Below are 111,615 nucleotides of genomic sequence, written 5' to 3' on the forward strand. Positions count from 1 at the left end.
AGCAAGAGGCGATGAAGGACGTGATACTCTGCGATAAGCCATGGGGAGCTGAGAATAAGCTTTGATCCATGGATCTCCGAATGGGGAAACCCACCTGAAACTCGATTGTTGTTACCCTTGGGTATCAACAATTGGGTTAACCAGGTACTTATCACCTGAATACATAGGGTTTTAAGAGCGAACCCGGGGAACTGAAACATCTAAGTACCCGGAGGAAAGGAAATCAACAGATACTCCCCCAGTAGCGGCGAGCGAACGGGGACCAGCCGAGCCGTGAGAATGACCAGAATGGCCTGGAAAGGCCAGCCATAGCGGGTGACAGCCCCGTATGGGAAGTTTGATCGGACGCATTAAGTAGGGCGGGACACGTGAAATCCTGTCTGAAGATCGGGGGACCACCCTCGAAGGCTAAGTACTCCTTGCTGACCGATAGCGAACCAGTACCGTGAGGGAAAGGTGAAAAGCACCCCGACGAGGGGAGTGAAACAGTTTCTGAAACCGGACGCCTACAAGCAGTCGGAGCCGCCTTGCGCGGTGACGGCGTACCTTTTGTATAATGGGTCAACGACTTGGTCTATCTAGCAAGCTTAAGCCGTTAGGTGTAGGCGCAGCGAAAGCGAGTCTTAAAAGGGCGAATGAGTTAGATGGATCAGACCCGAAACCAGATGATCTAGGCATGAGCAGGCTGAAGGTTGGGTAACACCAACTGGAGGGCCGAACCCACACCTGTTGAAAAAGGTCGGGATGACTTGTGCCTAGGGGTGAAAGGCCAATCAAATCTGGAGATAGCTGGTTCTCCGCGAAAGCTATTTAGGTAGCGCCTCGGACGAATGCCCACGGGGGTAGAGCACTGCATGGATGATGGGGGCCCACAGCCTTACTGAGTCTAAGCAAACTCCGAATACCGTGGAGCACTATCCGGGAGACACACGGCGGGTGCTAACGTCCGTCGTGGAGAGGGAAACAACCCTGACCAACAGCTAAGGCCCCCAATTCGTGGCTAAGTGGGAAAGCATGTGAGACTTCCAAAACAACCAGGAGGTTGGCTTAGAAGCAGCCATCCTTTAAAGATAGCGTAACAGCTCACTGGTCTAGTCAAGAGGTCTTGCGGCGAAGATGTAACGGGGCTCAAGCCACGAGCCGAAGCTTTGGGTGTGCATTTATGCACGCGGTAGCGGAGCGTTCCGTGATATAAGCTCTTGCCTTTTCTATCCTGTCTCCCTTGCAAGAGGGAGGGATAGCGGAGGCGCGAGCTTTACTGTGAAGCCGGGCCGTAAGGCATCCGGTGGAGTGATCGGAAGCGAGAATGTTGACATGAGTAGCGACAAACAGGGTGAGAGACCCTGTCGCCGAAAGTCCAAGGGTTCCTGCTTAAAGCTAATCTGAGCAGGGTAAGCCGGCCCCTAAGGCGAGGCCGAAAGGCGTAGTCGATGGGAACCAGGTTAATATTCCTGGGCCAGGAGATGGTGACGGATCGCAGGTGTAGTTCCTCCTTATCGGATTGGAGGGGCTGCTGAGCGGTTCCTGGAAATAGCCCTCCACAAGACCGTACCCTAAACCGACACAGGTGGACTGGTAGAGAATACCAAGGCGCTTGAGAGAACCACATTTAAGGAACTCGGCAAAATACCTCCGTAAGTTCGCGAGAAGGAGGCCCCGTTGGCAGGCAACTGTCGGCGGGGGGCACAAACCAGGGGGTGGCGACTGTTTACTAAAAACACAGGGCTCTGCGAAGCCGTAAGGCGACGTATAGGGTCTGACGCCTGCCCGGTGCCGGAAGGTTAAAAGGAGAGGTGCAAGCCTTGAATTGAAGCCCCGGTAAACGGCGGCCGTAACTATAACGGTCCTAAGGTAGCGAAATTCCTTGTCGGGTAAGTTCCGACCTGCACGAATGGCGTAACGACTTCCCCGCTGTCTCAAATGTGGACTCAGCGAAATTGAATTGTCTGTGAAGATGCAGACTTCCCGCGGTTAGACGGAAAGACCCCATGCACCTTTACTATAGCTTCGCACTGGCATCAGGATTGCGATGTGCAGGATAGGTGGTAGGCATTGAGCCCGGGACGCCAGTTCCGGTGGAGCCATCCTTGAGATACCACCCTTCGCACTCTTGATGTCTAACCGCGGCCCGTTATCCGGGTCCGGGACCCTGCGTGGTGGGTAGTTTGACTGGGGCGGTCGCCTCCCAAAGAGTAACGGAGGCGCGCGAAGGTTGGCTCAGAGCGGTCGGAAATCGCTCGTCGAGTGCAATGGCAGAAGCCAGCCTGACTGCAAGACTGACAAGTCGAGCAGAGACGAAAGTCGGCCATAGTGATCCGGTGGTCCCGAGTGGAAGGGCCATCGCTCAACGGATAAAAGGTACGCTGGGGATAACAGGCTGATGATGCCCAAGAGTCCATATCGACGGCATCGTTTGGCACCTCGATGTCGGCTCATCTCATCCTGGGGCTGGAGCAGGTCCCAAGGGTATGGCTGTTCGCCATTTAAAGAGGTACGTGAGCTGGGTTTAGAACGTCGTGAGACAGTTCGGTCCCTATCTGCCGTGGGTGTAGGATACTTGAGAGGAGTTGCCCCTAGTACGAGAGGACCGGGGTGAACGTTCCACTGGTGGACCAGTTATCGTGCCAACGGTAGTGCTGGGTAGCTATGAACGGACAGGATAAACGCTGAAGGCATCTAAGCGTGAAGCCCCCCTCAAAACAAGGTATCCCTTGAGAGCCGTGGAAGACCACCACGTCGATAGGCCGGAGATGTAAGCGCAGCAATGCGTTCAGTTGACCGGTACTAATCGCTCGATAGGCTTGATTTGATCCGGAAGAAGACAGACCAGCTTGTCAAGGACAAGCAGCCCGCCTTCTTCCAAAAGCATCCTTGGACAATGTCTTCCCGATCCCGAAGCGGCGAAAGCCCGAAGGGAAGCGGAAACGCCGATCTCGCTCCTTTTCCGGTCTGGTGGCTTTAGCACGAGCAAAACACCCGATCCCATCCCGAACTCGGCCGTTAAGTGCCGTCGCGCCAATGGTACTGCGTCAAAAGACGTGGGAGAGTAGGTCACCGCCAGACCTGAAAAGAAGCGAAAATCTCTCGGAACGAAAAAGCACCGCAAACCACGCGATGCAAATGGCGCGGGGTAGAGCAGCCCGGTAGCTCGTCAGGCTCATAACCTGAAGGTCGTAGGTTCAAATCCTACCCCCGCAACCATCTTTACTTGCGACCCCGTAGCGCCCGCTGCGGGGTTTTTGCTTTGCGTAGAAATCGTAAGGATTCCAGCGAGATCGCCTTGAACGTCGATCTCCACCTTGCCGTCGACCGGGGTTAGCACGATCTGATCCACGAGCGAGCGCAGCGTGTCGGCGGCCTCGATCCGCTTCCCCTCGTCTTTGTCCTGCAGGGCGTCGTAAAGCTGTTGGACCCGCTTGCGGTATTGCAGTGCCATGCTCGGGTGCAGCAGGGGTGGAGGCTCGTCGGCTTCGGCCAGGAACAGTTCAAGTTCTTTCTTGCGTTTCTCAATCGCCACCATCTTCGCGTTGAGCGCGTCAGCGGCCCCACCCTTCAGAATCAGATTGAGGAGGGTCTCGAGTTCCCGATCGATCTTCGTAATCTCCGCCTCGGCCGACGCGATCTCGGCGCGGCCCTCCATGCGCAGCCGGTTCATCTCCTGCGTGAAGACTTCACAGAAATGGGCGAAGAGCTCCGGATCGACGAGTTTGGTACGCAGCGCGTTCAGCACACGCGATTCCAACTCGTCGCGGCGGATGTTGACCCGGTTGTCGCATGTCCCCTTGTTGCGGGCCGTCGCACATCCGATCAGCGTTGCCGAGATCGCGGAATACCCACCGCCACAGCAGGAACATTTGGTCAGTCCCGAGAAGAGGTATTTGGGGCGGCGGCGGGTATTGATCCGGGAGAGATCGGCCTCGCCGTTTTCCTTCCGCGCGATCTTGTTCTTCTCCTGCCGCGCCTTCACCGCGTTCCAGAGATGGTCATCGAGGATGCGCAGCTCCGGCGTTTCCTGGATGACCCATTCCTCTTCCGGGTTGGGGCGGGCCTGCCGCTTGCCGGTGTTCGGATCCTTGACGAAGCGCTGCCGGTTCCAGACGATCTTGCCGATATACATCTCATTGTTGAGGATGCCATTGCCCCGTTTCGGGTTGCCGTTGATCGTGCTGAAACCCCAATCGCCGCCTGACGGAGCGGGAATGCCTTCCTTGTTCAGGGCGAAGGCGATGGTCTTGGCCGACTTGCCGGCGGCGTAGTCGCGGAAGATGCGGCGGACCACCTCGGCCTGGAACTCGTTGACGGTTCGATCGCCGCGGATCGGCTCGCCGTTGGCGTCGAATTTCTTGACCACATCGTAGCCATAGGCATTGCCACCGCCCGACTTGCCCGCCTCGACCCGGCCGCGCTGCCCGCGGCGGGTCTTGTCGGCCAGGTCCTTCAGGAACAGCGCATTCATCGTGCCCTTGAGGCCGACATGCAGGTGCGTCACCTCGCCTTCCGACAGGGTGAACATTTTCACGTCGGCATAGGACATACGCTTGAAGATGCCCACGATGTCTTCCTGGTCGCGGGAGAGGCGGTCCATCGCTTCGGCCAGGATCAGTTCGAAGCGGCCGCCCATAGCGTCGGCCATGAGCGCCTGAATGCCCGGCCGGATCAGCGAGGCGCCGGAGATCGCGTGGTCCGAATACTCCTCGACGATGTGCCAGCCCTGTTTCTCGGCATGGAGGCGGCACATACGGAACTGGTCGGCGATGGAAGCGTCGCGTTGATTGTCGGAAGAATAGCGGGCGTAGATCGCGACTTTCAAAACGTGGCTCCCATCCGTATCAGGAGGAGCGCTTCCTCCTTTGCCGTGACATCTTCACTTCCTTTGCATAGCACTCCTGCGCCGCCTGCCTCGCCAGGATGCCGACCAGACGCAGAAGGCGCGGGTCTGGAGCGCCGCGCGGCGTAAACGTCAGCTCCGGCTCGTCCAGCAGCAAGGATTCGAGCAGCGCTTCGCGCTCTCCTCTTGTCATCTTTGCTGTGTTTCCTGGGGCTCGCAAGGTCATAACTTGCAGCATTCGCCCCGAAGGAAGCATAAGCAACGGAAATTGATGGCGAATATTCGGCGACAATTGGCGCGGGTGAGCGGGCTGTAGCGTAGCCCAGCGTGTCCTGGCGAGCCATGGCGTAGCAAAATAACCTATCGGAATCTCTCGCTGGCCTCGTCATTATCCGCCTCGTCGCCCCTCCTCATGAGGTCATTGACTGTTGGGGCAACCTTATCGTATTGTAATTCGCGATACAAGGCGCTATATGCCGACCAAGGAGATTCGCCATGGCTGCGACCGCCGAACGCAAGGAATACCCGATCTCGATGCGCCTGCCTGAGGCAGATGTCGCAATGATCGATCGCGCCGCAAGCCTGCGCGGCCGCTCGCGCACCGACTTCGTGCGCGACGCCGCGGTGCGTGCGGCCGAAGAGGTCGTCATGGAGCAGGGGCTGATCCGGATGAGCCCGGAAGGCTTTGCCGAGTTCATGGATGTGCTGGCGCGTCCGGCCGCTCCGGTTCCGGAGATGGTGGAAGTCCTGAAGCGGCCCGCGCCATGGGAGCCCGGCTACGTGGCGAAGCGGTAAGCTCTTGCTGCTTTCGGGTCCTGAACCGCTCTCCGCCGAACACGATGTGTCCGAGTTCGCCTGTGGCAAGCCTACGCTTGACCACTGGCTGAAGACGCGCGCCCTCTCCAATCAGCAGAAGGGCTTCACCGCCGTTCTCGTCGTGCATGAGGCTGGGCGCGTGGTCGGTTACTACGGCTTGGCGCCGACCGCCGTTGTACCATCGGTGCTGCCGCGTTCGATCCGGACGGGGCAGCCACCCAATCCGGTCCCGTGCATGTTACTCGGCCAGCTCGCGACCGATACGGGATGGGCTGGGCTGGGCATCGGGACCGGTCTTTTGAAGCATGCCCTCCAGCGCTGCGTTCAGGCCGCTTCGCTGATCGGCGGACGGGCCTTGTTGGTCAATGCCGTCGATGGTGAAGCCGCCGAATTCTGGGGGCGGCGCGGCTTTGAGCCGTCCAGGGATGATCCCCTGGTTCTGCTCCGATCGATCAACGACATCGCAGCTTCGCTCCGCGAGGGTGGCGGATGAAAGCCGAAACTGCTTGCAAACGTAGCAGTCCGCCCAACCACCAAGATTGCAGCAGATCAGATCCGACCATGCAAATTCGTGTTTCTCTATTCTCCAACCTTCGCCAACAGATGGCCGTCCTCCCCCTGACGTTTTGTGCCGCCGCTGGCGCTCCGCTCGAACCCGCCGCAGCTCAACCTCGGCCGCAGATTGCCAAGTGCATTCCGGGACAGACGCGTGCCGCTGACGAGTATTGCCTTGTCGATGGCGACACGATCTGGATCGACGGGGAGAAGTTGCGGATGGAGGGTTATGACACGCCGGAACCGCAAACTCACATCTGTGGAGGTGACGCCGAAATCGCGCTGGCGCAGCGAGCCAGCGACCGGGTGATCGAGTTGCTGAACTCGAACGACTGGACCGTCGAGTATGGCAAGCCGGACAACACCGGGACGCGGACCTTGGTGACGATCAGGATCGCCGGCCGGGACATCGGTGACATCTTGATCGCCGAGAGGCTGGCGAGAGCCTGGCCCGATGGCGAAGAATGGTGGTGCAGCCGGTAGGCGTTCGTTCCCCGCCGTCGACTGGCTGGCGGGGACTGGCTGGCTCACGGTGCGCGTCGGCAGCAATGCGCCAAAGCCGGTCGTTCCAGTAGGCTTGCCGGCAACCAGAAGCGGTCATCTGTGGTGACGCGCCCGAGAAACGTCAGGTGAGTCAGAATGACACCTTGGATTGACGCCGAACTTCCGGCAGAAAGTAAACTGGGGGGATATCGATGACGGCCATGACGAACTTGGGAACAACAGACGCAGACATTCGCTCCGCGCTACACGCCAAACGATTGCGGCGTGCCAAATCTCATCCCGATACGCTTGTGATCGACGAGCTTGGCCTCGCGCACGCCCGGAGCCGCATCGACATAGCCGTCATCAACGGCTGCATCCACGGCTATGAAATCAAGAGCGCCAAAGATAACCTCGACCGGTTCGCGACCCAGATCGACACCTACCGCCAGACCCTACAAAAGCTTACACTTGTCGCCGCGCCGAAGCATGTCGCAGGCATCATGAGTCATGCGCCCGAATGGTGCGGCGTGATCGCGGCCGAGCAGGGACCAAGGGGCGGAATCAACTTCCGAGTATTGCGAAACGCCGCCGCCAATCCCGAAATCGATCCGGTCATGATGGCGCACCTGCTTTGGCGCGATGAAGTCGTCCAACTTCTGGGGCAAGTCGGGTATGCAGCGAAGGACCTCCGGCGGCCGAGAAAGCAGCTTTACGAGATGCTTTGTGAGGCCATGACCCTTCGCGAGATCACCGCCTCCATCCGCGCCTTCATGGTGCGGCGCCAAGCGTGGCGAGATCGCCCAGCACCTGTGTGATGTGGTGGTTGATTGCCACCTCCTTCCATCGCGTCTGATTGCTTGGTCCTTCTTTGTGAACCGCGCACTTTGCGATGTAATCGTCGCCGCTTGAATAGCCGGAACCGTTGAACTTTCCCGACGCTACAATTGACGCGCAGTGGCCATGCATCTGCGCGCGATTGTCGTTGAATGCCCCGCCCTTTCGCACTTCCCAAGCTGCTGGCGTTGACCTGCCCCCCGGTCGTCCCTCGTTCATAACGAGAGTCCTTGGGGTTGATATTGGTTGGTTTCGGGTGTGGCAAGCGCGCCGGGCGCGGAGCCCTCAGATTGCTCAAGCGCTCGGCGCGCGTCGGACGGGGTCTTGTTGCCCAGCGAGGAATGGGGCCTGACGTTGTTGTAGTCGTAGCGCCAGAGGGCCAGTTTGCGGCGGGCATCAGCCAGGCTGTCGAAGATTTCCTCGTTCAGGCATTCGTCGCGCAGGCTGCCGTTGAAGCTTTCGATGTAGCCATTCTGCTGCGGCTTGCCCGGGTCGATGTAGTGCCATTCGACGCCGTTCGCGTTGGCCCATTTCAGGATGGCCTTGCTGGTGAACTCGGTTCCGTTGTCGCTGACGATGCAAGCGGGCTTGCCGTAAATCCTGACCAGCGCATCCAGTTCCCGTGCCACCCGAGCCCCAGAGATGCTCGTGTCAGCGATCAACGCCAGGTTCTCGCGGCAGCAATCGTCGTTCACAGCCAGAATGCGGAACTTGCGGCAGGCCCCGAACGTGTCGGACAGGAAGTCTAACGACCACCGCTGGTTTGGCCTCAACGGCGCTGGTATTGGCGTCCGGCTACCTCGTGCCCTCTTGCGGCCACGCCTGCGGCGCACCGACAGGCCCTCTTCCCGGTAGATGCGATAGAGCTTCTTCTCGTTCATGATCATGCCCTTGCGCTCCAGCAGGATGCCCACGCGCCGGTAGCCGAACCGCCGGCGCTTCTCGGCAATCTTGTGCATCTCCTCACGGATTTCCGGGTTGTCGGGTGGCCTGTCACGCCGCACCGTCTTCGGATCGACACCGATCAGGACACAGGCCCGACGCTGAGAGATCGGATGATCCTTCATCGCCCGCAGCACCGCGTCCCGCCGTTGCACCGGTGTCGTCAGGGCTTTCCCAAGAGATCCTTCAGAACCACGTTGTCCAGCATGGCATCGGCCAGAAGGCGCTTCAGCTTCGCGTTCTCGTCCTCGAGCTGCTTCAGCCGCTTGGCGTCCGACAGGTCCATCCCGCCATACTTCGCCTTGAGCTTGTAGAACGTCGCGGGGCTCAACCCGTGCTTCCGGCAAAGCTCGGAAGTCGGCAAACCCGCCTCCTGCTCCTTGATCATCCCGATAATCTGCGCCTCGGTGAACCGGCTTTTCCTCATGTCGTCTGCTCCTTCTCAGGTTGGGCAGACTCTACATCACAGCGAGGGAACTTCCGGGGGGCAGGTCACGGTGAAGGGCCGTTCACAATCGGCATTGATGCGTCAAGATTGCGTGTGATGGGAGCTCGATCCGATTACGGGCGGAGTCTATACGGCAACGATGACGAGGGCTTTTAACCATTTCGCGGCTGCCGTATCAACGTCGCAAGAACTTCTTGCGGATGGCTTCGCCCGGATCGAACCCAATTCGTTCGGAGGCGATCAGGCAGGGATGATGCGATGAACGACTCTTGGCGGATCGGTTTGCTCTTCTCTCGAAGTGGCCCGACCGGACTGCCTGAAAGCGAACATGCATTGGGCGTTCGACTGGCCGTGAACGAACTCAACCGCGATGGAGGGATCCTCGGCCGCTTGGTCGAGATTGCGGAACATGATCCCGCAGGTGATCCCAATGCCTTCAGGCAGCATGCCGAAAGGATGATGACAGCCGAGGGCATCTCGGTCATCTTCGGCTGCCACACCTCGGATACGCGCAAGATCGTCTCGCGCTCGGTCGAGCGCCGCAACGGATTGTTGTGGTATCCGGCAAGCTATGAGGGCTTCGAATATTCGCCGAACATTCTCTATACAGGCCCCGTTGCCAATCAATGCATCTTTCCTCTGGCCGACTACCTGGTCGCCGAGCATGGCGGAAAGGGTTTCCTGGTCGGATGCGACTATATTTTCCCGCGTGAAACCAATCGCGTCATGCGGGATCTGATCGAGGCGCGGCGGGGACAGGTCGTCGGGGAAAGCTATCTGCCGATGATGGCCTCGCGCAATGAGATCCAGAAGGTTCTGATCGAGATCCGCAGACTTCAACCGGAATTCGTCTTTTCGACCCTGGTGGGCGAAACCGGCCAGGAATTCGCGCGGCTGTATCAGGATGCTGGGCTGGATCTTGGCGGAACACGCCCGATTGGCGGTATTTCCCTGACCGAGTGCGAGCTTGCGCGCATCGGAGCCGAGCGAGCCGAGGGGATCGTCACGGCCTCGTCCTATTTCTCTTCTCTGAAGAGCGATCAGAATGACCGTTTCCTGGCGAGTCTGCGCAAGAGCTTTGGCGATGATCGTCCTGTCAGCGGCTGGGCGGCTGCCTCATACAGCCAGGCGCGGATGTTTGGTCATGCGCTGGAACTGACCCAATCGATCGACACGGATCACTTGCTTCAGGTTCTGCACGGGATGGCGTTTGACGCACCGGATGGGCCCGTATTGATCGACCCGGACAACAACCATGCCTGGATGACGCCGAGGATCGGGCGGGCCAATGCAAATGGCGCGTTCGATATCGTCTGGTCGGCAAGTGAGCTTGTCCGGCCGGATCCCTATCTTGCCAATTCTCCGGTTGCCCCGGTTCGGACCGATGAAGGTGTTGCGTGAGCCGGGGCGGAAACCATGTGGTCGAGATGCTGCGCGACCTGCGGGTGGCTGTCATTCACGCACCCGATCAGGATCGCGATGCCCTGGTCGGCCAGTTGCGCCGCATCGGCTGTCAGGTTCTGCCGGTCTGGCCCCTGCCCGACATGCCGCCGCGGGGGGTGGACCTGATCTTTCTCAGCCTGGATCATCGCTTTCAGCCCACGAAAAGCTGGGCCGTGGATGAAGATGCCCCCGCTGTCATCGCGATCCTGGAATACGAGAACCCGGTGATCCTGAAAGCCCTTGTGGACACCGGCGTCCATGGCGTGCTGGTCAAGCCCCTGCGGCCCGCGGGCGTCCTGTCCACGCTGACGCTGGGGCGCTGGCTTCATGGATACCATCGGCGGCTGGAGGCAAAGGTCCGCAAGCTGGAAGAGACCATAAAGGCGCAACGCGACATATCGAAGGCCGCCCGTATTCTTGCGGAGGTGAAAGGCGTGCCGGAATCGGATGCATTCGAAACCATTCGCGCGCAAGCGACGCGGCGGCGTATCTCGATGGCCGATGTCGCTGCAAGCATCATCAATGCGCAGGATGTGCTGAAAGACATGTCAAAGGATATCTAGCCTGCTCGCATTCGCGGCAGTTTCCGTCTCGGGCAGGATTATCCGAAGCACCAAATTGACTTTGAGCCGCATGCGGCCGTGATTTGGATCACGGCGCCCGGCAGGCCGCCTTCTCGACATATCTGGCTGGCAAGCCTCTGTTCCATTGCGCACCCCACCGGGGGGCGATGGCAGAGGCTTTTTGCGTATTGGATGCCGCTGGGCGGCAGTGGAAGAATGGCTGAAAAACACGAAGAAAAGCTCACGATCGCCTGCCTGCAATTCGAGCCGCGCTTTGGCGAGGTCGCGGACAACCGGGCGCGCAGCCTCGCGATGATCGAGCAGGCCGCGGATGCGGGGGCAAGGATCGTGATCCTGCCCGAACTGGTGATCTCGGGCTATATGTTTCAAAGCAGGGCCGAGGCCTTTGCCCTTGCCGAACCGATCCCCGACGGTCCCAGCACGATCGCCTGGGCCGAGGTCGCCGCCCGCAGAAAGCTGTTCCTGGTGGCCGGAATTGCCGAGCGCGAGGAGGATCGGCTCTATAACAGCGCGGTCGTCATTGGGCCGGACGGGGTGCTGGGGGTCTATCGCAAGCTGCATCTCTGGGCGGACGAGAACCTCTGGTTCGAGGCGGGCAATCTGGGCCTGCCGGTTTTCTCTACTCCCCATGGCCGCATCGGCGTGGCGATCTGCTATGACGGATGGTTCCCCGAGGTGTTCCGGCTGGCCGCCGTCGAAGGAGCGGATCTGGTCTGCGTGCCGACCAACTGGGTGCCGATTCCGGGGCAGGCCGAGGGCCGGGGGCCCATGGCCAACATCCTTCACATGGCCGCCGCGCACAGCAACTCCATGGTGATCGCCTGTGCCGACCGGGTCGGGACCGAACGTGGTCAGCCCTTTGTCGGCCACAGCCTGATCGTCGGCCATACCGGCTGGCCCGTCGCGGGTCCGGCCAGCGGTGACTGCGAGGAAATCGTTCTGGCCGAGGTCGACCTTTCGGCCGCGCGGCGCGCGCGCAACTGGAACAGCTTCAACCACCCGCTCCGCGACAGGCGAACGGACATCTATGCCGAACGACTGGGAGCAAAGCCATCGGACCGGCGCCCGTAATGCGCTGCAACAGGGGAAACGACATGAAAATCCGTGAACTTCTTCTTGGACTCGGGATGGGCCTTGCCTGTGCCGTTTCCGCACAGGCCGAGGAAACCATCAGGATCGGTATTCCGGTCGGGCTCAGCGGTGCGAACAGCGTTGTCGCGCCATCGGTGGTGCAGGCGTCGGAACTGGCCGTGGACCAGATCAACGCGAAGGGCGGCGTGCTTGGACGTCGGCTGGAACTGGTGATCGCGGATGACGGCTCGGGTGCGCAGGGCGCGCAACGCGCCTATGACAGCCTGGTCTTCCAGCAGAAGGTCGATGCCATCGTCGCAATGGAGACCAGCGCCGCGCGCAATGCCGGCCTGCCCATCGTGAACCGCGGCAAGGTCCCTCTCATCTATACCTCGTTCTACGAGGGCCGGTCCTGCTCGCCCTGGATGCATATCAACGCGTGGGTTCCCGAACAGCAGGTCGCCCCCATCGTCGATCAGTTCATGGACGAGATGGGCGCCAAAAAGTTCTTCCTGATCGGCAGCGACTACGCCTTTGGCCGGGGGATGCTGGAATTCACCCGCGAATATGTCGAATCCAAGGGCGGCACGGTCGTCGGAGAGGAATATCTGCCGATGGACGGCTCGGACTGGACGGCCATCATCTCGCAGATGCGGTCCGCCAGTCCCGATGCGCTGATCACCTCGACCGCGGGGGGTGCGCCCAATGTCACCCTGACCAAGCAGCTTCGCGCCACCGGCGTGGACATTCCCTATGGCAACTACGCCATCGACGAAGGGACCGCCGCCACGATGGGGACGGATGCCGAGGGCATCTATATCGCTGCCTCCTACATCACCGGCATCGATTCCGCCGCGAACAAGGCGTTCCTGGAGGCACTGAACGCCAAGTTCGGAGCCAAGGCCGAAACTCCGAGCGAATTGTCCGTCCCGCAATACGAAGGCATCCTCGCCTATGCCGCCGCGGTCGAGAAAGCCGGCTCGACCGATGCCGAAAAGGTGGTCGAAGCGTTGGGCGAGGTGACCGTGGACGGCCCGCGCGGCTCGATCACCATGAACAAGCAGCGCCACTCGCCGCTGACCATGTATCTGGGTCGTGTCGCGGCCGACGGATCGGTCGAGGTGATCAAGTCCTTCCCCGACGTGGATCCGGGCGAGCAGTGCCCGCAGCTCGCCGGTTGACCCCTGAATGATGCGGGGCGTGCCCCGCATCCCTTTCCGACAAGAGCGCAAGATGGCTATTCTCGTCCTCGACATACTGACGACCGCCGCGATCCTGTTTGCGGTATCGGCTGGCCTGCTGATCATCCTCGGGGTGATGAAGCTGATCAACTTCGCCCATGGCGCCTTTCTGACCGTTGGCGGATACATGGCCTATCTCAACGGTGCTGCCGGTCTTTCGCCGTGGCTTTCGATCCCCCTGGCCGCTGGCGTCGGCTTTCTCGGCGGGCTGGTGATCGAGCGCGTGATCGTGCGCCCGCTCTATGATCGTCCTCTGGACGCGATCCTTGCCACCTGGGGACTTGGCATCGTGATTGGGCAACTGATCACGCTGGGCTTCGGCCGCGGCGTGCAGTTTGCACCGAACCCGATCAGCGGCACGACGGAACTGTTCGGCGTGGACTATTCGGCTTATCGCCTTGCGGTCGCGGTCATCGCCGTGCTTCTGGTCGTGGCATTGAGCGCGCTGCTGAAGTTGACCCGCTTCGGCCTGAACGCCCGCGCGGTCATCATGAACGAAAGACTGGCGCGCGGGCTTGGCATCGACAGCACCCGCGTGCGTGCGCTGACCTTTGGGCTGGGCGCAGCCCTTGCCTGCGCCGCCGGCGCGCTGATCACGCCGCTGATATCGGTCGATCCGAACATGGGGCTGCCCTGGCTGGTCAACAGCTTCATGCTGGTGATGGTCGCGGGCGTATCCTTTCCCAGTCTCCTCGTCGCCTCGCTGATCCTGGGCGGGGCGCAGGTCGTCGTCAGCACTTATGCGAACCCGATTCTGGGCGGCATGACCATCGTGGTCGCAGCCGCGCTGGTTCTGCGCATCAGCCCCAAAGGATTCAGCCGTGCATGACATTTCCGCCGCCATCACAACCCGGTTCCGCGTGGCGGCGACCGGCTGCATCATCGGCCTGCTGGTCGTCGCCGTCGCGCCCTGGCTGCTGGACACCTACCTGACCAATATCCTCATCCGAACGCTGTTTCTGGCCACGGTCGTCATGACTGTGGACATCCTCTGGGGTTCGGTCGGAATCCTGACCTTCGGCCAGTCCGCCTTCTTCGGCATCGGGGCCTATGCCTGCGGATTGATCTTTACCCATTACGGCTTCGGTCCGGGCTGGGCGCTGGCCGGACTTGCCCTGGGGATCGGCGTTGCGGCGGTCGTCGCCGCCGCGACCGGCTGGCTGGCCTTCTTTCACGGTTCGTCGCCGCTTTACGCCTCGATCATCACGCTGGCCTTGCCGATCGTCCTGACGCAGGTGATCTTTTCTGGCGGCAACTTTACCGGCTCTTCCAGCGGATTGTCGGGCTTTCCCACCTATTATTGGGATCTGAGGATCTGGTTCTGGACCGCGGGAACATTCCTTGTGCTGACGACCACCGCCGCCTGGCTGCTGGTCCGCAGCGACTTTGGACGCGTGATGGTCGCCATCCGCGAGAACGAGGAACGCTGTGCCTATCTTGGTATCCCGGTGTCGCGCATAAAGATCATGCTGATGATCGCTTCGGCGGTGATCGCCTCGGCTGCGGGCTTCGGCTATGCCGCGTTCTCGAACGTCGTTGCGCCCGAACTGGCAAGTTTCCAGCTTGGGACCGAATTCCTGATCTGGACGGCACTGGGCGGGCGCGGAACGCTGCTGGGTCCGATATTCGCGGCGCTTGGCATCGACACCATGTCTTCGTGGCTGTCGGGAACGATGCCCTTTCTGTGGAAGCTGCTGATCGGCGTCGTCTTCGTGGCGGTCATCGTCCTTTTGCCGCGTGGCTTCGCGCCTCTTGTCGGCGGCCTGTTTCGCCGGATCCTGCCGGTCCGCACGGCCGGCGCGCCGGCCCGTGTCCTTGTCCCCGACACGCGCAGCCGCCTGGGGCAGGGGGCGGACGACCAGAAACCTCCGCTGAGGATCGAGCATCTGTCGCGCCGCTATGGCAGCCTCAGCGTGCTGACTGACGTGACCATGACCGGACGGGCCAGTCACCTGCTGGGCATCATCGGGCCGAACGGGGCGGGCAAGACGACGCTGATGCGCTGCATCAGCGACGGCAGCGAACGTAGCGGCGGAAAGGTAGAGATCAACGGTGCCGAGATCGGACGCGGCGCGCCGCAGGACATCGTGGCGTTGGGCGTCGGCCGCAGCTTTCAGAACACCAATCTTTTCGATACGCTGACCGTCGCCGATTGCCTGCTGCTTGCCCGCTACCGGATCGACGGCGCCCGGCTGTTTCGCAGCAGCGTCGGCATCGCCCTGCCGGAACCCGCGCTGGACATCCTGCGCGCCACCGGGCTGGATCAGCGGCTGGCGGATGAGACGGGCAACCTGTCCCACGGCATGAAGCGCGGGCTGGAGCTTGCGATGGTGCTGGCGACCGAGCCGTCGGTGCTTTTGCTGGACGAGCCGACCGCCGGGCTGACCAGGCCCGAGCGCATGGTGATCGGCAAGGTGCTGGGCCGCCTGACGCGCGACTACGGCCTGTGCATCGTCCTGATTGAACATGACCTGGATTTCGTGCGCGAGATCAGCGACCGCGTGGTCGTGCTGCATCAGGGCTCGATCCTGATGGAGGGCACCGTGGACGAGGTCGTTTCCTCGGAGCTGGTCAGGTCCGTCTATGCCGGGCATCATGTGGAGGCCGCGCAATGAGCACGCCCCTTCTGACTGTCGATGCGCTGACCAGCGGCTACGGTTCCGCAGCGGTGTTGCACGATGTTTCCTTGCAGGTGGACAGGGCCCGGATCGTGGCGATCCTCGGCAAGAACGGCATGGGCAAATCGACGCTGCTGAAAACCATCATGGGTTTCGTGCGTCCCATCAGCGGCCGCATCACCCTTGACGGCAGGGACGTGACCGGTGCCGCACCGAACTTCATGGCTCGTGCCGGGATGGCGCACGCACCGCAGGAACATACGCTGTTCCAGGATCTGACGGTCGGGGACAACCTGCGCCTAGGGGTGGCGACGGATCGGCTGTTCCGGCAATGCCTGCCCGAGGTCGAGGCGGTCTTTCCGCGGATGATCGAACGGCTGGGCCAGCGTGCGGGCACCCTGTCGGGCGGCGAACAGAAGATGCTGCTGATGTCGCGGGCGCTGATTGCCCGGCCGAAAATCATGCTGGTCGATGAGATCAGCGAGGGTTTGCAGCCCACGATGGTCGACCGCATCGCCCAGGCGCTGCTTCGCGCCCGCGACGAGCTGGGCATCGCCGTCCTGCTGGTCGAGCAGCATCTGGATTTCGCGCTGTCGGTTGCCGATCGGGTGGCGATGATGAAGCTGGGCGAGATCGTCGAGGAGGGCACGCGGCAGGAGCTTGCCGCCAGTGACGGGCTTGCCGCCCATCTTGCGGTGTGACGCCATGCGCCTGACCCCGCGTGAGACCGACCGGCTGCTTTTGTTCCAGGCGGCCCAGCTTGCCCGCCTGCGCCGAGCGAACGGCCTGTCCCTGACCGAACCCGAGGCGCGCGCCCTGATCGCGGATACGATCTGCGAAGGCGCGCGTGCGGGGGGCACGGTCGCGGATATGGTTGCGCTCGGCTCCTCGGCCCTGACCGAGGACGACGTGATGCCCGGCGTGGCCGAGATGGTCCAGGTCGTCATGGTCGAGGCCCTGTTTCCCGACGGCCAGAAGCTTGTCTGCGTGCATGACCCCATCGCGCCGGGCAAGCGGTCCTCGGATGCCCTGCCGCCGCGCTGGCGAACGGGGACCGAGCCGGTAGAGGTCAATAGCGGCCGCGCCACCCTGCGGCTGCGCGTGGTCAGCACCGCCGACCGGCCGATCCAGATCGGGTCGCATTATCACTTTTTCGAAGTCAATCCCGCGCTGCATTTCGACCGGCAGGCGGCCTATGGCTTTCGGCTGGACATCCCCTCGGCGACGACGCTGCGCTTCGAGCCCGGCGACAGCCGCGACGTGGATCTGGTGGCCATCGGCGGCGCGCGCATCGTGCATGGGCTTGCGGGGTTGGTCGATGGTCCGCTGGACGATCCCGGCATCCGCAGCGCCGCCATGGCGCGTCTCGCCGCGTTTCTGGAGGGCTGAGCGTGGCTTGCAGCATCGAAAGAAGCCGCTATCTGCAACTCTACGGACCGACGACCGGCGATTGCGTGCGGCTGGGCGACACGGGCCTGTGGGCGAAGGTCGAACGGGATCTGTGCGTGGGTGGCGATGAGCTGGTGTTCGGCGCCGGCAAGACCCTGCGCGCCGGAACCGGCTGCGACGGGGCGCTGACCGCTGCCGAGGGCATGCCCGACCTGATCGTGACGAATGCCCTGGTCATCGACGCCGTGACCGGGATCTTCAAGGCGGATATCGGCATCCGCAAGGGTCGCATCATCGGGATCGGCAAGGCCGGCGATCCCAACATCATGGACGGCGTGACGCCGGGCCTGACCGTGGGCGTGAACACGGACGTTCGCGCGGCCGAGGGGTTGATCGTCACCGCGGGCGGCATCGACTGCCATGTGCATTTCATCGACCCCGGCCAGGTGGACGAGGCGCTTTGCGCGGGCGTCACCACAATGATGGGCGGTGGGTTGGGCCCGACGACGGTGCCCATCGCCTCGACCGGGACCACCAACCTTGGGCTGATGCTGCAGGCGGCCGAGGCGTTCCCGATGAATTTCGGCTTCATCGCCAAGGCCGCCTCGCATCGGGTCGAGCCGCTGCTGGAACAGCTTGCCGCCGGGGCGGCGGGGCTGAAGATCCATGAGGACTGGGGTGCAAGTCCGGCGGTGATCGACGCGGCGCTGAAGGCGGCCGGGATCGGGGGCGGCCAGATCCAGCTGCACAGCGACACGTTGAACGAATCGGGTTTCGTGGAACACACGATCCGCGCTATCGGCGACCGCGGCATCCACGCCTATCATGTCGAGGGTGCGGGCGGCGGTCATGCGCCCGACATCATCCGCATCTGCGGGCGCGACAATGTCCTGCCTTCCTCGACCAACCCGACGAACCCGTTCACGATCAATACGTTCGACGAACACTTCGACATGGCAATGACCAGCCATCACCTCAATCCCCGCCTGCCCGAGGATGTGGCCTTCGCCGAAAGCCGCATCCGGCGCGAGACGATAGGGGCCGAGGACGTCCTGCACGATCTAGGCGCGATCAGCGCCATCGGCTCGGACAGCCAGGGCATGGGCCGGATCGGCGAGACCATCGCGCGCACCTGGCAACTGGCGGAACATATGCGCGACCTGCGCGGCAGCCTGGACGAGGATCGCGGCACCGGCGCCGACAACTTCCGTATCCGCCGCTATGTGGCGAAATACACGGTCAATCCGGCGCTGATGTTCGGCATCGGCCACGAGGTCGGCTCGATCGCGGTCGGCATGCTGGCCGACCTGGTTTTCTGGCGCCCGGACAGCTTCGGGGTCAAGCCGGAGCTGGTCTTGAAGGCGGGCTTCCCGGTTTGGGCGCCGCTGGGCGAGGCCAACGCCTCGTTGATGGCATGCGAGCCGGTCCGCTATCGCCCGATGTGGGGCTGTTTCGGGCGCGCTCCGCAAAGCCTTGGCCTGCGCTTCGTTGCGCCGGCGGCGGTCGGGAACGGCCTTGCCGAGCGGCTGGACCTGCGCGCAAGGCTTTCAGCCGTCTCGGACACGCGGGCGCTGCGCAAGCGCGACATGGTGCTGAACGACGCGCTGCCCGACATCGCCGTCGATCCCGAAAGCTTCCAGGTCCGCATCAACGGCGAGGTGGCGGACAGCCCCCCGGCAGAACGTGTTTCGCTGGGCCAAGGATACATGCTGAAATGAGACGGAGGATGACATGGCGGCGGTGAGGATCGGAATCGGCGGCCCGGTCGGATGCGGCAAGACCCGGTTGGTCGAACGCTTGCTGCCGATCTGCCAGGACGAGGGCGTATCGGTCGCCGTGATCACGAACGATCTGGTGACTGCCGAGGATGCCGAACGGGTCCGCCGTTCCGGCCTGATCGACCCCGACCGGGTGCTGGGCGTCGAAAGCGGGGCCTGCCCGCACACGGCGATCCGCGAGGATCCTTCGGTGAACATCGAGGCGGCGGAATATCTGGAAAGCCGCTTTTCCCCCGACCTGATCCTGATCGAAAGCGGTGGAGACAACCTGGCCGCGACCTTTTCCAGCGAGTTGGTGGATTGGTGGGCGTTCGTCATCGACGTCTCGGCTGGCGACGACATTCCGCGCAAGCGGGGCCTGGGTGTCCTGCGTGCCGACCTGCTGATCGTGAACAAGATCGACCTGGCCCCGCATGTCGATGCCGATCTGGACCGGATCCGGCAGGACGTTGCCGCCGCGCGGCCGGGTCGCCCCTCGCTCTTCACCGATCTGCGCCGGGATCGGGGCGTGCGCCCGGTTTTCGACGAGATCGCCCGATCCGCGCTGTTCCACAGGATCGCCGAATGAACGAGGGGCATCTGTCGCTGCATCTGGTCCGGGATGGCGGGGGCCGGACCCGGCTTGCCCGCCGGCGGCAATGCTATCCCCTGACGACGACGGCGGTCCTGCCCCTTGCTGAAGAGGACACGGCGCTGATCTATGTCCAGAATGCCGCGGGATCGGTCTTCGGCGGCGACAGGCTGTCGGTCGATATCCGGCTGGATGAGGGGGCGGAACTCTGCCTCTCGACACCCGCCGCGACGCGGTTGCAGGGGGACGTCCTCTCGGTGCAGACGACCCGTATTTCCGTGGCGCGGAACGGTTTTCTGGAATCCGTGCCGGACATGGTCATCCCCCATGCAGGGGCCTGCCATCACCAGATTACCCGGTTGGCGATGGAAAGGGATGCGAGTGCGATCCTTCTGGACAGCATGGCGCCGGGCCGTGTGGCGCGGGGCGAGCGGCACGACTATGCCCTTGTCCTGCTGCGGCTGGTCGTGACGTGCGAGGGCCGCGACATCCTGATCGACGGTGCGCGCTTCTGCCCCGCAGAGGCCGATCCCGCCCTGGCAGGCGCCTTGGGCGAAGAGGGCTATGTCGGAACGCTTTTTGCCCTGAGCGCGCAGGTGGATTCCGTGGCTCTGGCCGCCGACATCGCCGCTTCGCTTGACGGCACGCAGGGGGCCTTCGGCGGCGCGGCCCCGCTGGCATCGGGCTACGGCGTCGTCGCGCGCTTTCTTGCCGCGGATGCTCCAGCATTGCGCGCGGCCAGCCACCGGGCCTGGGATGCGGCAAGGCGCCGGATGAGGAACCGTCCGGCGCCTGTCCTTAGAAAATGAAGGAAAGATCATGCTGATCGTTCGTGAAATCCTGGGTCATGCCGATGAAACGCGTTTTCGCCACCGGCGGCGGGACAGGATATGGATCGCCGCCGCCGATGCGGGCCGGCGCCGGCTTCGCAGGACCAGCGAAGCGGGCGCCGATGTCGGCATCGACCTGCAAAAGCCAGGCTGGCTGTCGGATGGCGCGGTTCTGGACGATGACGGAACCCGTATCCTGACCGTGGCCCGCCTGCCGGAAGAGGTGATGATCGTCACCGTGTCCGAAACCGATATTCTGGCGGCGTTCCGGGTCGGGCATGCCCTTGGAAATCGCCACGCCCCCTGTGAGTTGCGGGGCCGCGAAGTCATCGTTCCCGTGACCGAGACCCCCGAACTGACCGCACGCCCGCTGCTGGCGCACAATATCGACCCCGCGCATATCCGTTTCGCGCGCATACCCTTTGCGGCGGATGCCCCGCCTGTCTGCGCGGGGGCCGGGCACGATCATCCGGCGGACCGTCCGCGTCATCATCACCACCACCATCACGCAGAATGACCCATGACACGACGTCTGGCGCGCTGGCGGATGGCCCGGCGCTGCTGGCCCTGATGCAGCTGTCGGACACCGCCCTGCCCATCGGGCGGCACGCCCATGCCCTGGGACTGGAGCGCCTGCTGCGCGACGGCCGGGTGCCCGACGAAAGGCGCCTCCGGCAGATCGTTGTCTCGGCACTGATGCAGGGGGGCGCCCGCTGCGACGGGGCGGCGGCATCCCTTGCGCACCAGGCCCTGACATCCGGGGACGAGGCCCGGTTGTTGGCCATCGACGCCCGGCTCGATTGCCTGAAGCTGACCGATGCAGCACAGGCGGCCTCTCGCCGATGCGGTCGCAGGCTGGCGGTGCTCGCACCCTCGTTGTCGCGCGACGCGGTGCTGGCGGATTATGCGGGTGCCATCGCCACGGGCCGCAGTCCCGGCCATCTGGCGGTGATCTCGGCGGCAACCTCGGCGGCCTGCGGCGTTTCCCGCCCGGCTGCGGTTCTGATGGAACTGCGTGGCATCGCCACGATGATCATGTCGGCGGCGGTGCGCCTGGACATCGTGCCTGCGGCGGCGTCGCAGGCGGTGCTCGCCGGTTTCGCGCCCGAGATCCTGGCGGCCAGCCGGATCGCCCTGGCGACCGCGCTGGACGAGATGGAATGCAGCGCGGCCGCCGTGATCGAGACGGCCGCCATGCGCCATGCGCGGGACCACGGCCGCTTGTTCGCCACATGAATACCGCAACGAAGCAAGGGCCGGCACGGAGTGATGGGAATGGATGAGAGAGATGTTCTGCGCGTGGCGCTGGACTGGGAGGTGGACGGGATCGACCCGCCCCGGTCCTTTGGCGGCTGGAATACCGGTCGCGTGGTCCAGCAGACCCATGAAAGCCTGATGGAGGACGATTTCGACGCTGCTCCGGCAAGTCCGGGCCAGCCGACCGCAATCGTCCCGCGCCTGGCCCAAAGCTGCGACGTCTCGGACGACGCCCGCCGGTTCCTGTTCCATCTGCGCCCCGGCATCCGCTTTCACGATGGCGCGCTGCTCGATGCCGAAGCCGTGGTTCTGAACTACGCCCGGTTCTGCGATCCGGAATCGCCCATGTTTTCGCATGAAGCGGCCGATCTGAACCGCGCGGCGGCAGAGCTGATCGCGAAGGTCCGGGCAGTCGATTCCCTGACGGTCGAAATCACGCCCAGAGAGCCGTCGCCGGAATTCCTGCGCTACATGACGCAAGAGGATGCGCCTGGCGCGCAGTCGCTGGTCAGCCCGCTGGCGCTGAAGCGTTTCGGTCCTGACGGATGCGCCGACCGCGCGCCCGGAACCGGCGCGTTCCGCTTTCATCGGCGCTTTGACACGCCCCATGGTTCGGGGGTCGAGCTGGTGCGGAACGACGATTACTGGGGCGGTCGGCCACGGCTCTCGGGGATACGCTTTCTGCCCTTTCCCGATCTGGGCGACCGGCTGCGGGCTCTGGCCGAGGGGCGGGTGGATATGGCCTATAGCCTCGAAGGCGCCGATCTCGAAGAACTGGCTGCGCAGGGCTTCACCATTCCGGAATACCATCCGCCATACATCTGGTATCTGGTCTTCAATCTGCGCGACCCGCAGATGGCCGACATCAGGGTCCGCCGCGCGATTGCCCATGCGATTGACCGTGAAGCCTTGTGCGCAAAACTGTTTCCGGGGGCCACGGTTCCGGCATTCGGCATGCTGCCTCCCGGCTCGCCGTCCCATGATCCGCAGGCCGGGGATCTGTATCCCTACGATCCGGATCGTGCCCGCGCTCTGCTTGCCGAGGCGGGCGCGGCAGAAGGGCTGACGCTTCATGCCCTGGGCGCGCGCGCAGGCTCGGCCCAGCTCGATCCCGGCGCGATCTACCGGCAGATGGAACAGAACCTCGCCGCGGTCGGCATCCGGCTGAAGGTTACGCTTCGTCCCGACTGGGTCGGCTATTGCAACGAGTGGCGGCAGGGCGCGGCATCCGGCATCTCTTTCAGCGAGATGAGCTGGGCGATGTCCAGCGATCTTTGGCTGCGGCAGGTATTGCACAGCCGCAACGCCTCGCCTGTCGGATTCAATGCGGGTTATGCGTCCGATCCGCTTCTCGATGAATTGCTTGATCGCGCAGCAGGAACGCTCGCGGGGGCCGAACGCCTGCGGCTTTATCGGGAAGCCGGCCGGCGGGTTATGGAAGAACTGCCGGTTTTGCCGCTTCTGAACACGCGGCGGGGCATGGTCGCGCTTTCGGCCCGGGTGAAGGGATTGGTTTCCATAAACCAATGCTGGCACGATCTGCGTGGAGTCGATCTCGATTAGCAGCTGATTTGTCCAAACCCGACAAACTGTCGTAGGTAATTATTGCACGGAACCGCATGGACGACAAAAGATACATCCGCCATATCGGATGGACGAGACGGCGGTTCGAGGGACGAGGGAAACAGTATTCGGGATGTAGGCGGGGGATGTACAACCCTAGCTGCAGGCCCAAGTCTGCCAGTCCGAGTCATGAGAGTTGTTGCCGCTCAGTGGGCTTCTCATCGTAGTCGGCAGCGGTCTTGGCGCCCGCCTCCTTACCCATCAACTGCTCGGCAGCAAGATTGATTATTTAACAGGCTGCTGAAAAAGGATTTTGAGAGGGCGACGCAGCGGAAATCGTTCTGGATCCAGCTAATATCGGCCCGAAAATGGGGCGTTTTCGGCAAATTTGAGGCGGATTTCCCGGTTCCCCGCCCGCGCTGTCCTGTCGCAAGGACTTTTTCACCAGCCTGCTAATGCAGCAGGTCGGGCCTTGAGCCTTCCATACCCGGTTCAGACCTGATCAGCAGCTCTTCACGGCACGATCCGGTTGCATCTCGCGATCAGCCCCCAGCCGATATCGCGCATCCTCAGCCTCACGTCGCGGCCTTCAGGTTCACCCGCGCTTCCAGCTTTGCGGCCGCTTCCTTGCGCTCGCTGTAGCGGTCGGTCAGGAAGGCCGAGAGGTCGCGGGTCAGCAGGGTGAACTTCACCAGTTCCTCCATCACGTCGACGATGCGGTCGTAATAGCTCGACGGGTGCATGCGCCCGGCCTCGTCGAATTCCTGCCATGCCCTGGCGACCGAGGACTGGTTCGGGATCGTCAGCATCCGCATCCAGCGGCCCAGCACGCGCATCTGGTTCACCGCGTTGAAGCTTTGCGAGCCGCCCGAGACCTGCATCACCGCCAGCGTGCGGCCCTGCGTCGGACGGATCGCTCCCATCGACAGCGGAATCCAGTCGATCTGCGCCTTCATCACCCCGGTCATCGCGCCGTGGCGTTCCGGGCTGGTCCAGACCTGGCCCTCGGACCACAGGCACAGGTCGCGCAGCTCCTGCACCTTGGGATGCGACGGTTCGGCATCCTCGGGCAGCGGCAGGCCGTTGGCGTGGAACACCCGCGTCTCGCAGCCGAAATGCCGCAGCAGGCGCTCGGCCTCCAGCGTGGCGAAGCGGCTGCAGGAGCGTTCGCGCAACGAGCCGTAGAGCAGCAGGATGCGCGGCGGATGCGTCGCGCGGGGGATGGCTGGGATCGCGGGCGCGCGCAGGCAGTCGGGCGACAGGTTCGGCAGGTCGGGGATCATGCGCGGGCCTCTTGCGGGGTTGCTTCGGGAAACCAACGGCGGCCCAGCCACAGGGCGGCGTTGACCAGAAGGATCAGCACCGGCACCTCGACCAGCGGGCCGATCACGGTGGCGAAGGCCACGGGCGAGGCGAGGCCGTAGGCGGCGATGGCGACGGCAATGGCCAGCTCGAAGTTATTGCCGGCGGCGGTGAAGGCGATGGCGGTGCTGCGCGGATAATCCCTGGCGATCAGCCGGCCCATGGCAAAGCTGACCAGGAACTGGATGGCGAAATACAGCACCAGCGGCACGGCGATCCTGACGGTGTCGAGCGGTAGGCGCACGACATCGCCACCTTTCAGGCTGAACATCGCGACGATGGTGAACAGCAGCGCGGCCAGCGTGATCGGGCTGATCTTCGGCAGGAAGACGTTTTGATACCACTTCTCGCCCCTGCGCCGGATCAGCACACGCCGGGTCAGGAAGCCGGCGGCGAAGGGGATGCCCAGGTAGATCACCACCGCCTCGGTCACGGTGCGGAAGCCCACCTCGATCACGCTGCCCTGCAGCCCGAACAGGGGTGGCAGCACGGTCAGGAACAGCCAGGCGTAGGTCGAGAAGAACAGGATCTGGAAGATCGCGTTGAAGGCCACCAGCCCGGCGACATATTGCCCGTCGCCGCGCGCCAGCTGGTTCCAGACCAGCACCATGGCGATGCAGCGCGCCAGGCCGATCAGGATCAGCCCGGTCATGTATTCGGGGCTGTCGCGCAGGAAGATCACCGCTAAGGCGAACATCAGCACCGGCCCGATCAGCCAGTTCTGCACCAGCGACAGCACCAGCACGCGCCTGTCGGCAAAGACCTGGGGCAGTTCCTCGTAACGCACCTTGGCCAGCGGCGGATACATCATCAGGATGAGCCCGATGGCGATGGGGATGTTGGTCGAGCCGACCGCCATGGCGTTCAGCGCATCCGGCAGGCCGGTGAACACGGTGCCCAGCAGGATGCCGAACGCCATGGCCGCGAAGATCCACACGGTCAGGTAGCGGTCGAGAAAGGAGAGCCGGCGGGCCGGGCTGTCGAGGGTCATCACCTGTTCCTTTCAGGCCGAGCGGATGCGGTTGCCCTGGGCATCCACTACCGGCGCGCCGTCCTCCTTGCTGAAGGCGGCGCGCTGCGGCGGCAGCAGGTCCAGCACCTGCTCCGAGGGCCGGCAGAGCCGCACCCCCTTGGGGCTGACCACGATGGGCCGGTTGATCAGCACCGGATGCACCATCATCGCCTCGATCAGCGCCGCGTCGGGCAGTGCCGGGTCGTCCAAGCCCAGCTCGGCATAGGGCGTGCCCTTTTCCCGCAGCAACTCGCGCGGCGCGATGCCCATGCGGGCGATCAGCCGCTCCAGCATCGGGCGCGAGGGCGGCGTCTTGAGGTATTCCACCACATGCGGCTCGATCCCGGCATTGCGGATCATGGCCAGGACGTTGCGCGAGGTGCCGCACTCGGGGTTGTGGTAAATGACGACATCCATGCTCAGGTCTCTCGGGTCAAAGTGGGGTCACAGGCACAATCCAGCGCGGCCGCGACCGGCGCGCAGATGTCCGGGTGGCCGTCGCAGCAATCGCGCATCAGGAATTCGATCAGCCCCGCCAGTGTCGGGAAGACAACGCTGTAGATGATGAAACGCCCCTCGCGCCGGGACCGGATCAGCCCGGCATGTTCGAGGTGGGTCAGGTGGAAGGATAGCCGCGAAGTGGTCGCGTCCCCCAGGGCCTCGCCGATGGCCCCGGCCGCCATGCCCTCAGGCCCGGCCTTGACCAGCAGCCGGACGATGCGCAGCCGGGTTTCCTGCGACAGCGCCGCGAAGCCGGCAAGGGCGCGTTGCTCCTCCATCGAATCAACCTCTCAAGATATGTTGATACAATGAAGGTGAGACCTGATGCTGTCAAGCCAGCAGGTGTGTCTCGACAACGGCTGCTCGGGGAATCCGCGGGGGTCAGGCGCCGGATCCTGACGAACCGGGCCTGGACCGAATACCTGATCGACCAGGCGACCAACGAGGGCATGCCCGAGAACGGCCGGCCCTCGTATCTGGCCGAGGCCCGGCAGGCGCTGCTGGCGCTGGAGCGCAAGGCGGCGGGGCGGGCCGCTTCCGGCGCGCGGAAGGCGGCATGAGGTGCGGCCATGGACCCGGTCGTCGTGCTTGATTGCCAGAAGGTGCTGCCGGACAGGTTCGCCCTGACGCTGGCCGCAGCAGGGCGCTGCTTCAGGGCGCCGGGGCGATGCTCGACATGCCGGGCGCCAGCCCTGCAGAACTGGCGCTGCACGAGATGGCGGCGGGGCTGCTGACGCGGGATGAGATCGCAGCGATCCCGCCCGAAGCAGGCCGGGCAGCCCTGCCGCCGCTCGGGCCCGCCGCCGCATCCAGCCTTCCCCCGCAAGGGAAGGTCCATTGACGGGATCACCAAGCAACCGACAAGGAGGAGTGAACGATGCTGAAATCCCTGTCTCTCGATCGCCGGACGGCATTCGACATCGCCAATGTCGTTGCCGGTCTCGGTCTTCTGCTGTCGCCCTGGTATCTCGGCTTCGCGGCCGAGACCGCCGCGGCGGGGAACGCCTGGCTCATCGGGGCCGCGATGACGCTGATCGCGCTGGCCGCGCTCTTCGCGTTCCACAGGCTTGAGGAATGGGCCAATGTCGCCCTTGGCCTCTGGGCGGTGATCGCGCCCTGGGTTCTGGGCTTCGCGACCCTCGCGGCGGCGATGTGGGTGCATGTGATCGCCGGTCTGGTCGTCGCGATCCTGGCGGGCGTCAGCCTGTGGTCGGGCGACGACCGGCCCTATTCGACAGCGTGACCTCCCGAACGGCCCGGCAACCCGCCGGGCCGTTTTCTTGTTCTCCGTCTGGTCTCGGGCGAGAAAGGAAATCACCACCGATCAAACGGAGATTGCCGATGTCGATGAAAATCCCCCGACTGCGCGCGGCCGTCATCACGCTGTGCACGATCCTGGCGCTGGTCGCGCCGCCCCAAGCGGCTGTCGGGCAGCCCATGCCCGAGGCTGGGGGCGGTATTCCCACCATCGCCCCGATGCTGTCGCGCGTGACCCCGGCGGTGGTCAATATCGCGGTGGTCTCGGAAACGCCGGCGGTATCGAACCCGCTTTACAACGATCCCTATTTCCGCCGTTTCTTCGATCTTCCCGACCCGCCGATGCGGCGGCAGATGAGCGCCGGCTCCGGCGTGATCGTCGATGCCGAAAACGGCTATGTGCTGACCAACCATCACGTCGTCGCCGAGGCCAGCGCGATCAGCGTCACCCTGAAGGACGGGCGCCAGTTCCGGGCCGAGCTCGTCGGCGCCGACCAGGCCACGGAAATCGCCCTGCTGCGGATCGAGGCCGAGGATCTGGTCGCGCTGGAGATCGGCGATTCCGACCGCCTTCAGGTCGGCGACTTCGTCGCCGCCATCGGCAACCCCTTCGGCCTGGGCCAGACGGTGACCTCGGGCATCGTCAGCGCGCTGGGGCGCAGCGGCATCAGCCGCGAGGGCTATGAGGATTTCATCCAGACCGACGCCTCGATCAATCCGGGCAATTCGGGCGGCGCGCTGGTGACGCTGGACGGCCGGCTGGTCGGCATCAACACCGCCATCCTGACCCCGGCAGGGGGCAATATCGGCATCGGCTTCGCGGTGCCCAGCAACATGGCCGTCGCCGTGATGCGGCAGCTGATCGAGCACGGCGAGGTGCGGCGCGGCAGGCTGGGCATCGGCATGCACGACCTGACGCCCGACCTGGCCGAGGCGCTGGAGCTGGGCGGCATCCACGGCGCGGTGATCGCGAATGTCGAGCCCGGCTCGCCCGCCGAGAAGGCGGGGCTGAAGGCGGGGGACGTGGTGACCGCTGTCGACGGCGCCCCGGTGCAGGGCGCCACGCATCTGCGCAACCGGCTGGGCCTGACGCCCGTCGGCAGCACCATCCGCCTGACGGTCAGGCGCGACGGGGATGCGCGGGAGGTCGCCCTGACCATCACCGCCGATGCGACCTCCTCCGGTGATTTCGCCGGCACGCCGCTGGATGGCGCCCGGCTGCGCAACGCCTCGGCGGAGGAGGCGCGCCGGGCGGGCAGTGCCGGGATCATGGTCGACAGCGTCGAGCCGGACAGCCTTGCGGCCTGGATCGGCCTGCGCCGCGGCGACATGATCGTCGCCGTCAACCGGACGCCGGTTTCCTCGGTCGCGGATTTGCGTGGCATGCTTGCCGGCCGCCGAGCCGTCGCGGCGCTGGAACTGATCCGCGACGGCAGCCGTCTTTTCATCGTCGCAAGGTGAACGACGGCGGCGGCATGGAGAGGGCCAGGAAGACGCAGGGTGTTGTCACCGATGCCTGGGCGTCGCTCATCTGACGCAGCCCCGGACCCTGCCGGTTTCAGAATGCCAGCCCGCAGGCCCTGCGGATGGCGATCTGGACGGGCGAGGGCGGCAAGGCCGGGTCGAACTCGCCCTTGGGCAGCAAGGGCGGCTGGGCCATGAAGCGGGGTCTTGTCCCCCGGTGCGGCTGTGCGGCATGGACCAGGAACGGATGGCACAGATAGACCGTGCCCGCCGCGCCGGTCGCCAGCACCTCGGGGCAGGTCTCGGTCGAGGCATAGCCGTTCGCCGACAATTGCCGTAGCGTCGCGCCTGCCGCCCCATGGGGCAGCAACTCGCGGGCAATGGCCATATGCGAGCCCTGCCTGATCCGGGTCGGTGCATCGCCGGGCCCGACATCCGAGAACAGGAACAGCATCAGCAACGCGCGGCCACTGCTTTTGACATTGACCCGCCACTCCATGAAATCCGGGCTGTCGCCGAAGCTCATGTCCACATGCCAGCCATCGTCGCCGGGGGCGATGGGCGAGGGGAAGCGGATCGGGAAGCTGCCGAGGCCCTGCGGCGCAAGCCAGCGCCCCGGCCCGGCAAGCTGGTCATAGGCCCGGTGCAGCAGCGGGGTGTTGGCGGCCTGGACGAAGGCGGGCGTGGACATCGCTGCGATCCGGATGACGGGTCGCGTCCAGCCCTCGGGCCGGTCGGGCGAGAGGCCCGCAGCTGCCCATAACTCGTCCCGGCATTGCCGGGCGAGGTCGGTGGGGAAGGCGCCGTCGATCCTGACGAAGCCGTCCTCGATGAAGCTCTGGACCTGACACTCGGTCAGGCCGGTGGGTTCGGGATTGGTCATCATGCATTCTCCGCTTGGCGCCCCAATCGCGGGCGCCGTGTCGATCTGATGGTGCGAAAGCGCCGGCGGCAGGGCCGGTCAGATCAGCGGGAAGAATGTAGACATGAACATCATGGTCGGAATTTAAGGCGGGCAGCCGGGGGCTGCAAGCCATGTTCCCTGGCCGCTTGCGACCTGTTTTCCCTGCTCGCGGTTATCGAGGGGCATTCTTGCCCGGCCAGCCGCGCCCGGCCCCTCGTCCGGACAGATGCCCTGACATCGTCCTAAGCGCCGGATGCTCAGCGCCCGCCCTGATCCTCTGCGCCCGGCTCAGTATTCGTCATGCAGCCTGAGCCAGCTCATGGCGCCGTTCTCGTTGCGGCCCTTGGGGGTGAGGTCCAGCCAGTTGAACGCGCCCATCAGCAGTTCCACGCCGCGGTGATAGGTGGAATAGCTGTGGAAGATGGCGTCGTCCTGCCGCACGAAGATGCTGACCCCGAACATGTCCGGGCTGTTCCTGATCACCGTGCCGTAATTGTAGATCGCCCGGCCGGCGGCGCGATCCTCCTCGGTGAAGGAAACGCCGAAGTCGTGGTTGAAATCGCCGTCTCCCGAGGACAGCCAGGGAAAGCGCCAGCCCATCCGCCGCCGGACCTCCTCGATCTGCGGGACCGGCGCGCGCGAGACGGCGGCGAAGGCCAGGTCGGCCTGCTCAAAATGCTGCCGGGCGGCATCGACATGGTCGACGACGAAGGAACAGCCCGAGCAGAGATGATCCGAACCCGGCGTCAGCATGAAGTGATAGATGGCAAGCTGGCTGCGGGTCCCGAACAGGTCGCCCAGCGTCACCTCGCCGTCGGGCCCCATGAAGCGATAGGGCTTGTCGATGCGGACCCAGGGCATCCGCCGCCGCTCGGCGCGCAGGGCGTCGAGCTGGTGGGTCATGTCGCGTTCGCGGGCCAGCAGCGCCTTGCGGGCCTCCAGCCATTCCTCGCGGGAAACGATGGCTTGGGTCATGGTCAGTCTCCTTTCCGGGTTGGGTCTTGGCCTGCCATCAGCCGCAACCAGGGCGGCAGGTGGAACAGGCTCATCAGCAGATACATCATGGTCATGCCGTACAGCGGCAGCGGACCGGGCCCGGACAGGCAGAGCGCGGGCGAGGCCGCCGTGATCCAGGCCATGACGGCGAAGCAGGGCGCTGCCGCAAGGGCCAGCCAGCCTGCCGCGCCGGGCTTTCCCGTGGGCGTTGTCATTCCGGGCCTCCCGTCCGATGCTTTGCAGCAACGACTCTAGGACGGGGCGGCATCCGGGCGTGAGTAACAAGCATGACGGGATTGCGGCGGCTGCGCAGGCGCTGGCGGCGGGGGATGCGCTGACGGCGCTGAAGCGGGTCGCCTTGCGCGACGATCCGCCGGCTCTGGCGCTGCGCGGCATCGCCATGGCGCAGCTGGGCGATCTCGACCGGGCGCGGGACCTGCTGCGCCGCGCCGCGCGGGGGTTCAGCGCCGATCCTGCGGCCCGCGCCCGCTGCCGGCTGGCCGCGGCGGAAATCGCGCTGGTCACGCGCGACCTGGGCGCTCTGGAGCAGGCGCTTGGCACGGCGCGAGGCGCGCTTGCGGCGCAGGACGACCGGGCGAACGCCGCCCATGCCGGCTACCTGCAGGCCCGGCTGCTGCTGCTGACCGGGCGTCTCGATCAGGCCGAGGCGGTGCTTGAGACGCTGGATGCCGCCGCGCTGCCCCCGGCGTCGCGCCCCGGCGGCTGGTTGGTCGCCGCGGGCATCGCCATGCGGCGCATCCGGGCCGGCGATGCGCGGGCCGCGCTGGACCGGGCCGCCCGTGCCGCGCATCAGACAGGCATCGCCGCATTGGCGGCCGAGGTCGCACAGGCGCGCGCCGCCTTCGACGCCCCGGCCGCGCGGCTGATCGAAAGCGGGCGCGAGGTGCTGCTGGACCTGGCCGGGGTCGAGGCGGCGATCGGTTCGGACATGCTGCTGGTCGATGCCTGCCGCAACCTGCTGCGCGGCGGCGCGACGCTGGTGCCGCTGGCCGGGCGGCCGGTGCTGATGGCGCTGCTGCGCGCCCTGGCCGAGGCCTGGCCCGGCGACGTGCCGCGCGAAACCCTGCTCGCGCGTGCCTTTCGCGCCCGCCAGGCCGACGAGTCGCATCGCGCCAGGCTGCGGGTGGAGATCGGGCGGCTGCGCAGGCAACTCGCCCCGCTGGCCGGGATCAGCGCGACCGGCCGGGGCTTCGTGCTGGAGCCGTGCGGGCGCAGGATCGCCGTGCTGGCCCCGCCGGTCGAGGGTGACCATGCCGGGCTGCTGGCCCTGCTGGCCGATGGCGAGGCCTGGTCGAGCTCGGCGCTGGCCCTGGCGCTGGATGTCAGCCCGCGCAGCGTGCAGCGCGCGCTGGCGGAACTGCGGCGGGCCGGCAGGGTGGAGTGGTTCGGCCATGGCCGCGCCCGGCGCTGGATCGCGCGGAGCGTGCCGGGTTTCCCGACAGGCTTGTTACTCCCGGCGCCGCTGCCGATGCGCTAGGATGGGCCCATGAAACGCATGGCTGAAATCATTCGCGAATACGGCCCCTTTCCGGGAATCGAGGAGGTGCATGGCGTCAGTTTCGACGGAAGGCAGGTCTGGTTCGCCAGCGGCGAGCGGCTGAATGCGCTGGACCCCGACAGCGGCGAGCTGGTGGGGAAGCTGGAGATTCCCACCGATGCCGGCACGGCTTTCGACGGCACGCATCTGTTCCAGATCGCCGGGCCGGTCATCCGCAAGATCGACCCGGAGAGCGGCGCGGTTCTGGCGACCATTCCCGCGCCCGAGGGCGGCAATTCCGGGCTGGCCTGGGCCGAGGGTTCGCTTTGGGTGGGCCAGCATCGCGGGCGCCGCATCCACGAGGTCGATCCCGAAACCGGCGAGGTGCTGCGCAGCATCGACTCCGACCGCTTCGTCACCGGCGTGACCTGGGCCGACGGCGCGCTCTGGCACGGCACCTGGCAGGGCGAGGAAAGCGACATCCGCCGCATTGACCCCGCAACCGGCGCGGTGCTGGAACGGCTGGAGATGCCGCCGGGCACCGGCGTCTCGGGACTGGAATCCGATGGCGGCGAGCGGTTCTTCTGCGGCGGTGGCGGCAGCGGAAAGCTGAGGGTCGTCCGTCGTGGGAAGGCGGCTTCGGCTGCGACGTAAGGCTCTCGGAGATTGTTTCGCGGACCGGGCCCAAGCGGCGGACCTGACAGCGGGGCCTCAGCAGGCTATGCTGTCGGGGTCCTTTCCACCAGCCACCGGGAGGCAGCGATGAGCGACGATCACACCGGCAAGGGCGTCCTGCATCTGCCGGCCGGCGAGGGACGGCGCTACGCCCTTGGCCGGATGACGGCGGTGTTCAAGGCCGACGAGGACGAGACGGCTGCGCACTACAGCGTCTCGGAATGGTGGCTGGAGCCCGGCGCCGACGGCCCGGGCGCGCATTCGCATGAGGGCAATGACGAGATCTTCTACGTGATCGCCGGCACCATCAGCTTCCTGGCCGGGGAGGACTGGCTGGACGCGCCGCAAGGGACGTTCCTGCGCATCCCGGCCGGCGTGATCCATGACTTCCGGAACCGCACCGCCGAGCGCGTCGGTCTGCTGAACGTCTTTATCCCCGGCGGGTTCGAGCGCGACATGCCCGCCATCGCCGACTGGTTCAGAGACAATCCCTAGGCTCATGCGCAGCAAGTCCTCGATCACGGCGGACCTTCGGCGGCTTGGCCTGCGGCCGGGCGATCTGGTGATGGTCCACGCCTCGCTGAAGGCTCTCGGCCCGGTCGCGGGTGGCGCAGCCGGGGTCGCCCAGGCGCTGCTGGATGCCGTGGGGCCGGGCGGCACGGTGATGGGATATGCGTCCTGGGACCGCTCGCCCTATGAGGAGACGCTGAACGGCGCCCGGATGGACGAGGATCTGCGCCGCGACTGGCCCGCCTTCGATCCCTCGACCGCCGGGACCTATCGCGGCTTCGGCCTGCTGAACCGGTTCCTTGCGGCGCTGCCGGGGGCGCGGCGCAGCGCCCACCCGGATGCCTCGATGATCGCGGTCGGCCCGCTGGCCGGCACCCTGGTCGAACCGCATAGGCTGGGGCAGGCCCTGGGCGAAGGCTCGCCGCTGGAACGCTTCGTGCGCCTTGGCGGCAAGACCCTGCTGCTGGGCGCGCCGCTCGATGCCGTGACCGTGCTGCATTATGCCGAGGCCGTCGCCGACATCCCCGGCAAGCGCCGCATCAGCTACGAGATGCCGATGCTGGGCCCGGATGGCCGGACGGTCTGGGAGGCGGCCACGGATTTCGACTCGAACGGCATCCTCGATTGCTTCGCGGTCGAGGGCCGGCCGGATGCGGTCGAGACCATCGCCCGCGCCTATGTCGAGACGGGCCGGCACCGCGAGGGCATGGTCGGCGCCGTGCGCTGCCATCTGTTCGACGCGCAGGATATCGTCGCCTTCGGCGTCGGATGGCTCGAGCGGCAGTTCGGATCGGTGGCGCATCCGCAGATGCGTCGTGACGGCCGAGACATTTGACCGGGCGCAATGCCCAATCCGACAGGAGGAACGCATGATGGAAGCACCGCGCATCTACCCGACCTTCCGTTTCCGCGATGCGGCGGCGATGATCGACTGGCTGGAAAGGGCCTTCGGCTTCACCACCCATGCGAAATACATGGAGGACGGCAAGGTCGCCCATGCCGAACTGGCCTTCGGCTCGTCCATGATCATGTGCGGCGACGACAGGGACGACGCCTATGGCGGGATGGTGGGCCAGCCGTCGAGGCAGGGCGGCAAGTCGCTCTATATCGCCGTGGATGACGCTGACGCGATGTTCGCCCGTGCCAAGGCCGCCGGCGCGGTGATCGAGGAGGGGCTGACCGACCGCGACTACGGCAGCCGTGAGTTCATCTGCCGCGATCCCGAGGGCAATTTGTGGTGCTTCGGCACCTGGTGGCCGAAGGTCACCGACAAGACCTGAGCATCATGGCCCCGCGGATATCGAACCGCATCGCGTGTTTCGTGGACGCCCTGCCGCTGGTGCCGGGCCATCGGGTGCTGGAGATCGGCTGCGGCCCCGGCGTGGCGGCCCGCGAGGTCTGCCGCCGCATCGGCAACGGCTTCGTCCTGGCCACCGACCGCTCGGCCAGGGCGATCGACAGCGCGGTGGCCGGATCGAAACCCGAGATCGCCTCGGGCCGCCTGCGGTTCCGGCAGGTGGCGGTCGAGGATTTCGAACTGCTGGCCGGCGAGGAGCGCTTCGACATCGCCTTTGCGATGCGTGTCGGGGCATTGGACGGCCGCCATCCGGAGATCGGGCAACGCGCCCTTGAACGATTGCGGGCCGCATTGAAACCGGCGGGACGGCTGTTCATCGACACGGGGCATCCGGTTCGGGAGATCAGGCTGGACAGGTAAGGGCTATGGATTGAGCGCGGGAATCGCCGTTGAATCCCTGCTGAATTAAACGAGCGGCATAACAACAGGGGACGCTTATGGCCGATATCGACCTGCATGCCTTGTCGCTGGCCGAACTGAAGCAGCTGGAAAAGAACGTGGCGAAGGCGATCGCCTCCTTCGAGGATCGCCGGGCCGCGGGGCTACGCGGATTTCCTCGGGATCATCCGCGATCCGGCGCACGAGGACCATCGCTCCACGCTGCGATGGGCGGGCGGGCATTTCGATCCGGAATGGTTCGATCTCGATCTGATCAACAAGGATCTGCGCAATGCCTTCCGTGCGAACGCGCGGCGCCGGCTGCATCAGCCGAGGCCGAAGACGCAGAAGGATTAACTGCGTCTCCCGTTGCGACCCATCGCCGGCCTGTGCGAAGCTGGCCCATCCTCCAGCCCTTGCCCCCCGTCAGACCCATGATCGAGATCGCACCGCAATCCGGCCTCAAGCTGTCGAAGCCGCGCGATATCGGCTGGTCGCTCTGGGATCCCATCGGCTTGCTGGACCCGGAAAGCCGGCCGGGCAGGTGGGACGACGAGGCCAACCTGTCCTTCGCGGACGAATACGACAGCTATCTGATCGCGGCGGCATCCCAACTGCGCCGGGGAACGCCGCGTGACGATGTCGTCGCTTTCCTGGTCGACATCGAGACCCGGCATATGGCGATGGGCGACAGCCCAAGCGCCAGGCCGAGAGCGGAAGCGGTCGTGGATGCGATCCTCGCCGACGATACCATCTGGATATGGCCCGATGCGCAGGGACGGTTCGGTCAGGAGGCGAGATGACCGGGCACAGGATCTTCACCACCAGCTTCGCCAGCGTTTATCCGCATTACGTGGCCAAGGCGGAGAAGAAGGGCCGGACCAGAGCCGAGGTCGATGAGATCATCCTCTGGCTGACCGGCTATAGCCCGGAGGAACTGGCGGCCCGGCTGGACGACCAAACGGATTTCGAGACCTTCTTTGCCGAGGCCCCGCGCATGAACCCGGCGCGCTTCCTGATCAAGGGCACGGTCTGCGGCGTCCGGGTGGAGGAGATCGGGGACCCGCTCATGCGGGAGATCCGCTATCTGGACAGGCTGATCGACGAACTGGTGAAGGGAAAGCCGATGGAGAAGATCCTGCGGAAAGGGTGAGGCGTCCACTGGCACGGCTGTTAACATCTTGTCCGGCGACATGCCGCCGGCTGGCGGCCTTTTCCGGTATCTGTCCGCGTCATTCTCTGAGCATTCCGTCTGTTCGCTTGACCAGTCGCCGGGTCATGAGGATGCTGCCGGCGTAGCGAGCTGCAGTCGCAGGTGGCGTGTATCATCCTCTGGCAGCCTGTCGTGATCGATCTCCGCGCAACGGTTCAATGTGGCCTTGTGTACTCGCGCCACGGAACACATCTTAAGTTCTCCGACAGCCCCATCGAGGAACACAAAATGAAATGCCCGATAGACGACGAGACGCTGGTGATTGCCGAGCGCGGGGGCGTAGAAATCGACTACTGTCCCAAATGCCGTGGGGTCTGGCTGGATCGCGGGGAACTCGACAAGATCATCGAGCGCGCGGCACAGGCAACCGCGCCCATGGATTCGGAACGCGACCGTCGGCCGCTTCAGGATCGCGACAGAAGAGATGACCGGCGCGACCTTTCTCGCCATCCCTCTGCGGACGATGACCGTGGGTATGGCAGGAAGCCCAAACGGCGTGAGAGCTTTCTCGGGGATCTCTTCGATTTCTGACGCCTGGCTTCCCCGGCCGCGTCCGCACCTCGGGTTTCATCCACAAAGAATATATCCCGCCATGCGGCTATCTGGGCGGGGGCCGGGTTGGCGAGCCTTTGCCACCTATCCTGAATGTCGTGGGCCTGAATGTCGTGGGCAGAACCCGCGGGCCCCGACCCGCGCGGCGTGGGAATGCGGCGCGGATATTCCGCGCCACGTCAGCGTAGCCGGGTCAAGCTCGTCGTAAACGCAAAGTCCGCCGCTCCTGCGAACGGTGGAATTTGGCATGCAGATTGCGTTTCAGGATGCGGCCGGGCCAGCGGCTCGCCTCAGCCCTCGGCCAGCCGATACCCCACGCCCGGTTCGGTGAAGATCCAGCGGGGGTCGGCGGCATCGTCGCCGAGCTTGGCGCGGAGCTGGCGGATATAGACGCGCAGATACTGACTGTCGCCGGCATGGGCCGGGCCCCAGATGGCGCGCAGGATCATGTCCTGCGTGACCAGCCGGCCGGCATGGGTGGCCAGAAGCCAAAGAAGGTCGAATTCCTTGCGGGTCAGGTGCAGATCCTCGCCCGCCAGGCTTGCCCGGTGGTCGGCCGCGTCGATCGACAGCGGACCAAGGGTCAGCACCGCTGTCGCCGCCTCGGCCGCGCGGTCGCGCAGAAGGCCGCGCAGGCGGGCGAGCAGCTCGCCCGTCGAGAAGGGCTTGGTGACGTAGTCCTGCGCGCCTGCGTCGAGGGCGGCGATCTTGCCGGCCTCGTCGCTGCGCACGGACAGGACCAGCACCGGCACCGCGGACCACTCGCGCACCCGCTTCAGCACCGTGATCCCGTCGGCATCCGGCAGGCCCAGGTCCAGGATGATCGCCGCCGGCGCCTCCTTGGCGGCAAGGGCCACCCCCTCATGCGCTGTCGCGGCCTCCGAGACCAGATGCCCCTCGGCCTCCAGCGCCACGCGCAGGAAGCGGCGGATCGGGGTTTCGTCCTCGACGATGAGGATGCGGGCGGCGCTCAATGGGTCAGCTCCGGGTTTGTCAGCGGCAGGTCGATCACGATCCGGGTGCCGCGGCCGTCGCCATGCACCGGCTCGGCCCGGATCGTGCCGCCATGGGCTTCGACGATTCCCTTGCAGATGGCAAGGCCGAGGCCGGTGCCGCCCTGTCCGCCGTCGCCCTGGCCCACGCGCCAGAACATGTCGAAGACATGGCCCGACGCGCCGGGGGGAAGGCCGGGGCCCTCGTCCTCGATCGCCAGGGTGGCACGGGCGCCATGGGTGCTTGCGGAAATGCGGATCGGCGTGCCGGGACCGGCATATTTGCGCGCATTGTCCAGGATATTGACCACGACCTGCTCGATCAGGATCGGATCGACATGGGCGGGCGCCATGTCCTCGGGGATGGTCACCATGACCGGGTTGTCGCGCAGCGGCCCGCGCAGCCGGTGCCGCGCCGCGCCCACCAGCTCGCGCAGGTCGGTCGGCACCGCGTTCGGGCGCAGCGCGCCATGGCCCAGCCGGGTCATGGCGAGCAGGTTCTGGATATAGCGGTCCAGCCGCTCGCCCTCTTCGCGGATGGTCTCGACCAGGATGTCGCGCCCCTGGGGCCCAAGGCCGGGCTGGTCCAGCCCCTCGGCGGCGCCCAGGATCGAGACCAGCGGTGTGCGCAGGTCGTGGCTGACCGAGGACAGCAGCGCGCTGCGCAGCCGCTCGGTTTCGCTGGTGACGCGGCTTTGCGCCAGATCCTCGGACAGGCGGATGCGCTCCAGCGCCAGCGCCACCTGATCGGCCAGCGCCTCGAGCAGGCGGCGGTCGCCGGGGCCGGGCTCGCGCCCGTCCTCATAGGCGATGCCCAGCGTGCCGAGGCGCCGCTCGGCCCCGGACAGCGGCAGGAACAGCCAGCGCGAGGCCGGCAGCGTTCCCGACCCGCGCCCGGCCGGCTCGCCATGGTCGAAGGCGTATTGCGCGGCCGATCGCTCTCGCGGTTCCAGCCGGTCCTCGGGCGGAAAGGCGCCGGCTATGGCAAGCGCGCCGCCTTCGTCGGGGACAAGCAGGATCGATTCGCATTCCAGCACCGTCGCCACATGGCTGACCGCCGCCCAGACCACATCGTCGAAAGAGGCCGCCCCGGCCGCCTTGCGCGAGAAATCGTAAAGCTTGCGGGTCCGGTCCGCGATGGCCCGCTGCGCGATGACGCGGCTGCGCAGCCGCGCGGCCAGGTTGCCGGTCAGGATCGAGGCGGCCAGGAACAGCACCAGCGTCAGGAATTCGCCCCGGCTCCAGATGTGAAGCGTCAGGCGCGGTTCGGTAAAGAGAAGGTTGTAGGTCAGAAAGCTCAGGACCGCCGTCGCGACCGAGGGCCAGAGGCCGAAATATGCGGCAACGGAAACCACCGCCGTCATATAGATCAGCGACAGGCTGAGGACCGGAAACAGCCGGTCGGCAGAGGTCGCGACCAGACTGGCGCCGGCCACGACCGCGATGACGATGCCCGCAAGACGCAGGCCGTGCGGCAGGTCGGGCGGGGTCGGAGCGTTCCGTTTCCGGCCGGCGCGGGCCTCGTCGCCGACCAGGGTCAGCTCGAAATCGGTGGCGCGCCTTGTCAGGCCGGCAAGGAAGCGTTCCCGTGCATCGGGCAGCAGCCGTGCCAGCCATGGCCGCGCGGGTGGGCGCGGCAGGATGATCCGGCGAATGTTCTGGCGCCGGGCGAAATCCAGCACCTCGGAGACCGCATCCCCCTCGACCTGCAAGGTCGAGATATCGGCGCCCAGCCTTTCCGCCAGCCGCAGCGCCGGCCCGGTCTCGTCCTGGCCATCGGCACGGCGGTTCTGTTCGTCGCGCAGGCTGGTCAGCGCCAGCACGAACCATTCCACCCGCGCCCGGTCGGCCGAACGCTTGCCGATGCGGATGGCGTCGCGGCCGACCGCGCCCTCGGGCAAGAGCACCAGGATGCGCTCCTGCGTCGGCCATGGCCCGGCGATGGCATTGGTGGCCATATGCTCTTGCAACTGGGCGTCGACCCTGTCGGCGGCCGTGCGCATGGCCAGTTCGCGCAGCGCGGTCAGGTTGCCCTTGGCAAAGAAATTCGCCACCGCGCGCGCGGCCTGGTCCTGGACATAGACCTTGCCCGCGCGCAGCCGGGCGATCAGCTCGTCCGGCGGCAGGTCGATCAACTCGATCTCGTCGGCCATTTCCAGCACGCGGTCGGGGACCGTCTCGCGCACGCGGACGCCGGTGATGCGCGCGACGGTGTCGTTCAGCGTCTCGACATGCTGGACGTTCAGCGTGGTATAGACGTCGATCCCCGCCGCCAGCACGTCCTCGACATCCTGCCAGCGTTTTTCGTGCCGACCGCCGGAAAGGTTGGAATGCGCAAGCTCGTCGATCAGCGCCAGGTCGGGGCGGTGGGCGATCAGGGCATCGGTGTCCATCTCGTGCAGGATGCGGCCGCTGTGGATGACGCGGCGGCGCGGCAGCACCTCCAGCCCGCGCAGCAGCGCCTCGGTCTCGGCGCGGCCATGGGTTTCGACCACGCCGACCAGCACCTTGACGCCTTCGGCCGCGCGCAGCCGCGCGGCCTCGAGCATGGCATAGGTCTTGCCCACCCCCGGCGCCGCGCCCAGAAAGACCTTGAGCCGCCCGCGGCCCTCGCGGCGGGCCTCGGACAGCAGGGCCTCGGGTTCGGGGCGGCGGGGCTCAGACATCGGTCTCCTCAGTCCGCCCCAGCAGGCGGCATGGGCGCGGCAAGGTCAAGCGCCAGGTTGGTCCGCAGGACATTCACCCGCGACTGGCCGTAAAGCCCCCAAAGCGGGCGCGTGACATGCTGCCGGATGATCTGCTGCACGATGGCGGTGTCGATCCCGTGCGCCCCGGCGATGCGAGCGGCCTGGGCCTGCGCATTCTCGGGCGAGATGTCGGGGTCGAGGCCCGAGGCGGAAGTCGTCACCGCGTCCGCCGGCGCGCCGGCACCGTTCTGGGCCTCATAGGTGGCGCGGCGCCCGGCGACCTGCTCTTTCAGTTGGGCCGAGGTGAGGCCGAGGTTCGAGGCGCCGCCGGGCATGGTCGCGTAATCCACCGCCGAGGGGCGCGGGTGCAGATAGCCCGGCCCGGCGAATTGCTGGCCGACCAGCGCCGAACCGACGATCCGGCCGTCGCGCTCGACCAGGCTGCCTTGCGACAGGCCGGGCGCCACGGCGCGGGCCAGCCCGGTCATCGCCAGCGGATAGGCCAGCCCGGTCAGCAGGATCATCGCCACCAGCATGGCCAGAGCCGGGCGGATATGCGTCATCATGGCATGCTCTCCCTATGCCAGCCCCAGCGCGGTCACGCCCATGTCGATCAGCTTGATGCCGACGAAGGGCGCGACGAGGCCGCCGAGGCCATAGATGGTCAGGTTGCGCCGCAGCAGGGCCGCCGCGCTGGCGGGCTGGTATCCGACGCCGCGCAGCGCCAGCGGGATCAGCGCGACGATGATCAGCGCGTTGAAGATCACCGCCGACAGGATGGCGCTTTGCGGGCTTTCCAGCCCCATCACGTTCAGCACGCCCAAGCCCGGATAGGCGGCGACGAAGACCGCCGGCAGGATGGCGAAATACTTGGCCACGTCGTTGGCCAGGCTGAAGGTGGTCAGCGCCCCGCGCGAGATCAGCAGTTGCTTGCCCACCATCACCACCTCGATCAGCTTGGTCGGGTCGCTGTCGAGGTCGATCAGGTTCGCGGCCTCCTTGGCGGCGGGCGTGCCCGAGTTCATCGCCACGCCCACATCGGCCTGCGCCAGCGCCGGCGCGTCGTTCGAGCCGTCGCCGCACATCGCCACCAGCCGGCCGCCGGCCTGTTCGCGGCGGATGTAGTCCAGCTTCATCTCGGGCGTGGCCTCGGCCAGGAAATCGTCCACCCCGGCCTCGGCGGCGATGGCGGCGGCGGTCAGCGGGTTGTCGCCGGTGATCATCACCGTGCGGATGCCCATGGCCCGCAGTTCCGCAAAGCGTTCGCGCACGCCGGGCTTGATCACGTCCTTGAGGTGGATCGCGCCCAGGATGCGCTCGTTCTCGGCCACCAGCAGCGGGGTGCCGCCCGAGCGCGCAATCTCCTCGATCCGGGCGTGCAGGGCGGCGTCGGCCTTCTGCCCGGTGAAGCGCTCGATCGCATCGACGGCGCCCTTGCGCAGCCGCGTGCCGGAGAAATCGACGCCGGACAGCCTGGTCTGGGCCGAGAACGGCACCGGCTCGGACCCCGGTTCGGGGATGCGGGTCACGTCCTTCAGCAGCTTCTCGGCCAGTTCGACGATGGATTTGCCCTCGGGCGTTTCGTCCGAAAGCGAGGCCAGGAAAGCCGCCATCGCCAGCCCGCGCTCATCGGTGCCGCGCGCCGGGACGAAGGCATCGGCCATGCGGTTGCCGAAGGTGATGGTGCCGGTCTTGTCCAGAAGCAGCGTGTCCACGTCGCCCGCCGCCTCGACCGCGCGGCCCGACTTGGCGATGACGTTGGCGCGCACCAGCCGGTCCATGCCGGCGATGCCGATGGCCGACAACAGCCCGCCGATGGTCGTGGGGATCAGCGTGACGAACAGCGCGGCCAGGGTGATGACGGGAATGACGACGCCCGAATAGCGCGCAAAGGGCTCCAGCGTGACGGTCACGAACAGGAAGATCAGTGTCAGCCCGGCCAGCAGGATGTTCAGCGCGATCTCGTTCGGGGTCTTCTGGCGCTCGGCCCCCTCGACCAGCGAGATCATGCGGTCGAGAAAGCTCTTGCCCGGCTCGGCGGTGATGCGGATGACCAGATGGTCCGAGACGATCCGCGTGCCGCCCGTCACCGAGGAACGGTCGCCGCCGGATTCGCGGATCACCGGGGCGCTTTCGCCGGTGATGGCGCTTTCATCGACCGAGGCGACGCCGCGGATCACCTCGGCATCGGTCGGGATCAGGTCGCCGGCCTCGATCAGCACGATCTGCCCGGCGCGCAGGCCCGAGGAGGGAACCTGGCGCGGTGCCGGATCGTCCGCATGCGCCATCAGCTTGACGACGGTTTCCGCCTTGGTGGCGCGCAGGCTGTCGGCGCGCGCCTTGCCCCGGCCTTCGGCCAGCGCCTCGGCGAAATTGGCGAAGAGCACGCAGAGCCATAGCCAGAAGGCGACCTGCAGGCCGATGCCTGCGCCCTCGGCCCCGAGGGCAAGGTCGCGCAGCGACAGGACGGTGGTCAGCGCGGCGGTGACGGCAGTGACGAAGATCACCGGGTTGCCCATCAGCGCGCGGGGATGAAGCTTGCGGAAGGATGCCCTGAACGCCGTGCCGTAAAGCCCGGATCGGGCGGTGATGTCGGGGGACATGTCTGTTGTCCTTGCTTGGGAGAAGGCGCGGCCCCGTGCGGGCGGGGCTGCGCTGTCAGAAGGTCTGGCCGGCGCTCAGCGCCGTCTGCTCGGCGATCGGGCCAAGTGCCAGGACCGGGAAGAAGGTCAGCGCACCCAGGATCACCACGGTCAGCACCAGCAGCGTGACGAACAGCGGCCCATGCGTCGGAAAGGTGCCCGCCGTGACCGGGCTTTGCTGCTTGCCGATCATCGAGCCCGCGATGGCCAGCATCGGCACGATGATCGCGAAACGGCCCAGGATCATCAGCAGCCCCAGCGCGGTGGTCTGCCAGGGCAGCGCCGCGCCCCAGCCCGCGAAGGCCGAGCCGTTGTTGCCGACCGCCGAGGCGTAGGCATAAAGCGTCTCGGACAGGCCATGCGGCCCCGCCTCCTGGATGGCTGCGGCCGCCGTCGGGACGGTGATCGAGATCGCGCCGCCGACCAGGATGCCCAGGGGCATCGACAGGAAGGCCAGCATGGCCAGGGTGACCTCGCGCCCCTCGATCTTGCGTCCCAGGTATTCCGGCGTGCGACCGACCATCAGCCCGGCCAGGAACACCGCCAGCACGACATAGAGCAGCATGCCGTAAAGCCCCGAGCCCACGCCGCCGAAGATCACCTCGCCGATGGCCATGTTGATGATCGGCACCATGCCCGCCAGCGGCATGAAGCTGTCATGCATGGCGTTGACCGAACCGTTCGAGGCGGCCGTGGTCACCTCGGCCCAAAGCGCCGAGAGGCCGGTGCCGAAGCGCATCTCCTTGCCCTCCAGGTTGCTGGCAAGGCCAAGCGCCGGGTTGCCGCCGCTTTCGCCCAGCCAGATCGCCAGCAGCCCGGCGAGGAACAGCACGCCCATGGCGGCATAGATCGCCCAGCCCTGGCGCCGGTCCCGCGCCATGCGCCCGAAAAGGAAGCAGAAGCCGACCGGGATCAGCAGGATCGACAGGCATTGCGCCATGTTCGACAGCACCGTCGGGTTCTCCAGCGGGTGGGCCGAGTTCGCGCCGAAGAAGCCGCCGCCATTGGTGCCGAGTTGCTTGATCGCGATCTGGCTGGCGACGGGGCCGCGCGGGATCACCTGCTGCGCGCCCTCCAGCGTAGTCGCATGCGCCCCGCCCAGAAGCGTTTGCGGCACGCCTTGCAGGATCAGAAGGATCGCCAGGATCACTGACAGCGGCAGCAGCACATAAAGCACCGAACGGGTCATGTCGGCCCAGAAGTTCCCCAAGCCCACCCCCTTGGGTGCGGTGAAGCCGCGGATCACCGCGACGCCGACCGCCATGCCGGTCGCGGCCGAGACGAAGTTCTGCACCGTCAGTCCGGCCATCTGCGACAGATGGCTGAGCTGCGCCTCGCCCGAATAGGCCTGCCAGTTCGTGTTGGTCACGAAGCTGGCGGCGGTATTGAAGGCAAGGTCCGGGCTGATCGCGCCGATGCCCTCGGGGTTCAGGGGCAGGAACTGTTGCAGCCGCAGGATCAGGTAAAGCGCGACGAAGCCCAGAAGGTTGAAGGCGAGCAGCGCCAGCGCATAGCCGCGCCAGCTTTGCCGGACGCCGGGGTCGATGCCGCAAAGGCGATAGAGCCCGCGCTCGACGGGGCCGAGCACGGGGGAAAGAAAGCTACGCTCGCCCGCATAGACGCGGGCCATGAACGGCGCCAGCACCCAGCCGCCCACCGTCAATACGGCGCAGAACAGGACATATCCGATCAGGTCTTGCATCTGCGCGCCTCAGAACCGATCCGGGCGCAAGAGCGCGAGGATGAGGAAGACGAAGATCCCCGCCGAGACGGCGAGGCCCAGGATAAGGTCGACCATATGCGCCCTCACGACCTGTCGATCAGGCGCAGCGCCGCGGCGAAACCGCCGATGCCGATCACGCCGAGCGCAAGATAGACGATGTCTGCCATGGCAGGATTCCCGCAGTTTCGATACGGGCCAATATCTGTCCGCGGCGCGTCAAGGGGCTATGCGGATTTCAGGGCGCAGGCGTAAATCCGGCGTAAAGATCATGTCGCGTGGGACTGCGCTTGGGCGGAACCAGGAAGCGGTAGCCCCAAAGGTGCCTTGTAACTTCCTGCTGGTTGATCTGAGTCAAAGTGACATCGCCGGATTTCCGAAACACTTGGTACAGTTCGCAAGGTCATCGATCGCCGGCCCTGCAGTTTTCGGATGAGTTCGACAGCGGCGATGTCGCGCCGCCCCAGTGGCCAGCACCGGCAGGACGCTGCGCCAGCTGCCATTCCAGCCACCGGAGGCAATCATGGACAAGACGCCCGAAACGCCCGCGAAACGACAGTTCCGTTTCCCAACCGCATTCACCATCCTGTTCGGCCTGATCATCCTGGTCGCCGCGCTGACATGGATCGTGCCCGCCGGACAGTATCAGCGCGAGATGAACGAGGCGCTGGACCGCGAGGTTCCCGTAGCCGGCACCTATGCCGAGACCGAGCCGAACCCGCAGGGCATCACCGATGTGCTGATGGCGCCCATCGCCGGGCTCTACGATCCCGACAGCTATCAGGCCAATGCCATCGACGTGGCCGTATTCGTGCTGGTGATCGGCGGCTTCATCGGCGTGGTCGCCGCCAGCGGCGCGATCAATGCCGGGATCGGCCATGCCATGACCGCGCTGGCGGGACGCGAGAAATGGATGATCCCGGTGCTGATGGGGCTCTTCGCGCTGGGCGGCACCACCTACGGCATGGCCGAGGAGACGCTGGCCTTCTACATGCTGCTGATCCCGATCATGATCGCCGCGCGCTATGATGCGGTGACGGCGGTGGCGATCATCCTGCTGGGGGCGGGCGTGGGCGTCCTGGGCTCGACCGTGAACGCCTTTGCGACGGTGATCGCGTCGGATGCGGCCGGGATCCCCTTCACGCGCGGGCTGGTGCTGCGGCTGGCGATCCTGGTCCTGTGCTGGCTGGCCTGCGTGATCTATGTCATGCGCTACGCCGAGAAGGTCCGCCGCGATCCGTCGAAATCGCTGGTCTACGACATGAAGGCCCGGAACGAGGCGCATTTCCTCAGCGGGCATCAGGGCGACAAGACCGAATTCACCACCATCCACAAGATCGTCCTGTCGATCTTCGGGCTGACCTTCCTGGTCATGGTCTGGGGCGTGCTGATGGGCGGCTGGTGGATGGGCGAGATGAGCGCGCTGTTCCTGGGCTCGGCCATCCTTGTCGGGCTGGTCGTGCGGCCGGGCGAGAAGGCCTTCGTCGATTCCTTCGTCGATGGCGCGCGCGACCTGCTGGGCGTGGCCCTGATCATCGGGCTGGCGCGCGGCATCGTCGTCATCATGGATGCCGGGCGCATCACCGACACCATCCTGCACTGGGCCGAGATGTCGGTCGCAGGCCTGGGCGAGGTGGCCTTCATCAACGTGATGTATTGGCTGCAGGTGCTGATGTCCTTCTTCGTGCCGTCCTCGTCGGGGCTGGCGGTGCTGTCGATGCCGATCATGGCGCCGGTCGCGGATTTCGCCGGGGTAGGGCGCGACCTGGTGGTGACGGCCTATCAGTCGGCGAACGGGCTGGTGAACCTGATCAACCCGACCTTCGCCGTGGTCATGGGCGCGCTGGCCATCGGGCGCGTGCCCTATGAGCGCTGGCTGCGCTTCATGTGGCCGCTGCTGGTGATCCTGACGGTCATCATCATGGCCTGCCTCAGCATCGGCGCCCTGATCGCCTGAAACCGGAGAGCGAACATGTCCACCCCCTATGGCGTCCATTCGGAAATCGGCAAGCTGCGCCGGGTTCTCGTCCACCGCCCCGGCTCGGCGCTGGCCCGGCTGACGCCCTCGAATTGCCATGAGCTGCTGTTCGACGACGTGATCTGGGTCAAGCAGGCGCGGACCGATCACATGGAATTCGTCGATGCCATGCGCTATCGCGGGGCCGAGGTCGTCTTCCTGCGCGAGTTGCTGGCCGAGACGATGCGCATCCCCGAGGCCCGCGACTGGCTGCTGGCGCGGCGCGTCAATGAAAACACCGTGGGCGTGGGCCTGGCCGACGAGTTGCGCGCCCATCTGATGGAGATCGACGCCGATCCGCTGTCGCTGATCCTGCTGGGCGGGATGAGCCGGGCCGAACTGCCGCTGGAGGGCGGCGGGCTGTTTCCCGCCACCCTGCGGCCGGGGGATTTCGTGTTGCCGCCGCTGCCGAACCATCTGTTCACCCGCGACACGACCTGCTGGATCTATGGCGGCGTGACGCTGAACCCGATGCGCTGGAACGCGCGCAAGCTGGAGACGGTGAACATCGCCGCGATCTATCGCTTCCATCCCGATTTCCGCGACGCGGGCTTTCCGGTCTGGTGGGGCGACCCGGATCGCGACCACGGCCTGGCCACGCTGGAGGGCGGCGACGTGATGCCCATCGGCAACGGCACCGTGCTGGTCGGCATGGGCGAGCGCACTACCCCGCAGGCGGTGGACCAGCTTGCCCGCGCCCTGTTCGCGCAGGGCGGGGCCGAGCGCGTGATCGCCTGCAAGCTGCCGGCCGAGCGCGCCTCGATGCATCTCGACACGGTGTTCAGCTTCTGCGACCACGACCTGGTCACGGTCTTTGCCGATGTGGCCGAACGGATCGTGTCCTATTCCATCCGGCCCGGCGACAAGGATTGGACGCTGGACATCCGCGAGGAAAACCGCCCGCTGGTCGAGGTCGCGGCCGAGGCGCTCGGCCTGCCGAAGCTGCGGGTGGTCGAGACCGGCGGCGACGCCTATGTGGCCGAGCGCGAGCAATGGGACGACGGCAACAACGTCATCGCGCTGGAGCCGGGCGTGGTCATCGCCTATGACCGCAACACCTTCACCAACACCCAGCTGCGCAAGGCCGGGGTCGAGGTCATCACCATTCCCGGCGGCGAACTGGGCCGCGGCCGCGGCGGCGGCCATTGCATGACCTGCCCGCTGATCCGCGATCCGGCGTAGGGGAGGTCCGAGATGTCCGTCAATCTCCTGGGGCGCAGCGTCCTCAAGCTCATGGATTTCACCCCCGACGAGATCCGCTTCCTGCTGCGGCTGTCGGCCTCGCTCAAGCAGGCCAAATACGGCGGTTATGAGCAGCAGCGGCTGAAGGGACGCAATATCGCGCTGATCTTCGAAAAGGATTCGACCCGCACCCGCACCGGCTTCGAGGTCGCGGCCTATGACCAGGGCGCGCATGTCACCTATCTGGGCCCGACCGGCACCCAGATCGGCAAGAAGGAATCGATGAAGGACACCGCCCGCGTGCTGGGCCGCATCTATGACGCCATCGAATATCGCGGCTTCGGCCAGCAGCAGGCCGAGCTGCTGGCGGAATGGTCGGGCGTGCCGGTCTATAACGGGCTGACGGACGAATTTCACCCGACGCAGATCCTCGCCGATTTCCTGACCATGCGCGAATTCACCCGCAAGCACCTGTCGCAGCTTGCCTTCTGCTTCTTGGGCGATGCCGGCAACAACATGGGCAATTCGCTCTTGGAGGGTGCCGCGCTGATCGGCATGGACGTGCGCCTTGGCGCGCCCCGCGACTGCTGGCCCGAGGAGGCGCTGGTCGCCCGCTGCCGCGAGATCGCCGCGACCACCGGCGCCAGGATCACCCTGACCGAGGATCCGGCCGAGGCCGCGCGCGGCTGCGATTTCGTCTATACCGATGTCTGGGTCTCGATGGGCGAGCCCGAGGAGGTCTGGGCCGAGCGGATCGAAAGGCTGACCCCCTATCGCGTCACCCGCCAGGTCATGGAGGCGACCGGCAACCCGCATGCCAAGTTCATGCATTGCCTGCCCGCCTTTCACAACCGCGAGACCGGGATCGGCGAGAAGATCTTCCGCGAATACGGCATCGATTGCATGGAAGTGACCGAGGAGGTCTTCGAATCCGCCGCCTCGATCGTCTTCGACCAGGCCGAGAACCGCATGCACACGATCAAGGCGGTGCTGGTCGCCACCCTGGCGGGCTAGGGCGATGCGTGTCGTGGTGGCCCTGGGCGGCAATGCGCTGCTGCGCCGGGGAGAGCCGATGACGGCCGAGGCGCAGCGCGCCAATGTGCGCAAGGCGGCGCGGGCGCTGGCCGATCTGGCGCGCGACCACCAGATCGTGGTCGCGCATGGCAACGGCCCGCAGGTGGGCCTGCTGGCGCTGCAGGCGGCGGCCTATGGCAGCGAGACGGTCTGGCCGCTGGACATTCTGGGTGCCGAAAGCGTCGGCATGATCGGCTATCTGGTCGAGCAGGAACTGGCCAACGCCCTGCCGCGCGATGCGGTGCTGGCCACGCTGCTGACCCAGATCGAGGTGGCGCCGGACGATCCCGCCTTCGCCCGGCCCGAAAAGCCCATCGGGCCGCTCTATGACGCCGGGGAGGCCGGGAAGATGCGCGCCGCCCATGGCTGGCCGATGACCGAGGAGGCTGCCGGAAAGTGGCGCCGCGTGGTGCCCTCGCCCCGCCCCCGGCACATCACCCAGATCCGCGCGGTGCGCCTGCTGGTCGAAGCGGGCGTCACGGTGATCTGCGCGGGCGGCGGCGGCATCCCGGTGATCCGGCTGGCCGATGGCAGCTTGCAGGGGGTCGAGGCCGTGATCGACAAGGACCACGCTGCCGGCCTGCTGGCCGCGCAGCTGGAGGCCGATGCCTTCCTGATGCTGACCGATGTGGATGCGGTCTATGACGGCTGGGGCACCCCCGAGCAGCGCGCCATCCGCACGGCGCGGCCCGACCAGCTGGATCCGGCCCGCTTCGCCGCGGGCTCGATGGCGCCCAAGGTCGAGGCCGCCCGCACCTTCGCGGCATCGCCGGGCAGGATGGCCGGAATCGGGCGACTGGAGGATGCCCGCGCGATCCTGGAAGGGCGCGCAGGCACGTTGGTAGCGCTCGGGGTCGGGTGAGTGAGGGCATATCGACAGTTCCTCATCTCGGCGATGAACCCATGTCACGAAGACCCTAACTAACCGATCAGACAGCTGTATCCGGTCCCGGAGCGCACGGTCGGCACCTGCAAATGCTGCGGCGCAACCTCCCGAAAGCTGACGCTCGACTGGCACTGCAGCGAACTCCTCCCCATCATGGCAAGGCTGCGGGACAAGGCTGCGGGTCGTGGTATGTGACCCGGTGAAGCAAGAGGGGCTAAGGCTGGTCAATTCACATAGGGGGGCGGCGGAGGTCCGTATCGGCGTCACGCAGTCCCCGGAATCTACAGGGACGTTCACAACGCGGAACGTGCGAACCGATGGCGCGAAGCAGGTCTCTGGTTGGCATCTTCCGACGTTACGGGCGAGCGTGGCGACATGGTGTCGTGGGGGCCGGGTGCAATCATTACGCCTGCCGGTGAAGTCGTCGCCCAACTCGCCCTGAATGGACTTGGGCTGCTTCCGGCCCCGGACGCCATGAGGTGCTGCGCTTCGGGCTGATGGTAGAACGTGGTCTGTGTGAAGCAGCCACAAGCATCAGGGGAGGACGCGCAGCATGAAGCACTATGCCGGATTGGATGCATCGGTAAAAGAGACCTCGATCTGCATCGTTGATGAGGATGGGAGGTTGTGCCGGCTGGGATAGTGGAGGAAATAGCCGTCGAAAATGGGCGGCCAGTCGTCCAGCACCAGCCCGCCGCTTGCCAATAGGCCAGTATGGTGGAGGAACTTTTGCTCAGCTTACATGGGTTGTTACCGGCTGAAGGGACCGCGCGGCCGAAAACGAACCGCGCGACACCGTCAGCAAACACTTGACCCGGAAAACCAGGAATTATCCATCGCCTTATATGCGCGATCCGCCTGCGGGCCGCTGCAGGGCAGAGCGCGACACGCGGTCGAACAGCAGGGCGATGGCGACGATGGCCAGCCCGGCGCGCAGGCCCAAGCCCATCTCCATCCGCGTCAACCCGCGTGTAACCTCGGCGCCAAGGCCGCCCGCGCCGACCAGCCCGGCCAGGACAACCATCGCCAAGGACAGCAGGATGCACTGGTTCAGGCCGACGACGAGCGTCGGCAAGGCGGCGGGGAACTCGATCCGCGTCAGGATGATGCGGGGCGGTGCGCCTATGGCCTGGCCCAGCTCCAGCAGGTCCTTGGGCACCTGGCGAAAGGCCAGCGTGGTCAGTCGCAGCATCGGCGGGATGCCGTAGACGACGGTCGCCAGCAGCGCCGGCACCTGACCCAGGCTGAACAGGATCACCGCCGGTATCAGATAGACCCATGGCGGCACGGTCTGCATGATGTCGAGGATCGGGCGCAGCGCCGCCTCAAGACGCGGCCGGCGCGACGCCATGATCCCAAGGGGAACGGCGATCGCCACAGCCGCCACGACCGCGGTGAAGACCAGCGCGATCGTCTGCATCGATTGCGGCCAGAGGTTCATCAGCCAGCAGAAGCCCAGGCACAGGAAGGCCAGCAGCGCCACCCGCAGGCCGGTCAGCAAGGCCACCGTGATCGTGACCAGCAGGATCACCACGATGGCTGGCGGATAGAGCAGCAGCGACTGGAAGGCGCCGAGAACGGCCTCGACCACGCGTCCGATGACATCGAACAGCCCGTGCAGGTTGGCGTTCAGCCAGTCCACGAAGGGCGCGAGCCAGGTGCCGATGGAAAACTGAAAGCTCATACCACATTCCCCCTCTTATGCGCCATGCTTTGGGTCAGGCGGTCGATGACCATGGTCAGGATCACGATGGCGATGGCCGCGTCGATGGATTTGGCGATATCCAGCGTGCGGATCGCGTCATAGATCGTCTGGCCCAGCCCGCCCGAGCCGACGATTCCGGCGATGACCACTGACCTGCCCCCCGGAAGTTCCCTCGCTGTGATGTAGAGTCTGCCCAACCTGAGAAGGAGCAGACGACATGAGGAAAAGCCGGTTCACCGAGGCGCAGATTATCGGGATGATCAAGGAGCAGGAGGCGGGTTTGCCGACTTCCGAGCTTTGCCGGAAGCACGGGTTGAGCCCCGCGACGTTCTACAAGCTCAAGGCGAAGTATGGCGGGATGGACCTGTCGGACGCCAAGCGGCTGAAGCAGCTCGAGGACGAGAACGCGAAGCTGAAGCGCCTTCTGGCCGATGCCATGCTGGACAACGTGGTTCTGAAGGATCTCTTGGGAAAGCCCTGACGACACCGGTGCAACGGCGGGACGCGGTGCTGCGGGCGATGAAGGATCATCCGATCTCTCAGCGTCGGGCCTGTGTCCTGATCGGTGTCGATCCGAAGACGGTGCGGCGTGACAGGCCACCCGACAACCCGGAAATCCGTGAGGAGATGCACAAGATTGCCGAGAAGCGCCGGCGGTTCGGCTACCGGCGCGTGGGCATCCTGCTGGAGCGCAAGGGCATGATCATGAACGAGAAGAAGCTCTATCGCATCTACCGGGAAGAGGGCCTGTCGGTGCGCCGCAGGCGTGGCCGCAAGAGGGCACGAGGTAGCCGGACGCCAATACCAGCGCCGTTGAGGCCAAACCAGCGGTGGTCGTTAGACTTCCTGTCCGACACGTTCGGGGCCTGCCGCAAGTTCCGCATTCTGGCTGTGAACGACGATTGCTGCCGCGAGAACCTGGCGTTGATCGCTGACACGAGCATCTCTGGGGCTCGGGTGGCACGGGAACTGGATGCGCTGGTCAGGATTTACGGCAAGCCCGCTTGCATCGTCAGCGACAACGGAACCGAGTTCACCAGCAAGGCCATCCTGAAATGGGCCAACGCGAACGGCGTCGAATGGCACTACATCGACCCGGGCAAGCCGCAGCAGAATGGCTACATCGAAAGCTTCAACGGCAGCCTGCGCGACGAATGCCTGAACGAGGAAATCTTCGACAGCCTGGCTGATGCCCGCCGCAAACTGGCCCTCTGGCGCTACGACTACAACAACGTCAGGCCCCATTCCTCGCTGGGCAACAAGACCCCGTCCGACGCGCGCCGAGCGCTTGAGCAATCTGAGGGCTCCGCGCCCGGCGCGCTTGCCACACCCGAAACCAACCAATATCAACCCCAAGGACTCTCGTTATGAACGAGGGACGACCGGGGGGCAGGTCAATATGTGTTCATTTGCGTCGCAGCATCATCGCTTCTCAGATGATTTATATTAAACAATTTATTTTGATCCTACTGTAGCCGCGACGTTTACGCGTCACGGTTTTCACGCTCACCCACCTGCCAGGCGGCGAATTCGCGGATCGAGGATGGGACAATCCTGGATGCTACACAGGTTTTCATGCCGCAGGAGGCGAAAATTCTCCGTTGGTCGCCCGACGGAGCATGCATGCCACCTCGGACGACCGTACTCCGGTCGGATTAGCTCCAGGAAGCCCCGCAGCAGATGGGTCGATGCCTTTTGGGGTCAGAGTTAATCGAACACCGAACCCATCCGCAGAGAGAACAGGCGCTCGCAGGTTTTCAGCAGGCATGCGACGGCACGCGGCGTAACCGGCCGATTGTTCCCGCGGCGACTATGCCTTGATGCGGGTGACGATTTTCTGGTCATCGACAAAGTCGTCAAGGAACGCGTGCCAGGTTTTGGTGGTGATGCGCGCGGCCGTGAGCATGTCTTTCGGTTCATCGATGCCGTCATCGGTCAGGGCGGTGATGGTGTCGTCTGGGCCGGTATGGACGCTGATGCTCGCGCCGTAGCTCAGGTTGTCGTCATTGGAGACGATGGCTTCGAGCAGCTCGGGATCTTCGCCCAGCATCCTGGCGACGTAGTCGAGGGTGCGGACATGGGTGACGGTTGCCATCAGGCGGTCTCGGACAAGGTTTCGGTCGTCGGCGCCCAATTCCAGGGCAGGAGTTCGTCGAGCCGGTTGATCTTGTGATCGTGGATACGGGTCAGGATGTCGGCCAGATAGGCCTGCGGAGCGAGGCCGTTCATCTTGACGGTCTCGATGATGGTCATGGCGGGAGCCAGCGTCTCGGCACCAGTATCAGCGCCAGCGAAGAGCCAGTTGCGGCGCCCGGCACCGATCGGGCGCAGGGCGCGTTCTGCGGGATTGTTATCGATCGCCACCCGGCCGTCCTCAAGGAAGAGGCTGAATGAGGCACGACGGCTGAGCCCGTAACGAAAGGCCTAGGCGAGATCACCCTTGCCCGGGATCAGCGAGAGTTGGCTCTCGGACCATGCGAAGAAGGCCTCGACCTTTGGGGCGCTGTGTTTTTCCCGGCCGGCAAGACGGATATCAGCAGGACGGCCGTCGATCTCCCGCTCGATGTCATAGAGCACGCCGATGCGGTCGAGCGCCTCGCGGGCGATCACGGATTTGGTCTTAGTCCATTCGTCATGGAAGTCGCGCCGCAGGTGGGCCCAACACGCGGCCTCCCGAAGGCGGGGGTCGCCGACGATCTTCTGCGGCTCGTGCTGTCGCTTCACTGCCGTGGCGATGATCTCATCATAGGCGGCTTTCATGCCGTAGAGCTTCAGCCGGCCCGTCTTGCGGGATGCGCGTCTTCGACACGACGCGTCCAGCACCTGTGATCTTTCCATGGCTCGGTCTCCTCAGGCTGTCGTCGCGTTTGCAATCGGCCGCGGGCTCGCAGGCCAGCCGCAGCGCATCCGGCGTGGCGATGGTCAGCGGCGGTGGCGGTTCGCGATGCCGGGGCAGGATGTTCAGGACCACAGCTGCCGCCGGGGCGCCTTCGTTCAGGGCCTCCGCGCAAGCGGATTCCACCGCATCCGGTCCGTTGGTCGGGATCATGCTCAGAGGATCTGGGCCACTTGCCGGTCGCCGTTTGGCACCTTGCCCAGCTTGCGCTGAACGCGCCTGATCGCTGGCGGCAGTTTCCATTCCTTGAAGGGAGCGCCGTTCCGGAGGGCGCCGGGCTTGCGGGCCAGCACCGGAATATCGTGCGGCGGATCGTAGATGGCCTGTCGCGGCCGAAGGCGCGGATGGGTTGGCCGACGATCCTGCCGTCCTGCCGGAACTCGACCCGTTCGGCATAGGTGCGGATCTCGACCGGTAGACCGACAGCGCGACCGTCCACCGAGTAGCGGTTCTTGTCGAATCGGACCAGGCAGGTCTTCGATACCGAGGCGGGCACGGCATGGAAGCCGTCGAAGGGGCCGGCATAGGGCACCAGGCTCGCACGCTCGTCCTGAAACACCCTCCAGATCGTGCGATTGCGAAGCTCCGGGTGCGGATGCGACCTGGCCCATGCAACACAGCGGTCCTCGCGCCAGGCATTGAGTTCGGCGTAGCTCTTGGACTTCGGTCGAGGCACGAAGAACCGCCACCGGACAACGCCGACCTGGTTCTCGACCTGTCCCTGCGCCAGCGGGCTCGAACCGATGGCGCCACGCAGGCGCAGTCCCAGCCAGAGGCCGGGGTGCAGGGCCATTCATTGAGGCGCCATTGGTTCAAGCCCAAGGGACGGCGGCTCGACCAGATAGTGCCCGCATATCTGCCGGAGTGAGCCTGTGAACGCCAGCGGTTCGAGAGAACAGGCGAACGCGATTGCAGGCGCGGTCGCGGCCGACGAAGATCGTATCCACCGCCGTCTTCATGTTGTCGTAGATCCCACGAGCACAGCCCCTGAAGAAGGCGAAGGCCTTGTCATGAGCGTCGAAGATCGAAGCCATCGCGGCGCCATCGGTCCGAACCCGATGGCTGAGGCTCCTGCGTCTCGCGCGGGCAGGCCCGGACAAACAGCATCCGGCTGTGGCAGAGGCGGACATGCGCCACCTTCACGGTGGTGGTCACCCCATCGATCACCACGATCCCGTGGCTCCGGTCGATGGGGTCGAGCCTCGCCCGGATCGAAGACCAGCGGCACACAGGCGGCGGCCGAAGCTTCCTGTTCTTCCCTGGACCACGAGGCCGCGTAACGCCGGACAGCATCGTAACCACTGTCATAGCCGAAGGACCGGAGTGCCTCGAAGATCCTGATCAGGATCAGGCGTTCGCGCTTCGGCTTCCGGGCGTTTGCCGCCAGCATCTCGTCGAGCTTGGTTCTCCAAGGGCCGATCTTCGGCAGCGGCTGGATTGTCCGTTCATGGGTCAGTTCCGTCGCGCCGGACCGGATCACCTTCCGCACCGTTCGGCGTGGCCTCGAACCAATGGCGGCTCACGCCTCACTCCGCGAGACCCGAAACTCCCGGCAGATCTGCTTGATCGTCCTCTACTCTTGGAAATACGCCCGACGGATCTTCGCAATCGTCTCCACAACCAGCATCCCGCACTGTGCCCCCGATGACCACGGGGGCATCATGACCATCAGTGTAAAGGGGGGCCGTTTGGGAAGCCGATCACCCCGTTACGGGGGCAGTTGGCCATGCCGGCTTACATTTGACATGCCGGCATGCAAATAAGGCCGGTCTCGGCCGGGAGGCCGGATTCCGGCCGTGCCACATGAAATTTCGAACACCGGCTCAAAATCGTCCTTCACGCAGGCGTGATGTGGGAATATGCACTATGCTGACCATGGCGAATGATGGATTCTCTGGATAAAGGCCAAGATCTTTGCTGCCGTAGACATCCTTACCAGCGAGGAGGCGCTTTCCGAGCGCACGACCAAGCTGCTGGCAATCATTTTTCTGCTTGTTGCCACTGCTTTATGCTTCAAGAACTATTCTGCGCCGAGCCTGCACTTTTTCTCGAAGAACTATTCGATCAAGCCCACCCTGATCTCCGGTGCCGCCGCATTGGCCATGCTGACGCCTCTTTATGCCCGTGGTATCCTCAGGTGGAGAAAATCGATCTATGGGCTGATCGTTTTTGTTCTGCTCTGGGCCGTGTATTCGGGCGATCATATCCATCGCCCTGAATGCCAGTTCGGATATCCCCGAATATCTTGTTGCGGCAGTGGCGCTCTTGTCCTGGCTCGGGATTCGTGGTGTGGCGGGTTTTGCGTGGATCCTTGCCTTCGCGGCCTGCATATTTTCGATCATGAACACGAGTGCAGCAATGAGCGCTTATGGCTATCTCTTTGTCGTTTGCGCCTTCCTGGAGTGCATCCTTCACGCAGGGCTGAGTCCGGCGGATTTCGTCAGGGATGTCAGCGACGCATTCCACGCCAGAACAAAACCAGCAAGAGAGCGGATCGGCGAAGATGTCAGTGCCGCCGGCGAGCTGGGGAAACGCTTCCTGTAAGCGGTTGCGTTACGGGCTTGCCAGCCGCGCACCCAGATCCCGCACCATCTGCTGCAGCCGATGGAGGGCCAGCACCTCGACCTCTCCACCCCAGCGGGCAAGATGCCAGGCCATTTCCCGCAGGCCGCCGGCGTGGAAACGCACGATCAGGCTGCCGTCGTCCTGCGGCTCGTGCCTCTCGGCAGGGTGGAAGCGATAGCTGGCGGCATCGCGGGCAACGCGCGGGGAAAAGCGCCGGACGATGCCCTCGGGTTCCTCCTGCCGGATCCCAGTTGTGGGCATAACTTTTCAGGTTGAAGCCCTGGGGCGCCACGAAAGGCGCGTTCGACAGCACCACCTTCGATGGCGACCCAGATGGCCGAGGGGATCGTCTAGCGCAATTGTGCCATGATCGGCGGGTCAAGGTTTTCGTGCGAACCGGGACGCAGGGCAATCGTTGCCTGCCGAGCTCAAGGAACGGGGCGCCGGCCCTTTGCTTTGCTGCTCTCAGTCCAAAGCCTTGCATGCCTGGGCGATGGCGGCGCAGGCCGCTTCGATGATCTCCATCGAGGTTGCGGTCGAGATGCGGAAATAGGGTTCTAGCCCGTAGGCCCCGCCATGCACCGAGGCGACGCCCGCCGCTTCCAGAAGATACAGGCTGAAATCCAGGTCGTTCCTGATCGTCTTTCCGTCCGGCGTCCTCTTGCCGATCATGCCCGCGCAGCTGGGATAGAGATAGAAGGCGCCGTCCGGCAGGCTGCAGCTGAGGCCGGGAATCGCGTTGATCAGCGCATGGGCGCGGTCGCGCCGCTGGCGATAGACCGCCACGGCCTCGTCGACCGAGCGCTGGTCCGAGGTCAGGGCGGCGGCCGCCGCCGCCTGGCTGATCGACGAGGGGCAGGACGACATTTGCGATTGCAGCTTGTTGATCGCATCGATCAGCGCCAGCGGCCCGACGCCGTAGCCGATCCGCCAGCCGGTCATGGCATAGGACTTGGAGACGCCGTTGACGACCAGGGCCTGCGGCTTCAGCTCGGGCAGGACGGTCAGGATGCTGCAGGGCTCGAAACCGGCGAACCAGATCCGGTCGTAGATCTCGTCGCAGAGGACCATCACATGCGGATGCCGCAGCAGCACCTGTCCCAGCGCCCGCAGCTCGTCCGCGCTGTAGGCGGCGCCGGTCGGGTTGGAGGGAGAGTTCAGGATCACCCAGCGGGTGTTCGCGGTGATCGCGGCCTCAAGCGTGTCGGGGGTCAGCTTGAAGCCGACCTCCTCGCCGCAGGGAACGATGACCGGCGTGCCGCCGTTGGCGATGACCATGTCGGGATAGGACACCCAATAGGGCGCCGGGACGATGACCTCGTCGCCGGGTTCGACGGTGGCCATCAGCGCCACGAACAGCACCTGCTTGGCGCCGCCGCCGACGCAGATCTCGTTCAGCCCGCAGTCGATGCCCAGCCGCGTCCTGAAGTCGTGCTGGATGGCCTTGCGAAGCTCGACCGTGCCGTTGACGGAGGTGTATTTCGTCTCGCCATTCTCCATCGCCCTGATGGCGGCGGCCTTGATGTGGTCGGGCGTGTCGAAATCGGGCTCGCCCACGGTGAGGTTGAAGATCCTGCGTCCCTCGGCCTGCAGGTCGCGGACCTTCTGCGCGGCGGCGGTGCTGGGCGAGACGCGGATGCTGGTGACGCGCGAGGCGAGTTTGATGTTGCTCAAGGCAATCTCCATCGGTGCGGATTGTTCGGATGCCGGCGGGGCGGCGCGTTACTTGTTGCCGGTCAGGATCACGTCGTCGCCCACGCGCTTGGCGGTGCGCAGGCCGCCGGGGACTTGCAGCGTCGGCAGCAGCTCGATCAGGTTGATGTTGACGTATTGCGGCGTCCCGACCGCATATTCCACGGCGTCGGCGATGTCCGAGACCTGCGGCATCTCGAAGCCTTCGTAATATTTGCGCTTCGCCTCGGCGGGGTCGATCTTCTCGACCTTGGCGAAGATGTCGGTCTCGACCCGGCCGGGGCTGATCTCGGTCACCCGGACCCGGCGGCCGAAGGCATCGACGCGCAATTGGCGCGAGACGGTATGCATCGCCGCCTTGGTGGCGTGATAGGCGATATGGCCGCCGAACTCGTAATGCCCGGCCATCGAGGTGATGTTGACGATATGGCCGCGGTCGCGCTCCATCATGCCCGGCAACAGCAGGCGGGCCAGGTGCAGGGCGGCGCGCAGGTTGACGTCGATCTGCTCGTCGATGTCGAAGGCGCTGGAGGTGAGGATGCTGCCCGGCCGCGATACGCCGGCATTGTTCACCAGCACGTCGATTTCCAGATCCTTCACCAGCGCGGACACGGCCTCGGTGTCGGAAACGTCGATCACATGCGGGATCGCGCCGCAATGCGCCGCCAGTTCCTGCAGCTTTTCGGCGTTGCGGGCCAGGGCGTGAACGGCCAGGCCCTTCGCGCGCAGCCGCTCGGCGATCGCCCAGCCCATTCCGCCCGAGGCGCCCGTTACCAATGCCGTCTTGTAATCCGCGAATGCCATGGTTCTGTCTTTCTTCTCGTGAATGCGCCGGGGGTCAGATGTGACGGGTCAGCGGGGCGATGGTCGCGCCGCCGGCCGTGATGCCTTTGCGCAGGCGCTGCGCCAGCTCGACGGCGCCCGCGGTGTCGGAATGGACCAGGATGGACTGCACCGGCATCGGGATGACCTGGCCGTCCACCGTGTCGACCTGCCGGTCGCGGATGACCCGCATGACGCGGGCCACCACCTGCTCGGCGTCGTGAATCACCGCCCCTGGCTGGCTGCGGGGGGCAAGCTGGCCGCTGGCCAGATAGCCGCGGTCGGCCAGGAACAGGCGGACCACGTTGCCGCCCATCTCCAGCGCGGCCTGTTCCAGGGCGCTGCCCGGCAGGACCAGGAACGCGATCTCGGGGTCGAAGGCCATGGTCGCGCGCGCCACTGCCGCCGCGATGGCGGGATCGGAGCTTGCGAGATTGCCAAGCGCGCCATGCGGGTTCATGTGGGTGACGCGATGCCCGGCGCGGCCCGCCAGCCCGGCCAGCGCGCCCAGCTGATACAGCACATGGCATTCCAGTTCCGGCAGGTCCATGTCCATCCGGCGGCGCCCGAAACCCATGCGGTCGGGAAAGCTGACATGCGCGCCCAGGTCGACGCCATGCTCCCTGGCCAGCCGGATCGTGCGGTCCATGATGACCGGATCGCCGGCATGGTAGCCGCAGGCCACGTTGGCCGAGCTGATCTGCGCCATCAGCGCCTCGTCGTCGGCGATGCGGTAGGGGCCGAAGCCCTCTCCCATGTCCGAGTTGATGTCCATGATCATGGCTTGGTCTCCAATGTTAGGACGGGGTCGCCGTGGCCGAACAGGGTGCCCGGCGCCGGGATGCCGGACGCTATGATGCCATCCGCCGGGGCGGTGACGGCGGCGCGGACGGCGCCCTGCGCGACATAGCCCAGAAGCTCGGCGGCGCGGACGGCGTCGCCGGGTGCGATCGCGGGCAGCCCGTCGTCGCTGCCGCGCGGCAGGAAGGTGCCGATGTCGGGGCTGCACGCGGCGGCGGTGGCGGTCGCGGGCTTTGCCTCGGCCGCGGTGGCCGGTGCGGGCCCGGCCGGCAGGGCCAGGCGCAGGAACATGTCCCCGCCCTCTATTTCCAGCGTGCCGACGCCATGCGCGCGCATCGCGTCCAGAAGCTGGGCGAGGTCTTGCTTGTCGAACATCAGAGCCATCCCCTCTGCCGGGTCAGAAATCCTTCCAACTGCGTGCGAATCCCGGCCAGCCATTCCTGTTGCGTCCTTGCGGCCAGGGCCGCCTCGGCCAGCGTCACCTGGCGAAAGCGCAGGCGGTCGCCCGGCCGCGCCTGCGCGATGCGCCACAGGTCGGGCTCGATGACCGCCGCGATCTTGGGATAGCCGCCCATGGTCGCGGAATCGGCCAGCTGGATGATCGGCTGCCCGCCGCCCGGAACCTGCACGATCCCCGGCGCGATCCCGTGCGAGCGCAATTCGCCGGACGCCTCATAGGCCAGGGTCTCGCCTTCCAGCCGATAGCCCTGGCGGTTGCTTTGCTGGCTGACCGTGTAGGGCGTGGTCCAGAACGCCTCGCGCGAGGCCGGGGCGAAATCCCCATGCTCGGCCGAGGGCAGGGCGCGCAGTTCGATCTCCTCGGCACCCGCGGCGCGCAGCGCGGGCATGGTCAGGCTAAGCCCCACAGGCGGCAGCGGCAGCGTCTCCGACGCGGCGCGCAGCACGTCGCCGGCGGCAAGGACGCGGCCTTCGAGCCCGCCGAAAGCCTCGCGCAGTTGCGTGCTGCGCGAGCCCAGCACCGCCGGCACGTCGATCCCGCCGGGCAGCGCCAGATAGCTGCGGGCGCCGGATGTCATCGGGCCAAGCTCCAGCATATCGCCCGCATCGGCCATGCCCGCCCAGACGCGGGGCAGGGGGCGCCCGGCCAGCGTCGCGCCGCAGGCCGCGCCCGCCAGCGCAAAGGCCCCGGCCTGCCGGAACCGGAACCGTGCCGGGGTCAAGGGGATCTCCAGCGTCGCGGCATCGCCGTCATTGCCCAGCAGCATGTTCGCGACGCCGTGCGACAGGGCATCCATGACGCCGGCGCGGCCAAGGCCCTGCGACCAGTAGCCGTCGCGCCCCAGATCCTGCACCGTCGCGGCGGGCGGAATGAACAGAACCTCGATCATGCCTTGACCTCGACGGGGTTGAAGCGGATCCGGTCGCCGGGCCGCAGCAGCGCGGCGGGCGTGCGCTCGGGGTCGAAGAAGGACAGGTCGGTGCTGCCGATGGTGTTCCAGCCGCTGGGGCCCGCCGAGGCCGAGACCCCGGTCTGCAACCCCGCCAGCGACAGCGACCCGCCCGGCAGCCGGGGCAGCGGCACCTTGCGCCGCGGCGTTTCCAGCCGGGGATCGAGACCGCCCAGATAGCAATAGCCGGCATGGCTGCCGACCGCATAGACGGTGTATTCCGGCGCGGCATGCAAGCGCACCACCTGGTCCACGGGCAGGCCGGTCATCCCGGCCACCTCGGCCAGATGCGGGCCGTCATAGGCCATGTCGATCGCCAGAAGCCGGCCCTCGACCTGCTTGCGGATGCCGCTTTCCCACAGCGCGGCCAGATCCCTCTCGATCCGGTCCAGCCCGGTCGGGACATGGTCCAGAAGCAGGGTGACATTGGTCATGCCGGGCACGGCCTCGCGGACACCCTTCCAGGTGGCGGCCTCGTCGGCGATGGCCCAGATGCGCTGCTGGTTGGCGAGATCGAACGGGCAGGAGGGCTGGAACAGCACCGCCCGGCTGCCGATCATGGAGAGCTTCGCGTCAGGCATGGCGGGACTTCCGTGCTTCGAGCCAGTGTTCGAGATGGTGGATGCTGACCCCCCCGGCCGAAAAGCCGGGGTCCGCCAGCATCTGCCGGTGCAGCGGGATATTGGTCGAGACGCCTTCCACCCGCGCCTCGTCCAGCGCGGTGCGGGCGCGGGCCAGCGCTTCGTCGCGGTCGGCGCCATGGGCGATGATCTTGCCGATCATCGAATCGTAGCTCGCCGGGATCTCCGAGCCGGCGCCGACATGGGTATCCACGCGGATGCCCGGCCCGCCCGGCACATGCATCGCCGTGATCCGGCCGGGGCTGGGGGCGAAGCTGTCCGGGTCCTCGGCATTGATCCGGCATTCGATGGCATGGCCCAGGGTGCGCACCTGTTCCTGGGTGATCGGCAGCGGGTTGCCGCGCGCCACGTCGATCTGCATGGCCAGGATGTCCAGCCCCGTGACCATTTCCGTCACCGGGTGTTCGACCTGGATACGGGTGTTCATCTCGATGAAATAGAACTGCCCGTCCTCGAAGAGGAACTCGAAGGTGCCCGCGCCGACATAGCCGATCCGGCGGCAGGAGGCGGCGCAGCGTTCGCCGATTTCCGCGATCAGCGCGCGGTCGATCCCTGGCGCGGGGGCTTCCTCGATCAGCTTCTGGTGGCGGCGCTGCATCGAGCAGTCGCGGTCGCCCAGCCAGAGCGCATGGCCATGCCCATCGGCAAGCACCTGGATTTCCACATGGCGCGGCCTTTCGAGGAATTTCTCGATATAGATGTCCGCATTGCCGAAAAAGCGGCTCGCCTCCTGCCGCGTGACCATGAAGGCGCCGGCCAGCTCGGCTTCGGCCCGCACGACGCGCATGCCGCGCCCGCCGCCGCCGCCGGCCGCCTTCAGGATGACGGGATAGCCGATCCCGGCGGCGATCCGGCGGATTTCCTCGGGATCGTCCGGCAGCACGCTGTCGGGGCCGGGCACGCAGGGCAGGCCGGCGGCGATCATGGCGCGCTTGGCCTCGACCTTGTCGCCCATCATCCGCATGACCGAGGCGCTGGGTCCGACCAGCCGCCGGCCGGCCGCCTCGACGGCCTCGGCGAATTCCGGGCGTTCCGAGAGGAAGCCATAGCCGGGATGGATCAGGCCCGCGCCGCTGGCCTCGGCGGCCGCCAGAAGGGTGGGGATGTTCAGATAGCTCTTGGCGGCGGGCGCGGGGCCGATGCAGATCGCCTGGTCGGCCAGCGGCAGCCAGGCCGCGTCGCGATCCGCCTCGGAATGCGCGCAGACGACGCGCAGGCCCAGCCGGCGGCAGGCGCGGATGATGCGCAGGGCGATCTCGCCCCGATTGGCGATCAGCAGGCAGTCCATGTCGATCGCGGCCATCAGCGGATCCTCATCAGCGGTGCGCCGGCCTCGACCGTCGCGCCGTCGCCGACCAGGATGGCCTCGACGGTGCCTGCTTGGGGCGCGGGTATGGGGGTCATCATCTTCATCGCCTCGATGATGCAGATCGTCTGGCCGGCCTCGACGCGGGCGCCCGGCTCGACAAAGGCCGCCCCGCCGGATTCGGGGCGCAGGTGGCACAGGCCGGCCAGCGGGGCGGTGACGGCATCCGCCTCGGGTGCCGGGACCGGCGGCGCTGCCGCCGCGGCGGCGGGTGGCGCGGGCTGGGCGCCGCCGGCCGCGCCGCGGCGGATGGTGATCCGGTGCCCCTCGGCCGAAAAGGCGAACTCGGCGAGATGGTTGTCTGCGGCCCATTCCATCCCCGCGATGATGGAGTCGATGGTGATCGGCATGCGAAGGGCGTCGTCCCTGTGCGAAGTTGCGTTCTTTTGCGATTGGTAGCACCGCCGCTTTGCAATGATGTCAGAGCGGTTTCGCATGACCCGGTGCGGGGCATCGCGAAACCCGATCACATCAGATGCAGACGCTCTTATGCCTGGGGGCTGCGTCCTTCCTATGCTGCCGGCCGATCACCCCCGGCCCCGGCCGCGATATTCCAGCAAGGAGAAGCACGACGTGCCCCATATCATCACCAGGATCGAACGTGCCGCCGCGGCGGATGTGGCCGCGCTGTCGAAATTCGGCAGCGCCACGATTCACGAGGCGCAGGGTCGGCTGGGCGCGCTGAGTTCGCGCTTGAAGCCCGTCGACCGCGCCATGTCGGTCTGCGGCCCCGCCTTCACCGTGCAAAGCGCGCCGCGCGACAACATCATGCTGCAACTGGCGATCCATTATGCCCAGCCCGGCGACGTCGTCATCGTCTCGGCCGGGGAATACGAGGAGGCGGGCTGTTTCGGCGACGTCCTGGCCAATGCCTGCCTGGCCAAGGGCATTGCCGGCGTCGTCACCGATACCGGGGTGCGCGACACGCAGGAACTGATCCGGCTGGGCCTGCCGGTGTTTTCGCTGAGCGTCTGCATCAAGGGCACGGTCAAGGAAACGCTGGGCCAGATCAACGGCGACATCGTCATCGGCGGCCAGGTGGTGCGGCCGGGCGACGTGATCCGGGGCGATGCGGACGGCCTGGTCGTCGTGCGCCGCGAGGATGCCGCCGAGGTGGCGCGCAAATCCGCCGCCCGCGAAGCGGACGAGGCCGGCTATATCGAGGCCTACAAATCCGGCCGGACGGTGATCGACGTCTGCAATCTCGAGGCGGTGCTGAAGGCCAAGGGCCTGACCACCGATCTTTGACGAGCCCCTTAAGACATGTCCTGCGCCTCGCCGGGGCGCGGGGTCAGGCCGAGGATTCCCGCACGATCAGGTCCGTCTGGATCTCGATCCGGGCGGGCGGCGCGTCGGAATCCTGTCGCAGCAGGGCGACGATCAGATCCGCGGCCTTGCCGCCGATGGTGCCGGCATGGACATCGATCGTGGTCAGGCGCGGCACGCTGATCTTGCCGATCTCGTAATTGCCGAAGCCGGCCACCGCCAGATCGCGGGGGATGCCGATGCCCCGCCTCTGGCATTCCGAGATCACCCCGAAAGCCACCAGGTCCGAGACGCAGACGACCGCCCGTGTCGTCGGATGGTTGTCCAGCAACGTCCCGAGCGCCTGCGCCCCTTCGGCCATTCCGACCGGAGCGGTGCCCGCGGGAACCAGCCGCGTGTCGTCCAGCCCATGGCGGCGCATCGCCTGGACAAAGCCGCGTCGGCGCTGGCCGCCGCGCGGATCGCGCGGCGATTCACCGCCGATGAAGGCGATGTCGCGATAGCCCGAGGCGACCAGGTGATCCACCAGCCGGCCAATGCAAGCGGTGTTGGAAACGCCCACCACATGCCGGATCGGCTCGGCGGGCAGGTCCCAGATCTCGATCACGGGAATCCGCGTCGCCCGCAGCATTTGCCGCGTCCTGCGGGTATAGTCGCCCACTGTCAGGACGATCGCCTCGGGCTTGCGGCGCAGCAGCTGGCCGATCAGCCTTTCCTCTTCGTGCGGGTCGTATTCGGTATTGGCCAGCAGGATCTGCAAGCCGTTCCGGGACAGCCCGCGCGAGAGTTGCCGCACGGTTTCCGCGAAGTTTGCATTGTTGATCGAGGGCACGGTGACCGCCACGAAGCCGGTCCGGTTTTGCCTGAGGCTGGCGGCGGTTGCGTCGAAGACATAGCCAAGCTCCTCGGCCTTGGCCAGAATCCGTGCCCGTGTCTGCGAGTTGACGCCCTCGTCGCCGCGAAAGGCCCGCGAGACGGTCATCGCGGAAACCCCGACCGCCTTGGCGATATCCGCCATCTTCACGGTTGCGCTGTGAAATCCGTCCCTGCTCATGCCGCCACATGCCCCTGCCGAAAGGGCAGGCTAGACGCTGCGGGATGCGGTCACAACACCCCCGCGGCATGGGCCGGCCTGCCGCGGGAATCGCAGCGGGCCTCGCGCCGGCCGCCCGGCACGAGGGGATGATGCGCGCCTAGAGCGAAACACTGATCGCCCCGTCCACATAGAGCGTGTGCCCGTTCACGAAGCTCGAGGCGTCCGAGGACAGGAAGATGCAGGCCCCCACCAGTTCCTCGACCAGGCCCCAGCGCCCGGCGGGCGTGCGCTTTTCCAGCCAGGCCGAGAAGTCGGGGTCCGCGACCAGCGCGGCGTTCAGCGGCGTGTCGAAATATCCCGGCGCGATGGCATTGCATTGCAGCCCGTGGCGGGCCCAGTCCGTGGCCATGCCCTTGGTCAGGTTGCCGACGGCGCCCTTGGTGGCGGTATAGGGGGCGATGCCCGGCCGTGCCAATGCGGTCTGGACCGAGCAGATATTGACGATCTTGCCGCGGCCGCGCCGGATCATGTGCCGCGCCACCGCTTGGCCGACGTGAAAGACCGAGGCGATGTTGGTCTGCAGCAGGGCCTCGAACCTGTCAGCCGGGAAATCTTCGAGCGGCGTGCGATACTGCATGCCGGCATTGTTGACCAGGATGTCGATGGGGCCGGTCGTGGCCTCGAAACCGTCGATCGCGGCGCGGACTTCGTCATGGCGCGTCACGTCGAAGGGCAGGGCCCGGATCTCGGCCTCGGGCAGTTCCGCCTGCAGCGCGGCGCGCGCCTCCTCCAGCCGTTCCGGGTTCCGGGCGTTCAGCACGACCGCGGCGCCGCTTTTCGCCAGCCCCCGCGCCAGCGCGTGACCGATGCCCTGCGACGACCCCGTCACCAGCGCGCGGCGGCCCGCCAACCCGAACATGCTTTCCACAAATCCATTCGTTCCGGCCATCCCAGATCCTCCGTTTGGGGCTCGACAAATCCGTTCGACTCGTGTTTGTTATCGATAACAATCCGAGTCAAGGGCCCGCTGAAGGGGCGATCGGAAAATCCCGCACCATGATGGAGAAGACGATGAGCAAGCCGGTAGTCCTGCAGATGGGGGCCTATCCAGAATGGGATGAAGTTCCGCTGAACGCGGATTACGACCTGCGCCGTTATTTCGAGGCCGCGGACAAGGATGCCTTCCTTGCCGAATGCGGGGCGCATGTGCGGGCCATCGCCACCAGGGGCGAGTTGGGGGCCAGCCGCAAGGTCATCGAGGCCTGCCCGAATCTCGAGCTGATCTCGGTCTATGGCGTGGGTTTCGACGCGGTCGATTTGCAGGCCTGCCGCGAGCGGGGGATCCGGGTGACGAACACGCCCGACGTGCTGACGGGCGATGTGGCCGATCTGGGCGTGGCGATGATGCTGGCCGTCGCGCGCGGCATCGTCGGCGCCGAGGCCTGGGTGCGGGGCGGCCACTGGGCGGCCAAGGGTAATTATCCGCTGCAGCGCCGCATCTGGGGCAAGAAGGCCGGCATCCTGGGATTGGGCCGGATCGGCTTCGAGATCGCCCAGCGTCTGCGCGGCTTTGGCATGGACATCGCCTATTCCGATGTCGCGGCCAAGGATTATGCCACCGACCTGACCTTCATCGCCGATCCGGTCGGGCTGGCGCGGCATTCCGAGTTCCTGTTCGTCGCGCTGGCGGCTTCGGCGCAGACCCGGCACATCGTCAATCGCGAGGTGATCGAGGCGCTGGGCCCCGAGGGCGTGCTGGTCAATGTCTCGCGCGCCTCCAACATCGACGAGCAGGCGCTCATCGCTGCCCTGCAAGACGGCCGGCTGGGCGCGGCGGCGCTGGATGTTTTCGATAACGAACCCCGGATCGACCCGCGCTTCCTGGACCTGCCGAACGTGCTTTTGCAGCCGCACCAGGCCTCGGGCACCATCGAGACGCGCAAGGCGATGGGCGAGTTGGTCCGTAACAACCTGGCGGCGCATTTCGCCGGCCAGCCCCTGCTTACCCCGGTTATCTGAGGCCACCATGAAAGCGATCGTCATCCACGCCGCCAGGGATCTGCGCATTGAGGAACGCGAGCCCGAGGCGCTTGGCCCCGGAAAGGTGCGCATCCGCCTTGCGGCTGGCGGGGTCTGCGGATCGGACCTGCATTACTACAACCACGGCGGCTTCGGGACGGTGCGGCTGCGCGAGCCGATGATCCTTGGCCATGAGGTTTCCGGCCATGTCGTCGAATGCGCGCCGGACGTGGCGGGGCTCGTTCCCGGCGATCTGGTCGCCGTGTCGCCCTCGCGTCCCTGCGGGGACTGCGGCTATTGCCGCGAGGGGCTGCCCAACCATTGCGAGAACATGCGCTTCTACGGCTCGGCCATGCCGTTCCCGCATATCCAGGGCGCGTTCCGGCAGGAGCTGGTGGCGGATGCCACGCAATGCGTGCTGGCCAACGGCCTGGCGCCGGGCGAGGCGGCGATGGCCGAGCCCCTGGCGGTCACGCTGCACGCCGCGCGCCGGGCCGGGGAATTGCTGGGCAAGCGCGTGCTCGTCACCGGCTGCGGCCCCATCGGCCTGTTGTCGATCCTGTCGGCGCGGCTGGCGGGCGCGGGCGAGATCGTTGCGACGGACCTGTCGGATTTCACGCTGGCGATGGCGCGCCAATGCGGCGCGGATCTGACGGTCAACACCGGCACGGCGCCGGATGGCCTGTCGCCCTTTGCCGTGGGCAAGGGAAGCTTCGATGTCCTGTTCGAATGCACGGGTGTCGCCGCGGCCATCGCGCCGGCCATCGCGGCCATGCGGCCGCGCGGCGTGGTCGTGCAGTTGGGATTGGGCGGCGACATGCCGCTGCCGATGACGGCGCTTACCGCCAAGGAGTTGGACCTGCGCGGCTCCTTCCGGTTCCACCAGGAGTTCGCGACCGGCGTCCAGGCCATGCTGGCGGGCCGGATCGACGTCAAGCCGCTGATCACCCACGAGGTCGCCCTGGACGAGGCCGAGCAGGCGTTCCGGCTGGCCTCGGACCGCGCCACGGCGGTCAAGGCACAGATCCTTTTCGCCTGAGCGGCGCGCTACCCTTGGGCTGAACCGAAGGCCGCCGGGGACTGCGCCATCTCTGTTGCCAGCCGCACCAGATGATCGCGCACCACGGCGGCCGCTTCCGAAAGAGGCAGCTGCGCCGAGACGCAGATCGCCATGGCGACCTTCATGTTGGGGCGCCGGATGCGATAGCTCCGGGCATCCGGGACGCGACGCAGCACGGCCTGCGCCGCCGATGCGGGCAGGATGGTGCAGCCCAGCCCCTCGGCCAGCGCGTTCGACAGATACGAGATCGACTCGGTCTGGGCGACGACCTGCGCGCTGGTCCCGACGCGCGACAGCGTGGTTTCGATCACCTGGCGGACGGTATGGATCGGGCTCGGCAGGATCAGCGGCTGGGACACGGCCTCGGCGAACGAGATCTCGCCATCCTCCGGCTCGGCGATCTGCGTTCCCACGAAATACAGCTCTTCCGTCGAGATCGGCTCGAAGCTGAGGCTGGGGATCTTGCCGGGATCGAAGATCAGCGCGATGTCCATCTTGCCGGTCATGATCTGTTCGCTGATCACGCCGCCGCCGACCGCCTCATTGGCATAGAGCAGGATCCCCGGATGCTTTTCGCGGATGGTCCGCATCAGCTGCGTCGCCACAAGAGAACCAAGGCCCAGCGGCGCGAAGCCGACGCTGACCGCGCCGGTAATTTCTTCCGATGAGGTGGCGATGTCCTGCTCGGCCTGGTTCATCTGCCGGATGATCATCTGGCAATGGCGATACAGGACCTTGCCCGCCTCGGTCGGGATGACGCCGCGTTTCGAGCGCAGCAGCAGCGGCTTGCCGAAATGGGTTTCCAGTGCGGCGATCTGCTGGCTCAGCGCCGGCTGGGCGATGTGCAGGATCGCGGATGCCCGCGTGATGCTGCCGATGTCCACGATCTTCATGAAGGCGTAAAGCCTGCGTATGTCCATGATAATACACCCCTGAAGCGCGATTCTGCCCGGCCGCGCGGCCATTCTATTGGGTCGGCGCGTGGGGCGCACCGATGTATAAGCATTCGCGATCATGTCAGACCGAACTGTTCTTTTCGCAGCGATGGGCCTGTCGCTAGGGTGACAGGTGCAACGGTCACAAAACTGCAAAACTGTCGCGCCGCAGCCGCGAGATCTTGGTCCCGTTCGTCTGCGGTAAGCGCCAACATTGGGAGAGTTCGATGATCCTGAAGTCAATCGCCTGCGGGGCAGCGACCGCGCTGGTCATGGCAAGCGCCGCCATGGGGCAGACCCGGCTCAGCCTGTCCGAAGTGCTGCCGGACGGCAACTTCATGGCGGAAAACACCAAGAGCTTCGCCGAAGCCGTGAAAGAGGCCACCGATGGCGAGGTCGTCATCACCGTCGCCACCTCGGGGTCGCTGGGCTTCAAGGGGCCCGACCAACTCGGTGCGGTTCGCGACGGGCTGGCCGACATGGCGGATATCAACATCAGCCAGCAGGTCGGGATGAATCCGCTGTTCGGCGCCGAAGGCGTGCCCTTCCTGGTGGAGTCGATGGAGGAGTTGAAAGAATACCATGCCTTCCTTCGCCCCGAATTCGAAAAGCTGGCCGAGCAATACAACCAGAAGATCCTCTACATGGTGCCGTCGCCGGCCCAGTATGTCTATCTGAAGACCGAGATCGACGACATAGGCGATTTTCGCGGCATCACGGTGCGCGGCGCTGACAAGAATACCGTCGATATCGTCAGCAGCCTTGGCATGGACGGCATCGCCATGCCCTGGGGCGAGCTGCTGCCGGCGCTGGCCTCGGGCCGTGTCAGTGGCGTCGCGACCTCTGCCACCTCGGGCGTGGACGGCAAGTTCTGGGAATTCCTGAGCCACATCTATCCGACCAACCACACCTGGGGGTCGAACGCGGTGACGATCAACCTGGATTCCTGGGGCAAGCTTTCGCCGGAACAGCAGGCTGCCATCGAGAAGGTCGCCGCCGAGCTTGAGCCGCAATTCTGGGAAAGCTCGCGCGAGAGCGACCAGAAGAGCCTTGAGATCATGACCGGCCACGGCATGCAGGTGGTCGAGCTGTCGGACGAGCTGAAGGCCCAGATCGTCGAGAAAGCCAAGCAGGTTCAGGCAGAGTTCTTTGACCGGGTTCCTGCGGCCAAGCCGATTGCCGATGCCTATCTCGCGTCGAAAGGCGGCAACTGAGATGGCCGGAGAGCGGCACCTCGCCCCCGAAGCCGTCGCTGAACGCGGCGCTGTGGCTGCCCTGCAAAGGGCGGCAGACTTCGCCTCACTTGTCGCGGCCTGGCTTGCCGGTCTTTGTGTCGTGGGCCTGACATTGCTCGTGCTGATCGACACCGCGATGGCGCTGATCAGCCGCTATGTCCCGTCCTTTCCGACGGGCACCGGAATCGGCTGGGAGTATAGTGCCTATCTGATGGGCGCGGCCTTCCTGCTCGGCTCGGGCATGACGCTGCGCGCGGGCCTGCAATTGCGGGTGGAGCTGCTGCTCTCGATGGGCAAGGGTCGCTATGCCAGGATGTTCGAGATCTTCGCCGCCATCCTGGGGACCGCAGTCACGCTGCCGCTGGCGATCTGGCTTGCGCAGTTCACGCATCGCACCTGGAGCTACGGCGAGGTTTCCCAGGATAGCTTCACGCCCTTGTGGATTCCGCAACTGGTGCTGACCATCGGCGCGGCCGTCCTGGCCTTCCAGATGGTCGCCCGTCTCGTCACCGCCATCAGCGGAAACGCCGTCGACAAACCCAGCCTCGGTGCCGCGAGCGCCATCGAGTAAGCCACAGCGCCCCTGCGCGCGAAACAAGGAATATCGGGGAGAAACATGGGCGCTATCGTCGCAAGCCTGTTCGGGCTTCTTTTCGGCACATTGGCCATCGGAGCCTGGATCGGAATCGCCTTGCTGGCTACGGCCATCGGCCTGGCAATGCTGTTCACCGGCCTGCCCGTCGACAGGCTGTTTCCGCAATACCTGTTCAACATCCTGACGACGCCCGACCTGGTCGCGTTGCCGCTGTTCATCCTGATGGGTGAGTTCCTGTTCAGGACGCGCCTGTCGGAAACGCTGTTCAGTGGCTTGGCGCCCTGGGCGGGCCTGCTTCCGGGCCGGTTGCTGCATGTCAATGTCGTCGGCTGCTCGATCTTTGCGGCGATTTCGGGATCCTCGGCCGCGACGACGCAGGTCGTCGGCCGCATGACCCTGAAGGAGCTGCTGGCCAGGGGCTATTCGCCCGACCTGGCCATCGGCAGCCTTGCCGGTGCCGGGACGCTGGGCTTCCTGATCCCGCCCTCGACGGTGATGATCATGTATGGCGTGCTGGCCAATGAATCGATCCTGCGGCTTTTCACCGCCGGCTTCATCCCCGGCGTCCTGCTTGCCCTGGTCTTTGCCGTCTACATCATGATCCGCGCCAGCACCAAGCCTGACCTGGTGCCCGAAAACGAACGGGCGTTGCGCCACATGCCGTTCCGCCAGCGCCTTGCCGCCCTTCGGGATCTCGGGCCGGTCATGTTCCTGATCCTCTGCGTGCTGGGCTCGATGTATGGCGGGCTGGCGACCCCTTCCGAGGCCGCGGCCCTGGGCGTGGTCGGGGCCTTCCTCGTGTCGCTGTCGCAGGGTGCGCTGAGCCTGCGGGCGCTGCGCGACATTCTGCTGGGGACGGTGCAGACCTGCTCGGTCATGGGCATCATCATCCTTGGGGCATCGGTGCTGGGCAACATCACCTCGACCCTTGGCATTCCTGGCGCGGTCGCAAATGTGGTGACGGACTGGAACCTCTCGCCGATGCTGCTGATCGTTGCGCTGATCGTGCTGTATCTGGTGCTGGGGACGGCGCTTGAAGGCTTCTCCATGATCGCGACCACCCTGCCGGTGGTGCTGCCCTTGGTCGAGGCCGCGGGCTTCGACAAGATCTGGTTCGGCATCTTCATGGTCCTGGTGGTCGAGATGGCGCAAATCACGCCGCCGGTGGCGTTCAACTTTGCCGTCATCCAGAACATCACCGCCCGAAGCACGGCCTATATCGCACGCGTCACCTTCCCCTTCCTGCTGATCATGATCGGCTTTGCGATCATGCTGGCCGTGTTCCCTGGGATCGTCACCTTCCTGCCCAACCTGCTGCTGGGCTGATCCCGCTAGGGCGTGGCGCCCAGGTCTTCTTGCCTGGGCGCCATGCAGGTCGGCTTTGACTGCCTGTTCCGTTGGCGCTATCAGAGGCTCCATGCCACGGCCTAACGCGCAGCTGCATTTCGATCATCAATCGGCGTCCCTCGGGGATGCGCTGTCCAGAGCAAAGAAGAATAATGAAAACTGAAACTTCGATCGGCCTTATCGGCCTTGGGACGATGGGGGCGGCGCTGGCGCTGAACATCGCCGAGAAGGGCTTTCCCATCGCGGTCTGGAACCGCACCACCGAAGTGACCCGCCGCTTCCACGCCGAGGCCGGCGCGCTGGCGGATCGCGTGATCCCGACCGAGAGCCTGGCCGACCTGGTCGCCGCCATCGCGCCGCCGCGCGCCATCATCCTGATGGTCCCCGCCGGTCCGGCCGTCGACGACCAGATCGCCGCGCTGGCGCCGCTGCTCGGCCCCGATGACCTGGTCATCGACGCCGGCAACGCCAATTTCCACGACACCAACCGCCGCGCGGCGTCCGGCCTGCCGATGCGCTTCCTGGGCATGGGCGTCTCGGGCGGCGAAGAGGGCGCGCGCCACGGCCCCGCCATCATGGGCGGCGGCGCACGGGCCGACTGGGACCGCGTCGCAGGGGTCATGCAGGCCATCGCCGCCCAGGCCGAGGACGGCACCCCCTGCGCCACCTGGATGGGCGAGGCCGGTGCCGGGCATTTCGTCAAGACCGTGCATAACGGCATCGAATATGCCGACATGCAGATGATCGCCGAGGTTTATGGCGTGATGCGCGACGGGCTCGGCCTGTCCGCCGCCGCCATCGGCGAGACCTTCGCCGGCTGGAACGAAGGCGTGCTGAAATCCTATCTGGTCGAGATCTCGGCCGCGGTGGCCCGCGCCGCCGATCCGCTGACCGGCCAGCCGATGCTGGACGTGATCCTGGACGCCGCCGGGCAGAAGGGCACCGGCCGCTGGACCGCGATCGAGGCGCAGCACCTGGCGGCGCCGATCCCGGTGATCGAGGCGGCGGTGATGGCGCGCAACGTCTCGGCCCGCATCGACGAGCGCAAGGCGGGCGAGGCGCGTTTCGGTGCCGCCCCGCAGGCGCTGGACCTGGCGCGCGACCAGCTGGAGCAGGCGCTGATCGCCGGCAAGATCCTGTGCTATGCGCAGGGTTTCGCGATGATCGAGGCCGCCGGCCGCGCCTTCGGCTGGCAGCTCGACCTGCCGGGGATCGCGCGGGTCTGGCGTGCGGGCTGCATCATCCGCTCGGCGATGCTGAACGACATGGCGACGGCGCTGGCCGAGGATCCGTCGCGCAACCTGGTGCTGGCGCCGTTCTTCGCCGAGAAGCTCGAGACCGCGATGCCGGCGCTGCGCGCGGTGGTGGCGCAGGGCGTGCTGCACGGCCATGCCTTGCCGGCGCTGGCCTCGGGGCTTGGCTGGTTCGACATGATGCGCACCGGCCGCGGCACGGCGAACATGATCCAGGCGCAGCGCGACTTTCTCGGCGCGCATGGCTTCGACCGGCTGGACGGCCAGGACAGCCATCACGGACCCTGGGGCGGGAAGAGCTGAGGGGCAAATATCCCTGGCAGTTCGATGTCCGGCCTTTGCCGGTCTTGTTCGACATCGCGAACCTCAGCGCCGCGGTCCTCGGCCCCGCCTCGTCGACCGGGATGGAAACCGGCATCGCCCCCGTGTCGCTCAGCACTTGGCGCGCCGTCGCATGCCAGGGGCTCTCGATTGCAAAGGCATCGCCCGGATCGAGGATCAGCCGCGCGCAAAGATCCAGCCCCTGCTGCGGGCCGTTGACGATGACGATCTGGCCGGGCTCGCAGACCAGTGCGCCCGCCAGAGATGGCCCTGTAGCGCGGTGCGCAGCCGCGGCGTGCCGCGCGGTCGGCATGGCTCAGGCGCTCGGGCTGCCGGGACAGGGGAGTGGACATGGCGCGCTTCCAGGGGGGCGTGGGAAAACCGTCGGCGGCCATGTCGCCATAGCGGAAATCCGCCAGCAGCCTGCTGCCGGCATGGCGGGCGGAACCGGCGGATGCGCTCGCTCCAGGCCGACAGCCGGACCGGCGGGGCCTTCGCGCATCGGCGCCAGGTGACGGCGACGGCGCAATGCGCCAACGAATGCCGGCGCCTGGTCATCTCCACTCCTATGGCAACGGGCAGGATTGCCCTGGGCGTCCTGGTGATGCAGGCCGGGACCTCCTGTCGATGGTCCGGGCGGCGGGCAATCACGACCCCCTGGCGTTTCCGGCGCCGGAAAGGTTCGACCCCGACCGCCAGGGCGCGCGCCCGCTGATGTTCGGCACGGGGCAGCCTGCCTGCCTGGGCCATGCGATCATCCGGGCGACCTTGGTGCAGCTGCTCGATGTGCTGGAGGCATTCGCCCCCGAGGCCGGCACCCCGCCAGCACGCTGGTCGCCGTTTGCGCAGGACTCTCTGCCAGCCCTCGGCATCCGTTTCGAGGGCTGATCGCCGCGGGCGGGTCGGTCCATGAATGCCGCAGCCCACTCATGGCCCTTTCCTGGGGCGATGCAAATCGCGCCTCGTTTGCACCGTGACCTGCCCCCCGGTCGTCCCTCGTTCATAACGAGAGTCCTTGGGGTTGATATTGGTTGGTTTCGGGTGTGGCAAGCGCGCCGGGCGCGGAGCCCTCAGATTGCTCAAGCGCTCGGCGCGCGTCGGACGGGGTCTTGTTGCCCAGCGAGGAATGGGGCCTGACGTTGTTGTAGTCGTAGCGCCAGAGGGCCAGTTTGCGGCGGGCATCAGCCAGGCTGTCGAAGATTTCCTCGTTCAGGCATTCGTCGCGCAGGCTGCCGTTGAAGCTTTCGATGTAGCCATTCTGCTGCGGCTTGCCCGGGTCGATGTAGTGCCATTCGACGCCGTTCGCGTTGGCCCATTTCAGGATGGCCTTGCTGGTGAACTCGGTTCCGTTGTCGCTGACGATGCAAGCGGGCTTGCCGTAAATCCTGACCAGCGCATCCAGTTCCCGTGCCACCCGAGCCCCAGAGATGCTCGTGTCAGCGATCAACGCCAGGTTCTCGCGGCAGCAATCGTCGTTCACAGCCAGAATGCGGAACTTGCGGCAGGCCCCGAACGTGTCGGACAGGAAGTCTAACGACCACCGCTGGTTTGGCCTCAACGGCGCTGGTATTGGCGTCCGGCTACCTCGTGCCCTCTTGCGGCCACGCCTGCGGCGCACCGACAGGCCCTCTTCCCGGTAGATGCGATAGAGCTTCTTCTCGTTCATGATCATGCCCTTGCGCTCCAGCAGGATGCCCACGCGCCGGTAGCCGAACCGCCGGCGCTTCTCGGCAATCTTGTGCATCTCCTCACGGATTTCCGGGTTGTCGGGTGGCCTGTCACGCCGCACCGTCTTCGGATCGACACCGATCAGGACACAGGCCCGACGCTGAGAGATCGGATGATCCTTCATCGCCCGCAGCACCGCGTCCCGCCGTTGCACCGGTGTCGTCAGGGCTTTCCCAAGAGATCCTTCAGAACCACGTTGTCCAGCATGGCATCGGCCAGAAGGCGCTTCAGCTTCGCGTTCTCGTCCTCGAGCTGCTTCAGCCGCTTGGCGTCCGACAGGTCCATCCCGCCATACTTCGCCTTGAGCTTGTAGAACGTCGCGGGGCTCAACCCGTGCTTCCGGCAAAGCTCGGAAGTCGGCAAACCCGCCTCCTGCTCCTTGATCATCCCGATAATCTGCGCCTCGGTGAACCGGCTTTTCCTCATGTCGTCTGCTCCTTCTCAGGTTGGGCAGACTCTACATCACAGCGAGGGAACTTCCGGGGGGCAGGTCAACCGGGTTGCACCTTGCCCAAGTTCACGACTTTCGCCGCGGGGGTTGCGGCCGATGCTGCGTTTGGCGGCCCGCATCGGTCGTGCCTCTGCTCGCGAGGAATAGCCTACGAATTTTGGAAGTCGACTTGGATCTGGAGGCCCTGGATTAGGGGCAACTTTGCTTGGCGGCGGCGAAATTCCGGGATTTGGGGGGGTGGATTGGCGCGTGGAGAGCGGGGTTTTCCGAGTGGACCGTAAAGTTGTGGCCCATGCAATCGGTCATTCGTCTCTTGTGAGCGAATACCTGTTATGCCGGCGTTTGGCGCCGCCACTCTGGAAAACCCGGCAGACGCCCCTGCCAAGATATCTCGAGCCATCATCAATATAGTGAACCGCACGGTGCTTTCCGGAGGCCGATTTTGGTGAGTTACGCGGCTAGGGGATCAGTGTCCAGAACCGCGTAGAAGTTGGCCTCGGCTTCGGCTGGCGGGATGTTCCCGATCGGTTCGAGCAGATCGAGCAGGTGAACGCCATGGGTTCGCGAGAACCTGCGAGGGGGTGTTGAACCAGTCGACCCATTCCAGCGTGGCGCACTCGACGGCCTCGAAGCTGCGTCCCAGCCCGCGGCGGCGGATGACCTCGGCTTTGAGCAGACCATTGATCGTCTCGGCCAAGGGGTCGTCGCAGCTGTCTCCGACGTTCCCCACCGAAGGCTCTATACCCGCTTCTGCCATCTGCTCGCTGGAGCGAACGGACAGATATTGCGAGCCGTTGTCGCTATGGTGAACCAGCCGATGCCCTTGGGCGGGCGCCGATCATGCACGGTCTGTTCCAGGGCAGCGAGCACGAAACCCGCATGAGCTGAAGTGCTGGCGCGCCAGCCGACGAGCGTCCGGGCGGAGGCAGCGATCGCGAAGGGTGAGGGCCAGCCCTCGAACCGATCGCGAGGCCCTCACCCTTACGAAAGACCTCCTTCGCCTGGTGCAACTCGCGGTTCTCTCGCTCCAGCGCCTGCATCCTCTGGGCCATCTCGGTCGGGATCCCTGCGCGCTTGCCGCTGTCGACCTCGGCCTTCTGGACCCAACCCTTCGGCATCTGCGCTCCGCAGCCGATCTTCGCCGAGATCGACAGGACCGACGGCAAACGAAAGGCGTGCTGGCCCTCGTTGTCGAGAACCAATCGCACCGCCTGCGCGCGCATTTCGCGGGAGAACCTGATCGTCATCTGGTTCATGATGCTCCATCCTATGCAAAAGATGGAGCTGCCGGAAAAACCAGAGAGGGGTCAGTTCATCTCCCTCGTGAACTCGGCACAGAACGCGCGAAACAGCTCGGGCTCCACAGGTGCTTTCCTAGCTCGTTCTGGGCTGAGGCCTCCAGTGCGTCGCGGCGGATGTTCAACTGCCGCTTCCATCTGGCGCTTCGAGACCGAGGACGAGGCGGTGGCCAATGCCAGCAAATGCAGGTTGGCGGGCTATTTCTATGCCCGCCACCTTTCCCACGTCTGGCGGGTGGTCGGGATGCTGGAGATCGGCATGGTCAGGGTGAACGCCAGCTTGATCTCGTCTGAGGTGATGCCCTTTGGCGGCGTCAAACAGTCCTGCCTTGGCCGCGAGGGCAGCACCACGGCATCGAGAATTGCCTGAATATCAGTATATGCGCATCCTGACCCTAGATGCAGGCCGTCACCTCAGCGGAAGCCGGCGCGGGTCCGACAAGCGCCGGGTCCAGCCGCACGATATCAGCCTGGCGGGGACAGCGCCGGTCTGCCGGTTTTGCGTTGGGTCTCAGAATAGAAGATCCTTCTTGTGACCGGGATTGCGGACGGCGAAACCGTCAGTGCCGACCTCGGCAAGGTATTTCCTGAAGGTCGCGATGAAGGATTGCAGGAAATAGGGTTTCTCGGCCCCATAGGTATCGGCGACAACGAGCTTGGCAAAAGGCAGGTCGTCGACGATGGGCTTCCTGACGATGGCGCCCTGCTCGGCATAAATCGGGGTCAAGGGCCGCAAGTTCAGGATCGAAAGGCCGAACCCCTCTGATATTGCCGCCAGCGCGGCACCATAGGTCCGGGCGCGAAAGCTGATCTGCGGCGCCTCGGCAATCAGGCGGAAGATGGCCAGCAATTGCGGTGCGATCTCGGGCTGGTCCAGCAACACGAAGGGACGCCGGGCGATGTCCGCGATCCGGATTGCCTCTTGCCTGGCGAGCGGATCGTCGGGGTGCATGGCGACATGCGGCGGCACCAGGCAGATCGGCGTCCGGTCGAAGGGGGCGATGATGTCGCCCTCGTAGAGCACGGCGAACTCGATCTCGCCGGCGGAAAGCCAGTCGCGCAATTCGCTCTGGTCGCCCTCTCTCACCACGATCTCGACATCCGCTTCGTTCGCCGTGAAGCGGCGCAGCACGCTGGGCAGAAGCAGCGTCCCCAGCGGCTCGAAACAGCCGATCCGCAGCGGATCAGGAATGCGCGCCGAGATGTCGCTGGTGGCGCGCGCGAATTCGGTCTCCGCTGCCAGCAGCCGCGCGGCGGCAGCGACGAACCGGCTGCCGGCCGGGGTGATGCGGATGCCCTTGGCTGGGAAGCGGTTGAAGATGCGGGTGCCCGCCTCGTGCTCGGCCGCGTCGATGGCCGCCAGGATGGATGAGGTCGAGATCCCCAACGCCCGCGAGGTCGCAAGGACATTCTGCAACCGCGCCACTTCGCAGACATAGCGCAACTGCCTGAGCGTCAGCCGGGACCGCATGCATCCTCCTTGTTTCATGAAATGAAAGAATAGAACGAAATTAATGTATTTTCCAGATTATCCGGCGACACCTATTCCGTTGCTCAGGCCCCGCGCCGTTCCCGACGAGATCCAGCACGCGGCGCAGACGATGCAGATCATGGGAGGAGAAGGAATGCTCACGTCGTCAGAACTCGACCAGGCCATCACGGCCAGTTGGGACCGACAGCTCGACTGGCTGAAGACCTTGGTCGGCTTTCCCAGCCAGCGCGGCCTGGAAGGTGGTCTGCCCCCTGAAAAGTGGTCCTCCCTGAAGTAGGCTATTGAGCCGTAGGAGGACGTTTGAATGCCCCAGAAGAAGCATAGACCTGAAGAGATCGTGGCGAAGCTGCGCCAGGTCGACGTGTTGTTGTCGCAAGGCCGATCGGTCGGAGAAGCGGTTCGTTCGATCGGCGTGACGCAGTTTACATACTATCGGTGGCGCAAGGAGTTCGGCGGCCTGAAGGGTGACCAGGTAAAGCGCCTAAAAGAGCTTGAGAAAGAGAATGACCGGCTGCGCAAGGCGGTGTCGGACCTGACACTCGAGAAGCTGATCCTGAAAGAGGCTGCCTCGGGAAACTTCTGAGCCCCGCTCGCCGTCGCCGTTGCGTCGATCATGTCATGGCGAAGTTCTCCGTGTCGGAGCGCTTTGCCTGCAAGGTTCTCGGCCAACACCGCTCGACCCAGCGCAAGAAGCCGCATGGCCGAGCCGATGAGGATGCGTTGACGGCTGATATCATCCGGCTTGCTTCCCGGTATGGGCGCTACGGCTACCGCAGGATCACGGCGATGCTGCGGTCCGAGGGCTGGAGGGTGAACGCCAAGCGTGTCGAACGAATCTGGCGGCGGGAGGGGCTCAAGGTTCCCCACAAGCAACCGAAGAGGGGTCGCCTCTGGCTGAATGACGGATCGTGCGTCCGGCTGCGGCCCGAGCACCCTAACCATGTCTGGTCCTATGACTTCGTCGAGGGTCGGACCCACGATGGCAGGAGATTCCGCATGCTCAACATCATCGACGAGTTCACCAGGGAATGCCTTGCAATCCGCATCGATCGCAAGCTCAACTCGACCGACGTCATCGACGCCCTGTCGGACCTGTTCATCCTGCGCGGCGTGCCGGGCCATGTCCGTTCCGACAACGGCCCGGAGTTCATCGCCAAGGCTGTACGGGAGTGGATCGTAGCCGTCGGCGCAAAGACAGCGTTCATCGAACCAGGAAGCCCTTGGGAGAACGGCTACTGCGAGAGCTTCAACTCGAAGCTCCGCGACGAACTGCTTGACGGTGAGATCTTCTACAGCCTCGCCGAGGCCAAGATCATCATCGAAGCCTGGCGGCGATACTACAACACCAAGAGGCCACACTCGTCGCTTGGATACAAGCCACCGGCACCCGAGGCCATCATCTGGCCTGCGCCAGCAAGCGGAGCAGCACCGTCATCTGCCCAGGCAATAGCCCCAAGGCCGATCATGAACTAAGATTGAAACCGGACCACCCTATGGGGTCAGGCCAGTCGGCTCGGGCACGCGCAAGGGGCTGTTGCTGCCGCAAGGGCTGGGCTTTCTTGACTGGAACTGCGAGGTGGTCGATGCCCGGCCCAGCTACATGGCCGCGATCACGCGGGAGAACCCGCCCGCCGACCTGATTGCGCGGCATGACAACATGGCCATCGCCAGCACCGCCCGCCGGTTCGAGATCGGCAATTTCAACCTGTCCGCCGTGCCGGGGCTGGGCGGAGCGCTGGAGCTGCTGGAGGGCATCGGCGTCGCCGAGATCCAGGAGCAGGAAGGTTTCCGGCCATGAACAGCCCCGTTCCCGCGGACCCCGTCATCAGGCTGATCGAGGCCAACAAGCATTACGGCAATTTCCACGCGATGTGAGCCTGGAGCCCGCGAAGGGCGTAAAAGATCATCATCTGCGGCTCCTCGGGCTCGGGAAAGTCGACTCTGATCCGCTGCATCAACCGCATCGAGCGGCACGACAGCGGCGAGATCCTGGTCGATGGCCACCGGCTGACCGGCGACACCAAGGACGTCGCTGCCATCCGCTGCGAGGTTGGCATGGTCTTCCAGCCCTTCAACCTGTTCCCGCATATGACCATCTCGGAAAACTGCACCACCGCCCCGCGCAAGTCGCTCGGCCTCGGCAAGGCCGAGGCGGAGGAGCGCGCCATGCATTGCCTGACCAAAGTGCGCATCCCGGCCAGCTTTCCGGCGGCCAGCAGCAGCACGTCGCCATCGCGCGGGCGCTGTGCATGCAGCCGCGGGTGATGCTCTTCGACGAGCCGACCTCGGCGCTGGACCCCGAGATGGTTGAGGTGCTCGACACCATGGTGGAACTGGCCGCGGAGGGCATGGCCATGCTGTGCGTCACCCATGAGACGGGTTTCGCGCGGCAGGTCGCCGACCGAGTCGTCTTTATGGATCGCGGTGAAAAGATCGAAGAAACGGTGCCCGGCGATTTCTTCGCCAACCCGCAAAGCCCGCACGCGGAAGTCCTTGCAGCAGGTCATTCACTGATCCGTACGACCTCTGCCCCATTCAAGCGGCCCCGCCGGGCATGTGAGGTAGGCCATGATCATCCGCCGGCATTGGGCCGCGAGCCTTGCGGTCGGCAGGCCGGCGGGATGCTGTTCCAGCGCCCGGTGCGCGGCGGTCTCCAGCACGGCCTCCAGCATCGCCGCCGCCTCGGCCGGATCGAGATCGGCGGCCAACTCGTCCGCATGGCGCCGCAACCGCGCCTCGATCAGCGCGGCGATGCGGGCGCTGAGCGCCTTGCGATGCTCGGCCCGGCCGACGCGCGGCGCGATCTCGATCAGGGCCTGGTGCAGCCGGGGATCATGCGGATGGTCCTGGAAGGCGGTCGCGACCAGGGCATCGACCGCCTGGGCCAGCGTCTCGCCCGGCGCGGCAATCGCCTCGGCGAAGCGCGCGGCAAAGACCTCGCCGCAATGGTCGATCACCGCCGCCGCCAGCGCCTGCTTGTTCGGGTAATACTGGTAGAGCGAGCCGACGCTGACCCCGGCCCGTTCCGCCACCATCGCGGTGGTCATCCGCTCGAACCCGGCATGCACCAGAACCTGAGCGGTCGCCTGGATGATGGCGCGAACCGTGGCGCGCGCCCGGCTCTGGCGCGGGATTTTGCGTGGATTCACATCCATCTGCACCATCCTCCGGTCATGAACGGGGAATGCGAATATAAAAGCCGAGGGATTCGTCACATACTCCAGGCATCGATGCAAGCAAGGCCGCAGGACATCGCGGCCGGAAAGGAAGAAACGCTATGACCGATACGAATTCCGGGCTCGACCTGAGCCGCTTTCACCTGCATCTCGAGGACGGGCCGCGGATCCGCCCGGTGTCGCTGGCCTCCGGCGACCGGCCGGCGGAGGGCAGGACGCTTGCCGTCTTCCCTGCCGAACGCCCCGAGGACGTTCACCCGGACTACTGGGAGATGCATCCCGGCGGCGATGAGTTGCTGATCCTCTGCTCCGGCCGGCTGGAGCTGGATCTTGAGGCTGCCAGCGGCATGCGCACGGTGGAACTGGCACCGAGGACCGGCCAGGTGGTGCCGGCGGGCAGCTGGCATCGGCTGCGGCTCAGGGAACCGTCGGTCCTGCTGGCGATCACCCATCGCAGCGGCACGCAGCGCCGCAAGGATCGCGAGGCATAGCCGGTGCAGCCTGCGCACCTGTGGTCTGGGGGCCGCAGCATCATGGCGCAGGAACTGCAGGCCAGGCCGATCAGGACGGATCGGCCGGATGCCGAGGGGATGGTGCGCCTGCTCCACCTTTCGGGGCATTGCAGGTCGGTCTCGGCGCGCGCCCTGCTAGCAGGCTGCTGAAAAAGTCCTTGCGACAGGACAGCGCGGGCGGGGAACCGGGAAGTCCGCCTCAAATTTGCCGAAAACACCCCATTTCGGGCCGATATTAGCTGGATCCAGAACGATTTCCGCTGCGTCGCCCTCTCAAAATCCTTTTTCAGCAGCCTGCCAGGCGCGCGCAAGGTGGTGCAACTGGGCTTCATCGCCCTGGAAATGCTATTGCAGACCTTCGCACTCACGGTCGCGCCATATCCAGTGGCGGGCTCGGACATCGCATCCGCGCGCGGGTGGCAGGAAATCCGATGCTCGAAACCGCTTCGGGACCGCGGCTGCGGGCGCGGGTCTTCCTGCGACAGGAGATGGGCGGATTGAAGCATCGTGTCCGCTTTGTCGTCGGTTGCTGTCGATAGGTGCATCCGCAGCGCTGACCTGTCGGTCCGCACGCCGAACTGGGGCTGGATCATCGCGGTCGGGACCACGAGCTGCGCATCGGCGGGCGGTGGTCCTGGATCAGGACGGATTTCCCTAACCCGCCTCGGCCCCAGCCCGTGATGCGTGCGCCCGATGACGTCGAGGCGGTCGCGGGTCAGCCGCGGGGTAGGGGCTTTGCGGCCGTGACCCGGAAGGGCATTCCGGTGCGCAGATCGTCCTTGCGGGACTTGGCGCCCTGCGCGGGCATGGCATCTGCCGAAAGATGGAAAGGCCCACCCCTTGCGGGGCGGGCCGGGGGTCAGGCCAGGTCGCGGACCTTGGGCTCGCGGTCCCAATAGCGGCGGGCAGCCGCCTGGGGCAGGGCGGCAAGATCGGTGACGCCCTCGTCCGGCTCGATCCCCGCGCGGTCCAGCAGCGGTTGCGCGCCCGGCGTATGGCCGATGGCCTTGAGATGGGCAAAGGCGTCCATCACGAAGCCGACCGCCGCGCCGTCCCGCGCCAGCTTTTGCGCCGCCTCATCGGTCAGGACCAGCGCCACCGCGTCGAACAGCACCGAGGGCGAGCCGGCAAGCTGGCCGTCGGCCTTGGCCTCGCCGCCCGCCAGCGCGATGCCGCCGACCTTGGGGGCGATGGTGAAGGGCGTGCCGCCGGCCTTTTCGACCGCCGCCACCAGCCCGTCGAGCTCCGCCTTGTCCGAGCCTTCGGCGAACAGGATGCCGACCTTGCGCCCCTTGAGCGTCGGCTGCCAGGTCTTCTGGATCGACAGCGCGTCCGAAGGCGCGATATCGATCGGGTCGCGGAACGGCTTTGCCGCCTTGGGCAGCTCGATCGCGAGGCCCGCCGCCACGCGCTTGGCCAGATCCTCGTCGATATTGCGCAGATGGCTGACGACGCGGCTGCGCACATGGCCGAGCCCCACCTTGGAGAGTTCAAAGACGAAGGCCGAGGCGATATGCGCCTGCTCGTTCGCGGTCTGCGAGCGCCAGAACAGGCGCGGCTGGCTGTAGTGATCGCCGAAGCTTTCGGCCCGGATGCGCAGCTTGGGGCCGGAAACCTCTTGCGGGGCGGTGGCGAAACCTTCGGCGCTGGCGCGGGGGCCGGGGTCTTCGCCTGCCTGGTCCAGGCTGTTCGGCTCGTAATTGGCGCGGCCCTTCGGCACCTGGGTCTGCATCATCCCGTCGCGCATCATGTTGGCAAAGGGGCATTTCGGCGCATTCACCGGGATCTGGTGGAAATTGGTCGTGCCCAGCCGCGATTTCTGCGTGTCGAGATAGGAAAACAGCCGCCCCTGCAGCAGCGGGTCGTCGGAAAACTCGATCCCCGGCACGATATTGGAGGGCAGGAAGGCGACCTGCTCGGTCTCGGCGAAGAAATTGTCGGGATTGCGGTCCAGCACCAGGCGGCCGACCACCCGCAGCGGCACGATCTCCTCGGGGATGATCTTGGTCGCGTCCAGCACGTCCCAGGGCAGGCTGTCGGCCAGTTCCTGGTCGAAGATCTGCAGGCCCAGATCCCATTCGGGATGGTCGCCCGCCGCAATCGCCTCGTAGAGGTCGCGGCGGTGATAGTCGTTGTCCGCGCCCTGCATCTTGGCGCTTTCGTCCCAGACCAGCGATTGCATGCCCAGCCGCGGGCGCCAGTGGAACTTGACGAAACGGGTCTCGCCCTGGGCGTTCACCAGCTTGAAGCTATGGACGCCGAAGCCCTGCATCATGCGATAGCTGCGCGGGATGGCGCGGTCGGACATGGCCCAGATCACCGTATGCAGGCTTTCGGGCATCAGCGAGACGAAATCCCAGAACGTGTCATGGGCCGAGGCGGCCTGGGGATAGCCCCGGTCGGCCTCCATCTTGACCGAATGCACGAGGTCGGGAAACTTGATCGCGTCCTGGATGAAGAAGACCGGGATGTTGTTGCCGACCAGATCCCAGTTCCCTTCGTCGGTATAGAACTTGACCGCGAAACCGCGCACGTCGCGGGGCGTATCGACCGAGCCCGCCCCGCCCGCGACGGTGGAAAAGCGCACGAAGACCGGGGTCTTCTTGCCCTTCTTGGCAAAGAGGCTGGCGCGCGTCAGCTCGGGGATCGGGTCGGTGCATTCGAAATGGCCATGCGCGGCCGAGCCGCGGGCATGGACGATGCGCTCGGGGATGCGCTCATGGTCGAAATGGAAGATCTTCTCGCGCAGAAGGAAATCTTCCAGCAGCGTCGGGCCGCGATGGCCCGCGCGCAGGCTGTTCTGGTTGTCGGAAAACGGGATGCCGTGGTTGGTGGTCAGGGTCTCGCCGCCGCGCTGCTGCGTTTCGCCGGCATTGCCTTGTTCAGTCCTGTCGGGATTCGGTGCCATCGTTCCTCGCCTGCCATGAAGGTGGGTGGGCACTGGCACGCCGACCAGCGCCGCCGGAGATGGTCCAACGTCAGGCAAGAGCAACGGTTCCCCGCAGGGTGCCGTCATGCGTCGAGGCCCGGCCGCTCGGCCCCGGCGACGCGGATCGGTTTCGGGCAGGCGCAGCGATCCATGCCAGCGTAGGGCTTTCCCCGCGGGACCGCAGCAACCGGCGGCCGGCGGTCGCAAGCTGGCTCTGGCGGGCTTCCTGCCGCAGCTTTGTCCTGGCTCTTCTTCATGGCCAGAGCCGTATTTCAAGAAAGGTGGATCGCCGGCGGGCCGCCGCCTCTCGCTCGGCGAATAGCGCATTTCTCCGGCCGGTGCTGGACAGGCGCGCGTGGGTCACGCCTGCGATGAAGCTTTGTCCGGTGCCCGGCTTGCGGAGGCAGGCGGGTGTCATTAGCTAGACCCATCATGCCCCATGCCCCAGGAGGATCCGCCCGGTGGAGGCCCTTATCGAACAGTATCTGGGCAATCCGCTGATATTGGCCGTGCTGCTGTTTCTTGCGAATTTCGTCATGGAGGAAGGGGCGATCGTCGCCGGTGCGGCGCTGGCCGCCGCGGGAGAGATCGGCACCACGCTGGCTCTGGTGGCGCTGGTGACAGGGAATATCGTCAGCGACTGGGCGCTTTACGGGATCGGCGCGCTGGCCGGAAGCAGCCCGCTTGTCCGCCGCTGGGTCGACGGGAAGATGCTGGAGCGGGGGCGGCACCTGCTGGATCGCGGGGTCTGGCCGGCGGCGCTGCTGGCACGGCTGCTGCCGCCGATCTTCATGGCCAGCGGCTTCCTGCGGGTGGATTTTCGCCGGTTCGCCATCGTGAACGGCGTGGTTGCGGCGGTCTACACGGTGGCGCTGTTCTTCGGGGCGTTCGGTCTCAACCTCGTCCTGTTCGACCTGCTGGGCAACTGGGCCTGGCTGGTCGTGGCGGCGCTGGTCATCGCTGCGGTCTGGCTGAGCCATCGGTTCACGGTCTATTATTTCGCCTCGAGCAAGGACGAGGGGGACGGCTCGGGCGGCTGAGGCGGCGCCTCTTCGTCGCCGATCACGCAATCCAGCGCCGCGCGCAGCAGCTCGGGATGGGTCCAGGGCAGGAAATGGTCGGCCTCTTCGACCAGGATCACCCGCGGGCCGGGGCTCTCGGGCAGATGCGCTTGCAGGAAGGGCACGTTTTCCGGCGGCACCAGGGTATCGGCCAGGCCCTGAACGATGGTGACGGGCGCGGTGATGCGCCCCAGATCGGCGGCCAGATCCTGAAGCCCCGGCTGCAGGTTCATAAGCTCTGCATTGGCATTGGCCAGCTCGGCGGGCAAAAGCCGGGCGAAGAAATCCAGCGCGGCCAGCTGCTGCAGCGGGTGGGTTTCCTCCAGCTGCGGATCGGCGGCGGCGCCGATCAACAAGACGCCCGCCACCCGGTCGGGATAATCGGCGGCAAGCCGCAAGGCGACCGGACCGCCATAGGAATAGCCGACAAGAACCGCAGGCCGCGTGCCGGCGGTCAGCAGCGGGGATACGGCGGCGGCCTGACCGGCCAGCGCGGTCTCGGGCTCTTCGCCGCTTGCGCCGAAACCGGGGCGGTCGACGGCCATGTGATACTGCCCGGCGGGGACATCCAGCAGGAACCTGTCCCATTCCTCGGCGGTGCCGGGACTGCCATGCAGGAAGATCACCCGCCGCCCGCCGGGCTGGCCGGCCGCCAGATAGCCCAGATATGCCTGCCCGTCCTCGCGCGCCAGCCGCATTTGCCGGACCGTGCGGCCTTGTTCCTCGGGCCAGGCCTCGTCCGGCTCCAGCCCCAGGCCGGTGATGGCCGAGAACTGTTCGCGCAGCGGCTGGAACGGCTCAAGCACGAAGCCAAGCGCCTCTTCGGCCAGCGACTGTTCCGGCGCGGGAACCACGATGGTTTCGCCGGGGGGCTGGCAAAGGGGCAGGTCGGGGATCATGCAGGGCTCCTTTGCGCCGGGCGCGGATTGGCAGCGCCGATCAATGGCACTGTCCCGCCCGGCGCGAAGCTGCGCAAGGGGCGTTCACGAGCTTGGGGGATAGATCCGCCGCAGCGCCTCCTGCTGGCGCTGCAGCCGGATCATGCCGCGCAGGCCCACCACCCGCGCCCCGCGCCGCCGCATGGCATCGCCGATGGCGAAAAGCCAGCGATACTGCTGCCACAACGCGCGGTATGCCTGTCGCAGCGTGCGGCCGCCGGACCAGATGTGCAGCATCTCGGCCCCGGCGCCGTTCAGCTCCAGTATCCTGAAACCGCGGGCCGCGGCCAGCTCCTCGGCGCTGCGAAAGCGGACGTCGAAGCGGCCGAAATGGAAATCCGGGATCTCGCGCGAGATCTCGTCGATCACCGCTTCCAACTCCGGCGTGACGAAGGACTGCGCGTCGCGATAGACCGCGCCAAGCCGGGCGCTGCGCGCATTGGTCAGGATATGGGCGGCACCCGGCATGGGCACCGTCTCCCAGCTTTCGGGATGCCGGTCGCGATAGATGGCGCTGTTCGGGCGCAGGACCTTGTCGGCCTGGACCAGCCGGGCCACGCTGCTGCGTCCGTCGCCGACCACATGCGGCGGATAGACGAAGGCCATCGAGACGATGCGGCCCCGCGCCTGGCCGGGGTGGCGCAGGTAGAAGATCCCTGCCTCGCCGGGCAGATCGACCAGTTCCTGCAGCAGGATGGTGGTGCCCGGAGGATGCACCGCCAGGTAATCCGCCAGATCCTCGGCCTGCCGGATCAGCCTGACGCCCCAGCCCTGATAGCCGCGGTCGGGCTTGGCGACGACCGGAAAGTCCAGCCCCGCCCCGGCCATGGCGGTCAGCGCGCGGTCGAGGGGGGCGATGTCCGCCGCCTCACGACGAAGGCGGACGAAACCCGCCAGCCGGGTCCGCCCCTGCGGCCCGAACAGGTCCAGTCCCTGCGACTTGCTTTCCCCCCACAGCCCGCCCGCCTCCATCGCGGGGTTGGCGGCGCTGGGAAGCGTCAGGCTGCGATACCGGATCGCCAGCGCCAGCCACATCAGCGCGGGCAGCACATAGAACAGCCGCTCGGGGATGTGGCGCTTGAAGGCGGGATAACGCTCTCCCTCCGGCGGACGGAACTGGAGAGAGGCGGCTTGAGGCGTGCAGGTCAATGGTCCGGGTCGTCCTTTGCTGGGTCGCATGTGGCGCTGCGGGCATGGCCGAGCCACCTTGTGCCGGCGATGCGTCCCGGCTTCCGACGCAGCGCCCGGAAGAAGGCGACCATGGCGCAATTCTGCCAAAAGGTCCAGATTTGCGGGCCAGCCGCCGATCTTCCCCATCGTTTCGCGCCAGAGACCATGTCGTCCCGTCCGCCGCTGCCCGGAAGCAAGCGTTCGACCCGGCTATGCGGGCTCTGCCGGCAGGCGCGGCCACTGTCCTATACGCGCGCTGGTCCAACGACCAGCACATCGCAACCCGCCTCCGAAAGCAGCCGCCTGGCAACGCTTCCCAACAAGACCTCTGCGGTCGCGTTTCGCCCTTGCGTTCCCATGGCGACAAGGTCCACGCGCCCGCCTTGGGACAATTCCACAAGTGCGGCACCGGGAGCCCCCTGTAGAACCAGGACGTTCTCTTCGCGGCCATGGGATCGCGCCAGGTCCAGCAGTTGCCGGCGACAATCGTTCATCCTGGACCGCCGAAAATGTTCGGCATCGTCTGGCAGGGTGCCGGCCCGCAGCATCGCCTGCTCGAAGGGAAGAGGCGCTTCATAGGCGTGAACAAGGGTGATCCGTGCATCCGGCGCCAGCCCCCGAACCGCTTCCAGAGCTGCCTCCGACAAGGGCGAGAAATCCATGGCGGCGGCGACGCTGCCATATCGCCGCGCATGCTCGCCGCGGACAACAAGCACCGGAACTGATGCCATACGCACAATGCGATCTGCGGTCGAGCCGAACACGCGCTGGAGCAGGGTCGAGGGCTGCCCTGGTCCGATCACGACGATGTCGGCCGACAGCTCATGCGCTGCCTTTGTCACGCAGCGATGCGGTATTCCGAACTCGACCCTCAGGGTCGGCGCCCTCGCAAAGCGCGGGGCGTCGATGAGCGTCTCGAGCGTCGCACGGGCATGCCGCCCTGCCGCGGCACGCATTTCGGGTTCCATGACGCCCATATCGTCGAGCACGTGCATGACGACCACGGCTGCCTTGTGCTGTTCGGACAGCTGGGCGGCGCGGGCAAGCACCCGGTCGGCATCGTGCTGAGGATCAACCGCAACAAGGATCGTCTTCATGGCCTGTCCCTTCGTTCATTGCGAGCTTCGGTTGCTGTCAGCCGCCCAAGCCTGCCTGTCTTTGTCTATGCGCAAACGATTTTAGGTGCTACCGGCGGCAGGCCGGGGCATTCGCAAAGGCGAAGAAATCGGCCATTGCGCTACCTTGCGATCTCGAAGGGCGAGGTCGGGATCGGCAGGCAGACCCTATCGACCGTTCGGCCGACACGAGGATGGACCAGGGGCCGGCCCGAAGGCAGGGGGCTTCGCGCGCTAGCTTCCGCGGGACATGTGCAGCACGCCCACGGCCAGGGTGGCAAGCGTCAGAGAAACCGGCGCGAGGAACGCGACGCTGGCCAGATCGAGGACAATGCCGCCAAGGATGCCGCCGAGAGCCACGCCGAGATAGGTGAAGCTGGTGTTCAGCGCCATCGCCTGCTGCGCGGCCCCACCGGCAAGGCCCATGATCCTTGCCGCGATGGCCAGCGCGTTCCAGAACGCCGATCCCGCCCACAGGGCGACTACCATAAGCAGGCCGGGCAGCGGGACGGGCCGCAAGGCCCAGAAGATCGTCAGCCCGATCATGGCGATGGCAAAGGCCGTCATCCCCATGATCAGGGCGCGAAACGCGCCCCGGCGATCAATCGCGCGCCCGCCGAGCCAGACCCCCGCCATCCCGGCAAAGCCGGACAGGCCGAAGACCAGCCCCCTTTGCTGCGGGCCGATATCGCCCAGTGCCAGCAGAACCGGTGCGAGATAGGTCAGAAGCATCATGCTTGCCGCCATGTTCAGGAAATTCGCCAGAAAGCCGAGCAGCAAAGGCCGCGACCTCAGCGGAACCAGCGGCGCCTTCAGGTCCGAAGCCGGCTGACGCTCCGACCTCGGCAGCAGTCGCCCTATCGCGATGGCGGCCAGCAGGCCGCCCATCGCCATGCAGCCGAAGGTCCATCGCCAGCCGAAGGCGGCCCCGATCCACGTTCCCAAAGGCACACCGAAGGCGATCGAGCCGGTGACGCCAAGGCTGATCACGGCGATGTAGCGCCCGGCCTTTCCCTCTGGCGCCATCGAGGCTGCGACGGCGAACAGCGATGGCGTGGTTGCCGCCGCGCAAAGCGCCGCGGCAACCCGCATTGCCATCAACAGGGCGAAGGACGAAGCGAATGCTGCCAGCAGATTGGCGCAGGCGAATAGCAGCAGGGCCGCCAGGATCAGGGGCTTGCGCCCGAGCCCTGCAAGAAGGATGGCGCATAGGGGCGCCGCGATTGCGACCGTCGCGGAAAAGACGGTGATCAACTGGCCCGCCAGGCCCTCGCTGACGGCCAGGTCTCGGGCCAGTTCGGGCAGGATGCCGGCGATGACATAGTCGTCGGTGAACAGCACCAGCGAGGCCAGAAACAGGGATGAAAGCCCGATGGCCGCATGGCCACTCCGGTTTGCAGGCATAACAAAACTCCGCGTTGATTGAAGGTCAAGCGGCGTCCTGCCAGCAGAGGAGGATCATGCCGGACGGCACGCCGCGACAGTTTTCCAGGCTGTCGCGGCTTACCTGTCTGCGTCGTTCGAAATTCCCATCGTCAACTCCCTTGCCTGCATCAGAAACTACCACAAGAGGCTGCCGGCCCTCAACCCGACCGCATCGGCAACGACCGCGACGGGGCCGGGACCAGGTTGGTCCCGCGGAGGCCCCGGAAGGAACCGGGAACGATCAGCCGCAACGGTATGGCCCAAGCCCGCGGGGCTTCCGCCCGTCCAGCATGATCCAGCGCATTCTTCGCGCCCGCCACCGCCGTGTAATCGCATTCGGCGGGGCGATGGCGTCCGGGGGGCACTTGTGTTCTTCGGCCCTGACCGGCCTGCACCGGGGGCGCCCTGAACGGCTCCAGCCTGTCGAAGCTATTGCATTGCCGCATAGGCGGCGAGGTTTTCGACCAGGTGGTCGAACAGCAGTCGCATCCGGCGCGTGTCGCGCAGGTCTTCGTGCATGGCGACCCACATCTCATAGCCGAACTCCACCACGTCCGGCAGCACGCGCACCAGATCCGGCTCATCGGCCGCAAGCCCAAGGTGGCAGGCGCCGATGCCGAAGCCGGCCTTCACGGCCATCAGCTGGGCCACGGCGCTGTCGCAGCGAAAGGCGAAGCTCTCGCGCGTGAGCGGGTGGCCGCCGAAGGATATGCCGGCGACAAGGCCCTCTTCCTGGTCGATGCCGATCAGCGGGTGAGAGAACAGCGCCTCGACCGTCTCGGGCAGGCCGTGGACGGCGACATAGCGGCGATGGGCGAACAGGCCGACCCGGATGAGCCCGACATGGCGCGCGACGATGGCCTGCTGTTCGGGGCGAACCATGCGCACCGCGATGTCGGCCTCGCGGCGCAGAAGGTTCTCGTTGCGGGTCGACAGCGCCAATTCGATGTCGATCCCCGGATGGCGCTCGCGGAAGTCGGCCAACATCGGCGGCAGCACCAGGGTTCCGACGATATCGATCGCCGCCAGCCGGACGGTGCCGCGCGCCTCGTCCCGCTCGCCCGAGGCGGTGCGGACCAGGTCATCCGCGATCACGGCCATGTCCCTTGCCTGCGGCACCAGCGACAGCGCCAGTTGGGTCGGATCAAGGCCGCCGCGCGACCGGGTGAAGAGCCTTGCCCCGATCCCGGCCTCGAGCGCGTCGATGTGACGGCCTACCGTCGGCTGGGTCAGCCGCAGGGCCCTGGCCGCCCCCGACAGGCTGCCTTCCTCGACCACGGCAAGAAAGCTGCGCCAATGATCCCAGCTATCGACACGACCAGACATACGATTTTGTATATCTTCCCTACGCCATTCGTCAATTTTCGTTCTGCGCTGCGCGGCCTATGTCTTGTCCGCGGACAGCGCCAATGCGGAGGACGCCATGACCATCCTGCTTGCCGTCGCCTTGGTGGCCGCCCTGCTGGCGGCGGCGTTCCTGTTCGCGCCGCGGCAGGAGGTGGTCACGAAGGTCGAGATCGACGCCACGCCCGCGCAGGTCTGGGCGCTGCTGGGCGATCCGGGCAGCTATCGCGACTGGAACCCCTTCATCCTGTCGATGGAAGGCGAGCTGGCCGAGGGCGCAACGCTCGTCAACAGGATGCGGCCCGAAACCGGCAGCGAGATGACCTTCAGGCCGGTCGTGCTGAAGGTCGCGCCGGCAAGGGAGCTGCGCTGGCTTGGCCGCCTGTTCCTGCCGCGCATCTTCGACGGCGAGCATTACTTCATCCTCGACGGGTGCCAGGGCGGCACCCGGCTGGTCCATGGCGAAAACTTCCACGGCGTGCTGCTGTGGTTCATCGACGTGAAGCGGTTTGCCGGCGATTTCGACAGGATGAACGCGGCACTGAAAGCCAGGGTAGAGGCCGGACCCATCGGCCTGGGAAAGGGACGGTGATGCGCAACAGGAAAATCGCTATCGGGATCGCGCTGGGCCTGGGGATTGGCGCCGGTGTGGGCAGCGCGATGGACAATATCGGGATTGGCGTCGGCATAGGGCTGGCGCTGGGCCTCGCCATCGGCTCGGCCTGGAAGGCCTGGGCCGGGAAATCCGGCGGAAAATAGGTATCGGATCCGGGCATTCCGCCCGTCCCCCATGAAGGCGGCGCAGACGACCGCCATCTTCCCGCCGGCGACGGGCCCGATCCTGTCGAGCGGTCGTTGGACCGTTCATCGGCCGGGCGGTGGTTGCCGGCTTTCCAGCCGGGCCGGGGTTTGGTGCGCCACGCCATCGGCCGGCACTCAACCGATCACATCGGAGAAGGAGATCTACTCATGACCAGCTACGCCGTTGCCCGTCTGCATCAGGTCGAGATGGGCCCCGATATCGTTGCCTATCTCGAAGCCATCGACGCCACGCTCGCGCCGTTCGGAGGCAGGTTCCTGATCCATGGCGGCGACAAGGAACAATTGGAGGGCGCCTGGCCGGGGGATCTGATCGTCATCGGCTTTCCCGACCGCGTGGCTGCCCGCGCCTGGTATGCCTCGCCGGCCTATCAGGCGATCCTGCCGCTGCGCACCCGCAATTCCCAAGGGGATGTGATCCTGATCGACGGGGTCGGGGACGATCATCGTGCCACGGACATCCTCTCGCAGCCGGGCGGGGCGGGGGCGCACCCCGTCGCCGGGGGGTAGCCGTGCCGGGACCGTCGACGCCCGGTCGCGGATTTGAAAGCAAGGGGCGGGAAGCGGCGGGATGCTGGCGGCGCCTATCATCGCGACATATGTGATGGAAGGAGCCGAGCGATGGAACTGGCGATGACGACTGAAACCGAAACCGAACGCGATCCGCGCTGGCAAGGCGTTCTTGCCCGCGATCCGGCCTGCGACGGCGCCTTCGTCTATGCGGTGCGGACCTCGGGCGTCTATTGCCGCCCCTCCTGCCCCTCGCGCAAGGCGAAGCCGCAAAACGTGTCCTTCTTCGACACGCCCGACCAGGCCGAGGCCGCGGGCTTCCGCGCCTGCCTGCGCTGCAATCCCCGCGGCCCGTCGCCGGCGCAGGCGAATGCGGCCATCGTCGCCGAGGCCTGCCGGATCATCGAACGGGCGGACGAGGTGCCGCGGCTGGACGATCTGGCCAAGAAGGTCGGGATGAGCCCGCATCATTTCCACCGCCAGTTCAAGGCGATCACCGGGCTGACGCCGCGAGCCTATGCGGCGGCGCATCGGGCGGGGCGCGTGCGCGCGGAACTGCCCGAGGCCGCCAGCGTCACCGACGCGATCTATGCCGCCGGGTTCAACGCCAGCAGCCGCTTTTACGAACAGTCGCCGCGGATGCTCGGCATGGCCCCCTCGGCCTACCGGCAGGGCGGCCGGGATGCCGATATCCGTTTCGCGGTCGGGCAATGCTCGCTTGGCGCGATCCTGGTGGCGCAAAGCGGCCGGGGCATCTGCGCGATCAGCTTGGGCGACGATCCCGATGCGCTGGTGCGCGAATTGCAGGACCGCTTTCCGCAGGCCCGGCTGACGGGTGACGACGCGGATTTCGCGGCGCTGGTCGCGAAGGTGGTCGGCTTCGTCGAGGCGCCGGGGATCGGCCTGGACCTGCCGCTGGACATTCGCGGGACGGCTTTCCAGACCCGCGTCTGGCAGGCGCTGCGCGACATACCGGCGGGCCGGACCGCCAGCTATGCCGAGATCGCCCGCCGCATCGGCGCGCCGCGGGCGGTGCGCGCGGTGGCCGGGGCCTGCGCCGCGAACCACATCGCCGTCGCCATCCCCTGCCACCGCGTCGTGCGGACCGACGGCGGCCTCTCGGGCTATCGCTGGGGCGTCCCGCGCAAGCGCGCACTGCTGGAGAAAGAGGCGCAGGCATGAGCGCCCCCGCGACCTTGCAGGACCGGCTGGCCGCACGGGATTGGGCGAGTTTTGGGGCAGAGCTGGATCGGCATGGCAGCGCGGTCCTGCCCGGTCTGCTGATCGCGGCCGAATGCCGCGCGCTGGCGGCGCTCTATCCGCAGGAGGGCCATTTCCGCAGCCATATCCACATGGCCCGGCACGGTTTCGGCCAGGGCGAATACCGCTATTTCGGCTATCCGCTGCCGGATCTGGTGGCGGAGTTGCGCGCGGGGCTTTATCCGCATCTGGCGGCGGTGGCGAATGGCTGGAACGCGCGCATGGAGATCGGCACCCGCTATCCCGGCACGCTGGACGCCTTCCTGCAGCAGTGCCATGCGGCCGGCCAGGCCCGCCCGACGCCGCTCTTGCTGCAATACGGGCCGGGCGATTTCAATTGCCTGCACCAGGACCTTTACGGCGAGCTGGCCTTTCCCCTGCAGGTGGCCTTCCTGCTGTCCGAGCCCGGGGGCGACTTCACCGGCGGCGAATTCGTGCTGACCGAACAGCGCCCCCGGATGCAAAGCCGGGCAGAGGTCGTGCCGCTGCGCCAGGGCGACGCCGTCGCCTTCGCGGTGCATCACCGCCCGGTGCGCGGCAGCCGGGGCGATTACCGCGTGAACATGCGCCACGGCGTCAGCACCGTCCGAGGCGGCCGGCGCCACACGCTGGGGATCATCTTCCACGACGCGACATGATTGGGTAAAAGCGCGGGCTTTGGGAAGGGGTGAACGCGATGTCCTGCCTGTTCTGCCGAATCGCCCGCAACCAGGGGCTGGCGCATGAGGTCTTCCGCGACGAACGGCTGGGCGCCTCGTGGATATCGGGCCGATCCGGCCGGGACATCTGCAGATCATCCCCATTGAGCACTATGAAACCTTCGATGAGCTGCCGCCGGACATTGCCACCGACATCATGAGGCTGGCGCAGAGGCTCGCCAGGATCCTGAAGGCGCTGTTCGATGTCGAGCGGGTCGCTTTCGCCTTCACCGGCGGCGATGTCGTCCATGCCCATGCCCATGCCCATGCCCATGCCCATGCCCATCTGGTGCCGCTGGTCGAGAAGGACGACATCACCTCCAGGCGATACATCCAGGAGGAGAAAGTGACCTATCGCGAGCTTCCGCATCCGGGTGATGCCGCGCTTCAGCGGATCGCGGCGGACATCGCCCGCAGGCTATGAGCCGCCGCCTTTCGAGGGCAAGGAACGGGAAGCCACCAGGGCGGCCCCGCGGCTGGACACCCATGGGCCACTATTCAGGAGAACGGATCATGGAACTGACGAGCAAGACGATCATCGTCACCGGCGCCAGCAGCGGGATCGGCGCAGCCGCAGCCACGCTGTTTGCCGCCGAGGGCGCCAACCTGGCGCTGGCCGCGCGCCGGGCGGCGGAACTGGAGATCCTTGCGGCCTCGATCAACCGGGACGGCGGCCGAGCCCGCGTTCTGGCCGGCGACGTCAGGGATGAAGGCTATGCCGATGTGCTGGCCGGCCTTGCGCTGCAGGAATTCGGTGCGCTGGACGGCGCCTTCAACAATGCGGGCATCGTCGGCCAGATGGGGCCGGTCCCCGAGATGGTGCCCGAGAACTGGCGGGATGTCATCGCGGTCAACCTGACGGCGGCCTAATCCTTGATCTGCTTTCCAAACGTCGCGTTGGTACACCGGCATAGCGCTGCAAAGGCAAGGGTTTTCCCTGGCGTTGGCCATCACGGTTTCGGCGCTGTCCGCGGGCGCGCTGGCCTGGTTGTGCAACCGCCTCATCTTCGAGCGGCTGTTGCGGTTGGAGTCCGCGATCGCATTGACCGGGTCGCTCGCGTTGGCCATGTTCTGTCGGCGCAGCGCTTCGCGGTTCCCGTTGCGCCTGCCACCCGGATCCTGGGTGTGCGCGTGACCGAGATGCAGATGATCACCGGCGGCCTGGCGCTGGTCGTGCTGTTGAGCTTTGCATTGCTCTTGTTCCGCACGCCGCTCGGGCGAGAGATGCGCGCGGTTTCGACCAACCCCGTCCTCGCCGCCGCCGCCGGGGTGAACATCGGGCAGGTAACCGGCTTCGTCGTTTTCCTGTCTGGCGTTCTCGCCGCACTTGGCGGCGCGATGCTGGCGCTGAGGGGATCGGTCAGCATCGACATGGGGACCAACATGCTGCTGCCGGTCTTTGCGGCGGCAATCCTTGGCGGGTTGGGGAACGCCTTCGGTGCGGTGGTGGGAGCCGTCATTATCGCGGCGGCCGAAACGCTGATCACCAATCTCAATTATGGTCTGCTGATCGGGAGGGATTTCTTCTTCCTGCCGGCAAGCTATGCACCCGCGGCTTCCTTCGCGCTGCTGGTCGCCATCCTGCTGTTCGACCCCAAGGGCATTTTCGTCAGCGAGGCAAGCCGTGTCTGATTTCCTCATTCATGTCGTCTCGATCTCCTGCATCTACGGTATTCTCGCCCTCAGCCTGAATCTCTGGGCAGTATGGCCAACAATCGCGGTGACCGGCACTTCGCCCAAGGCCGGCGTCTGCGACACCCGCGTGGGGCAGTTGGCCTTCTTGCCGCGCGCCGAGGCATGTTGCGGCGCGCCGCCGGCCGCCCGGCATCCCTTCCTGGGGAGCGCGGTGTCATCTATGATCAGCCACGCATCGTCCCCGCCGACTTGTCTGTTCGGCCTCGGCAGGCAGCGCCGCCTCCAACGGCGCGGCATCCCACAAGCCAGCGATGAAGTGGGTCATAGCTTGCGCCTGCGGCACGCGGCGCCATCGGTTGGATGCTCTTGCGATCCCCAGGACCAATCAGCCTGGCCATACAGGCCGGATAGATCCGCGCGCGTAAGGCCGTGACGAACGGCTCAAGCCACCGCTGCGGATCGACTTGCCAATCCATGTTCATGGCCGGTGCCTGCAACAATCGACCTCATGAATCCCGCAAAACCGAACAGGGAGATCTTCAAAACGCTCGCAGGACTGCAATCTGCCAAAGTAGCTTAGGCCGACAGGCACATGCATTTGATCTCGAGGTAATCCTCTATCCCGTAATGGCTGCCCTCGCGGCCGAGGCCGGATTGCTTGACGCCGCCGAAGGGCGCCAGTTCGGTCGAGATCAGGCCGGTGTTCACCCCGACCATGCCGACCTCCAGTGCCTCGGCCACGCGCCAGACGCGAGACGGGTCGCGCGAGAAGAAATAGCCCGCCAGTCCGAATACGCTGGCATTGGCCAGCGCCACCGCCTCGTCCTCGGTCTCGAAGCGCCAGATCGGGGCGACGGGGCCGAAGGTTTCCTCGCGGGCGATCTTCATCGCCGCGGTCATGCCGGTCAGCACGGTCGGCTGGAAGAATGTGCCGTCAAGCGCATGCTGTGTGCCGCCGGTGGCGATGGTCGCGCCATGGCTGCGGGCGTCGGCGATATGGTCCTCCACCTTGGCCAGCGCCGCGTCGTTGATGAGCGGACCGATCGCGATGCCCTCGGCCCGACCGTCGCCGACCGCCAGGGCCGCGACCTTGGCAGCCAGCTTTTCGACAAAGGCATCATGCACGCCCGATTGCACATAGATGCGGTTGGCGCAGACGCAGGTCTGGCCGGCATTGCGGAACTTGGCGGCCATGGCGCCCTCGACCGCCGCGTCCAGGTCAGCGTCGTCGAAGACGAGGAACGGCGCGTTGCCCCGAGTTCCAGCGACAGTTCCTTGATCGTATCAGCGCCCTGCCGCATCAGGATCTTGCCGACGCGGGTCGAGCCGGTGAAGGTGATCTTGGCCACGCGCGGATCGGCGCAGAGCTCGGCCCCCATGCCGGCGGCGTCGAGGCCGGGCACGATGTTCAACACCCCGCCGGAATCCCCGCATGCTCGGCCAGAACGCCAAGCGCCAGGGCCGAAAGCGGCGTCAGTTCCGAGGGCCGGGCGACCATGGTGCAGCCTGTCGCCAAAGCCGGGGCGATCTTGCGCGCCAGCATGGCGTTGGGGAAATTCCAGGGCGTGATCGCGCCGACGACGCCCACCGGCTGCTTCAGCACGATGATGCGCTTGTCGGGCATATGGCCGGGAATGGTGTCGCCATAGAGGCGCTTGGCCTCTTCGGCGAACCATTCGACATAGGATGCGCCATAGGCGATCTCGCCCCGTGCCTCGGCCAGGGGCTTGCCCATCTCGGCGGTCAGGATGAGGGCGAGATCCTCCGGGTTGGCCAGGATCAGGTCATGCCAGCGGCGCAGGATCGTCGCGCGGTCCTTGCCGGTGCGCGCGGCCCAGGGCTTTTGCGCGGCATGGGCGGCGTCGACGGCCTGGCGAAGCGCGGCAACGCCCAGATCGGCCACCTGCGCCAGTTCCGTGCCGGTTGCGGGATTCGTCACGGTGAACACCCGGTCGCCCGGCACATATGAGCCGTTGATGAGGGCGCTGCCGGTCAGCAGCGAGGGATCGTTCAGGTCAAGCATCGCGGTTTCCGCTGCGGGCCGGCGCGTGTTGCAAGCCGGCGGGTTGGAGGGAATTCCGATCTCGGGCGTCATTCTTTGCTGAAGGCATGGGCATCCTGCGGTTGCCAGCGCACATGCAGCTTGTCCCCACGCGAGACGCTGCCCATCATCGGATGCCCGAAGTTCAGCCGGATATAAAGCGGGTCGCCCCAGCCGGTGCGGGCGGTGACGGCGCTGTTGTTGCCCAGGAAAGTCACGTCCTCTACCGTGATGGGCAGCGAGGCGCCCGGCGGGCCCATCGTGTCAGACAGGTCGATCCGTTCGGGGCGCAGCATCAGTTCGGCCTTGCCGCCCCGCGCGCCCGCGCCGTGCATCGGCACATCGGCCAGCACCGTGCCATCGGTGAAACGCAGCGTGGCCCGGCCGTCCTTCACCTCGGCCAGCTCCCCGGCCAGGAAGGTGCTGTCGCCGATGAAATCGGCCACGAAATGCGTGGCGGGGCTGGCATAGAGCTCGGGTCCGGTGCCGACCTGCTCGATCCTGCCGCGGTTGAAGACGGCGATCCGGTCGGACAGGCGCAGCGCCTCTTCCTGGTCGTGGGTGACGTAGAGGATGGTCACGCCGGTCTGCTGGTGGATGCGGCGGATCTCATACTGGATTTCCTCGCGCAGCTTCTTGTCCAGCGCGGACAAGGGCTCGTCCATCAACAGGACCGGCGGATCGTAGACCAGCGCACGGGCCAAGGCGACGCGCTGCTGCTGGCCGCCGGACATGTTGGCGGGCATCCGGTCCTCGAAACCGTCCAGGCGCACCAGGGACAGGGCGCGCTTCACCTTGGCGGCGATCTCGGCTTGCGGCGCGCGGCGCGCGGCGCACGCGCAGGGGAAAGGCCACGTTCTCGCCCACCGAAAGATGCGGGAACAGCGTGTAGCGCTGGAACACCATGCCGATGTTGCGCTTGTGCGAGGGCGTTCGCAGGATGGACCTGCCGCGCAGCCTGATGTCGCCCGCTGTCGGATCCTGGAAACCGGCCAGGATGTAAAGCGTCGTCGACTTGCCCGAGCCCGAGGGGCCGAGGAAGGTCATGAACTCGCCTTCGCCGATTTCCAGCTCGACATGGTCGGTGGCAACGACGTCTCCGAAGGTCTTGCGAATCCCGTTGATGTGCAGATAGGGGCTGGTCATCGGGATTTGCCTTTGCGGATCAGGGCGGCCGCGATCATCAGGACCACGGTCAGAAGGACGAGGAGGGTCGAGGCGGCGGCGATCACCGGCGTCAGGTCCTGGCGCAGCGTGGTCCAGACCTTGACCGGCAGGGTTTGTAGCGTCGGCGAGGCCATGAAGATCGCCAGCACCACCTCGTCCCAGGAGATCAGGAACGAGAGGATCGCGGCCGAGAACAGGCCGTGGCTGATGGCCGGCAGGGTGACGCGCAAGCGCGCCTCCCACGGGCTGGCGCCGCAGAGGATCGCGGCATCCTCGACCGAGGGGGCGAAGGTTTCCAGCGCGCCCGAGATGGTGATGATCGCGAAGGGCAGGGCGACGATCAGATGCGCGATGACAAAGCCCACCAGCGTGCCGTTCAGCCCCAGCCGCAGGAAGGCGGCGCAAAGCGCGCCGCGATGATGACCACCGGCAGCACCATCGGGGTCAGGAAGAAGCCGCGCAGCACCGCCCGCCCGCGGAACCGGCCGCGCACCAGCGCCAGCGAGGCCAGCAGGCCGATGGCGACGGACAGCACCTTGACGATGGCGGCGATCTTGGCCGAGGTGAAGGCGGCCTGCAGCCAGCGCGGATCGGCGCGCGATCTCGTCGGCGCGGGCCAGGACGGCGGCGCGAGCTTCGGGCGAGCGGCGATGGACCGCGTTGAGCAATGCCAGCCGCCGGACCAGGTTGGGACGCTCGACCGCCAGGCCCGCCGCGACCAGCGCGCCTATGGAGTGGCCGGCCAGATTGACCGAACCCAGGTCCAGCGCCTCGACCAGTCGCGCCGCCCAGGCGACGAAATCGGGCAGGCGCGCAGCCGCCGGCAGCAGGGACGAAGCGCCGTGCCCCGGCATGTCGACGGCAATGACATGGTGGTGTGCCGACAAGGCGGCCATCTGCGGCTCCCAGGCCTCGGCCCGCATGCCGAGGCCGTGGATCAGCAGCAGGGGATCGCCGCGCCCGGCCTCGATCAGCCGGACGGAGGCGCCGTCAGACAGCGGCAGGGTTCGAGACATCATGACCCAGATCCTTCAGGTCCTGATGGCGTCTCCGATACGGTGATGCGGGCGCCCGCCGACCGAGGCGCCGAGCACGACGACGATCTCGTCGGCGGCCGGGGCATCCGGGATCGCGAACTGGATCGCCAGATAGTGCGAGCGGCGGCCTTCGTCGTTCTTGTCCATCAGCGGGATCATGATCGGGGCGTTCGCCGGGCCGCGGGTGTTGGTGAGTGCCAGATAGGATTTGGCGCCGACCGCCGTGCGGTAGTGGTAGCCGAAGCGCAGGGTATGGATTAGCGCGCTGGCATGCTCGACCTCGCCATCGAGGCCGACCACGGCGGCCTTGCCCTAGGCTTCGACCTTGTCGCCGCCGCCGGCGGCCTCGATCACCATATTCGTCAGCAATTCGCCCAGGATCGGGGCGACGGCGTGGATTTCCGGCTTGAGGTCGTCGACATAGCCGCGCCCCGCCCAGGGATTCTTCAGCACGGCGGCGGCAGTGATCAGCTTCAAAGGCTGCGATGCCGTGCGGCCGCCTTCGCTCAGCGTGGTCTCGATATTCAGCAATGTCTTGCGGATTTCCGCTATCATGGCAGTCCCCAGAGCAATTCGATGACTGGAAGGTGGTATACCAACATTCCATATGTCAATAAGACATTGTTTTGGCATTCCAACCGCGTTAATCTGGCACCATGACAAACGAACAACATGCCAGCCTGCGCATCGAGCACGTTCCTCAGACGCTTCGCGAACTTGCGGTGGAGCGCTTGCGGGCCGCGATCATGTCGGGGCGCTTCCCTTCCGGTTACCGGCTCGTCGAACGGACGCTGGTCGATCAACTGGGCGTGTCGCGATCCGTCATCCGCGAGGCGATCCGCTATCTGGAGGCCGAGGGCTTGGTCGAGATCCAGCCCCGGCAAGGGCCGATCGTCGCGACCCTCGACTGGGACAAGACCCGGCAGATCTATGACATCCGTCTCCGGCTGGAGGCGGCGGCGGCGGCGGATTGCGCCAGGCTTCTCGACGCGTCTGCCCGTGCCGATCTGCAGGCCGCGCTTCAGCGCCTCAAGGAGGCCTTTCTATCCGACGATCCCCAGGTGCTCTACGATGCGACGACGCGGTTCTACGAGGTCATTTTCGTCACCGCCGGGCATCACATCGCCTGGGAGATCGTCCAGCGCCTCAACGGGCGCATTTCGCGGCTTCGGGCGCTGACGCTGGCCTCGACCGACCGGCATGTATCGGGCCAGGCCCGGATGCAGCGCATTGCCGAGGCCATTTTCGCGCAAGACCCGGACCGGGCAGGCGAAGCCGTGCGCGAGCACCTGACCGAAGCCGCGGAAATCGCAAGCAAGCTGCTGCATGCGGCCAACAAGGATGACCAGAGGATGGGGCAGTGAGCGCCTATCGGATCGCCCATGTGACCGTTCTCGATCCCGAGGCCTATGCCGGATACCAGGCGCTGGCGCCCGCGGCTTTCGCGAAGTTCGGCGCCGAGTTTCTGGTCCGGGGTTGGGGCAGCCGAGACCCTGGAAGGCCCGGCCCTCCAGCGCCATGTGGTGATCCGGTTTCCCGACCTGGCCCGCGCCCGCGCCTGCTTTCATTCCCCGGAATATCGGGAAGCCCGTGCTCGCCGGAACGGCGCATGCGAGGCGCATGTCGTTATCGTGGAAGGCGTTTCGGACCCGTCGTCCTGATGCAGGTCGGCTAGGAGGCCGGCGAATGATCAAGCGAGAAGGGATATCGCGATGGCTGAAGACCAGGAATTGTTCGACAAGGGCCTGCCGATCCGGCGCGAGGTGCTCGGCGCGGACTATGTCGATGGCTCGATGCAGCGGGCGGACGACTTCATGATGTCGTTCCAGCGGGCGACCACGGCTTGGGCCTGGGGCTGGGCTTGGGGCGATCCAACCCTGGACCGCAAGACGCGCAGCCTGCTGAACCTTGCCATGCTGACCGCGCTTGGCCGCACCCCCGAGATCAAGCTGCATGTGCGGGGGGCGCTGAACAACGGCGTCACCGTGGACGAGATCCGCGCTACGTTGCTGCACGCCACCGCCTATTGCGGCATTCCGGCAGGCCTTGACGCTTTCAAGGCCGCGCATGAGGTCCTGGTGGCCGAAGGAGCCGTCCCCAAACCGAATGAAGACAAATAGGGTGAAGTGCCACTTTATCATATCGGCGATTTGGGCGCGCGGATGGGCTCTGTTGCACAAATCCCGTCAGGGATTCAGATCGTGAATCCAGGGTGGTAGCTGTGATGTATGAGCAGACCCACACCGCCAACCTACAGGACCAGAAACTGGCCAGCCTACAATGAAGCGCTCAAGCGCCGGGGCTCGCTGACGATCTGGTTCGACCCCGAGATGAGCTGGGATGCCGTGCCGACGGGGAGGCGTGGCCGCCAGCAGACCTACAGCGATACTGCCATTCAGAGCTGCCTGACGATGAAGGTGCTATTCGGCATGGCGCTCCGGCAGACGACCGGGTTCGTCGAGAGCCTGCTGCGTCTGGTTGGCCTCGACTGGACGGTGCCTGACTTCAGCACACTGTCCCGCCGCCAGAAGACCTTGGCTGTGAACATCCCGTATCGCGGCTCCAAAGGGCCGCTGCACCTGCTGATCGACAGCACAGGAATCAAGGTCGAGGGCGAAGGCGAGTGGCACGCTCGCAAGCATGGTGGCCCCAAACGGCGGGTCTGGCGCAAGATCCACCTTGGGATCGACGAGGAAACGCTAGAGATCCGGGCTGTCGAGATCACCGGGAGCAACGTCGGCGATGCGCCGATCCTACCTGACCTTCTCGACCAGATCCCGGAGGACCAGGAAATCGGTAGCGTCACGGCAGATGGCGCCTACGACACGCGCAAGTGCCACGATGCGATTGCAGATCGCGGAGCCCATGCCGTCATCCCACCGCGCAGGAACGCGAAGACCTGGAAGACCATCACCGCTGGAGCCGTCGCGCGCAACGAGGCCCTCCGGGCGTCCAGGTATCTCGGCCGCACCCTGTGGCGACGATGGAGTGGATACCACCGCCGGAGCCGCATCGAGACGAAGATGCATTGTGTCAAACTGCTGGGCCAGCGGCTCATGGCAAGGGACTTCGACCGTCAGGTCGCCGAGTTCCAGATCCGCATCGCCGTCCTGAACGGCTACACCGCGCTCGGCATCCCGGTCACGGAAGCTGTAGGATAAGTCTGTCCGGGGAGGGGGTAACCGCGCCCATCACCTGAGTTATGCAACAGAGCCCAGTTCACGGGGTGATATTCCACGGTATAGCGGCGCACGGACCCCTGGGAGGCAGTAATTATATCATTGATATGATCGGAACCTTGTCGGTCTGATATCGCTCGATGAGCGGTAGCAGATCCGAGCCATAGACCGGATCCAGATCGCTGCGCCGCCCGCCGATCAGGCCCGGATGCGGACAGTGATGGGCGACGACGATGGTGAGGCCGGGAAGGGCGCCCTTCCAGCCATGTCCGGTGATCGGCATGGGCAAGCGCCGTGTCGGCGGTAGCCTTAGCTGATGCGATAGCGGCAATCGTCACGCTGCGCCGCCATCATCGCCCAGGCGCAGATCGCCGCCAGCGGACCGTCGCCGTCCAGCGCATGGTTGTCATAGTCGCGGTTGCCGGGCCGGAGATGGATCCGGCCTGGCTCGACACAGCGACTCAGGTGCCGGAGCATATGCGGCCAGCGCACCTTGGGCTTGTTCGAAAGATCGCCTGCGACGATCAGCGCATCGAGCGAGGCGAGCAACTCCGCATCAAGGGCCGCGAGCGGATCGCGGCCGGCCTGCAGCCAGAAGTCGAGGTGAAGATTGGCGGCCACGAGAATGCGCATGTCACCACCCTCCCTTGTCGTTCCGGGCCGCCAGGTCGTCCGCGTTGGGAGAGCGGACCGCCGCCACCTGGGCGGCAAGCAGCTGCTTGAGCCGCACCAGACCGTCCGGCGGGGTGACGCCGGGGCAGGGCGCGCCGCGTCACGCTTGCGGCCCTCGAAGCAGGCCAGGTCGGCGCAGTTGGCTCCGGCAGCCGGACCGGCGGACAGTGGCCGGACAGCGGTCGGGCAGCCGGCACCCGTCGCTCGAGGTCGGCACCGAGATCACCCAACTCATGTCGAACGCTCGAAATTGGGCAGTTCCAGCCGCGTGCCGGCGCCAGAACTGGAGGAGATCGGTTCGCCCTCTCGCCCGAAATCTCGATCCGGCGTTGACCGGGCGATCGGCTTTCGAAAGCGGCGTGGCGAGGGCCCCCGGCGCGGCCAAGCGCGATGGTGCTGGCCATGAAGGCATGCGTCCGCCCGTCGTCGCGCATATCCGCGGCTCTGTTGCATAACTCAGGTGATGGGCGCGGTTACCCCCTCCCCGGACAGACTTATCCTACAGCTTCCGTGACCGGGATGCCGAGCGCGGTGTAGCCGTTCAGGACGGCGATGCGGATCTGGAACTCGGCGACCTGACGGTCGAAGTCCCTTGCCATGAGCCGCTGGCCCAGCAGTTTGACACAATGCATCTTCGTCTCGATGCGGCTCCGGCGGTGGTATCCACTCCATCGTCGCCACAGGGTGCGGCCGAGATACCTGGACGCCCGGAGGGCCTCGTTGCGCGCGACGGCTCCAGCGGTGATGGTCTTCCAGGTCTTCGCGTTCCTGCGCGGTGGGATGACGGCATGGGCTCCGCGATCTGCAATCGCATCGTGGCACTTGCGCGTGTCGTAGGCGCCATCTGCCGTGACGCTACCGATTTCCTGGTCCTCCGGGATCTGGTCGAGAAGGTCAGGTAGGATCGGCGCATCGCCGACGTTGCTCCCGGTGTGTCAATCGGCACGCAACTTTGACCCCCTTTCGGCGCCCAATAATGACCCCGCTTGGTCAGCACGGGTAGCTGGCCCGATGCGGTGTAGCCTCCATACAGCGCAACCGGATCGGGCCAGCGGCGTCTCGGTCATTCCCGCGTCTTGAAGCGCCAGCTCTCGTTGCCGGTCTCGACGATGTCACAGTGATGGGTCAGTCGGTCGAGGAGCGCCGTTGTCATCTTCGCGTCTCCGAAGACGGTCGGCCATTCGCCGAAGTCGAGGTTCGTCGTCACGATGATCGAGGTGCGTTCGTAAAGGCGACTGATGAGGTGGAACAGGAGCTGGCCACCCGTCTGGGCGAACGGCAGATATCCCAACTCGTCGAGGATCAGGAAGTCGAGGCGGCACAGGAGATCCGCAGTGCGTCCCTGTCGGTCGGCGCGGGCTTCGGCGTCCAGCTTGTTCACCAGGTCCACGACGTTGAAGAAGCGGCCGCGCTTGCCACGGCGGATGCAGGCCCGGGCGATGCTGACGGCAAGGTGGGATTTGCCGGTCCCGGTGCCGCCGATGAGGACGACGTTACGCTGATGCTCGAGGAACTCTCCGGAGGCCAGATCGCGCACCAGCGTTTCGTTTACGGGCGTGTCTTCGAAGCTGAACTCGTCGACTTCCTTGGCCAAGGGCAGCTTGGCGATGGTCATCTGGTATTTGATCGAGCGAGCTTGTTTCTCGCTGATCTCGGCGTTCAGCAGGTCGCCCACGATTTGCTGCGGTTCGTGCTGTCGCTTCACCGCCGTGGCGATGATCTCATCGTAGGCGGCCTTCATGCCGTAGAGCTTCAACTGGCCCATCGCGTCCAGCACCTGTGATCTTTCCATGGCGGGGTCTCCTGAGGCTGTCGTAGCGTTTGCAGTCGGCCACGGGCTCGCAGGTCAGGCGCAACGCGTCCGGCGTGGCGATGGTCAACGGAGGTGGTGGCTCGCGATGTCGGGCCAGGATGTTCAGAACGACCGATGCCGCCGGGGCGCCTTCGGTCAGGGCCTCGACGCAGGCAGCCTCGACGGCTTCCAGTCCATCCGTTGGGATCATGCTCAGGATCTGGACCATCTGACGGTCACCGTTCGGCACGCGCCCCAGCTTACGCTGGACGCGTCGTATCGCCGGCGGCAGTTCCCATTCCTTGAAGGGAGCGCCGTTTCGAAGGGCGCCGGGCTTGCGGGCCAGCACCGGGATGTAGTGCAGCGGGTCATAGATGGCCTTGTCGCGCCCGAAGGCGCGGTCGTGCCGGCCGACGATCTTGCCGTCCTGCCAGACCTCGACCCGCTCGGCATAGGCGCGGATCTCGACCGGACGGCCGACGGCGCGACCATCGACCGAGTAGCGGTTCTTGTCGAACCTAACGAGGCAGGTCTTGGACACCGAGGCCGGCACGGCATGGAATCCGTCGAAAGGGCCGACGTAGGGCACCAGGCTCGCCCGCTCATCCTGGAACACGTCCCAGATTGTCCGATCACGCAATTCCTGGTGCGGATGGGCCTTGGCCCAGGCAATACAGCGATCCTGAAGCCAGGCGTTGAGTTCCGCGTAGCTCTTGAAGCGCGGCCGCGGCACGAAGAACCGCCGCCGGACAACGCCAACCTGGTTCTCTACTTGTCCCTTCTCCCAGCCGGACGCGGGGGTGCAGGCGACGGGATCGACAAGGTAGTGTCCGCACATCTGCTGGAACCGGCGATTATACGCGCGGTCGCGGCCGACGAAGATCGTGTCCACCGCCGTCTTCATGTTGTCGTAGATCCCACGCGCACAGGCGCCGCCGAAGAAGGCAAAGGCCTTGTCATGGGCATCGAACACCATTTCCTGCGTCTCTCGCGGGTAGGCCCGGACGAACAGCATCCGGCTATGACAAAGCCGGACGTGAGCCACCTTCACCGTGGTGGTCACGCCGTCGATCAGAACGACCTCGTGACTCCAGTCGAACTGGTAGGCTTCACCCGGATCGAAGCTCAGTGGCACATAGGCGGCGGCTGACGCTTCCTGCTCCGCCTGCGACCACGAAGCCGCATAGCGTCGGACCGCGTCGTAGCCGCCGTCATATCCGAGGGCCCTGAGCTCTTCGAAAATCCGGATGCGGGTCAGCCGCTCGCGCTTCGGCTTGCGCGCATTCGCCGCCAGCATCTCGTCGAGCTTGCCTTTCCAGGGACCGATCTTCGGCTGCGGTTGGACGGTTCGCTCGTAAGTCATCTCCGTTGCGCCGGACCGGATCACCTTCCGAACCGTGTTCCGCGATACCCGCAGCTCTCGGCAGATATGCTTGATCGACTTCTTGTCCTGGAAATACGCCCGGCGGATCTTCGCAATCGTCTCCACAACCAGCATCCCACACTGTGCCCCCCGATAGCCTCGGAGGCATCATGACCATCAGCGTAAGGGGGGTCATTTTTGGAAGCCGATTACCCCGTTACGGGGTCAATTTTGCACGCCGGTTCACACTCCCGGTGATCTCGACAGCCCGGATCTCTAGCGTTTCCTCGTCGATCCCAAGGTGGATCTTGCGCCAGACCCGCCGTTTGGGGCCACCATGCTTGCGAGCGTGCCACTCGCCTTCGCCCTCGACCTTGATTCCTGTGCTGTCGATCAGCAGGTGCAGCGGCCCTTTGGAGCCGCGATACGGGATGTTCACAGCCAAGGTCTTCTGGCGGCGGGACAGTGTGCTGAAGTCAGGCACCGTCCAGTCGAGGCCAACCAGACGCAGCAGGCTCTCGACGAACCCGGTCGTCTGCCGGAGCGCCATGCCGAATAGCACCTTCATCGTCAGGCAGCTCTGAATGGCAGTATCGCTGTAGGTCTGCTGGCGGCCACGCCTCCCCGTCGGCACGGCATCCCAGCTCATCTCGGGGTCGAACCAGATCGTCAGCGAGCCCCGGCGCTTGAGCGCTTCATTGTAGGCTGGCCAGTTTCTGGTCCTGTAGGTTGGCGGTGTGGGTCTGCTCATACATCACAGCTACCACCCTGGATTCACGATCTGAATCCCTGACGGGATTTGTGCAACAGAGCCCCTTCGATCTCGTCCGGCGTGATCCGGTTCTGGTCGATGATCTGGTTCAGCGCGTCCAGCGGCGCGTGCAGGACACGGCAATGCGGATAGGGCTTGAACGAGCTTTCGGACGGAAAGCGCCATTCGCTGCCAAGCTTGTCCAGGATATGCTCGGGCTCCCAGCGGCGGGTGCCGATGAAGCGCGGATAGCCGTATTCCGGCTCGAAGATCTGCCGGTCGCCGCGATGGCCGAAGCCCGCCATATGTGCGGCGGTGATCGCGCCATGGGCCAGCCAGCCGCCCAGCATGTATTTGATCGTCGTCGGCGGCGCGTGCTGGCGCCAGGACGCCGCCGCGTTCACGGGCGAGATCATCGCCGCGATCGACAGCGCATTGCCGACGACCTCGGCGGGCTGGCCCTGAAGCTTGGAAATGGCGGCGGTCGCGCCGAAGATCGTGCTGGCGAAACCCCAGACGGGCGGCGGCTCGACCTTGCCGTCCCGGATGTCGCGCAGGTAATCCATCGCCTTGCCGATGCGCCAGGAAATCTCGTGCGCCAGCGCGGTCGCAAGGATCAGCTCGCGGCCGCTGGCATGCCGGGTTTCGGCCAGGGCAAGCGCGCCGGGCAGGACATAGGGGCAGACATGGCCGGGCGGCAGGACCGCGTCATGGTCCAGCGCATTGATCAGCTCGGCATTGGCGAAGGCGGCGCCAAGGATCGAGGCGCGATGGCCGGTCCCCAGGATCGTCGCCTCCGTCCCGGCCTGCATCCGCCCGTAATCGACGCCGATCTGGCCGCGCTTATGCGTCGTCCCGGCAATGCCGCAGCCGACCGAGTCGAGAATGATCCGAACCGTTTCATCCACGACCGCCGCAGGCAGATCCTCGAAGCGGGTATCGGCCACGAATGCCG

Annotated in this window: 104 protein-coding genes, 1 tRNA gene, 2 rRNA genes and 17 pseudogenes (2 of these 124 cut by a window edge); 68 read left to right on the top strand and 56 right to left on the bottom strand. The window is 65.9% G+C overall.

Going from position 1 to position 111,615, the window contains the following annotated elements; translation table 11 throughout:
* The 3 genes from E3U26_RS18495 to E3U26_RS18505 form a co-directional block, all read left to right on the top strand.
* Positions 1-2,809 (top strand): 23S ribosomal RNA (locus E3U26_RS18495); it begins 38 nt to the left of the window's first position.
* 139 nt (positions 2,810-2,948) lie between these two features.
* Positions 2,949-3,063, top strand: a 5S ribosomal RNA gene (gene rrf / locus E3U26_RS18500).
* Positions 3,064-3,124: 61 nt separating this feature from the next.
* A tRNA-Met gene (locus tag E3U26_RS18505) sits at positions 3,125-3,201 on the top strand.
* Here E3U26_RS18505 and E3U26_RS18510 read toward each other — a convergent pair.
* On the bottom strand, positions 3,158-4,810 hold the full coding sequence (locus E3U26_RS18510) for a recombinase family protein (protein ID WP_499107505.1): 1,653 nt from the start codon (positions 4,808-4,810) through the stop codon (positions 3,158-3,160). The genes E3U26_RS18505 and E3U26_RS18510 overlap by 44 nt on opposite strands.
* 513 nt (positions 4,811-5,323) lie before the next feature.
* Here E3U26_RS18510 and E3U26_RS18515 point away from each other — a divergent pair.
* From E3U26_RS18515 to E3U26_RS18530, 4 genes are all read left to right on the top strand, one after another.
* Complete coding sequence (locus E3U26_RS18515) at positions 5,324-5,623, top strand: type II toxin-antitoxin system TacA family antitoxin (protein ID WP_179921497.1); 300 nt, start codon at positions 5,324-5,326, stop codon at positions 5,621-5,623.
* Positions 5,624-5,627: 4 nt separating this feature from the next.
* Positions 5,628-6,137 carry a GNAT family N-acetyltransferase gene (locus E3U26_RS18520; protein ID WP_499107177.1) on the top strand — a complete coding sequence of 170 codons (510 nt, stop codon included), beginning with the start codon at positions 5,628-5,630 and terminating at the stop codon, positions 6,135-6,137.
* A gap of 68 nt (positions 6,138-6,205) precedes the next feature.
* On the top strand, positions 6,206-6,682 hold the full coding sequence (locus tag E3U26_RS18525; protein WP_499107178.1) for a thermonuclease family protein: 477 nt from the start codon (positions 6,206-6,208) through the stop codon (positions 6,680-6,682).
* A 212-nt stretch (positions 6,683-6,894) separates the two neighbouring features.
* A complete protein-coding gene (locus tag E3U26_RS18530; RefSeq protein WP_499107180.1) occupies positions 6,895-7,500 on the top strand; it encodes a sce7726 family protein in 606 nt (201 codons plus the stop codon).
* Here E3U26_RS18530 and E3U26_RS18535 read toward each other — a convergent pair.
* Positions 7,454-7,738 (bottom strand): beta family protein, encoded by a 285-nt coding sequence (locus E3U26_RS18535; RefSeq protein ID WP_499107182.1) that lies wholly within the window; start codon positions 7,736-7,738, stop codon positions 7,454-7,456. The two genes, E3U26_RS18530 and E3U26_RS18535, sit on opposite strands and share 47 nt — an antisense overlap.
* Positions 7,735-8,888 (bottom strand): IS3-like element ISPfe1 family transposase gene (locus tag E3U26_RS18540; protein WP_114537220.1). Its coding sequence is split into 2 segments (ribosomal slippage): positions 7,735-8,642 and positions 8,642-8,888, totalling 1,155 coding nucleotides; the frame shifts between segments, so codons are not numbered across the junction. The genes E3U26_RS18535 and E3U26_RS18540 overlap by 4 nt, the downstream gene beginning before the upstream one ends.
* A 279-nt stretch (positions 8,889-9,167) precedes the next feature.
* Between E3U26_RS18540 and E3U26_RS18545 the strand changes: the two genes are divergently transcribed.
* From E3U26_RS18545 to E3U26_RS18610, 14 genes are all read left to right on the top strand, one after another.
* Positions 9,168-10,310 (top strand): transporter substrate-binding domain-containing protein, encoded by a 1,143-nt coding sequence (locus tag E3U26_RS18545; protein WP_499107184.1) that lies wholly within the window; start codon positions 9,168-9,170, stop codon positions 10,308-10,310.
* A 26-nt stretch (positions 10,311-10,336) separates the two neighbouring features.
* Positions 10,337-10,915, top strand: coding sequence for an ANTAR domain-containing response regulator (locus E3U26_RS18550; RefSeq protein ID WP_062564128.1), 579 nt, complete (start codon positions 10,337-10,339; stop codon positions 10,913-10,915).
* A gap of 216 nt (positions 10,916-11,131) precedes the next feature.
* On the top strand, positions 11,132-12,007 hold the full coding sequence (locus tag E3U26_RS18555) for a nitrilase family protein (RefSeq protein ID WP_062564119.1): 876 nt from the start codon (positions 11,132-11,134) through the stop codon (positions 12,005-12,007).
* Positions 12,008-12,030: 23 nt separating this feature from the next.
* On the top strand, positions 12,031-13,188 hold the full coding sequence (locus E3U26_RS18560; RefSeq protein ID WP_062564120.1) for a substrate-binding protein: 1,158 nt from the start codon (positions 12,031-12,033) through the stop codon (positions 13,186-13,188).
* Positions 13,189-13,240: 52 nt separating this feature from the next.
* On the top strand, positions 13,241-14,077 hold the full coding sequence (locus tag E3U26_RS18565; RefSeq protein WP_036752926.1) for a branched-chain amino acid ABC transporter permease: 837 nt from the start codon (positions 13,241-13,243) through the stop codon (positions 14,075-14,077).
* A complete protein-coding gene (locus E3U26_RS18570) occupies positions 14,070-15,863 on the top strand; it encodes a branched-chain amino acid ABC transporter ATP-binding protein/permease (protein ID WP_216635435.1) in 1,794 nt (597 codons plus the stop codon). Before E3U26_RS18565 ends, E3U26_RS18570 begins: the two co-directional genes overlap by 8 nt.
* On the top strand, positions 15,860-16,567 hold the full coding sequence (locus tag E3U26_RS18575) for an ABC transporter ATP-binding protein (protein ID WP_062564121.1): 708 nt from the start codon (positions 15,860-15,862) through the stop codon (positions 16,565-16,567). The genes E3U26_RS18570 and E3U26_RS18575 overlap by 4 nt, the downstream gene beginning before the upstream one ends.
* Positions 16,568-16,571: 4 nt before the next feature.
* The gene (locus E3U26_RS18580; RefSeq protein ID WP_062564122.1) at positions 16,572-17,255 is read left to right on the top strand and encodes an urease subunit beta; all 684 of its coding nucleotides are present in this window, start codon (positions 16,572-16,574) and stop codon (positions 17,253-17,255) included.
* A 2-nt stretch (positions 17,256-17,257) separates the two neighbouring features.
* The gene (gene ureC / locus E3U26_RS18585; RefSeq protein ID WP_062564123.1) at positions 17,258-18,973 is read left to right on the top strand and encodes an urease subunit alpha; all 1,716 of its coding nucleotides are present in this window, start codon (positions 17,258-17,260) and stop codon (positions 18,971-18,973) included.
* Between the two features lie 13 nt (positions 18,974-18,986).
* Complete coding sequence (gene ureG, locus E3U26_RS18590) at positions 18,987-19,601, top strand: urease accessory protein UreG (protein ID WP_036752934.1); 615 nt, start codon at positions 18,987-18,989, stop codon at positions 19,599-19,601.
* Entirely contained in the window at positions 19,598-20,413 is an 816-nt protein-coding gene (locus tag E3U26_RS18595) for an urease accessory protein UreD (protein ID WP_036752936.1), read from the top strand. The genes ureG and E3U26_RS18595 overlap by 4 nt, the downstream gene beginning before the upstream one ends.
* Before the next feature lie 10 nt (positions 20,414-20,423).
* Positions 20,424-20,951, top strand: coding sequence for an urease accessory protein UreE (locus E3U26_RS18600; RefSeq protein ID WP_499107187.1), 528 nt, complete (start codon positions 20,424-20,426; stop codon positions 20,949-20,951).
* Complete coding sequence (locus E3U26_RS18605) at positions 20,948-21,670, top strand: urease accessory protein UreF (RefSeq protein WP_499107189.1); 723 nt, start codon at positions 20,948-20,950, stop codon at positions 21,668-21,670. The genes E3U26_RS18600 and E3U26_RS18605 overlap by 4 nt, the downstream gene beginning before the upstream one ends.
* A gap of 39 nt (positions 21,671-21,709) precedes the next feature.
* Positions 21,710-23,254: a periplasmic substrate-binding domain-containing protein gene (locus tag E3U26_RS18610; protein WP_499107190.1), complete on the top strand. Its 1,545-nt coding sequence runs from the start codon at positions 21,710-21,712 to the stop codon at positions 23,252-23,254.
* Positions 23,255-23,829: 575 nt separating this feature from the next.
* Here E3U26_RS18610 and arsH read toward each other — a convergent pair.
* From arsH to E3U26_RS18630, 4 genes are read right to left on the bottom strand one after another with little or no spacing between them, the layout of a single operon-like run.
* Complete coding sequence (gene arsH, locus E3U26_RS18615) at positions 23,830-24,537, bottom strand: NADPH-dependent FMN reductase family protein (RefSeq protein ID WP_499107191.1); 708 nt, start codon at positions 24,535-24,537, stop codon at positions 23,830-23,832.
* Complete coding sequence (arsB, locus tag E3U26_RS18620; protein WP_499107192.1) at positions 24,534-25,607, bottom strand: arsenic resistance protein; 1,074 nt, start codon at positions 25,605-25,607, stop codon at positions 24,534-24,536. Before arsB ends, arsH begins: the two co-directional genes overlap by 4 nt.
* 12 nt (positions 25,608-25,619) lie before the next feature.
* Positions 25,620-26,045 (bottom strand): thioredoxin domain-containing protein, encoded by a 426-nt coding sequence (gene arsC / locus E3U26_RS18625; RefSeq protein WP_499107193.1) that lies wholly within the window; start codon positions 26,043-26,045, stop codon positions 25,620-25,622.
* A 2-nt stretch (positions 26,046-26,047) separates the two neighbouring features.
* Complete coding sequence (locus E3U26_RS18630) at positions 26,048-26,407, bottom strand: ArsR/SmtB family transcription factor (protein ID WP_036752948.1); 360 nt, start codon at positions 26,405-26,407, stop codon at positions 26,048-26,050.
* A gap of 66 nt (positions 26,408-26,473) precedes the next feature.
* On the opposite strand from E3U26_RS18630, the gene E3U26_RS18635 reads away from it, so the two are divergent.
* The 4 genes from E3U26_RS18635 (at position 26,474) to E3U26_RS18650 (ending at position 28,847) form a co-directional block, all read left to right on the top strand.
* Positions 26,474-26,689: a hypothetical protein gene (locus E3U26_RS18635; protein ID WP_499107195.1), complete on the top strand. Its 216-nt coding sequence runs from the start codon at positions 26,474-26,476 to the stop codon at positions 26,687-26,689.
* 107 nt (positions 26,690-26,796) lie between these two features.
* Positions 26,797-26,970 carry a hypothetical protein gene (locus E3U26_RS18640; protein ID WP_499107196.1) on the top strand — a complete coding sequence of 58 codons (174 nt, stop codon included), beginning with the start codon at positions 26,797-26,799 and terminating at the stop codon, positions 26,968-26,970.
* A gap of 36 nt (positions 26,971-27,006) precedes the next feature.
* Positions 27,007-27,372 (top strand): SPW repeat protein, encoded by a 366-nt coding sequence (locus E3U26_RS18645; RefSeq protein WP_499107197.1) that lies wholly within the window; start codon positions 27,007-27,009, stop codon positions 27,370-27,372.
* Positions 27,373-27,470: 98 nt separating this feature from the next.
* A complete protein-coding gene (locus E3U26_RS18650) occupies positions 27,471-28,847 on the top strand; it encodes a DegQ family serine endoprotease (RefSeq protein ID WP_499104715.1) in 1,377 nt (458 codons plus the stop codon).
* A gap of 97 nt (positions 28,848-28,944) precedes the next feature.
* On the opposite strand, the gene E3U26_RS18655 is transcribed toward E3U26_RS18650, so the two are convergent.
* From E3U26_RS18655 to E3U26_RS18665, 3 genes are all read right to left on the bottom strand, one after another.
* Complete coding sequence (locus E3U26_RS18655) at positions 28,945-29,733, bottom strand: phytanoyl-CoA dioxygenase family protein (RefSeq protein WP_123130323.1); 789 nt, start codon at positions 29,731-29,733, stop codon at positions 28,945-28,947.
* A gap of 309 nt (positions 29,734-30,042) precedes the next feature.
* On the bottom strand, positions 30,043-30,729 hold the full coding sequence (locus E3U26_RS18660) for a DUF899 domain-containing protein (RefSeq protein ID WP_499104714.1): 687 nt from the start codon (positions 30,727-30,729) through the stop codon (positions 30,043-30,045).
* Between the two features lie 2 nt (positions 30,730-30,731).
* The gene (locus E3U26_RS18665; protein ID WP_214273065.1) at positions 30,732-30,965 is read right to left on the bottom strand and encodes a hypothetical protein; all 234 of its coding nucleotides are present in this window, start codon (positions 30,963-30,965) and stop codon (positions 30,732-30,734) included.
* Between the two features lie 59 nt (positions 30,966-31,024).
* Between E3U26_RS18665 and E3U26_RS18670 the strand changes: the two genes are divergently transcribed.
* The 9 genes and pseudogenes from E3U26_RS18670 to E3U26_RS18710 all read left to right on the top strand — a co-directional run bounded on the left by E3U26_RS18670 (position 31,025) and on the right by E3U26_RS18710 (position 36,912).
* Positions 31,025-32,248: a helix-turn-helix domain-containing protein gene (locus E3U26_RS18670; protein WP_499104712.1), complete on the top strand. Its 1,224-nt coding sequence runs from the start codon at positions 31,025-31,027 to the stop codon at positions 32,246-32,248.
* A gap of 9 nt (positions 32,249-32,257) precedes the next feature.
* Entirely contained in the window at positions 32,258-32,902 is a 645-nt protein-coding gene (locus E3U26_RS18675) for a Vgb family protein (protein ID WP_499104711.1), read from the top strand.
* Positions 32,903-33,010: 108 nt separating this feature from the next.
* A complete protein-coding gene (locus E3U26_RS18680; protein ID WP_499104710.1) occupies positions 33,011-33,418 on the top strand; it encodes a cupin domain-containing protein in 408 nt (135 codons plus the stop codon).
* A gap of 4 nt (positions 33,419-33,422) precedes the next feature.
* Positions 33,423-34,268, top strand: a complete 846-nt coding sequence (gene aac(3) / locus E3U26_RS18685; protein ID WP_499107198.1) for an AAC(3) family N-acetyltransferase — start codon at positions 33,423-33,425, stop codon at positions 34,266-34,268.
* Between the two features lie 34 nt (positions 34,269-34,302).
* Entirely contained in the window at positions 34,303-34,713 is a 411-nt protein-coding gene (locus E3U26_RS18690) for a VOC family protein (RefSeq protein WP_499107199.1), read from the top strand.
* Between the two features lie 5 nt (positions 34,714-34,718).
* A complete protein-coding gene (locus tag E3U26_RS18695) occupies positions 34,719-35,150 on the top strand; it encodes an SAM-dependent methyltransferase (protein WP_499107200.1) in 432 nt (143 codons plus the stop codon).
* Between the two features lie 77 nt (positions 35,151-35,227).
* Positions 35,228-35,338 (top strand): annotated as a pseudogene (locus tag E3U26_RS18700) (H-NS histone family protein); the annotation flags it as partial.
* Between the two features lie 629 nt (positions 35,339-35,967).
* Entirely contained in the window at positions 35,968-36,321 is a 354-nt protein-coding gene (locus E3U26_RS18705; protein WP_499107201.1) for a DUF2200 domain-containing protein, read from the top strand.
* Positions 36,322-36,609: 288 nt separating this feature from the next.
* Positions 36,610-36,912, top strand: coding sequence for a TFIIB-type zinc ribbon-containing protein (locus E3U26_RS18710; RefSeq protein WP_072463914.1), 303 nt, complete (start codon positions 36,610-36,612; stop codon positions 36,910-36,912).
* Between the two features lie 311 nt (positions 36,913-37,223).
* Here E3U26_RS18710 and E3U26_RS18715 read toward each other — a convergent pair whose 3' ends face one another.
* The 6 genes from E3U26_RS18715 to kdpF are packed head-to-tail and all read right to left on the bottom strand — an operon-like array spanning position 37,224 to position 45,052.
* Positions 37,224-37,907, bottom strand: coding sequence for a response regulator (locus E3U26_RS18715; RefSeq protein ID WP_036759496.1), 684 nt, complete (start codon positions 37,905-37,907; stop codon positions 37,224-37,226).
* On the bottom strand, positions 37,904-40,591 hold the full coding sequence (locus E3U26_RS18720; protein ID WP_499107202.1) for a KdpD family sensor histidine kinase: 2,688 nt from the start codon (positions 40,589-40,591) through the stop codon (positions 37,904-37,906). The genes E3U26_RS18715 and E3U26_RS18720 overlap by 4 nt, the downstream gene beginning before the upstream one ends.
* Positions 40,592-40,599: 8 nt before the next feature.
* Positions 40,600-41,178: a potassium-transporting ATPase subunit C gene (kdpC, locus tag E3U26_RS18725; RefSeq protein WP_499107203.1), complete on the bottom strand. Its 579-nt coding sequence runs from the start codon at positions 41,176-41,178 to the stop codon at positions 40,600-40,602.
* A gap of 12 nt (positions 41,179-41,190) precedes the next feature.
* Positions 41,191-43,215: a potassium-transporting ATPase subunit KdpB gene (kdpB, locus tag E3U26_RS18730; RefSeq protein ID WP_499107204.1), complete on the bottom strand. Its 2,025-nt coding sequence runs from the start codon at positions 43,213-43,215 to the stop codon at positions 41,191-41,193.
* Positions 43,216-43,270: 55 nt separating this feature from the next.
* A complete protein-coding gene (gene kdpA, locus E3U26_RS18735) occupies positions 43,271-44,956 on the bottom strand; it encodes a potassium-transporting ATPase subunit KdpA (RefSeq protein WP_499107206.1) in 1,686 nt (561 codons plus the stop codon).
* A 9-nt stretch (positions 44,957-44,965) separates the two neighbouring features.
* Entirely contained in the window at positions 44,966-45,052 is an 87-nt protein-coding gene (gene kdpF / locus E3U26_RS18740) for a K(+)-transporting ATPase subunit F (RefSeq protein WP_036759505.1), read from the bottom strand.
* Positions 45,053-45,497: 445 nt separating this feature from the next.
* Between kdpF and E3U26_RS18745 the strand changes: the two genes are divergently transcribed.
* Genes E3U26_RS18745 through arcC form a run of 4 tightly spaced genes read left to right on the top strand, consistent with a single transcriptional unit; the run spans position 45,498 to position 50,109 of the window.
* Positions 45,498-46,931 carry a YfcC family protein gene (locus tag E3U26_RS18745; protein ID WP_036759507.1) on the top strand — a complete coding sequence of 478 codons (1,434 nt, stop codon included), beginning with the start codon at positions 45,498-45,500 and terminating at the stop codon, positions 46,929-46,931.
* 15 nt (positions 46,932-46,946) lie between these two features.
* Positions 46,947-48,173, top strand: coding sequence for an arginine deiminase (gene arcA, locus E3U26_RS18750; RefSeq protein WP_499107208.1), 1,227 nt, complete (start codon positions 46,947-46,949; stop codon positions 48,171-48,173).
* Positions 48,174-48,185: 12 nt separating this feature from the next.
* The gene (argF, locus tag E3U26_RS18755; RefSeq protein ID WP_116221266.1) at positions 48,186-49,187 is read left to right on the top strand and encodes an ornithine carbamoyltransferase; all 1,002 of its coding nucleotides are present in this window, start codon (positions 48,186-48,188) and stop codon (positions 49,185-49,187) included.
* A 4-nt stretch (positions 49,188-49,191) separates the two neighbouring features.
* Positions 49,192-50,109, top strand: a complete 918-nt coding sequence (gene arcC / locus E3U26_RS18760; RefSeq protein WP_449045372.1) for a carbamate kinase — start codon at positions 49,192-49,194, stop codon at positions 50,107-50,109.
* 865 nt (positions 50,110-50,974) lie between these two features.
* On the opposite strand, the gene E3U26_RS18765 is transcribed toward arcC, so the two are convergent.
* Together E3U26_RS18765 and E3U26_RS18770 are read right to left on the bottom strand one after the other, a co-directional pair.
* A complete protein-coding gene (locus tag E3U26_RS18765; protein WP_499107209.1) occupies positions 50,975-51,817 on the bottom strand; it encodes an ABC transporter permease in 843 nt (280 codons plus the stop codon).
* Positions 51,814-51,987: pseudogene (locus E3U26_RS18770) on the bottom strand (proline/glycine betaine ABC transporter permease); the annotation flags it as partial. The gene E3U26_RS18765 and the pseudogene E3U26_RS18770, both read right to left, overlap by 4 nt.
* 68 nt (positions 51,988-52,055) lie before the next feature.
* On the opposite strand from E3U26_RS18770, the gene E3U26_RS18775 reads away from it, so the two are divergent.
* Positions 52,056-53,209, top strand: a protein-coding gene (locus tag E3U26_RS18775; RefSeq protein ID WP_114537220.1) for an IS3-like element ISPfe1 family transposase whose coding sequence is annotated in 2 segments (ribosomal slippage) — positions 52,056-52,302 and positions 52,302-53,209 — 1,155 coding nt in all. Because the reading frame shifts where the segments join, the coding sequence is not laid out codon by codon here.
* 439 nt (positions 53,210-53,648) lie between these two features.
* Here the strand turns inward: E3U26_RS18775 and E3U26_RS18780 are convergent.
* The 3 genes and pseudogenes from E3U26_RS18780 to E3U26_RS18790 form a co-directional block, all read right to left on the bottom strand.
* Positions 53,649-53,933, bottom strand: a complete 285-nt coding sequence (locus tag E3U26_RS18780) for a hypothetical protein (protein WP_499107210.1) — start codon at positions 53,931-53,933, stop codon at positions 53,649-53,651.
* Positions 53,933-54,529, bottom strand: a pseudogene (locus E3U26_RS18785) (IS66 family transposase); the annotation flags it as partial. The pseudogene E3U26_RS18785 and the gene E3U26_RS18780, both read right to left, overlap by 1 nt.
* 52 nt (positions 54,530-54,581) lie before the next feature.
* Positions 54,582-56,301 (bottom strand): annotated as a pseudogene (locus E3U26_RS18790) (IS21/IS408/IS1162 family transposase).
* Positions 56,302-57,092: 791 nt separating this feature from the next.
* On the opposite strand from E3U26_RS18790, the gene E3U26_RS18795 reads away from it, so the two are divergent.
* The gene (locus E3U26_RS18795; RefSeq protein WP_499107211.1) at positions 57,093-57,278 is read left to right on the top strand and encodes a hypothetical protein; all 186 of its coding nucleotides are present in this window, start codon (positions 57,093-57,095) and stop codon (positions 57,276-57,278) included.
* 9 nt (positions 57,279-57,287) lie between these two features.
* On the opposite strand, the gene E3U26_RS18800 is transcribed toward E3U26_RS18795, so the two are convergent.
* From E3U26_RS18800 to E3U26_RS18840, 9 genes are all read right to left on the bottom strand, one after another.
* Complete coding sequence (locus tag E3U26_RS18800) at positions 57,288-57,560, bottom strand: WYL domain-containing protein (RefSeq protein ID WP_499107212.1); 273 nt, start codon at positions 57,558-57,560, stop codon at positions 57,288-57,290.
* Between the two features lie 204 nt (positions 57,561-57,764).
* Positions 57,765-58,973 carry an aspartate transaminase gene (locus E3U26_RS18805; RefSeq protein WP_499107213.1) on the bottom strand — a complete coding sequence of 403 codons (1,209 nt, stop codon included), beginning with the start codon at positions 58,971-58,973 and terminating at the stop codon, positions 57,765-57,767.
* Positions 58,974-59,021: 48 nt separating this feature from the next.
* Entirely contained in the window at positions 59,022-59,795 is a 774-nt protein-coding gene (locus tag E3U26_RS18810; RefSeq protein WP_072463280.1) for an SDR family oxidoreductase, read from the bottom strand.
* A gap of 34 nt (positions 59,796-59,829) precedes the next feature.
* Positions 59,830-60,594: a LamB/YcsF family protein gene (locus E3U26_RS18815; RefSeq protein ID WP_499107215.1), complete on the bottom strand. Its 765-nt coding sequence runs from the start codon at positions 60,592-60,594 to the stop codon at positions 59,830-59,832.
* On the bottom strand, positions 60,591-60,989 hold the full coding sequence (locus tag E3U26_RS18820) for a hypothetical protein (protein ID WP_499107216.1): 399 nt from the start codon (positions 60,987-60,989) through the stop codon (positions 60,591-60,593). Before E3U26_RS18820 ends, E3U26_RS18815 begins: the two co-directional genes overlap by 4 nt.
* The gene (locus tag E3U26_RS18825) at positions 60,989-61,963 is read right to left on the bottom strand and encodes a 5-oxoprolinase subunit C family protein (RefSeq protein WP_499107217.1); all 975 of its coding nucleotides are present in this window, start codon (positions 61,961-61,963) and stop codon (positions 60,989-60,991) included. Before E3U26_RS18825 ends, E3U26_RS18820 begins: the two co-directional genes overlap by 1 nt.
* Positions 61,960-62,604: a 5-oxoprolinase subunit PxpB gene (pxpB, locus tag E3U26_RS18830; RefSeq protein ID WP_036758255.1), complete on the bottom strand. Its 645-nt coding sequence runs from the start codon at positions 62,602-62,604 to the stop codon at positions 61,960-61,962. The genes E3U26_RS18825 and pxpB overlap by 4 nt, the downstream gene beginning before the upstream one ends.
* On the bottom strand, positions 62,597-63,967 hold the full coding sequence (accC, locus tag E3U26_RS18835; protein WP_499107218.1) for an acetyl-CoA carboxylase biotin carboxylase subunit: 1,371 nt from the start codon (positions 63,965-63,967) through the stop codon (positions 62,597-62,599). Before accC ends, pxpB begins: the two co-directional genes overlap by 8 nt.
* Positions 63,967-64,380 carry an acetyl-CoA carboxylase biotin carboxyl carrier protein gene (locus E3U26_RS18840; protein WP_036758257.1) on the bottom strand — a complete coding sequence of 138 codons (414 nt, stop codon included), beginning with the start codon at positions 64,378-64,380 and terminating at the stop codon, positions 63,967-63,969. Before E3U26_RS18840 ends, accC begins: the two co-directional genes overlap by 1 nt.
* 223 nt (positions 64,381-64,603) lie before the next feature.
* Here E3U26_RS18840 and E3U26_RS18845 point away from each other — a divergent pair, with 223 nt between their 5' ends.
* Entirely contained in the window at positions 64,604-65,278 is a 675-nt protein-coding gene (locus E3U26_RS18845) for a 4-carboxy-4-hydroxy-2-oxoadipate aldolase/oxaloacetate decarboxylase (protein WP_036758317.1), read from the top strand.
* Between the two features lie 43 nt (positions 65,279-65,321).
* Here the strand turns inward: E3U26_RS18845 and E3U26_RS18850 are convergent, their stop codons facing one another.
* Together E3U26_RS18850 and E3U26_RS18855 are read right to left on the bottom strand one after the other, a co-directional pair.
* Positions 65,322-66,314 (bottom strand): LacI family DNA-binding transcriptional regulator, encoded by a 993-nt coding sequence (locus E3U26_RS18850; RefSeq protein WP_499107506.1) that lies wholly within the window; start codon positions 66,312-66,314, stop codon positions 65,322-65,324.
* Positions 66,315-66,489: 175 nt separating this feature from the next.
* On the bottom strand, positions 66,490-67,281 hold the full coding sequence (locus E3U26_RS18855; protein WP_036758260.1) for an SDR family oxidoreductase: 792 nt from the start codon (positions 67,279-67,281) through the stop codon (positions 66,490-66,492).
* A gap of 122 nt (positions 67,282-67,403) precedes the next feature.
* Here E3U26_RS18855 and E3U26_RS18860 point away from each other — a divergent pair, with 122 nt between their 5' ends.
* Both E3U26_RS18860 and E3U26_RS18865 read left to right on the top strand, forming a co-directional pair.
* On the top strand, positions 67,404-68,351 hold the full coding sequence (locus E3U26_RS18860) for a 2-hydroxyacid dehydrogenase (RefSeq protein ID WP_499107221.1): 948 nt from the start codon (positions 67,404-67,406) through the stop codon (positions 68,349-68,351).
* A gap of 7 nt (positions 68,352-68,358) precedes the next feature.
* The gene (locus E3U26_RS18865) at positions 68,359-69,390 is read left to right on the top strand and encodes an L-idonate 5-dehydrogenase (RefSeq protein WP_499107224.1); all 1,032 of its coding nucleotides are present in this window, start codon (positions 68,359-68,361) and stop codon (positions 69,388-69,390) included.
* Between the two features lie 8 nt (positions 69,391-69,398).
* Here the strand turns inward: E3U26_RS18865 and E3U26_RS18870 are convergent, their stop codons facing one another.
* The gene (locus E3U26_RS18870) at positions 69,399-70,331 is read right to left on the bottom strand and encodes a LysR substrate-binding domain-containing protein (RefSeq protein WP_114537919.1); all 933 of its coding nucleotides are present in this window, start codon (positions 70,329-70,331) and stop codon (positions 69,399-69,401) included.
* 242 nt (positions 70,332-70,573) lie between these two features.
* Here E3U26_RS18870 and E3U26_RS18875 point away from each other — a divergent pair, with 242 nt between their 5' ends.
* The 5 genes from E3U26_RS18875 to E3U26_RS18895 all read left to right on the top strand — a co-directional run bounded on the left by E3U26_RS18875 (position 70,574) and on the right by E3U26_RS18895 (position 75,985).
* A complete protein-coding gene (locus tag E3U26_RS18875) occupies positions 70,574-71,560 on the top strand; it encodes a TRAP transporter substrate-binding protein (protein ID WP_114537920.1) in 987 nt (328 codons plus the stop codon).
* Position 71,561: 1 nt separating this feature from the next.
* A complete protein-coding gene (locus E3U26_RS18880) occupies positions 71,562-72,152 on the top strand; it encodes a TRAP transporter small permease subunit (RefSeq protein WP_036758266.1) in 591 nt (196 codons plus the stop codon).
* 45 nt (positions 72,153-72,197) lie between these two features.
* Positions 72,198-73,502, top strand: a complete 1,305-nt coding sequence (locus tag E3U26_RS18885) for a TRAP transporter large permease (protein WP_116221248.1) — start codon at positions 72,198-72,200, stop codon at positions 73,500-73,502.
* A 173-nt stretch (positions 73,503-73,675) separates the two neighbouring features.
* Positions 73,676-75,079, top strand: a complete 1,404-nt coding sequence (gene gnd / locus E3U26_RS18890) for an NADP(+)-dependent, decarboxylating phosphogluconate dehydrogenase (protein ID WP_499107227.1) — start codon at positions 73,676-73,678, stop codon at positions 75,077-75,079.
* Between the two features lie 645 nt (positions 75,080-75,724).
* Positions 75,725-75,985: a hypothetical protein gene (locus tag E3U26_RS18895; protein ID WP_499107229.1), complete on the top strand. Its 261-nt coding sequence runs from the start codon at positions 75,725-75,727 to the stop codon at positions 75,983-75,985.
* A gap of 112 nt (positions 75,986-76,097) precedes the next feature.
* Here E3U26_RS18895 and E3U26_RS18900 read toward each other — a convergent pair.
* Together E3U26_RS18900 and E3U26_RS18905 are read right to left on the bottom strand one after the other, a co-directional pair.
* Positions 76,098-77,251 (bottom strand): IS3-like element ISPfe1 family transposase gene (locus E3U26_RS18900; RefSeq protein ID WP_114537220.1). Its coding sequence is split into 2 segments (ribosomal slippage): positions 76,098-77,005 and positions 77,005-77,251, totalling 1,155 coding nucleotides; the frame shifts between segments, so codons are not numbered across the junction.
* 475 nt (positions 77,252-77,726) lie between these two features.
* A pseudogene (locus E3U26_RS18905) lies at positions 77,727-78,215 on the bottom strand (DDE-type integrase/transposase/recombinase); the annotation flags it as partial.
* 330 nt (positions 78,216-78,545) lie between these two features.
* Here E3U26_RS18905 and E3U26_RS18910 point away from each other — a divergent pair.
* A complete protein-coding gene (locus tag E3U26_RS18910; protein WP_499107232.1) occupies positions 78,546-78,944 on the top strand; it encodes an aldehyde dehydrogenase family protein in 399 nt (132 codons plus the stop codon).
* 141 nt (positions 78,945-79,085) lie between these two features.
* On the opposite strand, the gene E3U26_RS18915 is transcribed toward E3U26_RS18910, so the two are convergent.
* Positions 79,086-80,045 carry a LysR family transcriptional regulator gene (locus tag E3U26_RS18915; protein ID WP_499107234.1) on the bottom strand — a complete coding sequence of 320 codons (960 nt, stop codon included), beginning with the start codon at positions 80,043-80,045 and terminating at the stop codon, positions 79,086-79,088.
* Between the two features lie 43 nt (positions 80,046-80,088).
* Between E3U26_RS18915 and E3U26_RS18920 the strand changes: the two genes are divergently transcribed.
* The 4 genes and pseudogenes from E3U26_RS18920 to E3U26_RS18935 all read left to right on the top strand — a co-directional run bounded on the left by E3U26_RS18920 (position 80,089) and on the right by E3U26_RS18935 (position 82,580).
* Positions 80,089-80,343: a hypothetical protein gene (locus E3U26_RS18920; protein WP_499107236.1), complete on the top strand. Its 255-nt coding sequence runs from the start codon at positions 80,089-80,091 to the stop codon at positions 80,341-80,343.
* 27 nt (positions 80,344-80,370) lie between these two features.
* Positions 80,371-81,539, top strand: a protein-coding gene (locus E3U26_RS18925; RefSeq protein WP_499105226.1) for an IS3 family transposase whose coding sequence is annotated in 2 segments (ribosomal slippage) — positions 80,371-80,635 and positions 80,635-81,539 — 1,170 coding nt in all. Because the reading frame shifts where the segments join, the coding sequence is not laid out codon by codon here.
* A 61-nt stretch (positions 81,540-81,600) separates the two neighbouring features.
* On the top strand, positions 81,601-81,864 hold the full coding sequence (locus E3U26_RS18930; RefSeq protein WP_499107238.1) for a hypothetical protein: 264 nt from the start codon (positions 81,601-81,603) through the stop codon (positions 81,862-81,864).
* A pseudogene (locus E3U26_RS18935) lies at positions 81,861-82,580 on the top strand (amino acid ABC transporter ATP-binding protein). The gene E3U26_RS18930 and the pseudogene E3U26_RS18935 overlap by 4 nt, the downstream one beginning before the upstream one ends.
* On the opposite strand, the gene E3U26_RS18940 reads toward E3U26_RS18935, so the two are convergent.
* Complete coding sequence (locus E3U26_RS18940; RefSeq protein WP_499107240.1) at positions 82,574-83,221, bottom strand: TetR/AcrR family transcriptional regulator; 648 nt, start codon at positions 83,219-83,221, stop codon at positions 82,574-82,576. The pseudogene E3U26_RS18935 and the gene E3U26_RS18940 overlap by 7 nt on opposite strands.
* 122 nt (positions 83,222-83,343) lie before the next feature.
* On the opposite strand from E3U26_RS18940, the gene E3U26_RS18945 reads away from it, so the two are divergent.
* Both E3U26_RS18945 and E3U26_RS18950 read left to right on the top strand, forming a co-directional pair.
* The gene (locus E3U26_RS18945) at positions 83,344-83,733 is read left to right on the top strand and encodes a cupin domain-containing protein (RefSeq protein WP_499107242.1); all 390 of its coding nucleotides are present in this window, start codon (positions 83,344-83,346) and stop codon (positions 83,731-83,733) included.
* 54 nt (positions 83,734-83,787) lie between these two features.
* A pseudogene (locus E3U26_RS18950) lies at positions 83,788-83,895 on the top strand (IS110 family transposase); the annotation flags it as partial.
* Between the two features lie 718 nt (positions 83,896-84,613).
* Here E3U26_RS18950 and E3U26_RS18955 read toward each other — a convergent pair.
* A complete protein-coding gene (locus tag E3U26_RS18955) occupies positions 84,614-86,662 on the bottom strand; it encodes a catalase (RefSeq protein ID WP_499107244.1) in 2,049 nt (682 codons plus the stop codon).
* Positions 86,663-87,144: 482 nt separating this feature from the next.
* Here E3U26_RS18955 and E3U26_RS18960 point away from each other — a divergent pair, with 482 nt between their 5' ends.
* A complete protein-coding gene (locus E3U26_RS18960) occupies positions 87,145-87,723 on the top strand; it encodes a DedA family protein (protein WP_114536573.1) in 579 nt (192 codons plus the stop codon).
* Here E3U26_RS18960 and E3U26_RS18965 read toward each other — a convergent pair.
* From E3U26_RS18965 to E3U26_RS18985, 5 genes are all read right to left on the bottom strand, one after another.
* A complete protein-coding gene (locus E3U26_RS18965) occupies positions 87,678-88,643 on the bottom strand; it encodes an alpha/beta fold hydrolase (protein ID WP_499107245.1) in 966 nt (321 codons plus the stop codon). The two genes, E3U26_RS18960 and E3U26_RS18965, sit on opposite strands and share 46 nt — an antisense overlap.
* A gap of 84 nt (positions 88,644-88,727) precedes the next feature.
* On the bottom strand, positions 88,728-89,831 hold the full coding sequence (locus tag E3U26_RS18970; protein WP_499107247.1) for an ATP-grasp domain-containing protein: 1,104 nt from the start codon (positions 89,829-89,831) through the stop codon (positions 88,728-88,730).
* 266 nt (positions 89,832-90,097) lie between these two features.
* Positions 90,098-90,949, bottom strand: a complete 852-nt coding sequence (locus tag E3U26_RS18975) for a universal stress protein (protein WP_499107248.1) — start codon at positions 90,947-90,949, stop codon at positions 90,098-90,100.
* A gap of 252 nt (positions 90,950-91,201) precedes the next feature.
* A complete protein-coding gene (locus E3U26_RS18980) occupies positions 91,202-92,308 on the bottom strand; it encodes an MFS transporter (protein WP_499107250.1) in 1,107 nt (368 codons plus the stop codon).
* A 513-nt stretch (positions 92,309-92,821) separates the two neighbouring features.
* Complete coding sequence (locus E3U26_RS18985) at positions 92,822-93,718, bottom strand: LysR family transcriptional regulator (RefSeq protein ID WP_499107251.1); 897 nt, start codon at positions 93,716-93,718, stop codon at positions 92,822-92,824.
* A gap of 97 nt (positions 93,719-93,815) precedes the next feature.
* Between E3U26_RS18985 and E3U26_RS18990 the strand changes: the two genes are divergently transcribed.
* From E3U26_RS18990 to E3U26_RS19025, 8 genes and pseudogenes are all read left to right on the top strand, one after another.
* Positions 93,816-94,328, top strand: coding sequence for an SRPBCC domain-containing protein (locus E3U26_RS18990; protein ID WP_084196928.1), 513 nt, complete (start codon positions 93,816-93,818; stop codon positions 94,326-94,328).
* Positions 94,328-94,495: a glycine zipper domain-containing protein gene (locus E3U26_RS18995; RefSeq protein ID WP_166435418.1), complete on the top strand. Its 168-nt coding sequence runs from the start codon at positions 94,328-94,330 to the stop codon at positions 94,493-94,495. The genes E3U26_RS18990 and E3U26_RS18995 overlap by 1 nt, the downstream gene beginning before the upstream one ends.
* A gap of 210 nt (positions 94,496-94,705) precedes the next feature.
* Positions 94,706-95,065, top strand: coding sequence for a DUF1330 domain-containing protein (locus E3U26_RS19000; RefSeq protein WP_116221224.1), 360 nt, complete (start codon positions 94,706-94,708; stop codon positions 95,063-95,065).
* Between the two features lie 123 nt (positions 95,066-95,188).
* On the top strand, positions 95,189-96,247 hold the full coding sequence (gene ada / locus E3U26_RS19005; RefSeq protein WP_499107252.1) for a bifunctional DNA-binding transcriptional regulator/O6-methylguanine-DNA methyltransferase Ada: 1,059 nt from the start codon (positions 95,189-95,191) through the stop codon (positions 96,245-96,247).
* Complete coding sequence (locus tag E3U26_RS19010) at positions 96,244-96,963, top strand: 2OG-Fe(II) oxygenase (protein WP_499107253.1); 720 nt, start codon at positions 96,244-96,246, stop codon at positions 96,961-96,963. The genes ada and E3U26_RS19010 overlap by 4 nt, the downstream gene beginning before the upstream one ends.
* Positions 96,964-97,081: 118 nt before the next feature.
* Positions 97,082-97,447 (top strand): HIT family protein, encoded by a 366-nt coding sequence (locus E3U26_RS19015; protein ID WP_499107254.1) that lies wholly within the window; start codon positions 97,082-97,084, stop codon positions 97,445-97,447.
* 89 nt (positions 97,448-97,536) lie between these two features.
* Positions 97,537-97,890: pseudogene (locus E3U26_RS19020) on the top strand (SDR family NAD(P)-dependent oxidoreductase); the annotation flags it as partial.
* Between the two features lie 273 nt (positions 97,891-98,163).
* A complete protein-coding gene (locus E3U26_RS19025; protein ID WP_499107509.1) occupies positions 98,164-98,655 on the top strand; it encodes a branched-chain amino acid ABC transporter permease in 492 nt (163 codons plus the stop codon).
* 90 nt (positions 98,656-98,745) lie between these two features.
* Here E3U26_RS19025 and E3U26_RS19030 read toward each other — a convergent pair.
* The 6 pseudogenes from E3U26_RS19030 to E3U26_RS19055 all read right to left on the bottom strand — a co-directional run.
* Positions 98,746-99,140, bottom strand: a pseudogene (locus tag E3U26_RS19030) (transposase); the annotation flags it as partial.
* Positions 99,141-99,234: 94 nt separating this feature from the next.
* Positions 99,235-100,681 (bottom strand): annotated as a pseudogene (locus tag E3U26_RS19035) (NAD-dependent succinate-semialdehyde dehydrogenase).
* Between the two features lie 68 nt (positions 100,682-100,749).
* Positions 100,750-101,845: pseudogene (locus tag E3U26_RS19040) on the bottom strand (ABC transporter ATP-binding protein).
* Positions 101,842-102,494, bottom strand: a pseudogene (locus tag E3U26_RS19045) (ABC transporter permease); the annotation flags it as partial. The pseudogenes E3U26_RS19040 and E3U26_RS19045, both read right to left, overlap by 4 nt.
* Positions 102,424-102,885, bottom strand: a pseudogene (locus E3U26_RS19050) (alpha/beta fold hydrolase); the annotation flags it as partial. The pseudogenes E3U26_RS19050 and E3U26_RS19045, both read right to left, overlap by 71 nt.
* Positions 102,857-103,458: pseudogene (locus E3U26_RS19055) on the bottom strand (amino acid synthesis family protein). The pseudogenes E3U26_RS19055 and E3U26_RS19050, both read right to left, overlap by 29 nt.
* A gap of 101 nt (positions 103,459-103,559) precedes the next feature.
* Here E3U26_RS19055 and E3U26_RS19060 point away from each other — a divergent pair.
* The 4 genes and pseudogenes from E3U26_RS19060 (at position 103,560) to E3U26_RS19075 (ending at position 106,064) form a co-directional block, all read left to right on the top strand.
* The gene (locus E3U26_RS19060; protein WP_499107256.1) at positions 103,560-104,267 is read left to right on the top strand and encodes a GntR family transcriptional regulator; all 708 of its coding nucleotides are present in this window, start codon (positions 103,560-103,562) and stop codon (positions 104,265-104,267) included.
* A pseudogene (locus E3U26_RS19065) lies at positions 104,264-104,564 on the top strand (DUF1330 domain-containing protein). The gene E3U26_RS19060 and the pseudogene E3U26_RS19065 overlap by 4 nt, the downstream one beginning before the upstream one ends.
* A 51-nt stretch (positions 104,565-104,615) precedes the next feature.
* Complete coding sequence (locus E3U26_RS19070; RefSeq protein WP_214274078.1) at positions 104,616-105,023, top strand: carboxymuconolactone decarboxylase family protein; 408 nt, start codon at positions 104,616-104,618, stop codon at positions 105,021-105,023.
* Between the two features lie 108 nt (positions 105,024-105,131).
* On the top strand, positions 105,132-106,064 hold the full coding sequence (locus E3U26_RS19075; protein WP_179921185.1) for an IS5 family transposase: 933 nt from the start codon (positions 105,132-105,134) through the stop codon (positions 106,062-106,064).
* 112 nt (positions 106,065-106,176) lie between these two features.
* Here E3U26_RS19075 and E3U26_RS19080 read toward each other — a convergent pair whose 3' ends face one another.
* From E3U26_RS19080 to E3U26_RS19110, 7 genes and pseudogenes are all read right to left on the bottom strand, one after another.
* Entirely contained in the window at positions 106,177-106,365 is a 189-nt protein-coding gene (locus E3U26_RS19080) for a hypothetical protein (RefSeq protein ID WP_499107257.1), read from the bottom strand.
* A 26-nt stretch (positions 106,366-106,391) separates the two neighbouring features.
* On the bottom strand, positions 106,392-106,715 hold the full coding sequence (locus E3U26_RS19085) for a metallophosphoesterase family protein (protein WP_499107258.1): 324 nt from the start codon (positions 106,713-106,715) through the stop codon (positions 106,392-106,394).
* 533 nt (positions 106,716-107,248) lie between these two features.
* Positions 107,249-107,686, bottom strand: a pseudogene (locus E3U26_RS19090) (IS5 family transposase); the annotation flags it as partial.
* Between the two features lie 131 nt (positions 107,687-107,817).
* Complete coding sequence (gene istB / locus E3U26_RS19095) at positions 107,818-108,546, bottom strand: IS21-like element ISPkr1 family helper ATPase IstB (protein WP_024843951.1); 729 nt, start codon at positions 108,544-108,546, stop codon at positions 107,818-107,820.
* Entirely contained in the window at positions 108,476-110,044 is a 1,569-nt protein-coding gene (istA, locus tag E3U26_RS19100) for an IS21 family transposase (RefSeq protein ID WP_028717560.1), read from the bottom strand. The genes istB and istA overlap by 71 nt, the downstream gene beginning before the upstream one ends.
* A gap of 85 nt (positions 110,045-110,129) precedes the next feature.
* Positions 110,130-110,660: pseudogene (locus E3U26_RS19105) on the bottom strand (IS5 family transposase); the annotation flags it as partial.
* Positions 110,661-110,683: 23 nt separating this feature from the next.
* Positions 110,684-111,615, bottom strand: partial view of an MmgE/PrpD family protein gene (locus E3U26_RS19110; protein WP_499107259.1) — the 3' portion only. 34 nt of this gene lie beyond the right edge of the window; 932 of the gene's 966 nt are visible here — the last part of the coding sequence; the start codon falls outside the window, past its right edge; the stop codon is at positions 110,684-110,686.

This window comes from Paracoccus ferrooxidans, from assembly GCF_029909815.1.
GTDB lineage: Bacteria > Pseudomonadota > Alphaproteobacteria > Rhodobacterales > Rhodobacteraceae > Paracoccus > Paracoccus versutus.

Bases quoted from the DNA above. Each gene is read 5' to 3' on its own strand.
- E3U26_RS18515 (WP_179921497.1), top strand. From the start codon at position 5,324: ATGGCTGCGACCGCCGAACGCAAGGAATACCCGATCTCGATGCGCCTG.
- E3U26_RS18525 (WP_499107178.1), top strand. From the start codon at position 6,206: ATGCAAATTCGTGTTTCTCTATTCTCCAACCTTCGCCAACAGATGGCC.
- E3U26_RS18530 (WP_499107180.1), top strand. From the start codon at position 6,895: ATGACGGCCATGACGAACTTGGGAACAACAGACGCAGACATTCGCTCC.
- E3U26_RS18535 (WP_499107182.1), bottom strand. From the start codon at position 7,738: ATGAACGAGGGACGACCGGGGGGCAGGTCAACGCCAGCAGCTTGGGAA.
- E3U26_RS18545 (WP_499107184.1), top strand. From the start codon at position 9,168: ATGAACGACTCTTGGCGGATCGGTTTGCTCTTCTCTCGAAGTGGCCCG.
- E3U26_RS18550 (WP_062564128.1), top strand. From the start codon at position 10,337: ATGCTGCGCGACCTGCGGGTGGCTGTCATTCACGCACCCGATCAGGAT.
- E3U26_RS18555 (WP_062564119.1), top strand. From the start codon at position 11,132: ATGGCTGAAAAACACGAAGAAAAGCTCACGATCGCCTGCCTGCAATTC.
- E3U26_RS18560 (WP_062564120.1), top strand. From the start codon at position 12,031: ATGAAAATCCGTGAACTTCTTCTTGGACTCGGGATGGGCCTTGCCTGT.
- E3U26_RS18565 (WP_036752926.1), top strand. From the start codon at position 13,241: ATGGCTATTCTCGTCCTCGACATACTGACGACCGCCGCGATCCTGTTT.
- E3U26_RS18575 (WP_062564121.1), top strand. From the start codon at position 15,860: ATGAGCACGCCCCTTCTGACTGTCGATGCGCTGACCAGCGGCTACGGT.
- E3U26_RS18580 (WP_062564122.1), top strand. From the start codon at position 16,572: ATGCGCCTGACCCCGCGTGAGACCGACCGGCTGCTTTTGTTCCAGGCG.
- ureG (WP_036752934.1), top strand. From the start codon at position 18,987: ATGGCGGCGGTGAGGATCGGAATCGGCGGCCCGGTCGGATGCGGCAAG.
- E3U26_RS18595 (WP_036752936.1), top strand. From the start codon at position 19,598: ATGAACGAGGGGCATCTGTCGCTGCATCTGGTCCGGGATGGCGGGGGC.
- E3U26_RS18600 (WP_499107187.1), top strand. From the start codon at position 20,424: ATGCTGATCGTTCGTGAAATCCTGGGTCATGCCGATGAAACGCGTTTT.
- E3U26_RS18605 (WP_499107189.1), top strand. From the start codon at position 20,948: ATGACCCATGACACGACGTCTGGCGCGCTGGCGGATGGCCCGGCGCTG.
- E3U26_RS18610 (WP_499107190.1), top strand. From the start codon at position 21,710: ATGGATGAGAGAGATGTTCTGCGCGTGGCGCTGGACTGGGAGGTGGAC.
- arsH (WP_499107191.1), bottom strand. From the start codon at position 24,537: ATGATCCCCGACCTGCCGAACCTGTCGCCCGACTGCCTGCGCGCGCCC.
- arsB (WP_499107192.1), bottom strand. From the start codon at position 25,607: ATGACCCTCGACAGCCCGGCCCGCCGGCTCTCCTTTCTCGACCGCTAC.
- arsC (WP_499107193.1), bottom strand. From the start codon at position 26,045: ATGGATGTCGTCATTTACCACAACCCCGAGTGCGGCACCTCGCGCAAC.
- E3U26_RS18630 (WP_036752948.1), bottom strand. From the start codon at position 26,407: ATGGAGGAGCAACGCGCCCTTGCCGGCTTCGCGGCGCTGTCGCAGGAA.
- E3U26_RS18640 (WP_499107196.1), top strand. From the start codon at position 26,797: ATGCTCGACATGCCGGGCGCCAGCCCTGCAGAACTGGCGCTGCACGAG.
- E3U26_RS18645 (WP_499107197.1), top strand. From the start codon at position 27,007: ATGCTGAAATCCCTGTCTCTCGATCGCCGGACGGCATTCGACATCGCC.
- E3U26_RS18650 (WP_499104715.1), top strand. From the start codon at position 27,471: ATGTCGATGAAAATCCCCCGACTGCGCGCGGCCGTCATCACGCTGTGC.
- E3U26_RS18655 (WP_123130323.1), bottom strand. From the start codon at position 29,733: ATGACCAATCCCGAACCCACCGGCCTGACCGAGTGTCAGGTCCAGAGC.
- E3U26_RS18660 (WP_499104714.1), bottom strand. From the start codon at position 30,729: ATGACCCAAGCCATCGTTTCCCGCGAGGAATGGCTGGAGGCCCGCAAG.
- E3U26_RS18665 (WP_214273065.1), bottom strand. From the start codon at position 30,965: ATGACAACGCCCACGGGAAAGCCCGGCGCGGCAGGCTGGCTGGCCCTT.
- E3U26_RS18675 (WP_499104711.1), top strand. From the start codon at position 32,258: ATGAAACGCATGGCTGAAATCATTCGCGAATACGGCCCCTTTCCGGGA.
- E3U26_RS18680 (WP_499104710.1), top strand. From the start codon at position 33,011: ATGAGCGACGATCACACCGGCAAGGGCGTCCTGCATCTGCCGGCCGGC.
- E3U26_RS18690 (WP_499107199.1), top strand. From the start codon at position 34,303: ATGATGGAAGCACCGCGCATCTACCCGACCTTCCGTTTCCGCGATGCG.
- E3U26_RS18695 (WP_499107200.1), top strand. From the start codon at position 34,719: ATGGCCCCGCGGATATCGAACCGCATCGCGTGTTTCGTGGACGCCCTG.
- E3U26_RS18705 (WP_499107201.1), top strand. From the start codon at position 35,968: ATGACCGGGCACAGGATCTTCACCACCAGCTTCGCCAGCGTTTATCCG.
- E3U26_RS18710 (WP_072463914.1), top strand. From the start codon at position 36,610: ATGAAATGCCCGATAGACGACGAGACGCTGGTGATTGCCGAGCGCGGG.
- E3U26_RS18720 (WP_499107202.1), bottom strand. From the start codon at position 40,591: ATGTCTGAGCCCCGCCGCCCCGAACCCGAGGCCCTGCTGTCCGAGGCC.
- kdpC (WP_499107203.1), bottom strand. From the start codon at position 41,178: ATGATGACGCATATCCGCCCGGCTCTGGCCATGCTGGTGGCGATGATC.
- kdpB (WP_499107204.1), bottom strand. From the start codon at position 43,215: ATGTCCCCCGACATCACCGCCCGATCCGGGCTTTACGGCACGGCGTTC.
- kdpA (WP_499107206.1), bottom strand. From the start codon at position 44,956: ATGCAAGACCTGATCGGATATGTCCTGTTCTGCGCCGTATTGACGGTG.
- kdpF (WP_036759505.1), bottom strand. From the start codon at position 45,052: ATGGTCGACCTTATCCTGGGCCTCGCCGTCTCGGCGGGGATCTTCGTC.
- E3U26_RS18745 (WP_036759507.1), top strand. From the start codon at position 45,498: ATGGACAAGACGCCCGAAACGCCCGCGAAACGACAGTTCCGTTTCCCA.
- arcA (WP_499107208.1), top strand. From the start codon at position 46,947: ATGTCCACCCCCTATGGCGTCCATTCGGAAATCGGCAAGCTGCGCCGG.
- argF (WP_116221266.1), top strand. From the start codon at position 48,186: ATGTCCGTCAATCTCCTGGGGCGCAGCGTCCTCAAGCTCATGGATTTC.
- arcC (WP_449045372.1), top strand. From the start codon at position 49,192: ATGCGTGTCGTGGTGGCCCTGGGCGGCAATGCGCTGCTGCGCCGGGGA.
- E3U26_RS18765 (WP_499107209.1), bottom strand. From the start codon at position 51,817: ATGAGCTTTCAGTTTTCCATCGGCACCTGGCTCGCGCCCTTCGTGGAC.
- E3U26_RS18780 (WP_499107210.1), bottom strand. From the start codon at position 53,933: ATGGCAACCGTCACCCATGTCCGCACCCTCGACTACGTCGCCAGGATG.
- E3U26_RS18795 (WP_499107211.1), top strand. From the start codon at position 57,093: ATGAGCGCTTATGGCTATCTCTTTGTCGTTTGCGCCTTCCTGGAGTGC.
- E3U26_RS18800 (WP_499107212.1), bottom strand. From the start codon at position 57,560: ATGCCCACAACTGGGATCCGGCAGGAGGAACCCGAGGGCATCGTCCGG.
- E3U26_RS18810 (WP_072463280.1), bottom strand. From the start codon at position 59,795: ATGGCATTCGCGGATTACAAGACGGCATTGGTAACGGGCGCCTCGGGC.
- E3U26_RS18815 (WP_499107215.1), bottom strand. From the start codon at position 60,594: ATGATCATGGACATCAACTCGGACATGGGAGAGGGCTTCGGCCCCTAC.
- E3U26_RS18820 (WP_499107216.1), bottom strand. From the start codon at position 60,989: ATGTTCGACAAGCAAGACCTCGCCCAGCTTCTGGACGCGATGCGCGCG.
- E3U26_RS18825 (WP_499107217.1), bottom strand. From the start codon at position 61,963: ATGATCGAGGTTCTGTTCATTCCGCCCGCCGCGACGGTGCAGGATCTG.
- pxpB (WP_036758255.1), bottom strand. From the start codon at position 62,604: ATGCCTGACGCGAAGCTCTCCATGATCGGCAGCCGGGCGGTGCTGTTC.
- accC (WP_499107218.1), bottom strand. From the start codon at position 63,967: ATGGCCGCGATCGACATGGACTGCCTGCTGATCGCCAATCGGGGCGAG.
- E3U26_RS18840 (WP_036758257.1), bottom strand. From the start codon at position 64,380: ATGCCGATCACCATCGACTCCATCATCGCGGGGATGGAATGGGCCGCA.
- E3U26_RS18850 (WP_499107506.1), bottom strand. From the start codon at position 66,314: ATGGCGGATATCGCCAAGGCGGTCGGGGTTTCCGCGATGACCGTCTCG.
- E3U26_RS18855 (WP_036758260.1), bottom strand. From the start codon at position 67,281: ATGGCCGGAACGAATGGATTTGTGGAAAGCATGTTCGGGTTGGCGGGC.
- E3U26_RS18860 (WP_499107221.1), top strand. From the start codon at position 67,404: ATGAGCAAGCCGGTAGTCCTGCAGATGGGGGCCTATCCAGAATGGGAT.
- E3U26_RS18865 (WP_499107224.1), top strand. From the start codon at position 68,359: ATGAAAGCGATCGTCATCCACGCCGCCAGGGATCTGCGCATTGAGGAA.
- E3U26_RS18870 (WP_114537919.1), bottom strand. From the start codon at position 70,331: ATGGACATACGCAGGCTTTACGCCTTCATGAAGATCGTGGACATCGGC.
- E3U26_RS18875 (WP_114537920.1), top strand. From the start codon at position 70,574: ATGATCCTGAAGTCAATCGCCTGCGGGGCAGCGACCGCGCTGGTCATG.
- E3U26_RS18880 (WP_036758266.1), top strand. From the start codon at position 71,562: ATGGCCGGAGAGCGGCACCTCGCCCCCGAAGCCGTCGCTGAACGCGGC.
- E3U26_RS18885 (WP_116221248.1), top strand. From the start codon at position 72,198: ATGGGCGCTATCGTCGCAAGCCTGTTCGGGCTTCTTTTCGGCACATTG.
- gnd (WP_499107227.1), top strand. From the start codon at position 73,676: ATGAAAACTGAAACTTCGATCGGCCTTATCGGCCTTGGGACGATGGGG.
- E3U26_RS18895 (WP_499107229.1), top strand. From the start codon at position 75,725: ATGGTCCGGGCGGCGGGCAATCACGACCCCCTGGCGTTTCCGGCGCCG.
- E3U26_RS18910 (WP_499107232.1), top strand. From the start codon at position 78,546: ATGCAAAAGATGGAGCTGCCGGAAAAACCAGAGAGGGGTCAGTTCATC.
- E3U26_RS18915 (WP_499107234.1), bottom strand. From the start codon at position 80,045: ATGCGGTCCCGGCTGACGCTCAGGCAGTTGCGCTATGTCTGCGAAGTG.
- E3U26_RS18920 (WP_499107236.1), top strand. From the start codon at position 80,089: ATGTATTTTCCAGATTATCCGGCGACACCTATTCCGTTGCTCAGGCCC.
- E3U26_RS18940 (WP_499107240.1), bottom strand. From the start codon at position 83,221: ATGGATGTGAATCCACGCAAAATCCCGCGCCAGAGCCGGGCGCGCGCC.
- E3U26_RS18945 (WP_499107242.1), top strand. From the start codon at position 83,344: ATGACCGATACGAATTCCGGGCTCGACCTGAGCCGCTTTCACCTGCAT.
- E3U26_RS18955 (WP_499107244.1), bottom strand. From the start codon at position 86,662: ATGGCACCGAATCCCGACAGGACTGAACAAGGCAATGCCGGCGAAACG.
- E3U26_RS18965 (WP_499107245.1), bottom strand. From the start codon at position 88,643: ATGATCCCCGACCTGCCCCTTTGCCAGCCCCCCGGCGAAACCATCGTG.
- E3U26_RS18975 (WP_499107248.1), bottom strand. From the start codon at position 90,949: ATGAAGACGATCCTTGTTGCGGTTGATCCTCAGCACGATGCCGACCGG.
- E3U26_RS18985 (WP_499107251.1), bottom strand. From the start codon at position 93,718: ATGTCTGGTCGTGTCGATAGCTGGGATCATTGGCGCAGCTTTCTTGCC.
- E3U26_RS18990 (WP_084196928.1), top strand. From the start codon at position 93,816: ATGACCATCCTGCTTGCCGTCGCCTTGGTGGCCGCCCTGCTGGCGGCG.
- E3U26_RS18995 (WP_166435418.1), top strand. From the start codon at position 94,328: ATGCGCAACAGGAAAATCGCTATCGGGATCGCGCTGGGCCTGGGGATT.
- E3U26_RS19000 (WP_116221224.1), top strand. From the start codon at position 94,706: ATGACCAGCTACGCCGTTGCCCGTCTGCATCAGGTCGAGATGGGCCCC.
- ada (WP_499107252.1), top strand. From the start codon at position 95,189: ATGACGACTGAAACCGAAACCGAACGCGATCCGCGCTGGCAAGGCGTT.
- E3U26_RS19010 (WP_499107253.1), top strand. From the start codon at position 96,244: ATGAGCGCCCCCGCGACCTTGCAGGACCGGCTGGCCGCACGGGATTGG.
- E3U26_RS19025 (WP_499107509.1), top strand. From the start codon at position 98,164: ATGCAGATGATCACCGGCGGCCTGGCGCTGGTCGTGCTGTTGAGCTTT.
- E3U26_RS19060 (WP_499107256.1), top strand. From the start codon at position 103,560: ATGACAAACGAACAACATGCCAGCCTGCGCATCGAGCACGTTCCTCAG.
- E3U26_RS19070 (WP_214274078.1), top strand. From the start codon at position 104,616: ATGGCTGAAGACCAGGAATTGTTCGACAAGGGCCTGCCGATCCGGCGC.
- E3U26_RS19075 (WP_179921185.1), top strand. From the start codon at position 105,132: ATGAGCAGACCCACACCGCCAACCTACAGGACCAGAAACTGGCCAGCC.
- E3U26_RS19080 (WP_499107257.1), bottom strand. From the start codon at position 106,365: ATGCCGATCACCGGACATGGCTGGAAGGGCGCCCTTCCCGGCCTCACC.
- E3U26_RS19085 (WP_499107258.1), bottom strand. From the start codon at position 106,715: ATGCGCATTCTCGTGGCCGCCAATCTTCACCTCGACTTCTGGCTGCAG.
- istB (WP_024843951.1), bottom strand. From the start codon at position 108,546: ATGGAAAGATCACAGGTGCTGGACGCGATGGGCCAGTTGAAGCTCTAC.
- istA (WP_028717560.1), bottom strand. From the start codon at position 110,044: ATGCTGGTTGTGGAGACGATTGCGAAGATCCGCCGGGCGTATTTCCAG.